We start from the raw sequence: 115343 nt of genomic DNA, 5'->3' as shown, positions 1-115343 counted from the left end.
TATTGATGGCGGCCCGTATCTTGCCCGCTTTTTTACATCCGGTGTTTTGGGCTGTATCCATGACAGCCGCGTCTAAACAGGCAGGGCCAAAGGATGCGCCTAAAGCTATAGCCATTGTAATGGCCGGCCTAAGTGTAGCCACCGTAATAGGGGTGCCGCTTACTACTTATATTGCCAACTTATTTAGTTGGCAGGCATCATTTGTGCTGTCGGCTTTTATTAACCTGATAGCGTTTGGTGCGCTGGCTATTTATTCGCCGTCGATGCCGGTTGACGAGCAGGCTGCAAACCCTAAAAATCAGTTGAAAATATTAAGCAGCACCCAACTGTGGGTGAAATTTTTAATATGCGTTGTAATACTTGCGGGTATGTTTGCTACCTATGGGTACCTGGCCGAATATCTAGCTAAAGTTTCGCATATGAGCGGCACACAGATCAGCATTATGCTGCTGGTATTTGGTGGCGCAGGCATACTGGGTAACTGGCTTACAGGTGTTTTGCTGAGCAAAAATATTCAATTAACCAGCCGTGTGTTTTTATTATTACTGGTGGTAATGCATATCCTGGCTTACCAGTTTGGCGGGGGCTTTATCTCCATGGTATTTATCCTTTCGGTATGGGGACTGATACATACCGGAGGTTTTTTGGTAGCCAACCTTTTGGTTATTAATGGTATCCACGGCCCCTCGCTCGATTTTGTGAATAGCCTGCTGCCATCCTTTTTTAACGCCGGTATTACTTTAGGGACTTTGTTAGGTGGCTTTATTATTATGAGGTTTGGCATTCATGAGGTTATTTGGGTAACGGTGCCGTTGCTTTTATTAGCATTGGGCCTCAGCTTTATAACCGGGACTAAGAAGCAACCAGTAGTTAAGGCGGTAGCTGAACCTGAACTGAAATCTGAAGAGTTGGTTTGCGAATAAAAGGGAAAAGAACGACTTTTTCAACCCTTTTTCGCCATTATTTCGGCCTGTTTAGGGCGCGGAAAGCGGGGAGATATATAATTGAAAATTTAAAGCTTGTCCCGTTTTGTTCCGTATAAAAACAGGTTGGGATAAATCGATACTACACTAATGGTTTTTGACATATCCCATGGTGGCGCTAATTTGTCAGTATCAATATTATTGATAGCTGATTGTCAGTTATTTAACTATGTTCACGGCGTTCACGGTGGTGAACGTGAACACTTAGCCTGTGATCGGTGTCATCCGCACCACTCAACCCCTACCAAAAAAGCCTCCCCAATTGGGAAGGCTTTTTGCAATATTTAAATTCGAAATCGAAAATCCGATATTCGAAATAATTTAAGACACCATTTGCCTGCGGATGATATTCAACGCACCGCCTGCTTTAAACCACTCAATTTGCTGAGCGTTGTATGTATGGTTTACCGGGAATGATTCTGTTGTACCATCGCTGTGGTGTAATACTACAGTTAACTGTTTGCCTGGGGCAAAAGTTGTTAAGCCTGTAATATCAATAGTATCGTCTTCCTGTATTTTCTCGTAATCGTTGGTATCTGCAAAGGTGATACCTAACATACCTTGTTTTTTAAGGTTGGTTTCGTGGATACGGGCAAATGATTTTACCAATATGGCACGTACGCCTAAGTGACGTGGCTCCATAGCTGCGTGCTCACGTGATGAGCCTTCGCCGTAGTTTTCGTCGCCTACTACTATTGATCCAATACCATGTGCTTTATAATCGCGCTGTGTAGCCGGAACCGGACCGTACTCGCCGCTCAGTTCGTTTTTAACGCTATCAGCAGTGTTGTTAAAGTAGTTGATAGCACCTATCAGCATATTGTTTGATATGTTGTCCAGGTGGCCACGGAACTTCAACCATGGGCCTGCCATAGAAATATGGTCGGTAGTACATTTACCGCGGGCTTTAATCAAAAGCTTTAAGCCGGTAATGTCGGTGCCTTCCCACGCAGAGAATGGCTCCAGTAATTGTAAACGTGATGATGTTGGGCTAACCAAAACCTGTACCTGGCTGCCATCTTCGGCAGGGGCCTGGTAACCGGCATCCTCAACAGCATAACCCCTTATCGGCATTTCAATACCTTCAGGCTCATCAAATTTAACCTGCTCGCCGTTTTTGTTGGTCAACGTATCGGTAAGCGGATTGAAAGTTAAATCACCAGCTATAACAAACGCGGTAACAATCTCCGGAGAGGCAACAAACGCGTGTGTGTTAGGGTTACCATCCTGGCGTTTAGCGAAGTTACGGTTAAACGATGTGATGATAGAGTTTTTGCGCGTAGGGTCATCAGTATGACGTGCCCATTGGCCAATACAAGGGCCGCAGGCATTAGCCAATACTACACCGCCCATGCTTTCGAAAGTACCTAAGTAACCATCTCGCTCAACAGTGTAACGTACCAGTTCTGATCCCGGGGTAATAGTGAACTCAGCCTTGGTTTGTAAATTTTTATCAATAGCCTGTTTAGCAATAGATGCCGAACGGGTAATGTCTTCGTATGATGAATTGGTACAAGAACCTATCAAACCAACCTCTAATGTAGTAGGCCAGTTATTTTCACGTACAGCTGTAGCGAATTTAGATATAGGCCATGCTAAATCAGGAGTGAACGGACCGTTAACGTGTGGTTCTAATTCTGATAAGTTGATTTCAATAACCTGGTCAAAATATTGCTCAGGGTTAGCGTAAACCTCGTCGTCACCGGTTAAGTGTGCTGCAACAGCATCAGCCATATCAGCAACTTCGGCACGTTGGGTGCCTCTTAAGTAAGCAGCAATTTTTTCGTCGTAACCAAAGATAGAAGTGGTCGCGCCAATTTCGGCACCCATGTTACAGATAGTACCTTTACCTGTTGCAGAAAGTGAACGTGCACCTTCGCCAAAATATTCAACAATAGCACCAGTACCACCTTTAACAGTAAGGATACCTGCTACTTTTAAGATAACGTCTTTAGCTGATGTCCAGCCGGAAAGTTTACCGGTTAATTTAACACCAATAAGTTTAGGGAATTTTAGCTCCCATGGCAAGCCGGCCATAACATCACAAGCATCAGCACCGCCAACACCAATGGCAACCATACCCAAACCACCTGCATTAGGTGTGTGTGAGTCGGTACCTATCATCATACCACCAGGGAAAGCATAGTTTTCTAATACTACCTGGTGAATGATACCTGCACCGGCTTTCCAGAAACCGATACCATATTTATCAGATACAGATGAAAGGAAATCGTAAACTTCCCTGTTTATATCAATAGCAGTATTTAAATCGGCAACAGCGCCAACTTTAGCCTGTATTAAGTGATCGCAATGTACGGTTGAAGGTACAGCCACCTGCGGACGGCCAGCCTGCATAAACTGCAGCAGTGCCATCTGGGCGGTAGCATCCTGCATAGCCACGCGGTCTGGTGCAAAGTCAACGTAGTCGGTACCACGTTCAAAAGCACGTTTAGCATCGCCTTCGGTAAGGTGAGCGTATAATATTTTTTCGGTTAAAGTAAGATGTTTACCGGTCGCTTTACGGGCAGCATCCACGCGGGTGCTGTAGCGATCATAAACTTTTTTGATCATGTCTAAATCAAAAGCCATGTTGTTTGATTTTTAGTGTAGTAAAAAAGGACTTATGGTTAACCGTTTCCGGTATAGCCGCGAATTTACAAAATATAAACAGCTATTAAAGTCAGAGGTTTGTACAATTGTTATTTGGATATGTTCTAAATAACTTACTGGTCAGTTAGCGGTCTCATTATTGTATTTTCAAACTAATAACTGTTTGGTACAAAATCGCCTACTGCCCTTTACTTACTTCAATTATTTTGTCGTTGCCCCCGTTGCTTGTTATAATATAAACTTTACCATCTGGCGATATGGCAACATCGCGCATACGGCCATAAGTGTTTTTATAAAAAGTATTTACCACTTCCACCTTATCGCCTGCGGTATTTAACTTTATTTGCAATAATTCTGAATCCTTTAATATTGCTAGTAGCAAAGAGTTTTTCCATTGAGGGATGGCATCATTATTATAATAATCAATCCCCGATGGTGCGATGGTTGGCGACCATGCAAAAATGGGTTCAACCACATTATTGGTAGTGCAAAAAGCGCGCTCGTCACCGGTATTGCAAAATCCCTCTACATTTGGCCAGCCAAAATTACGGCCTTTTTGTATGATATTGATCTCGTCGTCAGTACCGCTTCCATGTTCTGAGCTGTAAAGGCGGTTGTTCACAAATACCAGTCCCTGTGGGTTGCGGTGACCAAAACTCCAAAGCGTACTACCCGCTATCGGGTTATCTGCCGGGATGCTGCCATCCAAATTAATGCGTTGAATTTTACCTGCAAAATTTGATTTATCCTGCGCCCTCGATGATACCGAAGCATCGCCACTGGTAATGTAAAGCTTTTTATCAGGTGATATGGCCAGGCGGGTGCCATTATGGATACTGGATGCCGGAATGTTATCCAGCAGAACCTGAGGATTAATAAGTGTTGTGCCGTTATAGGTAAATTTCACTACCTTTTTGGTATATGTTCCGCTCTTAAGATAATTATAGGCTACAAATACTTCAGGAGTAGTGCTAAAATCCGGGTGTAATACCATGCCCAGCAGGCCGCCTTCGCCTTGCGATACAACTTCGCCAATGGTTAACAAAGGCGTAACAGCGCCGGTTGCGGGATCTACACGGCTAATTTTGCCATCGCGTTCGGTTATCCATAGCTTACTGTCTGGTCCCCATAAAATTTCCCAGGGGTAGTTTAAATTGGGGGTAAGTATTTTGTCGGTAAGGGTTACCTCTGTTTGGGTATCATCAGATTTACTTGTGCCTTTCTTGCAGGTAATAAAAACTACCACACTAAAAATAGCGGCGAAAATTATCAATGTTTTCATGTGCTAAATTGTTAAGTAAGTGGGGGATAATTATTTAACAGGAAAGGAGTAGAATTGTTGTAAAAAACCAGTGGATTAAGCTTGTCTATTATCGCATCATCTTAGCCGGCAAAGAGCTTAGTCTGTCTTTAGGGAGTTAGCGCGCTAAAACTATACCCTTCTTTACTCCAATATTCCAAAGCCCTTGGCAAAACATATTCTAACCGGTCAAAAGCTTTCAGGCTATCATGAAACACAACAATAGAACCAGCCCGGGTATGTTTTAGCACATTCTTCAAACAAGCTTCGGGGCTTAGGCTGGTGTCAAAGTCACCGCTGAGCACATCCCACATAATAATTTTAAGACCGGGGCGGGCGCTTTTCAGCAGTTTTATTTGTGCCCTTTTAATACGCCCATATGGGGGACGGAAGAGGGATGTATTCAATAATTTATCAGTCTGCAAAAAATTATCAAGATAAGTATTGTTTTCTGTGATCCAGCCTTTTAAGTGATTGAAAGTGTGGTTGCCAATAGCATGGCCCCCGGCTTTTATCTGTTCAAAAACATCAGTATGTTTGTTTACATTATCGCCAATACAAAAGAAAGTAGCCTTTGCATTATGCTTTTTTAAAATATTTAACACAAATGGTGTAACAATGGGTATAGGGCCGTCGTCAAAAGTCAAATAAATGCAGCGGGTAGCCGGCCTGGCGCTCCATACTAAGTTAGGATACAGCTTTTTAAGCAGCCAGGGCGTTTTTACCAGATACATGCATCTAAGAAGTTAGAATGTTTCATTTATATTTAAAAAAAATAAAGCTTGCAAAGTAATTACCAGTTACTTAGAATTGTATACCAACTTATCATGAAACTAAAATTACCAAAATCAAAAGTAACTATTGCTTGCTTTATATTATTTTCAATATTTAATTTAAATGCCCAGGCACAAGAAGTAATAACCCTGCAAAAAGCTATTGATCTTACGCTTGAGCGCAATTTAACCATTAAGCAGTCGCTATTTACGGAGGCGCTTACTGATCAGGACCTAAAGCAATCAAAGTATAATTTGCTGCCAAATTTAACGGCAGGCCCGCAGGCATCATTCAATTTCGGCCGTAATATTGACCCCTCAACCAACCAGTTCATTAACCAGCGTATCTTCGCGTTAAGTGGTAATGCTTCATCGCAACTAACTATTTTTCAGGGAGGGCAGTTACGTAACCAAATAATTACTAACAGGTTACAACTGGATGCAGACCGTAGCAGCACTGCTAAAGTAAAGAACGATTTAATACTGAATGTAGTTACTACCTATTTAAGTGTACTAACCAATCAGGATTTGGTTGCCGCAGCTTTACAGCAAATTGATATTGCTAAAATAACGTTGGATAGGGCTCAAAAAAGCTACGATGCCGGTAACCAAACACTTGCAGATCTTTCGCAGGCCAAGGCTCAATTATCAACTGCTGACCTTAACTATACTACTGCCGAAAATCAATATGAATTATCTGTATTGACCCTAAAACAATATATGGAGATGCCTCCATCAACAAATATAACTATTGAAAAACCCGACATTAGCAAATTAAGGGACATAAGCACAGTATTTGATCCGGAATCGGTATTAAAAACGGCATTATCTGTTAACCCGGATATTAACCTTGCCGAGGCCCGTCAGAAAGTTGCAGCTCAAAGAATTAGTATTGCAAAAGGTAGTTATTACCCAAGCATAGTGTTATTTGGCCAGGCTGGTTCAAATTATTCTGATGCACGTAAATTATTAGGCGGCGGTAATTATCCGTTCTTTACACAACTGAAAGATAACTTTAACCAAAGCGCTGGTGTTAGCTTGCAAATACCCATATTTGGCCGTTTTACAGCACGTACATCTGTACGTAAAGCAAGAATATCTTTAGAAAATGCTGAAGTAACCGCACAATTAGCCCGCACCAATCTGGGTAAAATAATTTATCAGGCAGTTTGGGATGTAAGGGCAGCTGATAAAAAATACGTATCGACACAGCAAACCTACGAGGCCAATAAAGAAGCCTTTAACGTAATACAGCAAAGGTATAACGTAGGGCTGGTGAACTCGCTTGATTATAACACCTCACTAACAAACCTTAACAAATCGCAGTTTGATCTGATACAGGCTAAGTATGAAGTTGTGTTCAGAAGCAAAATAATTGATTACTATCTGGGAAACCCTATTAAACTTTAAAACATATAATCCTGAAACAATATCATGGGAAAAACTACTAAATATATTTTGATAAGCCTTGGCGCTTTAATTGTAATACTAATTATTGCCAAAGCAACCGGTATAATAGGTAAACCAAAATTAACACAGGTGGCTACTGAAAAAGCTGAAAGCCGTGAGATAAATGAAACGGTATCTGCCAGCGGAAAGATTAAACCACACGTTGAAGTTAAGATAAGCCCTGAAGTATCAGGCGAGGTGGTTGAATTGCCTATTAAAGAAGGTGATGTGGTTAAAAAAGGCCAGCTGCTTTGTAAGATCCGCCCTGATATATTAAAATCAGGCTATGACCGCGCAGTGGCATCATACAACACACAAAGGGCAAGCGTAGGTAACTCATCGCAAATGCTAAAACAATCTGAAGCTACTTTTGCTAACCAGGCATCAATATACAAACGGAGCAAAGAGCTTTTTGATAAAAAAGTATTAACTGTAGCCGAGTTTGAGCAGGCGAAAGCTAACTATGAAGGTGCAAAGGCATCGCTTGAAGCTGCAAAGCAAAACGTGATAGGTTCAAACTACGGTTTAGCCCAATCATCAGCATCGGTTAAGGAAGCACAGGATAACCTTGCCAAAACAACCATTTATTCACCGGTTGACGGCGTGGTATCAAAACTATCAATTGAAAAAGGCGAACGCGTTTTGGGTACACAACAATTTGCCGGTACCGAGATCATGACCATATCTGATCTGACCAAAATGGATGTAAATGTTGATGTGAATGAAAACGATATTAACCGCATTGGTGTAGGTAACAAAGCCAAAATTGAGATTGATGCCTTTTTAGGTAAGAAATTTGAAGGTGAAGTTATTGAAATAGGCAGCTCTGCTAATGTGGTAGGTACTAACGCAGACCAGGTAACCAACTTTACTGTTAAGGTACGCATTACTGCACAGTCATATATTGATCTGTTGAAAAAGAACGCGGAAAACCATTCACCATTCCGCCCGGGATTGACAGCAACTGTTGATATACGAACCAACCATGTAAACGCGTTATCTGTGCCAATACAATCAGTAACCACCCGCGACGAGAAAAAACCTGTTGTGACAGATAATTCAAAAGCGACAGACGATAAAAAGACCACCGCAAGTACACCTCCGGTAAAAGAGTACGTTTTTGTTTATTCTGCAGGGAAGGTTAAACAGGTTGCTGTTACCACCGGTATTCAGGATGATACCTACATACAGGTATTAAGCGGTTTAAAAAGCGGTGAAGAGGTTGTAGCGGCGCCATTTGCAGCTATTTCAAAAACTTTGAAGGATGCTATGGTAGTTGAGAAAGTAGATAAATCAAAATTATTTAGCGGCGAAGCTAAAAAAGACTAATCTTTCTTAAGGCAAGAAAGATTTAAGGACGAAGGACAAAAGATAAGGGAAGTATGGTTTAAGCCTGCTTCCCTTATCTTTTGTCCTTTCTCTTGTTTCAAGCTTGTCTTTTCTGCATAAAATTTCATTAATTTGTTGTGCCGGTAAAACCAATTAACCGGCTGTACACTTTACTTATTAATGTTTAAGCAAATCAAAAAAATTACAGTTGTTGGTGGCGGAAGCTGGGCCACAGCAAATATTAAGATGCTTACCGATAACGTCATTGAAAAAGAGATTTTTTGGTGGATGCGGAGCACAGAAGCAGTTGAACATATAAAAAAATTTGGGCACAACCCTAACTACCTAAGTTCTGTTGAAATAAAAGTTCCCGGGCAAAACATTTCGTCTGATCTTAAAGCACTCATACAGGCATCTGATTGTATATTACTAAATGTACCGGCCGCGTTCTTAAAAGAAGCGCTAAAAGGTATTACGCCGGAAGATCTGGTTGGTAAAAAAATAGTATCTGCCATAAAAGGCATTGTGCCCGATGAAAACCTGATCATAGGCGAATTCCTGCACCAGAAATATAATATTCCGTTTGATCAGTTTTTGGTAATAAGCGGTCCCTGCCATGCCGAAGAGGTTGCGCTTGAGAAATTATCATACCTCACCATAGCATCACAAAATAATGCGTTGGCCACTGAGTTTGCCGGTATGCTGAACACCCGTTACATAAAAACCATTGTATCTGATGATATTTACGGAACCGAGTATGGCGCTGTACTTAAAAACGTATATGCCATTGCCAGCGGCATTTGCCACGGTGTTGGTTATGGCGATAATTTTCAGTCGGTATTAATATCAAATGCCATACGCGAACTGGATAGGTTTGTAGCATCTGTACACCCTATTGACAGGGATATAAAAGAATCGGCCTACCTGGGCGATCTGTTGGTTACTGCTTATTCGCAGTTTAGCCGTAACAGAACTTTTGGTAATATGATAGGGAAAGGCTACACGGTAACATCGGCACAATTAGAAATGAATATGATTGCTGAAGGATATTATGCAGTAAATTGTCTACACCAGGTTAACAGGCAATACAAAGTAGAAATGCCTATTTGTGAGGCTGTTTACGCTATTTTATACAAAAAGAGCTCTCCTGCCATCGAAATGAGTAAACTGGCAGAGAAATTGAGTTAAATTATATAAGTTAACTTAATTAGATACTTCTATGAAACGTATATTCAAAACAGCATTGTTTGCTGTGAGTTTATTTGCAGCATCAGCCAGCTTTGCACAAACTCATAAAGATTCAACCCTGGGTCATAAAATTAGCAAAGGCGCTAAAAAGGGATGGAAGGCAACAGAAAAAACAGCTTCGAAGGTTGGTAACAAAACCGCAGAAATAGCATCCAAAGGTGCATCAGCCGTTGCTGATAAAAAGTTTGAAGGCAAGGTTGCACCAAACGGAGAAACTGTGTACATTGATAAAAACTCTTATTATTATTACGTAAATAGTAAAGGCAGGCATATTTATGTAAAAAAAGCCGACTTGGTTGATAAACCAATAAAATAAATTTAATTAAGGGCACCTGTTTGTTTAACAGGTGCTTTTTTATTTATCACTTATATGAAAACCTATCCGATAATATTTTTATACTTTGCCGGTACACTAATGCTGCTAAATGTTGCATGCAGCAAAAAACAAACAAACCCTAAATTAGAAGGCACCTGGAAATCAAAAGATGGCGAAACCACGCTGAAGATCACCAACAAACAATTTACACTTGATAGTGAATCGCCAGTACCCGAGGATTACTTTTTGAAGGGCGATACAATTTTCACCTCATTTGAAGGAAACCAGCCTTATACCAAGTTTGTGATACAAAAACTAAACGATCATGAGTTAAGCCTGATGTTTCCTGATTCAGTAGCGATAGAATTTAGCCGTTAAAACAAAAACCTCCCGGATGCTTAGGCAAACGAGAGGCTTTGTAAACAAAACTAAACTAAACTTATGCTTCCGTTAACTACTCGGAAGCTCTTATGAAAACTAACTAAATTAGAATCTTCTGCGGCGTTCCGGACGATCTTCGCGGGGTTTACCAGAGAAATCACGGAAACCACCACCGCTGTTACCACCGCTTCTGTTCCTGTCCCTGTTAAAGCCACCTTCGCGTCTTTCACCACCACTATTCCTGTCCCGGTTGAAACCGCCGCCGCCTTCGCGTCTTTGGTAACCACCTTCACGTCTTTCGCCACCGCCACTACGGGTAGTGCTTGTACCTTCGCCAGATATTTCTATCCTAACTTCACGGCCTTTAAATTCAACGCCCTTAAAGTTGTTCATTACCTGGTCAACATCGCCGTTGCTTACTTCAAAGAATGAGTAAACACCTTTAACATCAATTTTACCAACGGTACGGCCGCTTATTTTTGAGTTGTTGCAAATGTAACCCAGCAAATCGCCGCGGTTAAATTCATCAACAGAACCTAAATTGATAAACAAACGTGTAAATTCTGATTTGCCACCTGCATCGCGCATGCCGCGTTCGCCTCTTTCGCCATCTCTGCGGAAATCGTCTGCAGGTGCGTTAAGGTCAGGAGCATTACTGTAATAATCTAAAAAGCGGTTAAACTCTAATGATGCAAAACGTTTAATAACCTCTTCTTTTTCAAGGTCTTTAAACTCATCCATAATACGAGGGATGTATTGCTCAATCTGAGCTTCGTTAACTACTACGTTATGTACTTTATGTACAAGGGCAAATAATTGTTTTTCGCAAACATCAAAGCCTGTAGGTATTTCGCCTTTTACAAATTTCTTACCAATGGTACGTTCAATCTGGCGAATTTTACCAAGTTCTTTGCTGTTAATAATAGCTATAGATACACCTGTTTTACCTGCACGTGCTGTACGGCCGCTACGGTGTGTATAATTTTCTATCTCATCAGGTAAAGAGTAGTTAATAACGTGTGTAACATCATTAACATCAATACCGCGTGCAGCAACATCAGTAGCAATTAATAATTGCAGGCTGCGTTCGCGGTAACGTTTCATTACCTTATCGCGTTGTTGCTGTGAAAGGTCACCGTGTAAAGAATCGGCATTGTAGCCATCTTTTATCAGTGCTTCAGCAATTTCCTGAGTTTCAATTTTAGTACGGCAAAATACGATACCAAAAATTTCAGGGTTGTTATCAACAATGCGTTTAAATGCGGCATACTTATCACGGGCACGAACAACATAGTATTCGTGATCAATGTTAACATTACCTGTGTTTTTTTCGCCCATGGTTAGTTCGAAAGGATCGGTCATGTATTTTTTCGCGATCCTTCTTACTTCAGAAGGCATGGTGGCTGAGAACAGCCATGTTTTTTTCTCGTCCGGAGTGGTGGATAAGATACTGTCAATGTCTTCCTGGAAGCCCATGTTGAGCATCTCATCAGCCTCGTCCAATACTACAAACTTAACCTGCGAAAAGTCAATCGCTTTACGGTTAATAATGTCCAGCATACGGCCCGGTGTAGCAACAACAATTTGCACACCACGCTTTATCTGGCGTAATTGGTCTTGAATACTTGCACCACCATAAACGGCAACAACGTTAACGTTGTTCATTTTTTTGGCGTAGTTCTTAATGTCGTTCGTGATCTGTAAACAAAGTTCACGTGTTGGGCATAAAACAAGCGCCTGCGGATGATTTTCTTCGAAATCAAGCAGTTCTAATAACGGCAGTCCAAAAGCAGCTGTTTTACCGGTCCCTGTTTGGGCTAATCCGACAAAATCGTTGCTGCCTGTTAACAATACCGGAATTGACTGTTCCTGGATTGGTGTTGGATTTTCAAATCCTAACTCAGAGATGGCATTAACAATATCATGACGGATTCCCAGATTAATAAATGGGTTCATGAATTAAAATAACGTATTTGGCTACATCGCCAAATCGGCTGCAAAGGTAAGATTAAAATCCACAATATCAAATGCCATTTTTGTAATTTATAATAATGGTAAATTTATGGCGATAAAACGCTGTAACTGGCTTAAAATCAATACATTTTTTGAAAGATTGTTTTATGCCATTTACAGCCTTGCAATTTGTTAACTTTAAAATACACAATATGTTAACGTTAACTATAAATGTTTGTCCATAAAAATTTATATATAAAAAGGAATAATCTATATCTTTAATCACTCACAAACCTTATATGAAATACCTTAAAAACAGCATCAGCATTTTACTTCTTTTATTAACAGCAACATTTAGCCGGGCACAGGACTTTGAAAAAGACATGGATACTACCATGTACGGCCGCAACAAAGCAGTAGGTAAATACGCCGAACTTCGTGGAATAAAAATGTATTATGAAGTTTATGGCAAAGGCGAGCCGTTGTTAATTATTCATGGTAACACAGGTTCAATCAAAAACTTTGTTTACCAGATCCCTTTTTTTGCTAAAAATTACCAGGTGATAATTGCCGACAGTCGCGCGCAGGGTAAAACCATAGACCATGCCGACTCACTGAGTTATGAAATGATCAGCGACGACCTAAACGCATTGCTTGATCACCTGAAGTTAAAAAATGTAAATGTAATAGGCTGGAGCGACGGCGGGATAGAAGGCTTGCTGCTGGCCATGAACCACCCCGATAAAGTAAAAAAGCTTGCTGTTACCGGCGCCAACCTTTGGCCGGACAGTACCGCTGTTGATCCGTTTGTTTATAAAATGATTATGGATGTTAATATTAAAGGGGCTGATTCTTTAAAGCGGATGAAAAACCCCACGCCTGAAATGAAAAATCAACTTAAGTTGATGCACCTGCTATCATACGAACCGCATATTAAATTGGAAGCATTAAAAAAGATAACCTGCCCAACGTTAGTTATTGGTGGCGACCATGATGTGATAGTAACAAAACATACGCTTGCCATAGCAGAAGCGATAACAAAATCATACTTATGGATATTGCCAAACTCTGGCCATGGTACACCAATAGTTTACAAGGATATGTTTAACCAGGTAGTTGGTGACTTTTTTGCGAAGCCATTCAGGAAGATAGATAAATATGACAGGTTTCGGTAACCTACCTCAGCCTGTCGGCAGATTTTACCAGCTTCTCATCTCTTTGAATTGATTTAACGGCAAAAATAATGAGTATAATACTCAACGAAGTAAGGAACAAACCAATGCCCATGTTTTTATATTCAAGGGTGATATCGCCAACTACTTTTTTTACAGTTTGAGCCATCCAAAAACTATAGCCAATTAATACCAGTATAGCGCTGTAGCACAAGGCAATTTGCTGCTTGCGGTTTTTATAAAGGAATATTACAATAAGCGGTATTAATGCCGCAATAACAGTAATTATAGTTAGGGCGGTAAATACCTGGATGTGGCTATCCTGTCCGTTAACGGTTTCATAAACGCCGGTAACCGTTACGTTAACCAGTTTACCGTTCACGTAAATGTTATGTGCAAGTGGGAAAAGGAAAAGGGCAAACAGTACCAAAGAGGCAAACAGCAGGTATATAGATTGTATTCTTTGTAGCATTTTGTTTAAGTTGTAAATGTTGTGATAGTTTAAACTGTTGCAAATGTAAGATGTAAGCACGAAATCTTTACAAACTTTAACGTTTACGGCCAGTTTAACCTTCACAAAGATAATCTAAAATCGTAAATGATGTTAACTTTGCGCCGTGGCAAATAACCAACGGTATTTTATTGAATTGGCTTATGATGGTACCAACTATCATGGCTGGCAGATACAGCAAAATGCCGTAAGCGTGCAGGAATTGCTTAATAAAGCATTATCAACCCTGCTTCGCCATCCTATAGAAACAATTGGCTGCGGAAGGACAGATACAGGCGTACATGCAAAAGAATATTTCGCGCACTTCGATGGTCCCAAATCCGAGATCGAAAATTCGAAGTTTGAAATCGGCATAAACGCTTTGCTGCCTCATGATATAGCCGTAAAACGTATTATACCGGTAAACGCTGATGCGCACGCACGTTTTGATGCCACATTACGCTCGTATGAATACCATATTCATTTTGAAAAGAACCCTTTTTTAAATGGGTACTCATGGTTATTGCGTGACAAGCCTGACATGGAATTGATGAACCAGGCGGCAGCTATAATTATGGAGTATATTGATTTTAGCTGTTTTAGTAAATCAAATACGCAGGTTAAAACCAATAATTGTAAAATTGCAAAAGCAATTTGGGAACAAACCGACAATGGTATTATATTTAAAATATCTGCCGACAGGTTTCTGCGTAATATGGTTCGCGCTATAGTAGGTACCTTATTAATGGTTGGCAAGGGCGAAATGTTGCCCGAAGAGATAAGGACTATTATAGAAAGTAAGAACAGAAGCAAAGCGGGTATGAGTGTACCGGCCTGCGGGTTATATTTAACAGAGATAAAGTATCCGTACCCCCCAACCCCCTGAAGGGGGAGCTGAAATTGATCAGATAATGGCAAAAGATAAAAAAGAAAGTACTTCAAAAGTTCCCCCTTCAGGGGGCGGAGGGGGTGTCGTAACAGGTAAGGCGGTCGACTGGAAATTACTGCGAAGAGTAATGCACTATGTGAAGCCATATAATGGCATTTTCATTATAGCGACATTGCTGACGATTTTTTTAGCGGCCATTGCTTTGGCGCAACCTATTCTGATACAACTTACTTTAGATAAATACATCCTGGCAAATGACTACCACGGATTGGTATTTATGATAGAGCTGATGATAGGGCAGCTGGTTATTCAAACCATTGCACAGTATTATCAAACGTATTTAACCAATTCGTTAGGGCAGTCGGTAATTCGGGACTTGCGGATAGATATTTTCAATCACATCACCAGTCTGCGATTAAAATACTTTGACCGTACGCCAATTGGTATGCTTATCACCCGTACCGTATCTGATCTGGAAACCATCGCCGATATCTTTTCTGAAGGATTGATCTCTATCATGGGCGATTTACTGTTGGTAATAGCGGTTATTGGCTATATGCTTTTCCAGGATTGGAAGCTGGCACTCATTACACTCATACCAATGCCCTTGCTTTTTGCGTCAACATATGTGTTTAAAGAAGCCATAAAATCTTCTTTCCAGGAAGTGCGTACTCAAGTGGCGCATTTAAATACTTTTTTGGCCGAGCATATCAGCGGTATCAGTATTATTCAATATTTCTCTCGCGAGGAACAGGAAATGCGGAAATTTCGCTCGGTAAATGAAAAATATAGGGATGCCAACATTCGCTCTAACTGGTATTATTCTATCTTTTTCCCGGTGGTAGAAATTTTGTTCGCTATTTGTATAGCCCTGCTGGTTTGGTATGGCTGTAAACGGATACTCAGTGATCAGCAATTGCATAGTATTTCGGCATCACCGGGCGGGGTTACACCGGGTGTTATTACCGGGTTTATTGTGTTGTTAAACATGCTTTTTCGCCCCATACGCCAGCTGGCCGATAAGTTTAATACCCTGCAAATGGGTATGGTAGGTGCAGATAGGATCTTTAAAGTATTAGACACCGATGAAGTTGCTATTGATAAAGGCAAATTAACCCCACCGGCTTTACAAGGTGAGATAGAATTTAACAATGTTTGGTTTGCTTATAATGACGAAAACTGGGTGTTAAAGAATATCAACTTTCACATAAAACCCGGTGAAACACTGGCATTGGTTGGCGCAACCGGCGCAGGCAAATCATCAACCATAAACATCCTGAACCGCTTTTATGATATTGGCAAGGGAGAGGTGAAGGTAGATGGGATAGACATTCGAGAATACAAAGTGGATTATCTGCGGTCAAAAATAGCGACTGTGATACAGGATGTTTTTTTGTTTACCGATACCATTGGCAACAACATCAGCTTGAATAACCCGGACATTACCCGAGAAGAGATCATCAAAGCCGCCAAAGATGTAGGCGCACATGATTTTATTGAACGCTTACCCGGCGGATACGATTATAATGTAATGGAACGTGGTGCAACGCTTTCAGCAGGGCAGGCGCAGCTGATTTCCTTTATACGCGCGTTGGTTTATAACCCCACTATTTTGGTATTGGACGAAGCAACCTCATCGGTAGATACAGAGACAGAATTGCTGATACAAAATGCCATTAACAAATTAATGCAGGGCCGTACAGCCATTGTGATAGCGCACCGTTTATCTACTATACAAAATGCAGATAAAATTATAGTGCTTGACCATGGCGAGATTAAGGAAACAGGCACCCATCAGGAATTGTTACGTATCGAGAACGGTTATTACCGTAAACTGTACGATCTGCAATTTAACTCGGCAGGTATAGCTAAACCTATAGAGTAATTATTTTGATTCCAATCTGCGGGCGCCATCATCAGATACGTCCGGCTGATCTTTTTTTGGTGGATGTTTTACAGGGTTAACTGGCTGTTCCCTGTTCTCATATTCTTTTGCAACATTTTCCTGCTCAGGTTCATCAGCATAATATTGCTTGTCTGTTTTTTTAACTACACTTTTGTGGCCGTTATCTGCCGGCCTGTTGGTAGGGGTATCAGATGGTGAAGGTTTGTCGTGATCGTTTGCGGGCTTTGTCATGATATTATAACAGGTGGTAAAGCTATTTGTTTACACATCAACCGCGCGTCATTGCTTCGTTCCTCGCAATGACGCGTTTATCCAACTCGTTAATTATTGTTAATTATACGCCATAAACTTTTACCTTTAGAGCGGGTTTGTTAATTTCGCAAACAATTAGGGTAAGGTATAAGGATCCCAGGTCTCATATCTCAAATCTCATAACTAAGGTAAATGGAAGAATTTGAAGCAAGCGAATCATCAAAAAAGGTAAAAACGATATATATATCAACCGTTTTTGGTATAGCCATGGTTTTATTAATGATAGGGCTTTTAGGCTTAATATTGGTACATGCCAATAACTTGTCGCGCTATGTAAAAGAAAACATTGTGCTTAATCTTTTCATGGATGATTCGGCTCATGAAACCGACGTACTGCAATTGCAAAAACAGTTGGATACCAATCCAATGGTTAAACAAACCCAGTACGTAAGTAAAGAACTTGCCGCCCGTAACCTGCAAAAAGATCTGGGCGAAGATTTTGTAAAATTCTTGGGCTATAACCCGTTATCGCAATCGCTTGATGTTTATCTGAAAGCAGATTATGCCAATAACGCTGGTATTGAAAAATTCAAAGCTGCTTTGCTTAAAAATCCATTGGTTAAAGAAGTTAAATACCAGCAATCACTGGTAGATCAGATGAACTCTAATCTTACTTCTATCAGCTTAATTATACTGGCCTTTGCGGGTATATTTATTATACTATCAGTAGCGCTCATCAATAATACTATCAGGCTGGCTATTTATTCGCAGCGTTTTTTAATAAAATCTATGCAGTTGGTAGGTGCTACAAAAGGATTTATCCGCAAGCCATTCTTGCTTTATGGTATCTGGCATGGTCTGCTGGGCGGTTTAATATCTGTAGTGATATTGATTGGTACATTGTACCTGGCTAACAAACAGATCCCTGACCTGGTAATTTTGCAAAACTATACCGAGTTTGGCATTGTTTTTTTAGGTGTAATAGGCCTGGGCATATTTATATCGGCTTTTAGCACCTTTCTGGCAGTTAATAAGTTTTTACGTTTAAAAATATACGATCTATATAGATAGTGTTATCTGGGGTATCCCAATCACTAAATCACTAATTCAATAAATCACTAATTAAAAATATGGCATTGCAACAATCAAAAGCGGCTGCTACTAAAACAACAACTGCAGCCAGGCCCCAGCCAACAACAGCACCGGTACAATTCATATTCGGAAGGGAAAACTACCTGATATTAATTATCAGCATTGCTGTAGTGGCATTTGGTTTTGTGCTAATGAGCGGTACAACAGATATTTACAGTACTACTAAAATTGTTATTGCACCTATAGTAGTGCTTGCCGGTTTTGGTTTAGGCTTTTATGCTATCTTAAAAAAGCCATCAGCTAAGGCATGAATATATATATACAAGTAATTATTCTTGCAATAATAGAGGGCGTCACGGAGTTTTTGCCTATATCATCAACCGGGCACATGATCATTGCTTCATCCATAATGGGTAACGCGGATGATTCATTTATAAAGCTTTTTACTATAGCTGTTCAGTTAGGTGCAATATTATCGGTAGTGGTATTATACTTCAAACGGTTCTTCCAAACGCTTGATTTTTACATTAAACTATTGGTGGCTTTTATACCGGCTGCTATTTTTGGCTTACTGTTTAGCAAAAAGATTGATAATTTATTGGAGAGCGCCTTAACAGTAGGTATTACCATGTTTGTTGGCGGTATCATTTTATTGTTTGTTGATAAATGGTTTAACCGGGCCGAAGTTAAGGAAGAAAAAGAGATAAGCTATTTAACGGCTTTAAAGATAGGTTTCTTTCAGTGCCTGTCCATGATTCCCGGAACCTCACGTTCTGCTGCCAGCATTGTTGGCGGTATGTCGCAAAAGCTGAGCCGTAAGGCAGCGGCCGAGTTTTCTTTCTTTTTAGCAGTGCCCACCATGTTTGCCGCGACTGCCAAAAAACTATATGATTTTTACAAAGAAGGCCATGTAGTTACCGGCGAAGAAATTAAGCTTTTAGCTATTGGTAACGTTATCGCCTTTATAGTAGCCTTGTTGGCCATTAAAACATTCATCACCTTTTTAGAGCGCCGCGGTTTTCAGTTATTTGGCTGGTACCGTATTTTGATAGGAGGAATAATCATTATTCTCATCGTATCAGGCCATGATTTAAAGGTAATATAAACCAGGATTAAAAGGATTCTACGGATTACCGGATTTGATTGTAAAACGGATAAAATTAGTTTCTGAAATTTTAATTAAAAATCCTTTAATCAGACAAATCCCCTAAATCAAGGTTCATGTTCAAATCTATTCAAGACTTTGCCGATGGCCAGTTACTGCTGGTTAACAAACCCTACGAGTGGACCAGCTTTGATGTGGTAGGCAAAATTCGCAATTCATTTAAGCCGTTAAAGCTTAAAGTGGGCCACGCAGGCACGCTTGATCCGCTGGCTACCGGGTTGCTTATTATCTGCACAGGTAAAATGACCAAGCAGATTGATACCTTCCAGGCCGAAGAGAAAGAATACACAGGTACTATGATACTGGGTGCCACCACCCCCACATATGACCTGGAGAGTGAACCTGAAGTAAAATTCGACATTAGTCACCTAACTGATGAACAAATAAAAGCTAACTGTGCGCAGTTTACCGGCGACATCCAGCAGTATCCGCCCGCGCATTCGGCTATTAAAATTGATGGCGAACGTTTATACGAAAAGGCCCGCCGTGGTGAGGATGTGGAGCTGCGCCTGCGTAATGTAACTATATCTGAATTTGAAATAACCCGCATTGAACTACCCGAAGTTGATTTCAGAGTGGTGTGCAGTAAAGGAACGTACATCCGCTCATTGGTGAATGATTTTGGTGCTGCTTTAAATAATGGCGCTTATCTTTCCAAATTAAGGCGTACCCGAAGCGGGAATTACCGCATTGAAGATGCCTACGAGGTTTTAGAGCTGGTTAGTGCTATTCGGGAGCTCAAAGCAGGGCAGGCTGATCCTTCTGATTTGTAATTTTTACATTTCAATTAATAAAACCGTTCTCCTTTGTCCTTTCTCCTTTTACCTTTGTGCTGAACAGAATGAAGATCTATCACCATATTGACGAATTTACGCCGGTTAAAAATGCAGTGGTTACCATTGGCACTTTTGATGGGGTACACATTGGCCACCGTAAAATAATATCGCGCATAAAAGAGCTGGCAGATGCCTCGGGAGGTGAAACCGTTATACTTACTTTTTTTCCGCATCCGCGGATGATATTGCATCCCGAGGATGAAAGTATTAAGCTTATTACCACCATTACAGAAAAAGCCGGACTGTTGGAGCAATTAGGTGTAGATCACCTCATTATTACCCCTTTTTCAAGAGATTTCTCTAATCAATCGCCAGAAGGATATATCCGCGATGTGTTGGTTAATCAAATCGGCACTAAAAAAATTGTTATAGGTTATGACCACCGTTTTGGCAAGGACAGGCAGGGCGGCTTGCATGATCTGCTTGCTTTGGCGCCGGTTTACGGTTTCGAGGTAATAGAAATACCCGAGCAGGATATTAACGATGTAGCCATCAGTTCTACGCGTATCAGGGTAGCATTGCTTGATGGTGATATCAACATAGCCAATGAATGTTTGGGTTATCCTTTCTTCATCACCGGTAAAGTTATCCGTGGCGATCAGTTGGGCCGTACTTTGGGCTACCCAACTGCAAACCTAATGATAGAAGAAAGGTACAAGCTCATCCCATCTGATGGGATCTATGCCGTAAAAGTTAAGGTAGAAGGCAGGGAATATAAAGGTATGGCTTACATTGGTCATCGCCCCACTGTTAACGGCATGACCCGCAACATTGAAGTAAATATTTTTGATTTTAGCGCCGAGATCTATAATAAAGAACTCCGCATGGAATTTCTGCACTTTGTACGTGAAGATATTAAATTCGCCTCGCTTGAAGAATTGGTAGTACAATTAGGCAAAGACAAAGAAGATGTACTGGCCCTGCTGATAATGAATAGTCCGCAGTTTAATACATAGCCATTCATTACATAAATCAACAAAAACTCCACTCTCAATTTCCTAATTTCATATAATTCAATAGATTTGAGTTAAGAAATAGCTACCAAATTATTAAATGGCCAAATTAAATCTCGACAGGCAGGAAAGTGAATTTTTAAACGAGACCATTTCCCATTGGGAAAAGAACCATCTTGTTGATGCCGAACAAGCCGATAAGCTGCGTGACTCTTACGAGGTAAAGGGCTTTGATTGGATGCGCCTGGCTAAGTATTCTTTTTGGGTGGCTCTTATATGCGGCGTTGTGGCAGTAGGTTCGTTTATTGTAGATGATGCCGTTATTAATTGGATAAAGAAGCTGTACGAAACACCGGACATTGTTATTAGTATATTATCAGGTGCTTTGGCTGCCGGCTTGTTTTACCTGGGCCATAGGAGTAAGAAGCACAATCCAGAAAAAGTTTTTAGTAATGAAGCTGTAATATTTACCGGTGTATTGTTCACCGCCTGCTGTATTGCATATCTGGGTAAAACATTCGATAATGGCTCGGGTCATTATTCGCTGTTGTTTTTGGCATCGGTATTTGTATATGGTTTTTTGGCCTGGCGTATGGGTTCAAGAATGATATGGCTTTTTGCGTTGGTATCACTGGGTAGCTGGTTTGGTACCGAAACAGGCTATCAAACAAAATGGGCGCTGTATTTTCTGGGGATGAATTACCCTTTACGGTTTGTGGTTTTTGGGCTGCTGTTAGTAGCTGCCTGCCATGTGTTAAAAAACCAAAAATGGTTTGCCTTTTTCTGGGAGATCACCTATGTGGTAGGCATGTTGTACCTGTTCATGTCGCTTTGGTTGTTTAGCATATTTGGGAATTATGGCAGCATTGATACCTGGTGGCGAATCAAACAGATCAGCCTGTTTTACTGGGGAATTATCTCGGCTGTGGTAGCAGGCGCCTTCCTGCTGTATGGCTTAAAAAGCAAAGATGTTATAGCCCGCGAATTTGGCATTACCTTTCTTATTATTTTCCTTTACACCAAATACTTTGAATATTTTTGGGATCACACCAATAAAACCTTGTTCTTTTCTATACTGGCTATGTCATTCTGGGTTATTGGCCGTAAGGCAGAAAAAATATGGAATATCAATACCAAAGTACCTGAAACATCTGAGGGAGAAGTATAATATTCATTACAATCATGATATTTACCATGGGTGATATTCTGTCTTTATTCCCGTCTCTTACTTCCTGATTCTATATTACCGGTGCTTAAAAAACACCAGATAGATCTGCTTAAAAATATGGTATGCCGCAAAGGCAAAGAAAAGTATCGAAATCCCTGTATCAATAAAACGGGTGGTGAGGGCAAATTTCTTTTGCAGGTAGCGCGCAAAATGGGCGTATAAAAACAATGCTATAAATGCTCCCGCTGCCGAACCTATGCTAAAGATCACTAAAGCTATACGGCCGTCTTCTATCCATTCATGAGTGATCAGATAAGTGCCGGTCACCATCCAGAAAGGTATCTGCATGGGGTTTAAAAAACCTAATAGTATGCCATATTTAATGCTGGCATGATTAGAGTAAGTTGTTTTTGGTGGTTTATTGCGGTTTAGCCATGTAATTGTGCCTAAAGTGCCAAACAAAACAACCATTACCCAGTCAATAATAGTATCTAACCTAACCTCTTCAGACAAACATTTGGCGCCTTGCATAACAATGTATGTAAAGAAGAATTCAACGCATGAAAAAGCAATAATAAACTGTAGCGCCTGTTTTATCCCCCGGTTAATAGTGATTTGTACAAGCGTCAAATTAATGTTGCCCGGTGGTACGTAGCCTATAAAATTAGCTATGATGCCGATGAAAAAGGTTAGGAGTATCATTTGCGCAAAGATATATTTTAATAGCCAAATAATGTCCGCAGTAAAATGACTATACGATAAGAAATTTAGATATACTGCAAGCCCTTAAATTTGCATATTTGCACCTTATAACATCTGCATAAACATGCCCGCTGATAAAATCATATCCTTATTACCCTCCGCTACCGAAATAGTTTGCGCCCTTGGCCTGCAAAATAATTTAGTTGGCCGCTCACATGAATGTGATTATCCGGAAGGGGTGCAAAACCTGCCGGTATGTTCCGAGGCAAATTTTCCGGATGGTTTAAGCAGTGTTGAGATAGATGTAAAAGTTAAAGAGATCCTTGCAGATGCTTTATCCGTTTACACCGTTAAACGCGAGGTAATAAAAGAACTGGCGCCGGATGTGGTAATAACCCAGGCACAGTGCGAAGTTTGTGCCGTATCATTACCTCAGGTAGAGCAGGCGCTGGAAAATTATTTAGATAAGCATGCAGAGATCATATCACTGCAGCCAAATAGCCTGGATGATATATTTACTGATATAGCCCATGTTGCCACTGCACTGAATGTACCTGAAGCCGGTGGGCGCTTATTGGAAGAGCTAAACGAGCGGGTAGATATTGTTAGGCATAAATTAAAGTTTGTAGAGAGCAAGCCAACGGTTGCCTGTATTGAGTGGCTCGATCCTATGATGATATCAGGTAACTGGGTGCCGGAACTGGTTACCATAGCAGGCGGTGTGCCTATCTTGGCCCAAGCCGGCAAACACTCACCTTATGTTGACTGGGCGGATATTCATGACCAAAACCCTGATGTGATTTTATTGATGCCCTGCGGGTTTCCTATTGAACGCACTATGCGCGAGATAAATATATTATTGCAGCAACCAGGCTTCAGTGAGTTAAAAGCGGTAACAAATAATCGCATTTACATTGCAGACGGTAACCAGTATTTTAACCGCCCCGGCCCACGGATAGTGGATTCTATTGAAATACTGGCAGAGATCATCCACCCCAAACAATTCATATTCGGTTACGAAGGAAAAGGCTGGGTAAAATTCTCACTTTAAAAAATACTTTAAAAAGTAGCGCAACATTTTAAAATAAATATTTACTTATATTTACGTCTCACAACCTAAATATTAGCAAATGCGTAGCTTATTGACCCTGGCACTGGTTCTGTTTACCACCATCAAATCGTTTGCCTTAGTGGCAGATGAACCCCGGTTTAATGCAAATAAACTAAGTATTAGTTGGGAAGTGGTAGATAATAACTACCAGAACAAGCAAATGGCGCTTACTGCCATTACCATTACTAATACAGATAAAGAAGCATTCCCGGCTACAGGCTGGAAGATCTATTTTAACTCGTCACGTAATTTTTTAGTAAATGCCACAAGCGGGAATGCTAAAATTGAGCAGGTAAACGGCGACCTGTATAGCTTTACACCTGTTGATAAATTCGCGGCGATAAAACCCGGTGAAAGTGCCCGGATAGAGTATGTGTGCGAATCGCCGGTGGTGAATTTTACGGATGCAATTGAAGGCCCATACCTGGTTTGGGATACCGAGCCTAACAAAGGTTATTCCCCGTTAGATTTTATTGTAAAATCATATAAGCCCACTTACCAGGGGTTAATAACACCAGAAATTATCTACAATCAAAATAAGATCATACAGGATATACCTGCAAAGCAACTTCAAAAAATAATTCCTACGCCACTCAACTATCAGGAGAACAGTGGCAATTTTGTGATCACCAATTCGGTAAATATTGTGAGCGATCCGTTTTTCGAGAAAGAGAAAGCCTATTTTATAAACGGATTGGAGAAATTATTGGGCAGCAAGATCAAAAGCACTGCATCAGGCAAAAAAATCATTTTTAAAAGGCTGGGCAGCTTAGGTGCCGAAGCCTACAGGCTATTTATCACACCCGAGGCAATGACCATTAGCGCGTCAACCACTGCCGGTTTGTTTTATGGGATCCAATCTTTTAAAACCGCGGTATCCGGCGAGTATTGGGCAAATCCACAGGCTAATATTTCTGTTCCTTGTTTAGATGTTACCGATGAGCCGCGGTTTCCTTATCGCGCAGTAATGCTTGATGTAGCACGTAATTTTCAAAGCAAGCAGCAAGTATTAAAACTCATCAATTTAATGGCGGTATACAAGCTGAATACGCTTCACATGCACTTAACTGATGATGAAGGCTGGCGTTTGGAAATCCCATCGTTACCTGAACTTACAGCCGTTGGTTCAAAACGCGGGCATACTTTAAATAGCAAAGGTTTTTTACCAGCATCCCATGGCTCTGGTCCTGATTTTGGTAACACAGCCGGTACCGGATTTTATACCAAAGCCGATTATATTGAGATATTAAAGTACGCTACCGAGCGCCATGTAACCGTTATGCCCGAAATTGAAACACCCGGCCATGCACGTGCCTCTATCAAAGCAATGGATGCCCGATATGATCGTTTAATGGCCGCGGGCGATAAAGCAGGTGCAAGCCGCTATTTACTGCGCGATTTAAACGACAAGTCTGAATATCGCTCAGTGCAGTACTGGAACGATAACGTAATTGATGTTTCGCTGCCATCAACCTATACTTATGTTGAGGCGGTAGTTAATGATTTGGTTACGATGTACAAAGAAGCCGGCGCGCCTTTGCCTGCTATTCATTTTGGCGGCGATGAAGTGCCGGCCCATGTTTGGGAAAAATCACCTGCTTATTTAACCTTAAAAGCTACGAATCCCGAAATAAAAAGCACAAACGACCTGTGGTATTATTTTTACGGCAGGGTTAACGATATCCTGAAAAAGCGCAATATCAAACTCTCCGGCTGGGAAGAGATGGCACTGCGCAAAACTACACTTGATGGGCAATCTGCCTATGTGGTTAACCCGCAGTTTTTAAATGAGAACATGCAGGTTGATGTTTGGAACAACGTACTGGGCGATGGGCAGGAGGATTTGGCTTACAAACTGGCTAACGGCGGTTACAAGGTAGTGCTTACCTGTGTTACCAACCTGTATTTTGACATGGCCAATTACAAATCATTTGATGAACCGGGCTATTACTGGGGCGCATATTTGGGCATAGATAAGTTCTTTTCTTTTATCCCGTATGATTACTTCAAAAATGCTGATGTAGACAAGAACGGGCGTCCTATAAACCGCAATTTATTTATTGGCAAGCAACGCTTAACCGATTATGGTAAAGGCAATATTATTGGCTTACAAGGTGCCCTATGGGGCGAGACAGTTAAAAGCGCCGAACGTATGGATTACATGGTGTTCCCTAAATTGATAGGTTTGGCAGAACGTGCATGGGCCAAAGACCCGTCATGGACAACTGAACGGGATACTGCCAAAGCGCGCGAACTATACAACCAGGATTGGAGTAAATTCCTGAATATTTTAGGTAAAAGGGAGTTGCCGCGTTTAGCTTATTACAATAGCGGTTACAGCTTTAGGATCCCAAAACCGGGAGTTGTGTTACAGGATGGAAAATACGCAAGTAATATTCAATTTCCCGGCATGGTAATCCGCTATACTACAGATGGTACGGAACCTACTGCCAGCAGCAAGATTTACGAAGGGCCGGTTAATGCAACAGGTGTAGTAAAATTCCGTGCTTTTGATATTAAAGGCCGCGGAGGTAATGTAGCCGAAGGAGAAAGCAACGACAAGCCGGTGATATAATTTTAATGGCCGTGGGTGAATAGTGCTTTAACAGTTCCCGATTATTTTGTTAGTAGAAGGTTATCTAATTTACCAGGCGTTCCAAGGAACGCTTCATGATTATTACGTTTTTCTACCAACCAGAAGTCCCTACAGGACTAAGAAGGTAATTTGTTATAATGTGCCATAGGCACATTTCGTTGGTAGAATATTAAAAAAATGCGCAGGCGTTCCTTAGGAACGCTTCGTGATTAATACATTTTTCTACCGAAAGTCTTTACAAACTACAACCCTACATTCATCCCAAAAAAATAATTACGCAGTGGCGATGGGTTATAATACCGGTTACCAACAGCGTTTAGATCATTACCCAGGCTGTATTTTTGGTTAAGCAGGTTGTCTGCCCCGGCGTATAATTCCAGTCGTGCTTTGCGGCTTAGTTTGTGCTGCCATGACGCTTTAGCTTGTAGCAAATGGTATTTGCCGGCATAAACCGTATTGCCATCATTCAGCGGTATTGACGAGGTATAGTTGTGCTGGACAAACAGCGATAAGTATTTTGGAAAATTAACCAGTATAGATGATACCAAAACCTCTTTAGGTACACCCGTAAGCATGTTGTTCGAGTAATTTGCCCCCGCCACTTCATAATCTCTGAACTTGAACCTGCTTAAAGTAAATGAGGTATTAAACTGCAATCCCCTTATAAAGTTATTGGGATTTTGGCGAATAAGCCAATCTGTAAAGGCAACTTCAAACCCAGGCTGGTTGGTACCGCCCGCATTAATGTAATATTCCGTTTCATCGGGGTTTAACTGACGGACGATAGCCTTATCTAACCGGTAATAAAATACCGATGCATCTAAAAACATGCTTTCATCTTTGTTCCGCAGGCGGAAACCGGTCTCATAATTCCAGCCGTATTGTGCCTGCAGATTGGTGTTCACAATATTATCTGTTGGCCTAACCTCGGCAATGGTTGGGGTTGAGTAACCGCGACTAACAGATGCCCGCCAGGCAAAATCGTTAGTGATTTGATAGGATAGGGCCAGCCTTGGCATTAATTGCGGCGTATAATCCCTGTCTGTAAACCCACCTTCATTCAGCGGGGAAATGTTTTTAAATTTATACTGATAGTAGTTTAAACTTACAGCAGCTTCGGCGTGCAGGCGTTTATAGATATCTGCTGCATAGCGCGCAAATATAAAATGCTGGTTGGTGTTGATCTTGTCTATCTTCTGGACATCTCCTTTTACCCCGGCATTATTGTCATAATTGCTAATAAGCGCGTTTGTTTGCTGCCACTCCATGCCTAAGTTCAGTTTCCAGTCTAAGTTTTCTTTTGCTTTGGCGGCCAGTTCAAAATAGGTACGCGCCCCAAATGTGTTTTCGCTTCGTTGCTCATAATTGGTGATGAAAGGATTGGCAAAATCAACATGGTTACCAAATACGGTTAATACGTTACGGATCCGGTCTGTTAAATGGGCCTCATTGATCAATCCTCCTAAAATGATCTTGGTATTGATGCCGATCTTTTGATCTATAGCTCCCGGCAAAGTAGCGGTTGGCAGCCTTGCAGCTCTCGGGTTAGCCTGCATTTGAGCAAGGTTTAATCCACCGGGTGTTTGGTAATTTAAATCAGAATATAAAACTACAGCCCTTAACTCATTATTATTGCCATATTGCCAGCCATTGGTCGCCTGCAAATAATTGCGGTGCATTCGGCTATTTTGGCGGTAACCATCATAGTTTTGATAGGACTGATTGAAGTTAAACCTGTAATTTTTACCGCTTTGCTGTAATGATGCTTTTTCATGGAACAAACCATACGAGCCGCCATTTATTCCGGCTGATAAGTAATTGCTATCTGCACGGCCGCTTACTGGGTTCAGCAAAACTACACCTCCCGAATTGGCGCCAAACAAACTGCCATCAGGGCCTTTTAAAATTTCGATATGTTGTATGTTGCCAATGTCGATAGCGTTTAAATAGGTGTTGCCGCCTGCATCGGTAAGCGGGATCTCATCAAAATAAACCTTAACATCCCTTATGCCGAATGGCGAACGTAACAAACTCCCTCTTATGGATAAACGATAGCTGCCCGGCGAACGCTCTTCCGCCCTTACACCCGGAACTGTATTTAACGCCGTAACAAATGAATTATCGGGCTGTACTTTTAACCTTGCCGGGCCCAGCACACTTACAGATGCAGGAATATTAAGCACAGGCTGTTTAGATAAATATGCCTTAACCGTAACCGTATTTAGCTGGCGTGCAGTATCGGGTTTAGTTTTTGCGGGCTTGTTTTGGGCAAACGTTTGGCTGCCAACTAAAGCAGAAAATAACAGGCAAAGGAAATGTTTTGTCATAAGTGTGGTGAAGCTAACAAAAATAGCTCTTTACAACATATCGGCAATCCTAATTAAAGGTTACATCGCAATTATTTTACACTTACCCCCTACATTTTGTTGTTGACTATCCGGGTGATAATTAACGCATATTATACGCCCAAAAAGTATATTTTTGATTTAACTGTGTCTACAGCAGTTACCACATGCAACCTTCAAAACAAAAAGCGGTTTTAATAGCAATACTTTGTATAATTGGCCTGCAGGCTTTTGCCCAGTTACCCGGCGGCAGTTTAGGCGATCCTGTTATTAACGAAACGTTTGGCGCCGGTACTACTTATGGTACCGGCCCTGCTTTACCGGCTACCGTTACCAATTTTAAATATACAAACGAAACATGCCCCGCCGATGGTTTTTATACCATTGCCAGTAGTTTAGGCAATTGCTTTGGTGGTACCTGGCAGGTTGTGCCCCATGATCATACCGGCGATCAAAATGGCTACATGATGATCATTAATTCCTCCTATGACCCGGGTATATTTTATGTGCAGAAGGCAAGCGGGAATTTGTTGTGCCCAAACACCACATACGAGTTTTCGGCCTGGATCATGAATGTGGTAAGGGACATGGGCAGTACAGCCAACCATATACGGCCAAATATTACCTTCTCAATAGAGACAGCTGATGGGACAGTGCTTAAAACATACAACACAGGTGATATCCCGCAGGGAGACTTTACTGATTTTGTTCAATACGGTACATCATTTACAACCCCATCTAACGGGGCGGATATCGTTGTTAAAATGCGGAATAACGCGCCCGGGGGGAATGGTAATGACCTGATATTGGATGACATTACATTCAGGCCTTATGGGCCAACAATATTGGCAGGTTTTGGAGATGTTACATCAACTGCCGACCGCGACCTGTGCGAAGGAGAAAGTGGTACCTATATTTTAAAAGCGTCACAAGCCGGTTACGCCGACCCTTACTACCAGTGGCAGGTTAACCAAAACGACGGCAAAGGCTGGTTGGATATAGCCGGCGAAACAACCACAACACTTAATGTTTCCTTTATAAGCGCTGTGGCAAATAAAAACCAGTACCGGATAGGAGTTTTAAATGGTGCGGCTTTGGCAATAGAATGCCGCATTTATTCGCCGCCACTAACCGTAAATGTGAACCCCCTGCCGGTTATTACAATTGCAGCCCAAACAATTGTATGTGAAACCCAGGAACTGCGGCTAACCGCAACAGGCGGAACAGATTATAAATGGACGGGTCCAAATGGTTTCACCTCAAATGAGCAATCGCCGGTGGTAAGTTATACGGCCGATAATTCTAAGGATGGGGTTTACACCGTTACGGTTACTACCAAAGGCTGTATTTCTACGGCATCAACAACGGTGAAGGTTTTGCCAAAGGTAAACCCAACAATAAGTAACGATGTTACCATTTGCGAAGGCAGTACAACGCAGTTGGTTGCGGGTGGCGGCATACATTACAAATGGACACCATCTACCGGGCTTGATCATGATGATATTGCCAACCCGGTAGCCAGCCCGCTTGTAACCACCACTTATCATGTAAGGGTAGATAATGGTGGCTGCTTTGATGAAAGTAAATTAGTTACCGTAAGCGTACTTAAAACGCCTGCGGCTAATGCCGGTGCAGATATAACCATGCAGGAAGGTGAAACAGTAAAGCTTAACGGTACAATGGCGGGTGACAATGTAACCTATTACTGGACGCCATCAGACCATATGGATAACCCGCTATCCTTAACGCCAAATGTTAGCCCAACAGATGACATCACCTATACGCTGCATGTAGAATCGCAAAACAACTGTGGCATTGCAACTGACGCGGTTTTTGTGAGGGTTTATAAGAAAATAACCATCCCCAATACATTTTCGCCCAATAACGATGGAGTGAATGACCTTTGGAATATTGATCAGCTAATAACCTATCCAAAATGCGTACTTACCGTTTTTACCCGCGCGGGGCAGCAAGTATATCACAGCTTAGGTTACGCAAAGGCATGGAATGGTAACTACCAGGGACAGACCCTGCCCGCCGGGGTTTATTATTACACTATCGATTTAAAAAACAATACCGCTGTAAGATCTGGCTGGGTAATGATGGTACGGTAGTGGATTAAAACTTAATAAACTTATCCATCTGCTCGTCAGTAAAGCGGAGGGTATCTTCAGGTATCAGGTCGCCTTTTTCATCAAACTCCTTGTTAATATTGGAAATATGAATTTTCAACGGCATTACGTTTAAATGAACATAGTGGCATACACCAGTAAAATGGTCAATGCCACGAATATTGCCATACTTGCCCGATGACAGGCCAACCAGCGCTACTTTCTTTTCATAAAAACTTTGGGGAAAGCTGCAGGCATCTATAAAAACCTTTAACACACCCGGGAAACTGCCATTATACTCGGGTATCACAAATAAAAACTTTTCGGTAGCGGTTATTTGTTGCTGTATTTTTTCAAATTCGGCACTTCGTTTGCCGTACAGGTCGGTTTTAATAAGATTATCGGGCAGTTCGGTAAGGGATAGTAAGTTAGCCTCCAGTCCCTTTTGCGCCAACCTTTTTTGATAGTATTTGGCCAGTTTTAAGGTTGAACTGCCGGGCCTGTTGGTAGATGCTATAATGGTGACCATTTGTTGATTTAGTGATTTATTGAATTAGTGATTTGCTTAATTAAAAGTTTGATGAGTGCTTGAAATCACTAATTCAGTCATTCACTAATTCAAAAATATTTCCTCCACAATGTTTGTAAGTTGGCTTAACCTGTGGATTTCTGATTATTTAAATCCGTATCTTTAGCGGCGGATAAAAAACATTACAAACATAGAAATTTCTGTTTTTGTTTTTCGTTGTTATAATTTTGCAATTATAAATTTTTTTGAAGATATAGAATGAATAAAATTATTGCTTTAGCTAATCAAAAAGGTGGCGTCGGAAAAACTACATCATCAATAAACCTTGCTGCAAGTTTAGCCGTGCTTGAATATAAAACTTTATTGGTAGATGCTGATCCACAGGCTAACTCAACCTCTGGGATAGGATTTGATCCGCGCAATATCAAAAACAGTATATATGAATGCATCATCAATGATATTGATCCGCATGATGCTATCCAAAAAACTGATACCCCTAATCTGGATCTGTTACCGGCACATATAGACCTGGTTGGTGCCGAGATAGAAATGATAAATTTAACCAACCGCGAGTTTAAAATGAAAGCGGTGTTGGAAAGCATCAGGCATGAGTATGATTTTATTATTATTGATTGTTCACCATCATTAGGTTTAATAACCATTAATGCCCTTACCGCGGCAGATTCAGTTATCATCCCGGTACAATGTGAATATTTTGCGTTAGAGGGTTTGGGCAAACTGTTAAATACAATTAAGATAGTACAATCAAGGTTAAATACACAGTTAGAAATTGAAGGTATATTATTGACCATGTATGATGTGCGTTTACGCCTGTCAAACCAGGTGGTTGATGAAGTTAAAACACATTTTGAAGATATGGTTTTTGATACCATTATACAGCGTAATACGCGTTTGAGCGAGGCGCCGAGTTTTGGTTTATCAGTTATTATGCACGACGCAAACTGTAAAGGTGCCGTTAATTATTTGAACCTCGCCCGTGAGATCCTTCGCAAGAATGGTTTGGTTAAGGACGAAGAACTGGCAACTACAGTAACAGCTTAACAAATTATGAGTACAGAAAAGAGAAACGCACTCGGAAAAGGGTTAAGTGCCCTGTTAAATGATTCTGAAAGCGTACTTCCTAATAAAAACAATTACAGTAATAATGCTAACCGCAACGTATCTGAGGTAAATAGCTTAGGCTCTGTAAACGAGATCAGGATAAGTGAGATTGAGGTTAACCCATTTCAGCCACGTACCGAGTTTGATGAACAGGCCCTGGCAGATCTTACCGCATCTATTAAACTACAGGGATTAATACAGCCTATAACGGTTAGGCGTGTTAATGCGCACAAGTACCAGTTAATATCAGGTGAGCGGAGGCTGCGTGCGTCAAAATTGGCAGGCTTTACACAAATTCCGGCTTATGTACGCAGTGCTAACGACCAGCAAATGCTGGAGATGGCGCTTATTGAGAACATTCAGCGCGAAAACCTGAATGCTATTGAGGTTGCCCTAAGTTTTCAGCGGATGATAGACGAGTGTAACTTAAAGCAGGAAGAATTAGGTGACCGCGTTAGCAAGAACAGATCAACCGTTACCAATTACTTAAGGCTGCTAAAATTACCGCCAACCATACAGGCATCACTGCGTGATAATCAAATAAGCATGGGCCATGCAAAAGCGCTCTTAGCTGTGGAAGATCCTGCAATACAACTCTATATTCATCAGCAGGTTATCAAAAATGGCCTGTCGGTACGTAAGGTAGAAGAGATGGTGAGGGATATACAGCAGGCCCCTGTTAAAAAAGAAGGAAAACAGCCTGAAGCACTTGCTTTTCAGATGCAAAAGATACAGGACGACCTTGCCTCAAAATTCAGCACTCGTGTTAAGCTTAAAGTTAACAGCCAGGGCAATGGATCAATAGAAATACCGTTTCTATCAGAAGATGATCTGGGCCGTATACTTGAAATGCTGGATTGGTAGCTATGTTTAAATACTTTTTGGGTGCCGTATTTTTTATGCTGACAGGTTTTTGTGCAATAACGCAAGCGCAGGATACGGTTGTACGGAAAAAGGCAGATACTACCGTTGTTGCCCCTCCTAAAAAAGTTGATGATGCCGGCCAGCGCTTTGTACCTAAGCTAAAAAAAGAAAAAGTTTACCATCCGGATAGTACCCATATACCCAGTTTAGCCGTAAAGCGGTCGCTCATTATCCCCGGTTGGGGCCAATGGTATAATCGTAGAGGGGCCTGGTGGAAAATACCCGCTATATATGCAGGTTTAGGTGCATTAGGTTACTCTATAGTGGAAAGCCAAAAAAACTATAAAATGTTTTTGGCGCTTTATAGGATAAGGAATACGGGAGTTGTACCCACCCTGCCAGGGCAGCCTTATTATGCAGAGTATAAAAAATATGAAGCAGAGTACAACTTGTACAGCCGCTCGCCTATATCATCTTTGCAAGAGGCTGCAAGCAACTACCAGCGTAATTTTCAAATAAGTATTCTTAGTGTTGTTGCGGTTTGGGGGGTACAGGCAGTTGAAGCCTACATTGAAGCAAAATTCATCAATTCCTTTACGGTTGATAACGATCTTTCTATGAAAGTTACCCCAGGCTTTATCAATCAATCAACATATGCAATGGCAAATGTTAGCAATGCTTATATTCCGGGTATAAAAATTACCTTTACGCTTAAATAGTAGTTAGCATTGCTTTTAACCAATCCATATTAAACAATGAAGATCGCATTATTAGGTTACGGTAAAATGGGGAAGATCATCGAGAAGATAGCCCATGACCGTAAACATGAAATTGTATTAAAAATAGATAATAACAACCTGCATGACCTTACTTCAGAGAACTTACAGCAGGCCGATGTTGCAATTGAATTCAGCACACCATCAACCGTATTAGGTAATATCGAAGCCTGTTTTAAAGCGGGTGTACCGGTTGTGGTGGGTACTACAGGCTGGCACCACGAAATGGCCCAGATAAAAGAGCAATGCGAGTATGGTAAAAACTCCCTGATATACGCCACCAACTTTAGCGTTGGTGTAAACATCTTTTTCCACGTAAATAAAATTTTAGCAAAGCTGATGAACAGCTACCCATACTATGATGTACAGGTAGAAGAAATTCATCATACTCAAAAGCTTGATTCGCCAAGCGGTACCGCTATTACCATTGCCGAGGGTATAATTGATAACCTGGAAAGCAAAGCAGGCTGGGTAAATATTTTAACCGGCGATGATACCGCTGATGATGCTAATGTAACTAATGATCAGTTGCTGATAGAATCGCACAGGATTGACAGCGTGCCGGGCACCCACACCGTTATATATGATTCTGAAGTAGATACCATAGAGTTTAAACACACCGCGCATAACCGTAATGGGTTTGCATTAGGTGCAGTACTTGCCGCAGAATGGGTAGAGGATAAAAAAGGTTTTTTCTCGGTAGAAGATATGTTTGATTTTAACAAATAGTAATTAATTTACTACCCATCAATAATTAAAAAATGAACTGGAAATTCTGGAATAAAAGTAAAGACGATACAAAAAAGAAGAAAAAAAGTGCAACCCGTGAATGGGCCGATGCTATCATCTTCGCGGTAATTGCTGCTACACTGATCCGTACTTTGTTTATTGAAGCTTACACCATCCCTACACCATCAATGGAGAGATCATTACTGGTAGGCGATTTTTTATTTGTAAGTAAAGTTAATTATGGTGCCCGCACACCAATGACGCCTATTGCGTTTCCGTTTGCGCATCACACCATGCCACTATTGGGTACAAAAGCTTATTGGGATGGCATAAAATTGCCATACTATCGTTTACCTGGTTTAAGCGATGTTAAAAAAGGCGACGTGGTAGTATTTAACTACCCAATGGAAGCCGATTCGCCGTATTATCGCCCTGTTGATAAACGCGAGAATTATATCAAACGCTGCCAGGGCGCCCCCGGCGATACGGTAAGCCTTATTGATGCACAGGTTTATGTGAACGGTAAAGCCGCTCCAAACCCTCCGGGAGAACAAACAGATTATACTATTACCACCAATGGTATGGAAATGAACCCGCAGATATTAGAGGATTTGAATGTATCTAATTATGAAAACATTCCCTTCCCAACTATGACTAAAGATGCGGCTGCCAAACTGAAAAGTTACTCAAATGTTAAGTCCGTTACTCAAAATATTAAGCAAAGGGGTTTAGCTGATCCGTTTAACGCTGTTTTCCCGGCTGCTTACCCTAAGTATGCTTTAAGCCCGCAGAATGGCGCTTTTAACTGGAACGTGGATAACTACGGCCCTATTATTGTCCCTAAAAAAGGATGGACAATAAAGCTGGACAGCTTAACTATGCCATTATATGGCCGTGCTATTGAAATTTATGAGAACAATAAAGTACAGATAGTTGGGAAAGAGGTAATGATAAATGGCAAAAAAGCCGATAGCTACACTTTTAAAATGAATTACTACTGGATGATGGGTGATAACCGTCATGATTCTGCCGATTCAAGATACTGGGGCTTTGTACCCGAAGACCACATTGTGGGTAAAGCCCTTTTCATTTGGATGAGCTGGGATGATAACGCCCCATTCTTCAGCAAAATTCGTTGGAGCAGATTATTTAGAGGGATAAATTAATAGACATTAGCATAAATACAAAAGCCCTGTTCATTTGAGCAGGGCTTTTGTATTTATGATATTTAAACCGTGTCTTTGCGATGAGCAGCCCGGGATAGTGAAATGAGGCGACGTGGCAATCTCGTAGCCAATGCATAACCGCCTAACGCCCTACGAGATTGCCACGCTACGCTCGCAATGACATATAATACATGTTAATAGCACAACTACTCCCCAATAAACTTCAAACCCACCTGCCTACGCGCTTCGTCTATCATGGCTATCATTTGTCTTGACATTTCATGGGGAATGATTGGACTTTCAGTTGCACCGGCCCGGATCTGGTCGCAAAAGTGAGCTGTCTCGTAATTAAGGCCGCCCGCGGTAAAGGGCTCATTCAGTTCAACGCTTCTGCCATCAAGATAATCAATAGTAGCCTTTGCCGGGTTCCACCAGTTTTTGTGGATGGTAATATGGCCCAACGTACCAGCAATTAGCGCATCGCCTTTGCCATGCAGATCAAAACCGGTATATACCTGCGAATAACCACCGGTATGCCGGGTTTGGAATATCGCGAACATATCTATCCCGGTTTCGCCAAAATGACCCATGGCTTGTAAGTTCAATAGGGCGCCCAGCCAGTCAATAGCTAAAAAAGCTTCGTAAATGCCAATCCCCATGAGGCTGCCACCTGCAAGTTCATAGCTAAAGTTAGGATGGTCCTTACTAATATCAGCCACTGATGAACCCGCCCGTACGTAGCCAACCTGCCCGATAGGATCCTGCAGTAAATGCTCTTTTAACCTGGTGTAAAGCGGGTAAAAGGGTGGTTTCATCCCCTCCATAAATAAAAGTCCGGTTGATTTTACCACTTCTAAAACTTCATCTAACTGGCTCAAATTAATTGTAGCCGGTTTTTCACATAATACGTGCTTGCCTGCTTTTAACGCTTGTATAGCATATTGCGCATGGCTGTCAGGCAGGGTAGCAATGTAAACAGCATCAATATCGCTTGCCAGTAGCTCTTCAATCGTAGTGTATGCTTTGCCGCCATATTGCTTAACAAAGGCATCCACGGTTTCCGCCCTGCGCGACCATGACGCTGCCAGTTCTGCGCCCGGTACCTCTGGTAATCCCTGCATGAAGCGGTGTGCAATGCGTCCACACCCAATAATTCCCCAGCGTATCATTCAATCAAAATTTAAAAGTTAAAATTAAAAAAGCCTTAAGCTGAAACAGCTTAAGGCTAATATTTGCTACCAATTTAATTATTGGTACTGGATGTAAATAGGGTATGGTTTGTACCTTGATAGCACCTCCTCAGGCGTAAGCATGTGGTGAGGCGCTTTTTTAATATCGTTTTTGTAGAACAGTTTAAACCCTGTAAACTGAACCGGTTCCTGGTTAATGAAGTAACGGTAAGTACCAGTCTTCAGGTCGGGTTCGCCCCATCCATCCATATCCATTACCACCTGCACTTCAGGGCGTAGTTTAATGTTTTTATAATTGGTTACCATTTTACGGGTAAAGCGGTGAATAACCAAAATTTTTGGAGGAAGGCCATGTTTTTTAACAATGCCGGCTAAGTAACCCGATACAAAATTAATATCGCTTGCATCATAAGTGCCAATTTTTTTGCCCGGCTTGCTGCCATCTTTCATAGAGAACTCAGGGTCCATACCAAAATGAACTTGGGGCATAGACAGGTATTTTTCAAACAGTGGTAGCTCTGTTTGTATATTACTTAATGCAACCTGTACATCTAAAAACACAATTGCATGCGCTTTTTTGGCAAGTACCAGTACGCTGTCAATTTGTTTAAAAGGCATACGGTAACGGAACTTTCCATCTTTACCGCCATCGCCCTGCGCCACTACTGCAATGTAATGCAAAGCAGGCTGAACAGGTGTTTTTGGATCGGCTTTATTCCATGCTTTTACTTCACCTTTTAATTTAGCCAGCATTTCGTTAGTCGGAAGTTCACCTAAAATGCCCATTTTTTTTGAATACAGGTTGCCATAAAAAGCAACCACACGCTTATAAGGTAAAATAGCGCCGCCCAATGGATAAGGCGTGTTTTTAACCGGCCATCTGCCGGAAGTATCGCCATGGGCATTGAATTTTATCAGGGAATCATATTGCGCTTTATCAATAGGCGGATAGCTTGATTTAGCCACACTTAAGGTATCGGGTTCGTCTTCAGAATTTTTGGCTGTAGCATCCGATTTTTTATCTGGTGCCTTTTTGCCGTCGCTTTGATTGCAGTTTGAGAAAAACACTACCGTGCAAAGTACAAACAGGGCAGAAAAAATTACGCTTTTGAATTTCATAAATGTGCTAGTATATTGATTGCTGTGCAGATGTGCTATTATCTGCTAATTTAATATTTAGATAAATATAGTGCTTGTAAAGATAGCAGTTGATAAAAGTTATCAAGACTTATTTTTATAAAACTTGCCAAACACACCCAACGGTAATTTAGGCCCTGCGGTTGCCTGCAGGTAAAGTTCGCCTATCTCCAGGTTTTGCACTTTAGGATATGCCTGCTTAATTAAATTCTCAATAATTACAGACGAAAAACCAAGTGAATAAGTATTCAATATCAGAAAATGTTCTTCGGGATCAAGCAGTTGCATAACATCGTTCATCATCTCGTTAATGTTATCTTCCAGTTTCCACTTTTCGCCATTGGGGCCATTGCCATACGCGGGCGGATCAAGGATAATACCGTTGTAGGTTTTACCGCGCTTTACCTCGCGCTTAACAAACTTCAAAGCATCTTCTACCATCCAGCGGATATCTTTTAAACCGGATAGTTCCTGGTTCTCATTAGCCCAGGTAACCACTTGTTTTATAGAGTCTACATGAGTAGTATCTGCACCGGCTGCACGCGCAATTAGTGATGCCCCACCAGTGTAAGCAAACAGGTTAAGAACTTTTGGAGCAGGCGTTTTAAATTTTTTGATATTATCTGATATATAATCCCAGTTAACAGCCTGCTCGGGGAAGATACCCAGGTGTTTAAAAGAAGTTAAACCCAAACGGAACTTTATAGCAACATCGTCATTCTTGTACTCAACATGCCAGCGATCGGGCGTTTTCGGGTCTTTTTTCACCCAGTCACCTGCGGTTGCGCTGCGCCCTTTGAATTTAATATGATGCAGTTTTTGCCATTCGGCTTCGGTTAAAGCCTTGCTCCATACGGCCTGTGGCTCGGGGCGGATAAGTATAATATTGCCAAACCGTTCCAGTTTTTCAAAGTTGCCGCAATCAATCAGCTCGTAATCTTTCCAGTGGGTTGGGGTAAGAAGTTGGATCATTTGTATCAGTTTGCAGTTTTAAGTTTGCAGTTCGTAGTAAACGTTTGCAAATATAGATAAAGCGATGCTAACTGCTAACTGTCAACTGCAAACTACAATTTAACCTTTGCTGCCTGCATAAATTTGCTGGCAAATACAAAATCGTTTAGTTCTTTGTTATCAGTATGGGCAATTTCTTTGTTTGATCCTTCCCACCATTTTTGGCCCTGGTGTAAAAATATGATGTTATCGCCAATACCCATTACCGAGTTCATATCATGGGTAACTACTACAGTTGTCATATCATACTCTGTAGTAAGCTCGTTAATCAATTCATCTATAAGGATGGATGTTTTTGGATCAAGGCCCGAGTTTGGTTCATCCACAAATAAGTATTTGGGTTGCATGGATATGGCGCGGGCAATGCCTACACGTTTTTTCATCCCGCCTGATAGCTCTGCCGGGTAAAGTTTATTCTTACCTTTTAGATTAACCCTTTCAAGACAAAAATTAGCACGTTCCAGTTTTTCGTCTTTTGATTGCCTGGTGAACAGATTAAGCGGGAACATGATATTCTCCTCAACCGTCATGGAATCAAACAGCGCGGAGTTTTGGAACAGCATCCCTATTTGTGTACGGATAGGTACACGTTCGGTAAAATCCATTTCACTAAAATTCTGGTCTTCAAAAAACACCTGGCCTTTGGTTGGTTCATGCAAACCTACAATGCATTTAAGCAAAGTAGTTTTACCGGAGCCGGAACCACCGATGATCAAATTATTTTTGCCGGTTTGGAATTTAGCGCTGATGCCTTTAAGCACTTCATTATCTCCAAAGGTTTTATAAATATCTTTAACTTCGATCATAGCATTAAACTTGTGATCATAAGGTCAGCAAATAAGATCCATACACAGCTATAAACCACACCCGCTGTTGCCGATTGGCCAACTTCAAGTGCGCCACCTGATGTATAAAAACCCTGATAAGAACATACGGAAGCAATAATAAAACCAAAAACAAAGGCTTTAACCAGCGCTACCCGAACGGTGAGGCCATCAAAACCATCATTTACACCCATAATATAATCTGCGGGAGTAATATCGCCGGTTACTACACATGCAATGTAACCACCTGTAATACCAAGCATTATTGATATAATAACCAGCATGGGCACCATTGTAATACTTGCAATTATTTTAGGAGATATTAAATATCCCGGCGCGTTTACCCCCATAATTTCAAGGGCATCAATTTGCTCGGTAACCCGCATAGTGCCTATTTGTGATGCAAAGCTGGAACCTATACGGCCTGCAAGTACCAGTGATGAAATGGTAGGGCTAAACTCCAGAATGTTTGAGTCGCGTGATATACTGCCGGCAATACTACGTGGCACCAGCGGACTGGATAACTGAAATGCAACCTGAATAGTAGTTGCCGCGCCAATAAATACTGATATAATACTGATGATGCCCAATGAGCCTATACCTACCGATACCATCTCAAGCATCACCTCTTTCCAGTAAACACTGAACTTCTCGGGCCTTTTAAAACTTAAACGCAGTAAGAGTATATATTTTCCTAAGCTTTGAAACATTGTGACAATAAAAATCGGTTAAAAATACATTTTTTAATTTTAAGCTATGCCGGTTAACATAATTGAGTTAATTAAATGAGATATTTATAAAATGAATTATTCATGGCTATCTATATAAAAACAGGTATTCTTGTTTATTTCATTATAAAACAATAATCAAAATGAAAAACGCTTTAATTACCGGAGCTACTAAAGGTATTGGCCGTGCCGTTGCCATTGCTTTCGCTAAACAAGGAATAAATGTGGCAATTTGTTCTCGTAACGAAAAAGAATTATTAAATTTTAAAGCCGAATTGGAAGAAATTAACCCACAGATTACTATTGCGGCCATAGTTGCCGACGCCAGCAAGCGTGATGAACTGATAAATTTTGCTTCATTCACCGAGAAAAAGCTGGGTTTCGTCGGCATTATTGTAAATAATGTGGGTATGTACAAGTACTCAACTATACTTAATGACAGCGACGATTCCTTCCAAAAACAGATAGATACCAACCTTATGCCAACCTATGAACTATACCGTTTCTTCGGTAAAAGTATGGTTTCTGTCGGTGAAGGGCATATATTCAATATATGCTCGGTTGCGGCTATAAACCCTATAGCCGAGGCAGGGGTGTACAGTGTAACAAAGTATGCCCTGTTAGGTCTTAATAAGGTAATGCGGCTCGAAATGCAGGAACATGGTGTTAAAGTAACAGCAATAATTCCGGGGTCAACATTAACAGATTCATGGCGGGATCAGGAGGTTGATAAAACCAAGATGGTAATGCCTGAAGATATAGCATCGGCAATCATAAATATATACAATATGAGTACCGGCGCCAATGTTGATGAAATGATCATAAAACCTGCAGGAGGCCAGATATAATAACCAAACACTAAAAACTAAATAAAATGGAAAAGAAACTTTATCGAGACGAACACCGCAAGATGATAGGTGGTGTTTGCGCAGGCCTGGCAGATTATTTTGGCATTGATGTATCAATAATACGTGCTATATTTTTATTAAGCCTTGTATTAAAAGGTGTAGGCTTTTTACCCTATGTAATTTTATGGATTGTATTGCCAAGAAGGAACTACGATTTTTATAACCCTAATGCCAATGTTAATCCGGGTGTTGATTATACCAACTTTAACCAGGGATATAACAGCCCTAAAGTTGATTACTCTGTACCGCCGCCAACAGCCAGCCAGCCATTTATGCCGGCTCCGGCAAAAAAATCAAACGCCGGTTTAATTTTTGGTGTGGTGCTTATTGTTTTAGGTGGTGTGTTTTTACTTGATGAATTTGACATATTCCCTGATTTTGATTTTGAGAGAACCTGGCCGGTAATATTAGTAGCTATAGGTGCAATGCTGATATTTACAGGGCAAAAAAAAGAAGCGTGGGAAAAGCACGAATGGCAGACCCCATCTGCTACAACCGATAGTAAAGTAGATACTGATGCCACAAGTGAAAGTACCGAAAATGATAAAAAGGACGACCAAACTAATTCATCAACCATATAGCAATGAAACTATCATGCGCTTTATTGCATGATCAATCATTACAATTAAAAACATAAGAAAATGAAAAGCGAAAAAATAATGCCGGGCATTATCCTGGTTGCAATAGGCGCCATATTCCTGTTAAACAATTACAACGTAATTGATTTTCATTGGGGCAACCTGATCCGTTTATGGCCTATATTTTTAATTATGGGGGGTGTTAACCTGGTTTTAGCCAACAACAAATCGGCATGGGCCACCATGCTTAAAATAGCAGTTGTAATAGGTGGGTTTGCTTTGCTGATTTTTGCCCATGTTGAAAATAATTACTTTTTCCCCCGTTACGGCTGGCATTATAATGACAGGGACCGTTATGATAATTATGACAAGAACAACGATAACGACGACGATGATGATAATAAGGACTCAAGGGATATTGTACGCGTTGAAGGAAGCAGTACTTACAGTGAGCCTTATAATGCAGCAGCTACATCGGCAATACTTAATATTAGCGGAGGGGGTACTGTTTATACATTAAAAGACTCTACCAGCCAGTTGTTTAATGCGGTTACTAAAGAGTTTTATAACAAGTTTGAGTTTAGCCACAGCATGGCAGGAAACGTACCTGTACTTGGCCTGCACATGAAAAAGAAGAATGGCAACCATTTTGATTGGGACAGCGAAAAATCAAGCTCTGCCGATATTAAATTAAATGTTAACCCTGAGTGGGAAGTAAATGTTGAAGCAGGAGCTACCAAACTGGATTTCGACCTGAGTAAATTTAAGGTGAAAAAGCTTAAACTAAGCGGAGGTGCCGCATCATTTAACATCAAATTAGGCCAGCCGTTGGCAACTACAAATGTTGATGTTTCAACAGGTGTGTCTGAAGTGGATATTAAAGTACCTCAAAACGCAGCTTGCCGTATTGAATCCAGCTCCGGCTTGTCATCAACAGATTTTGATGGCTTCATTAACAATGGTGATAATACTTATCAAACAGCAGGCTTTGATGCTGCTAAAAATAAAATGTACATCCACATGAAAGGTGGCGTGTCTGACTTTAAAGTTACCCGCTACTAATAGCTTTTAAAAAGCCGGAGGTTTATATGCATTAATCTTTTAAATTTGATGACCATGCAATCCTCCGGCTTTAGTATTCCTCCATCTTTAAGTAACACTAAATACATTTTAGTGGTTAACGGTAAACCAACCGGGCCATTTAGTATTGAAGAGCTAAGATCACGCAAAATAAAACCCGGCGACTTTGTAAAAACCGAAGCAATGGACGACTATAAAGAAGCCCATGAAATTGCTGAGCTAAGGCAGCTTTTCGGATTCATCAAACAACCATTACCACTACAATATTTCGGGAGTTTTGATCAGCGGGCAATTGCTTCGGTAGTTGATTGGCTCATTGTATCATTTGGATTTGTTTTTGTGGCAATAGGGGCCGTAATAGTGGTAACGGATAAAATGCTGCAGATGATTATATCTGTAAGTATGGTGTCACTCATCCCCATTGCAAAAATGGTTTACCATGTTGTAATGGAAAGTTCAGATAAACAGGCCACCTATGGTAAACAACTCTTAAGCATCAGGGTAACCGATTTAGAAGGTGCCCGCATAAATACTTCGAAAGCCATTACCAGGAACCTTGGTAAAATTTTATCAACCGCTACTTTATGTGCTGGTTACCTTATGTGTTTTTTTAACAAAAAACAACAATGCCTGCATGATATGATAGCCGATACACTGGTCATAAAGGATAGGTTGTAAACACAAAAATCACCAACTTAATTTATTGACTTTTTTAAGCGTTTAATAACAGGGATTTCAACCCAGTTAGTATAAACAATGCTGATAATTATAAAAATGATTATCAGTAACACTGTAAAAAAGCAAGTGTTAGCGAAGAAATAGTTTCCAAATCTTTCGATAAGAATTACTCCAACATTCTGATGTATGAGGTATAAAAAATAGGAAGACACTCCAATTTTATTGAACAACCTATTATCAATCATTTTTAATGACGCAGGAAAATATACAAAGCAAACAAACAGTATTATCATGCACACATTAGTGATTCTGGCATTAATGTATATTGAAAAGTAAATTTGAATTAAAACAAAAATTAAGATTGACAGAATTAAAAAAAGAGGTGCTTTTAAACCTTTATTTTTAAGCTTAAAAAGCTCATAAAATATTGCTCCAATAGTAAAATATTGAATAAAATTAAGAAGGTTGAAAATACCTATAAAGGAGTTTAAATTAGAAAATAGAAAGTTATTGGGGTTTAATTTAAAAAAATTGGCTCCGTTAATATTACTGTTTAACCAAAATAAGCCAACAGCAAATAATGACAACAAAATAAAATTTCTAATAAAATTTGCGCGACTAAAAAAGAACAGAGCGCCCGCTATAATATAAAATTGAATCTCTGGCCAAATGGACCAGAGCGCACCATCTATGTAATTGAATATTTTTTCGTCCGGGCTAAAAAAGAAGTTTAACAAATTGGGGCCAATAAGGCTGAGGCTTGTTAAATACTGTATTAAAGTATCAACAGGCTTTGCATTAGTTAAAATTAATAATGTTACTAAAGTTAAGGTTGATGCTATAATAGCCGATGGATATAATCTGATCAGCCTTTTTTTATAAAAACCTAATAATGACGATGTATTCTCCAGCGTATAAAATATTACGAAACCGCTTATTATAAAAAAAAACTGAACGCCAAATTTACCCTGTGAAAAATAGTCGAATTTATTTTGGTATGGATATGGAAAATCGTCTCTTGAAAAAAAGTGGAATAATAATACACCTGTAATTGCAATAGCCCTAAATCCATCAAGTATACCTATTCTTGTTTTATGCATTATTAACGTAAAGCTAAAAAGTGCAATATAGATAATAATGAGGCTGCTAAATGGCGATTTTTTAAAGAAACTGTTGTAATTGATTTTGTAACGACTTTGTTAAAAAGTGTTAAATTCTACGAAACTGTCGTAGGTAAACTAATCTGTTAGTTATATTTGTGATGCAATTAAACACATAGCCCTAATTTTAAAGAATATCACAATAATGAAAAAACTATTTACCCTCACCTTTTACTTGTGTGTTACAGCATTGGCAGCCAAAGCACAAAAGCCCGAAATGGCAAAAGCCATTGTACATTACAAGTTTTCGCACATACGCGATACCACCGCTAAAGACAAACCTTATACAGAAAACATGGTGTTGTTTCTTGGCGAAACATCAAGTGCTTATAAAAGCTACGACAAAAAACTGCAAGAGGCTATGATGAAAAAGCAGCTGGAGCAGCAAATGGCAGAGCAAAAAGGTAATGGCGGCCCTATGAAATTTAATGTTACCGGTGGTAAGCCTACTACAAGAGCAGAATATTATCAGTTCCCGGTACAAAATAAATTAATGCGTAAAGAAACCCTGATAACGCCTTACCTTATTGAAGAGCCTATGCCGGCAATAAGTTGGAAAATAAGTGCGGATACCGCCAGTTTCGGTACTTTGCATTGTCAAAAGGCTACAGGCCATTTTAAGGGCCGCGATTACACTGCGTGGTTTTGCCCTGATCTGCCATTTCATGCGGGCCCCTGGAAATTGGGCGGTTTACCCGGACTTATTGTTGAGGCTTATGATACTAATAAAGAAGTAGAATTTAAATTTGATGGTATGGAGCAAGTGGTTCCATCAGATAAACCGGCAACAGTAGCGGCAGCACCACCATCACCAGGCACAACTGTTGTTAGATTTGGCGGCATGGAAGATAGTAATGAAGATCCTAATTTAATATCTATACCAACCAATGCTGTAAAAACCACCGATAAAGAATTTACAAAGCTACAGGCTGCTATGAGAAAAGACCCCCAGGCATTTATGGCAGCAATGGGTGGCGGTGGCAACGTCATGAGGGCGCCGGCAATGGGCGGCTCGGGTCGTGATCAGCAACGTACTGTTATAAATGTAAATGGTGGTCCTGCTATTGTTATCAACAATCCTTTAGAGCTGCCTGAGAAAAAATGATGAGGCTACATAAACTTGGTGTAGTATTCATTTTATGTATGCTATGCTCTGCTGCGGGCTTTGCCCAAAGCATAAAAGGTACTGTTACCGATAGTTTGGGCAAGGCAATATCCTACGCCGGTGTAAACCTTAAGGGTGGCGGGAACACCATTATATCGTACACAACAACAAACGATAAAGGCGCCTATACATTAGCTATCCCTGCCGATGCTGATAAAGCAAATTTGCAGGTTGAGGTAAGCTGTGTAGGTTTCAAAAAAACAATAAAACCGGTTAGCAGTTTAACCGCACCCTATAACTTTAAACTATCTGCAGCTATTAACCAGTTGCAAACAGTTACCATAAAGGATAACAAACCTAAGCTGCGCTCACATGGCGATACCCTTGATTATAAGGTGTCAGATTTCAGCAGCCCGCAGGATAGGGTGATTGGTGATGTGATCAAAAAATTACCGGGCATAACGGTAGAGAAAGATGGCAAGATCAGTTATAACGGTAAGGCCATATCTAATCTGTATATAGGCGGCGATAACCTGCTTGATGATAAATATAATATCGCTACCAGCTCAATCCCCAATGGTGTGGTTGATAAGGTACAAGTAATGGAAAACCATCAGCCCATAAAAATGCTGAAAGATAAAGTAGTGAGTGAGGACGTAGCCCTTAACCTGAGCATGAAAAAAGATGCTAAGATGCAGCTGGTAGGCCAGGAAACTTTAGGTGCAGGCTTGCCCGATAAGTATTATGCTGATATAAACGCCATGATGTTTAAAGATAAATACAAGGCTATTAACTACATCAAGGTAAATAATACGAACTATGATGTAGCAGGCGACCTGGTATCACATAATTACTCGGGCTACCTGTCACGGTTGGATAATGACAAGCCAGGTACCGTACTGTCTTTAGGTACAGCCGGCGACCCTGACCTGCCGCGTAACCGCTATCTGTTTAACCAGGCGGGTATTATCAACTTAAATAATTTGGTTAATTTAAAAAAGGATGTGCAGCTGCGTGCAAACGTATCTTACCTGCATGATACTCAAAAACAAAAATATACCAAGCTAAGCGAGTTTTATTTACCTAATGATACCATCCGTTATGCCGAAGTGCAAAACAACAGGCGCCGGCCCGATTATATGCACAGCCAGCTGGCGCTTAACATCAACAAAGACAAATACTACCTTACCAATAATTTTATTGCCGATTACAGCAAAAATACCGGCTACTCTGCATTGGTAACCAATGGTACGCCCGTGAACCAGGCTTTTAAAGATAACCTTATGGATCTCTCTAACGAGTTCAACTACATGAAAACCTTTAAAACCAATAAAATTATTGAGTTATATAGTTATCTGAACCGGTCAACCGAGCCGGAGAACCTGGTGATAGATCCGGGATTAAACCCTGATATTTTTAATAACGGCGTTGCCTACAAACAGCTTACCCAAAATGTTGATGTACCAACCTGGTTCACCAATAATTACCTTTCTTACAGAATACCGGGTAATAATATCACTCAAAGCTACAAGGCTGGTTTTAGCCTGCAATCGCAAACGCTTAAGTCAGATTTGAATTTAACGCAGCTGAATAACTCAACCAATTTGGTATCAGATAGCGCGGTTAACAATTTGGATTGGACGCGCAGAAAAATATATGCCGAGGCAGGTTATGATATTCCCGGTAACATCTTTAAAGCAACTATAAACCTGCCTGTTAATTATCTTAATATTAGTTATAATGATAGGTATTATGGCCTCAACAAAAGCCTTGATCGCCTATATTTTAACCCAAGGGTAAGTGTAAAATACCAGAGTGGTATTGAAAATTACTTTTCGTTGGGATACAATTTCAGAAATGATATTGGCAATATACAGGATGTATATAATGGTTATACCCTTAAAAATTACCGCAGTTTATACGCTAATAACGCCGATTTAACCGAACGCAAAACGCAAACGGCCAACCTCGGGTTTTATTACCGTAAGGCAATTACGCTGTTCTTTTTTAGCGTGAACGCCGCTTACACGCATCAGGATGCAAACAATATAGCATCAAGTATTTTAACCAATAACATACAGCAGCGTATTGTATTGCCGTATAATAATAATATTGATTCATGGAGTGCTAATGGTATCATCAGCAAGTATTCGTTCCCTTTGCGCACAACATTTAGCGGTGGTATAGCTATACAAACTACAAAGCTGAATCAAATACTCAATAATGTAATTTTACCATACAACACCATTTCAAAAACCCTGAATTTTGGTGCCGAAACCAAGGTAAGCAGCCAGGTAAACTTTAGCTACAAGGCCAGTTATGATCAAACAACAAGCAAGTCGTCTGTAGTGGCTTCAAAAAGTAAATTTGAACGGTTAATGCAGCAGGGATCTGTAAATTATAACCCGTTAGTTAACCTGTATTTCAGCATGTCTGCAGATCATTACTACACGCACCAGGAGCAATCAAACGATTTGAAATATATTTTCGCTGATGCCAGCATCCGGTATAAGTTCACTAAAATTAAAGCCGATGTTGAGATAAGCGCCCAAAATTTATTTAATACCAAAACGTACAGCGCATTGTATCTGTCGGCTAATACATTTACATCAAGCTCTTATACTATCCCCGGTCGTTTTATGCTGGCCAAATTAACATTTACGCTGTAATAGTTATACAGAATTTATAGGCATACTTATCTAACAACCTTATCACAAACAAAAAGCCCTCCGCGATAATCGGGAGGGCTTTTGTATAATAGGAAGCGTACCTATGGCACGCAAATCTTCCTTATTATTTATTTCTACAAAGCGATTGCTCCTAACGGAGCATTTTAAAAAAACGCTGTTAAAATCTCTGCGTTCTTAGTGCTTTTCTCTTTGTGATCTCTGTGGTTAATTCCACTGCTTAACTAAACCGCGTCAGATAACGAAGTGAACGTAAACTCCTTTATCCGCATTGGCGGTATTAGGGCGCTTTGGCCGCTTTCACCACTAACAGTACGCTCGGCTTTACCCAAAGCATCTAAATTATTCAGCATAATTACCGGGCTTTCGTTAAAGCGCAGGTTTTTTATCGGGAACTTAATTTGTCCGTTCTCAATATAAAAAGTACCATCACGGGTTAAACCGGTAAACAGCAAAGTTTGCGGGTCAACCGGGCGAATGTACCATAGGCGGGTAACCAGTATGCCCTTTTGGGTTCCTTTTATCAGCTCCTCCAATGTTTGGGTACCACCCTCCATAATTATATTACCAGGATTAGGAATAGGTTTAACACCTTTCTTTTGTGCCCAGTAACGGGAGTAGGTAAAGTTCTTTATTACGCCCTTTTCTATCCATGTTCTTTTTACCTGCGGCTGGCCATCACCGCTCCAGCTGCTGGCAGGCAGGTCAGGGTGTGATGGATCTGTGTAGATGTTTATACGTTCATCAACCAGCTTTTCGCCCAGTTTGCTTTTGCCGCCCGGTTTGCTCAAAAAGCTACGGCCCTCATCGGCGCTGCGGGCATCAAGGCCGCCATATAATTGTTCAAGCAATACTATACCTGCAGCAGGCTCCAGTATCACCGTGTACTTACCAGGTTCAATAGCTCTTGCACTTAATGATCCGCTTGCTTTTTGCGCAGCAATTTTAGTTGATGCAAGTGTATCCAGCTTGTTTACATCATTATAATCTTTAGTAGCATAGCCAGATCCCTGGCTATCTGCTGTACGCAGTGTTATTGAAAAATTAATATCTGTTGAAGTATTGTAAGCAAACAACCCATGCGAATTCATCATGGCAGAAAAGTTTGCGCTGTTCTGCAAAAATCCTGCTGCAGTTAGCTTGCTTTCTTTAGCTACGTTTAAACTTTGTTCAACCATAGTTGTGCGCTGTGCGGGTGTTATGGCAGCGGTTGCGGGTACAAAGGTTTTTGGCGCAGGCACGTAAGTTTGCGGCCCTAAAAACGGCATGTATTCCGGGTTTTCGGGGGCCAGTTTGGCTAAGTCCTCTGAGCGTTTTACAGCACTTGCTATGGCTTCGTCAGTATATTCATTTAGTGTAACTATGCCCAATTTTTTGCCAAAGGCCGATGATATGGCCATGGTGGTTGAGCTTAAAGAGCCGCTGGTTGATACCGAATTACGGGCGTATCTTATATTTGCCGAGTCGCCGCCATTGATATTTATTTCGCACTCATCGGCTTTGGAATAACTTAGCGCTTTTTTTAATATCGCTTTGCATTCATCTTCAGTTAAAATAGCCATATGGTTAAATTTTTCTTGCTGTGTTAATTACGTTAACCCCTTTAAACAGGGATGTTGATGAGCCATGAGATACGGCGCTTGCCTGCATTGGCTGCCCTTTGCCATCAAAGAACGAGCCGCCTAAACGGTAATCGTTTTTATCGCAAACTGCTGCGCATGAGTTCCAGAATTCCTGGGTGTTGGCCTGGTAAGCAACATCATTTAGCATGCCTACTATTTTGCCGTTCTTTATTTCATAATAAAGCTGCCCGCTAAATTGGAAGTTATAGCGCTGCTGATCTATAGAGAAAGAACTATCACCAATAATGTAAATGCCTTTTTCTACCTTGCTTATCATCTGCTCCACATTTAAAGGCGTTTTGCCCGGTTGCAATGATATGTTTGGCATGCGCTGGAACTGTACATCCTGCCAGCTCTGCGAGTAACAGCAGCCCTGTGATTCTTTAAGGCCTATGATATGCGCCTGGTCGCGAATGGTTTGATAGTTTACCAGTATACCATCCTTAATAATATCCCATTGTTTGGTGCCTACGCCTTCATCATCGTATCCAACAGCACCTAATGAGCCGGGTTGCAGTTTATCGGCCACTATGTTTACTTTATCACTGCCGAATTTAAAGTTGCCCGATTTCCACTTGTCTAAAGTAAGGAAGCTGGTACCGGCAAAGTTGGCTTCGTATCCTAAAACACGATCAAGCTCTGACGGGTGGCCAACCGACTCATGAATGGTTAACCAAAGGTGACTTGGATCAAGCACCAGGTCATATTTACCCGGTTCAACGGTTTTAGCTTTCAGCTTTTGAGCTGCCTGCAAAGCCGCCGCACCTGCATCTTCATGCATATCATACCTGTCGCGATATAGCGTGGTTTGGCTTTTTATTTTATCACTTTCGCGGGGGATCAGGTATTCATAACCCATTCCGCGCGGTGCACTTAATGAACTGCGGGTTTCGAACTTGCTGGTTTTTTCATCAACCTTAGTAACACCAAACAACGGCCATATGCGGTGGATGTCCTGATCTATATAAGAGCCATCGGTTGAAGCGAAATATTTTTGTTCGTTTACAAAAAACAGTATCGAGTTAACATAATTGGCGCCGTTCTTAAAAGCGGCATCATTAACTGATAATAAAAGGTCTGTCTTTTCCTTCATCGGTACCTCAAAAGCATTCCGCTCTATGGGTGTTTTCCAGGTAACCTCGCCATAACCTTTTTGCGGGGCCAGTTGTACCGGTTCGCTTTGTATGCGCGCGTTCTCTTTCGCTATGGCTACAGCAGTTTCGGCCGCGCGGGCTATACTGTCATTATCCAATTTATCGGTTGCGGCAAAGCCCCAGCAGCCATTGGCAATAACACGGATACCCATACCGTATGATTCGGTATCAACAATGTTTTCAATGTTTCTATCGCGGGTTACCACAAACTGGTTAAGGTACCTGCCAAGGCGGGCATCGGTATAGGTTGCGCCTTTTGAGCGTGCAGCGTTCAGGGCAATATCGGCCATGCGCTTTTTAATGGCCACATCAACATCCCGCATGCGGGTGCCGGGCATCACAGGGCTGCCCATAGCGGTCATTTTGCTCAGCATGGCCGCACTTACGCCCATGCCGGTAAGGTAAAGGAAATCTTTTCTTTTCAAGGTGGGTATTATTATTTGCTAAATATAACAATATGCCATAATAAATAATAATGGTGCAGGGCAAAGTATTTAAAAGTACATCACTTAATGGACATAAGATTTGTGCTTGCCGCGGGGTGAGTAAGCGGCGAGGAGGCGATTTGACTCACCCCGACATCGCTGCGCTTGTCACCCCTCTCTGCTTCGCAAAGAGGGGATAGGAAATAAGCACAGTTCTTATCCTCTTTCCGCCGAAGGCGAAGAGAGGGTCGCGCACGTAGTGCCGCGGGGTGAGTTGACGGTAAGGAGGCGATTTGACTCACCCCGACATCATTGCGCTTGTCACCCCTCTTTGCGAAGCAGAGAGGGGGTATGAGATAACAGCTTAAGCTTCCTGCCTTATCACATAGGTACGGGCAATTTGGTCATGCCAGCCCTGCCTGTGCTCATCCCATAAAATATTTAAATAGCCTATGCAAAGCGCAGCGCCGGAGATAAACTTAGACAGGTTGCGTATAAATGCTTTACCTAAGCTCAGGCCTTTACCGTCGGCGTCAACAACGGATAGTTTGCAGAGCTTTTTACCAATACTGCCACGCATGGGTGTAGCTTCAAATGCGGTATTGTATAATAAAGATACCGTAAAACCTATCAGGTTTAGCTTCAATTGGTTCATTGGTAGTTTGGTATCAAAGTTTTCCAAATAAGTTTTAATCTGCTCGGCAGGGAAAAACATAACAAGGAATACCATTACTAAGCTCAGGATAATGTACAAAGCCACCATATCTAACAGGTATGCCACCAGCCGCCACCAAAAAGTGGCCAGGTTATCTTCGGTAGGAAAGTAATGTCCTTTAGCTTCAAAATAATCGTAAAATTCGGGCAGGTCTGAAGCGTTTTGCCAGCTGCTGCCGGTATCTGATGCAATGCGGGTATTAATATCCAGTCCTTTATTTACCAATTCGTTGTAAGTGAACGGACCTGTTTTTTCCCCGTCTTGCAGGATGTAGTAATTATCTGTCATTAAAAATATATAGTAATTGCAAAGATAACCCTAATAAAGCTTAAGAGTTCATTGCATATACAATTATGTTTACACCAAATTTGGTATTGTCCTCAGCCAGGAAGCGTTTGTTGCGAAAATCGTAGTCCCATTCGCAGCCATAATCCTTACTGCTGTATAAAACCGCGATGCGGCCGTTTACTTCAATGGCCTTTAAATAGTCATGCACCAGGTCATCGCCCCAGCCATTTAATTCAAAGGATGTAGTAGGAGGGCCTTTCTCAAATTTAAAAAAGGAATTATAGATCTTATGGTTATTGGGGATCTTCTTTAAGGCTGTTGGCCCAAACAAGGCCGCCATTTGCGCCTCGAATGATTTGGCGAAGAGCCCGTCAATATCGTGGTTGCAGTCGTCAACAAAAACAAAGCCGCCATTTTGTACGTACTTTTTAAAGTTTGCTTTCTCCTTAGTATCAAATTGTACCAGCTTGTGGCCGCTTAAGTAAAGGAAAGGCGCGGTAAAAATATCATCGCTGCTTAGCGGGATCACCTTTTCATGCGGGTCAATTGGGATGGTGGTGTACTCCACCAAAGAGTTGAGCAGGTTTGATGGCATGCGCTGATCTGTGTCCCAATCGCCGCTGTGGTAACTTAATCTGGTAAAAGTGAATTTTGAGCCGTATGCCATTTGAATTATAAACTCTAAAATTAAGACAAATATTTTTCCCGCATTATTATAAAACTGCGCAAATTGTAAAGTTTTGGATACTTTATTAAATTTTTGATAAAAAAGTACAGGAATTAGTCAAAAGGATAATATCTTGTGATGGATTGTTCATAAAAGATTTATTCGCTGTTCATCAGCATTAAAAACATACACCGCATTGGAACTTACCGAAAACAACATTAAGGAACTGCTTGCTAAACTACCACAGTTAAAAACCGAGATACAAAAGGTAATTGTTGGTCAGGATCATATCTTAGATGAACTGCTGGTTGCATTTTTAGCAGGCGGGCACTGCCTGCTGGAGGGTGTACCCGGGTTGGCAAAAACGCTCATCGTAAAAACCATGTCGCAGGCACTGCACCTGACTTTCAGGCGCATTCAGTTTACGCCCGATCTGATGCCGACGGACATTGTTGGTACCGAGATACTGGAAGAAGACCATGCCACAGGTAAGCGTTTCTTTAAATTTAACAAAGGCCCGTTGTTCGCTAATATTATTTTGGCCGATGAAATTAACCGCACACCGCCCAAAACACAGGCCGCCCTTTTAGAGGCAATGCAGGAATTTGAAGTAACCTATGGCGGGCAAACCTATCCGTTGGATAAGCCGTTTTTTATATTGGCTACCCAAAACCCTATTGAACAAGCCGGTACCTATCCTTTACCTGAAGCCCAGTTAGACAGGTTTTTACTGCTGATAAAAATTGGCTACCCAACCGAGCAGGAAGAGTTTGCAATATTAAACCGTACCACAGGCTCAAAAAAGGCCGATGTTAAAGCCGTTATCACCGCCGAAGAAATTACCCAGGCGCAGGAACTGGTAAGGCAGGTAACCATAAATGAAGATTTAACCCGCTACGTAAGCAGCATAATACGCGCCACCCGCCCCGATACTACTACCGTTGCCTATATTAAAGAATGGGTACGCTGGGGAGCAGGCCCGCGCGCAGGCCAGGCATTAATACTAACCGCTAAAGCCCGCGCGTTGCTAAAAGGCCGGTACTCCGTTTTAATGGAAGATATCCAGGCTATGGCACCTGCGGTTTTAAGGCACCGCATATTAATGAACTTTAAAGCTGAAGCAGAGGGCATCAACTCTGACAGGGTAACCGAAGAGCTGTTAAAAGTTATAGAGCGTAAAGGAGCGCTATAGAGCCTCACCCTGCCCTCTCCAAAGGAGAGGGTTCAATGAATTTATATTACAAACTATTTAAATTAAAGTCTCCTCCTTTGGAGGAGATTTAGAGGAGGCTAAATGCTTGATCCTAAAGTATTAATGACCATTAAGGATTTGCCATTACTGGCGAAAACGGTTATTGATGGCTTTATGAACGGGTTTAATAAAAGCACCGTTAAAGGCCCGGGATTGGAATTTAGCCAGTACCGCAGCTACCAGCCGGGCGATGACCTGCGCTGGCTCGACTGGCGGATGTTTGCCCGGTCAGACAGGTATTATATCAGGGAATCGGAGGTTGAAACCAGTATCTCCGTAAGGTTTTTAGTAGATGCAAGCGCATCTATGAACCATGATGACAACGGCGTTAAAAAAATTGATTACGCCCGCTTCCTGACCGCATCACTGGCTTATCTGGCCAATTTGCAGGGAGATTCGGTAGCGTTAAATGTATTTAAAGAGGGCGACCTGTTTTCCCTGCCATCTAAACCCGACCCACAGCACTTGCAGCGTTTGTACTACCATTTACAGCAGGTACATCCGGCAGGCACGTTTACCAAGCCTGCACATTATAAAGAATTGTTTGCAGGAACGGGGCGCAAGGAACTGTTAGTTTTTGTAACCGATATGTACCAGGCAAGTGGGGAGATCAATAATTTGTTAACCACATTAGCGGCTTTAAAGCATGAGATAGTGGTTTTTCATTTAATGGGACAGAACGAGCTGGATTTTGATTTTAAAGGTTTTTCTACTTTGGAAGATCTGGAAACCGGCCAAACCATACAAGTGAATGCACAACGTGCCAAAGCCACTTATCAGGAAAAATTACAGCAGCATTTAGCAACCATAAAAAGCGATCTATTAGGCAAGCGGATAGCCTATAAAATGATTAGTACCGCCCGGCCGCTGGATGAAGCCTTAAGAGAATTCCTGATGCAGCGTAAAAAAGGATTTATTTAACATGAATAATAATATACATCATCAAATATTTTTAAAGTCCTCTCTTTTGGAGAGGATTTAGGTGAGGCTTATGCAGTTTTTATCTCCCATATGGTTTTTTGCACTGGCCGCGTTAAGCATCCCCATTGTAATACACCTGTGGAATATAAAGCCGGGCAAAACTTTAAAGGTAGGCAGCATATCGCTCATCAGCGAAGCTTCAAAAACCAACCGCCGCAGTTTTAAACTGGTAGATATATTGTTGTTTATCCTTCGGTGTTTATTGCTGGGCCTGCTCGCATTTTTCCTGGCTGCGCCTGTTTGGCAGCATTTGAGATCGACAGAGAAAGTAAAAGGCTGGGTGTTGCTACCGAAAGAAAATTTAAAAGAAAGCTATCAAAAATTTAAACCTGCAATTGACTCGCTTACCCGCGCAGGTTATGAATTCCATTATTTTGAAAGTGGTTTTGCCAAGGGCGATCTCACTAAAATATTAGCCGATACTAACCATAGAGACACGGCACCTGCCAATAATTATTGGGGGTTGGTAAAGCAATTGAATAACAAGGTTTCATCGGCATTACCGGTATATGTATTTACACCGAACGGCAGCAACCACTTTAATGGAGCAAAGCCAGCAACCGGATTAAACCTGCACTGGCAAACTTATACCACGGCAGATTCGGTTAGTAAATGGATAGCTACCGCATCATTTACTGCTAACAATACTATAAAAGTAACACAGGGTAATGGCAACCCAGCTGGTACATATTATACTGAGCAATTTATTAAGGACGACGGTAACCAGGATATAGATGTAAAAGTCCAAAACGGGCTGCCCGTTGTAAGTTTTAAAAATTCAGAACATGCAGCGGTACAGGTAGATACCTCAACTTTACGGATTGCTATTTATACAGATAAATATGCATTGGATGCCGGTTATTTAAAAGCGGCCTTATCAGCGGTTGTGAATTTTACGGGGCGTAAAGCCAGTATCAGGCAATATAATAATCCGGCGCAAATACCGGGCGGACAGGAATGGTTGTTCTGGTTATCTGATGAGCCGGTGAGCAGCGACTTGTTAAACAGCAGCAAGAATATTTTCAAATATGAAAACGGAAAAGTAGCATCAACAGCCTCATGGATTGATGCAGGCGATGCCTTATTTAATGCCAATAAAAAGATTGCGCTGAACAAATTGATCGCATCAGTGGATAAAAATGAACCTGTTTGGAATGACGGTTTTGGGACACCGGTTTTAGACAAAAAAACCCAGAAAAAAACAAATATCTACCGCTTTTACACACGGTTTAACCCTAATTGGAACGACCTGGTTTGGAGCGATGATTTCCCCAAAATGATTTTGAAACTGATCAATTATAATAGTTATCAGCAGCCCGAAAAATTTGATAAGCGGATATTGACAAACCAACAGATCCAACCCATACAAATAAAACAAACAACCGGAGTGGCATCAACTAACCCGGCTGAGCAGGTTGATCTATCGAAATATTTTTGGCTGCTGGTAGTAGCATTGTTTATTGCCGAGCGCATTTTATCTCACAAAACTAAAACCATACCAACCAATGGCTAAGCAGGGGATAAATAAAATAAACAGCCTGCGCCAACGGTGGCTAGTATACCAATTACTGGCCGATGTGGTAGCTTCCGTTGCTTTAACTATTTTTTCCATCACGGTATTGTATCATTTTTTTACCGTTCCGGTGGTAGTGATGGGGGTAATATTTGTTGTAGTGTTAGCTTTACTCATCAGCCGGAGCCGCCCATGGAGATTAACTAACGAAGCAATAGCCGGGTTCCTCAATAAAGAATACCCAGAGCTGCAGGAAAGCGCCGGCCTGGTATTGCAACCCGCAGAACAACTAAATATCCTCCAGTTATTGAGCCTTTCAAATACTGAAACTGTTTTAGATAGTTTAAAGGTAAGTCATAAGCCATTTGCAAAACGGCTTAAATATTCCCTGAAAGGTTTATTAATAGCTATTATTTTTATGTGGTCTTTTAATAATCTAATGCAAAACAGGCATTTGGGTTATTTATCAGGTAGTAATAAAAAATCCACTGCCCAATCTGCACCGTCTGAGAAAGTTTTACCGCAGATAGAGGGATTGGAATTGACTATTTCCCCACCTGCTTATACCGGCAAAGCTAAACGCTCGCAAGATAAGTTTAACCTGACCGCCGAAGAAGACGCCGTGATAAACTGGGAAATTAAAACCAACGTAGCCATTAAAAGCGCTTATTTAATCTTTAATGATAAGGAACGCATCGCTTTGAAAAACACAGGCGAGTATACGCGATGGTCCGCGCAAAGGGGAGTGAATAAACCCGGCTTTTACCAGGTGAGTATTGATGGCAAACTATCTGATCTGTATCAAATACAGGTAATAAAAGATGGCCCGCCGGTGCTGCATGTAAAAACGCCAAAACAATATACCTATATAGATGCGGGCGAAGCGCAAAAAGTAAACATTAATGCCTCACTGAATGACGACTATGGCATTGCTAATGCGTTGATAGTGGCAACCGTTGCCAAAGGCAGGGGCGAGGGCGTTAAGTTTAAAGAATACAAGTTGAACTTTAACGCAACGTTTGGCGATCATAACCCTCAATACGATGTACAGAAGCTGATTGACTTACCCGCCCTAAATATGGAGCCGGGTGATGAACTGTATTTTTATGTACAGGCACAGGATACCCACAAACAGCAAAGCCGCACCGATGTATTTACGGTTGCTATACAGGATACCGCGGAGTTGCTCAGCATGGATGGCGTGCTATCCGGCTCAAGTTTGAAACCTGAATTTTTCAGGAGTGAGCGGCAAATTATTATTGATGCCGAGAAACTCATCAAGGATAAGGATACCATCAGTATAGAAAAATTTAATGCACGCAGCAATGATTTGGGTATTGATCAAAAGCTGCTGCGCCTGCGCTACGGCAAGTTTTTAGGCGAAGAAGATGAAACGGTTGAAGGCCCTAAAGGTAGTGATGAGCTATCTAACCCCGCCGATTTTAGCAATGGTGCCAAGATCCTGAAGGAATATACCGACGACCATGACAAGGCCGAAGATGCGCAGTTTTTAGAACCCGCGATAAAAGCACAGCTTAAAGCTACTCTCACTGAAATGTGGAAAGCCGAACTACAGCTGCGCCTTTACAAGCCACAGGCCGCCCTGCCTTTTGCTTATAAAGCCTTGCGCTTGTTAAAAGATCTGCAACAGAAATCGCGTTCATTTGTGGCCAAAACATCATATAACCCGCCGCCGCTAAAGCCTGAAAAGCGATTAAGCGGTGAGTTGGATAAGATCATTGAGCCGGTGACTAAGCAGGATATAAAAGCACCTGCCGATAACCAGGCGGTGCTGAAGAATGCGGTAGGTGTTTTGGAAAACTTAAAACTAAAACCAGTATTAACCTCCGCAGATAACCGTACACTGCAACTGGCTAATCAACGCTTAAGCGAAATTGCGTCTGCACAACCGGGTACTTACTTGCCTGCGCTAAGCGCCATGCGCAGGATAATATCGGCACAAAAAATAAATGTGTCTGATATAAATATGGTGGAGCGGGCTATCCAAAAAACTTTGGTATCAATAAAAAATATGCCAAGATCAGACGAGGCTACCGCCGATATGGGCTTATCTGGCCGCTATTTTAAAAACCTTAAACAAGCTAATAATTAATGCAGGCCAACTGGACATATATCGTCATCATTATCTGCATATTACTGGCAACCGGGTTGGTATGGCAGGAATTTAAACGCGCCAATAAACACTGGTTGCTTTGGCGTATTGCCGCCATAGTTATTGCATGCGCTGCATTAGCGTGTATTGCTTTGCCTCTAACCTATCAAAGCGAGGTAGATAGATCTGACGAACATAAAACCATTTTGCTAACAGCCGGGTTTAATGCCGATAGCCTGACTGATAAAAATGCAAAGACATTCACTTTTGATGAGATGGTGAAAAAAGTCCATCCTCATGCGCAACTCATCACCCCAAATGAATTAAATAAAACCGAACAATTGCATGTTTATGGGTTCGGCTTAAATGAATACGAGCTGCAGCAATTGGGCAACAGGCCGCTTGTTTTTCATCCTGCTAAGTTATCTGCAGGGGTAACCAACATTAGTTATAACAGCAAACTAAAAACAGGTGAGGCATTGCATATTCAAGGCAGCTATAATAATCAATCGACTCAAAAAATAAAACTGGTGCTAAAGGGGTTAAATACGGGGGTAGATTCGGTCACTATTCAGCCAAATGTACAAGCAACATTTGCGTTAACTACCGTTCCTAAAACAAGCGGCAGGGTAGTTTATACTTTACTTGCCGATAATAATATACAAGGCAGTTTGCCTGTACAGATAGATGCCGTTAAGCCACTAAGGGTTTTAATGCTTTCCGCTTCGCCGGATTTTGAAAATAGGTTTTTAAAGAACTGGCTGAGCGAAAATGGCTATTCGGTTGCCGCCCGATCGGCTATCAGCAAGGATAAATTTAATACAGAGTTCATTAATATAGCCCAGTTTCCGTTGGATAGATTGTCTGCACCAACCCTTAATAAATTTGACGTGCTAATAGGCGACCTTTCTGTATTAAATGCTTTAAGCGGCGCCGAAAGCGCGGCCTTAAAACAGGAAGTAGCAGACAATGGCCTGGGCGTAATTGTAAAAGCTGATAGTACTGGTAAGTCGTCATGGTTGCAAAGAGGTTTCCCTGTCGACAGGCCATCGGGGAAAGAGCCTGTGCCATCGGCGCTCATTATTAACGGTACAAAAAGTTCAGCTAAGCTAAGCAGTGGTTCAGCTTTTATCAATTACCAAAATGGTACCCAGCCACTGGTAATTAACGCGCAAAACCACATTTTGGCTAACAGTACCATTTCAGGTTCGGGCAAAATAGTTTTTACTACGCTGGGCAATACTTTTAGCTGGATGCTTGCCGGTGATAAAGCAGACTACTCGTCGTTATGGTCGGTACTGATCAGTAAAGTGGCCCGTAAAAGTAACGATGTGGTTAATGAAGTTTCGATAGCAGCAATCCCATTTGTGAACGAGCCGGTTTTGTTACAAGTAGGCAACAACAAGCAATTCCCGGTTAATATAAATGGTGAAAATATAGCATCGATACAAAACCCGGATGTACCTTTTGAATTTAGCGCGTTGTACTGGCCATCAGCAGAAGGCTGGCAATCTGTAAGCCAAAATAATGCCGTTAGCTGGTGGTACACCTATCCTAAAACAGGGTGGACGATGATACAAGCCTCGGCTAAAATCGCTGTAACGAAAAAATACGAAAATGCGTATACTAAACCCGGCATTGTAACAAAACAAATACATGAATCAGTGCGGATTGATACCCCAAAAATATATTTTTATATTTTGCTACTTGCAGCATGTACGTTCTTGTGGATTGAAACTAAGTTTTCATAATAACATCTGTTTAAGTTGATTTATTTAGAGTAGAGACACAATATTTTGTGGCTCCCGTATAATAATAACTGCTGTAATAATTCATCGCAGTTTGAGACACAAAATATTGTGTCTCTACATTGAACAGAATAATAGATTTTTTCTTTTGGGCTGTTGCTCATAATGGTTCATAATACATATACCGCTTTCCCTGCCGGGGTGGCTAAAAACAAATTGGAGGAAAAACTTTGAGAAGAAGAGACTTTATTTATTTAACGGGTATGGGCGCGGGAGCTATGATGCTGCCCGGTATGCCTGGTTTTGGTAAAACAATTGATCCACAGGAGGCGCTTAATGCCGTTGATGTGCGGATTAAAAAAGAACTTGCAGATGCAGGGCTTACCGCCGCGAAAGCGGCCGGTGCAAGCTACGCCGATGTACGCATTGGCCGTTATCTTAACCAATTTGTAATAACCCGCGAAAACCGCGTGTTAAACGTAGCCAATACCGAATCATATGGTATAGGTGTGCGTGTAATTGCCAACGGATGCTGGGGCTTTGCCGCCACCAACGAGGTAACTAAAGAAGGTATAGCCAAAGCCGCCAAACGCGCTGTAGCTGTTGCCAAGGCAAACGCCAAAATTGGTAGTCCGCCGGTGCAGCTGGCACCACAAAAAGGTTATGGCGAAGTAAGCTGGAAAACCCCGATGGAAAAAAATGCTTTCGAGGTGCCAATTAAAGACAAGGTTGATCTGTTGTTAACCGCTAACGCGGCGGCAATATCAGGCGGCGCTAACTTTGTAAACTCCTTATTATTCGCTGTTAACGAGCAAAAATATTTTGCATCAACAGATGGTTCATACATTGATCAGGATGTTCACCGCCTTTATCCAAACTTCACGGTTACCAAAATTGATCCTTCAAAAGGTTCTTTTGAAACCCGTAACTCGTTAAGTTCGCCGGTTGGGATGGGTTATGAGTATTTGATCCCGTCGCCATCAGAAACTGTTCAGGGAGTTACCCCGCGCTACAAAAAGCGTTACGATATTATAGAGGATATGAAGTTTGCCACTAAACAGGCAGGCGAAAAATTAACCGCGAAGACGGTTGAGCCGGGCAAGTACGACCTGGTGCTTGATCCAAGTCACCTTTGGTTAACTATCCATGAGTCTGTTGGCCACCCAACTGAATTAGACCGTGTGCTGGGTTACGAGGCCAACTTTGCCGGTACCAGTTTCCTTACACTTGATAAATGGAAATCGGGCAACTTTAAATTCGGCAGTGATAAAGTAAACGTAGTGGGCGATAAAACCCAGGTTGGTTCATTGGGCGCTGTTGGTTATGATGATGAAGGTGTAGGTACCAAAAAATGGGATATCATTAAAAATGGTACACTGGTAAATTACCAGGCTATCCGTGATCAGGCGCATATTATCGGCTTAAAAGAATCGCAGGGATGCTGCTATGCACAAAGCTGGCAGGATGTACAGTTCCAGCGGATGCCAAACGTATCATTACTGCCGGGCAAAACACCGTTAAGCGTTGATGATATGATCAAGAATGTTGAGAAAGGCATTTACATTATTGGGAACGGATCGTTCTCGATAGATCAGCAGCGTTACAACTTCCAGTTTGGCGGCCAGTTATTTTACGAGATAAAAGAAGGCAAAATTGCAGGTATGCTAAATGATGTTGCTTACCAGGCCAACACCCAGGAGTTTTGGAACTCATGTGCGCAGGTTTGCGATGAGCGTGACTATCGCTTAGGTGGGTCATTCAATGATGGTAAAGGCCAGCCGAGCCAGTCAAGCGCGGTATCGCACGGGTCATCAACAACAAGATTTAACGGGGTTAATGTAATCAACACAAAAAGAAAGATCGGATAACAATATGCCTATATATACTAAAGAAGAAGCACAGGCTTTATTAAAGAAAGTGCTTAGCTATTCAAAAGCCGAAGAATGTGAAGTGAGCCTTGGCGGCAATGAGGGAGGTAACGTACGCTATGCTTTAAACGCGGTTTCTACAGCGGGCGATATCAGTACGGTAAGTTTGGCTGTAACATCTGTTTACGGCAAAAAAGCAGGTACTGCTACTATAAATGAATTTGATGATGCCGCTTTAGAGCGCGTTGTCCGCCGTTCAGAAGAGCTGGCACAACTGGCGCCAACCAACCCGGAATATATGCCGATGCTGGGGCCAAGTGAGTTTAAAGAATCGCCAACCTATAATGCAAATACAGCAGGCATGACGCCGGAGAGCCGTGCGGAAATGGTGGGTAAAAGTATTGCTATTACCAAAGATGCCAAGTTGAATGCAGCGGGCTTTTTAGAAAACTCAAGCGGTTTTAACGCGATAATGAACTCTAAAGGTTTGTTTGCTTACAATAAAAGCAGTGATGTAACTTTCACTATCACCACCCGTAATGAGGCCGGTACAGCGTCGGGTTACGCGGCACGTGGTTTTACTGATGTATCAAAACTGGATACTGCATCTGCCACAAGGGTTGCTACCATGAAGGCCAACAGCTCGTTAGGTGCAAGGGCCATTGAGCCGGGAAAATATACCGTTATTCTGGAGCCTGTTGCGGCTACCTATATGCTGGAGAGCATGTTCCGTTTTGATGCACGCAGCGCGGAAGAAGGCCGGAGTTTTTTAAGTAAAAAAGGCGGTGGTACCCGTTTAGGTGAGCAACTGGTTGATCCTAAAGTTACCATCTACTCAGATCCGTTTAATGCTGACCTGCCCGGCTCAACCTGGGGCGGCGACGGCCTGCCACGCGAGAAAACGATGTGGATAGATAAGGGTGTAGTGAAGAATTTAGCATACTCACGCTTCTGGGCACAGAAAAAAGGCGTGGCGCCGGTTCCAAATGGCAGCAATATGATTATGGAAGGTGGTACCCAAACTTTAGAGGAACTAATAAAAGGCACCGAGCGCGGTATTTTAGTTTCGAGGTTATGGTATATCCGTATGGTTGATCCGCAATCGCTGCTCTTAACCGGACTTACCCGCGACGGTACGTATTATATTGAGAACGGAAAGATTAAGTTCCCTATCAAAAACTTTAGGTTTAACGAGAGCCCGGTAATTATGCTGAACAACCTGGAAGCCCTGGGCAAACAGGAACGCAGCATCAGTATTGAAAGCTACCGCAGCTACCTGATACCGCCAATGAAAATTCGCGACTTTACATTCAGCTCGTTATCTGACGCGGTTTAGGAAGTTTTAATTAAATCATAAATCAAAGTTGCGGTATCAAATGGTACTGCAACTTTTTTTATTTAAACAGAGGTGACAGAAAGTAAATTGTAAAATGATTAAATTTGAATATGGAAACACTTATTGTACATCCCGACAATAAAGAGCAGTTGGATGCTTTGAAGGCTTTTATGAAAGCGTTTAAAATCTCCTTTGAGGAAAATAAATCTGTTTATGACCCCGAGTTTGTGGCCAAAATACAAAAGAGCAGAGTGCAGGTAAAAAATGGTGAAACAAGAACAGTTAACATATCTGATTTGTGATTGTAAGCTTCACCAAGCAGGCTGACGAGGACTTTAACTTTTTTAAAAAGAGTGGGAATCAGCAAGTAGTTAAAAAAATAAAGGACTTACTTGAATCAATTATTAACAACCCTTACGAAGGTATTGGACAGCCCGAACCGTTGAAATATAATCTATCTGGCGCCTGGTCAAGGTGAATTAATAAAGAGCATAGGTTAGTATATGAGGTAGAAGATGAAGTTGTATATATTCTTTCTTTAAAAGGTCATTATTAAAACGTTATAGTCAAACTAATAATTAAACGTCATTGTTATTAAACCATGGCGTTTTTTATTGAGGCATCTTAAATAAACATTCTACATGAATACAATAAAAATTGGTTGGATAGGCCTTGGTACAATGGGCATCCCCATGTCACAGCAACTGGTAAAAGCAGGTTACCCGGTAACCGTTTACAATAGGAGTAAAGAGAAGGAAGCATCATTAAAAGAACAGGGCGCTGATACCTCGCCAACCCCCGGTACATTGTTACAGCAAACAGATGTGGTAATTATAATGGTAACCGATGATAAAGCCATCCGTGAAATTTTTACCGGGGAAGACGGATTGCTTAAAGCCAATTTAACGGGCAAGGTCATCATTAATATGAGCACCGTATCGCCTGCGATAAGTAAGGAAATGGCCGCTTTATGTACCCAGCAAGGTAATCATTACCTGGATGCGCCGGTATCAGGCAGTGTTAAGCAGGCGGAGACCGCCCAATTAGTGATAATGGCCGGCGGCGATGAAAATGTGTTTGAACAGGTAAAACCGGTGTTAGAAAAAATGGGTAAAATGGCAGTGCACATTGGCGAAACCGGCGCGGGCAATGCGGCTAAACTGGCCATCAATACCTTGCTGAGCATTCATACACAAGGTTTGGCAGAGGCTGTTGTTTTGGCTAAACAAAACGGCATTGAAGCCGAAACACTTTTAAATTTGCTTAATAATAGCGCCTTAGCCAATCCATTTATGAAAATAAAAGGCGATGCCATCATTAATAATAATTACAGCCCGGCATTTTCTTTAAAGAATATTACAAAAGATTTGCGCCTGGCAAAGGATATTGGCCTGTCGTCTCCTTTGGGTGAGGCAGCTTTACAAACTTTTGCTGATGCAGAAGCTGGGTTTGGTAATGAGGACCTGGTAGCCGTTATCAAGCATTTAGATAAGTGAAAGTAAATTTTCTGATATAATTTAATTTAATGCCATTGCGTAATAGCAATGGCGTTTTTGTTTATTTGCAGTGCCCATCCTAATACTTATCACCATGCAAAAATTTCCGGTTATTAGTTCTACGCTTTCTGCAAAACACGTTGGTTATTTTGTGCAAAATCTTTATGCTTTAAGTACTGGCACGACCTGTAAGCTATTAAAAACAGGCATCAATCACAGCTATTTAATTACTGATGGCAGTGCTAAATTTGTGTTCCGGGTATACAGCTTAAACTGGCGGACTAAAACCGAAATTTTAGAAGAGATCAAACTGCTTAACTTACTTCGCCAGAATAATATCCCTGTATCCTATGCAATCGCAGATAGTAACAACAACTACATTCAGGAACTAAACGCGCCAGAGGGCAATAGGTTAGGTGTACTGTTCTCTTTTGCAGAAGGGGGTAAACAGCTCAATCTTTCTGCCGGATTGCATTATAAGGTTGGTGAAACAATGGCCCGCATCCATCAGTCTACACTGAATTTGGAGTTGCAAAGGGTGATTTATACCCCGAAGGTGCTGCTTGTAGATCCGTTTGAGCACATCAATAAATTCCTGCCTGCTGATTCTGATGAAATGGCGTGGATGTTATCGGCACAAAAATATTTATTGAACGCGCTTGATAATGTGAACCGGAACGAGATAAGGCAAGGTGCCGTGCACATGGATATCTGGTTTGATAATATGAATATTACTGAAGATGGCAATATCACCATATTTGATTTTGACTTTTGCGGTAACGGCTGGCTTTGTAACGATATTGCCTATTACATTTTGCAGTTGCACAGTACAGAAAAAGATGAGGCCGAGCGGGAACTGAAAAAGGAAAGTTTTTTTGCCGGTTATGAATCGATCACTCAAATAAGTAACGAAGAGAAAAGGGTTGTACCAATGCTGGGCGTTGCTTTATATTTCTTTTATTTGGGGATACAGAGCCAGCGATTTGATAACTGGTCTAACGTGTTTTTAAACGAGGTGTATCTGAAAAGGTTTATCAATTTATTGGTCAAAAAGTATTTTGAAGATAACGTAACCGCTGATCTACCTGCCGGGCTTCCTCAGTAATTGATATTTAAGCTTGCCTTTTACTAACAAGGTCGAATCGGCATTTGCTTTTACTTCGTACAGGGTTAGGGAGTTGTTTTCTATTTTAAAAGTGTAGGTTTTTTCATCACTGCTGAAAATGTTAAAAGTAAGCTGATCCAGGTTATTCATTTTTTTAGATTCAAAGCTGTTCTCCACAAAGTACCTTTTAAAGTTTGGCAGGCCCGACACGGTGCCATCATCTCTAAATGTAATTTCTTTAAGTTTACCCGTGCTATCTTTTAATGTGTAATTCCCGGCAATTAACCCTTTATTGATAAGGTAATTAATGCCTTCCTGCAAATCGTTACCGGTTGATTGCTTTAAAGCTTTAACATAAGGGGTTAATACCCATTGCTTGTTATAATATTGGTATAAAACTAAAGTTGTATCGTTGTTTTGGGTTGAATATCCCAACTCATCTTCGCCAAAAAGGAATGCAGATCTGTTTTTTCCGGGCCGGAATTTAAGGATCACATCACCCGGTTGGTAGTTATCGTAACCAACACGTACAAGTAAACTGTCGCCATCAATTTGGGCCGAATTAATATGCATAGTGGTAATGCCAATTACTTTATCGGTTGCCTGTATAGGCGATCTTGTTTGGATGATCTTCTCAATATAATCTTGTTTTACCCACACGCCCTGAATGATAGGTTTTAGATTTTGTATAAGTGATTGAGTTGGATCAGGCTTTGTAGCAGTAGAAACTTGTGCCGGTTGTTTAGTGCTGCTTTTGCATGAAACCATGAAAAAAATGCAGCTAATTGCATAAATGAGATTCTTCAGCATGAATACTAATATATAAGTTTTTTAGTAACACTTAAGTTTACTGCAAGCTAACATAAACAAATTCCAACCTTCAAACATCTTTTGTATTTTTGTAACTTATTAATTTGTACACTGCATGAATGCTGATGCTGTTAAGTTGCTGCAAGGCCGTTACTGTAATTCATTAACCGAATATTCGCGTTTTGTTACCCGCGAGGTGAATATTGGCGATGTGCCTATGGGCGGCAATAATCCTATCCGCATACAAAGCATGACCACTACCGACACCATGGATACCATTGGTACGGTTGAACAGTCTATCCGCATGGTTGATGCCGGCTGCGAATATGTGCGTATTACAGCGCCCAGCATTAAAGAGGCTAATAACCTTGCCGAAATAAAGAAACAACTTCGCCAGCGTGGCTACAATGTGCCGCTGGTTGCCGATATCCATTTTACCCCCAACGCTGCCGAAGTGGCCGCCCGTATTGTTGAAAAAGTACGTGTTAACCCCGGTAACTATGCCGACAAAAAGAAATTCGACCAGTTAGATTATACCGACCTGGAGTACCGCGGCGAATTGGAACGTATTTTTCAAAAATTTACCCCGCTGGTAAAAATTTGTAAGGAGTATGGTACCGCTATGCGTATTGGAACTAACCACGGATCGCTAAGCGACCGGATCATGAGCCGATATGGCGATACCCCGCAGGGCATGGTAGAATCGGCAATGGAGTTTATCCGCATGTGCGAAACACTGGGCTATTACAGCCTGGTGGTATCAATGAAAAGCAGTAACCCGCAGGTAATGGTACAAGCATACCGTTTGCTGGTACAAACCATGGTTGCCGAAGGCATGAACTACCCGCTGCACCTTGGCGTTACCGAAGCAGGCGACGGTGAGGACGGGCGTATAAAATCTGCCGTGGGCATAGGTACCCTATTAGAGGATGGCCTTGGCGATACCGTCCGCGTTTCCCTTACCGAAGAACCCGAAGCCGAAGCACCGGTAGCCATTGCGCTGGTGAAAAGATATACTTTAAGGAGCCAAGAATCAAGAGACAAGAATCAAGACGAAATAACTCCCTCTCCTTTGGAGAGGGCTGGGGTGAGGCAACATAACCCCTACGAATACAAAAAACGCGATACCTATGAGGCCAATGCTTTTATAGGCGGGCACATGGTGCCAAGGGTGGTGGTCGATCTGTCGCGGGCCAATTTGAAAGACCCTGCGGTGATGAATGATGCCGGTTACCTGTATTCGCCCGCATTGGATAAATATAATATGGCCGAGCAATCGGTTGATTTTGTTTATCTGGGTGATAGCCTGCCATCGTTTAGTTTACCGGGCAACTTAAAACAATTATACAATTACCCAACCTGGCAAAAACTGGTTAACAAAACCCTTTGCCACCCTGTATTTACCTTGCAGGAATACATTAATGCTACAGACCGCACATCAACCTTAAATCTGGTCCGGATTAAAAACGCCGACCTGGAAACAGAAGCATTTGGACTGATCCCATTAGATAACACACTTGTTTTTGTGCTGGAAACTGATGAGATCCATGGTATGGCAGACCAGCGCGCATTTTTTCTGAAACTACAGGAAATGGAACTGAACGTGCCGGTGATAATGAAGAGGAACTACAGCTTTGAGTCGGAAAGTCCGGAAGATAATTCCAATCTCACATCTCATATCTCATATCTCACATCTCAACTTCAGCTGCAGGCTGCTACAGATCTGGGTGCATTATTGGTTGATGGTTTTGGCGATGGTATTTGGATTGATGCCCCGCAGATAGCAACCGATATTATTACTTCAACCGCTTTTGGGATATTGCAGGCCACAAGGTCGCGCATCTCAAAAACAGAATATATTTCCTGCCCAAGCTGTGGCCGTACCTTGTTTGATCTGATGGTTACCACGCAAATGATCCGCAGCAGAACAAGTCACCTTAAAGGCTTAAAAATTGGCATTATGGGCTGTATAGTAAATGGCCCCGGCGAAATGGCCGATGCTGATTATGGCTATGTAGGTTCAGGTACTGATAAAGTAACGCTTTACAGGGGTAAAGAAGCTGTGAAAAAGAACATCAATTCTGCCAATGCATTAGATGAGCTTATAGGCATTATTAAGGGCGATGGTAACTGGATAGAACCGGCATAAGAACAGGACCGGCCTCGCGCCGGCCCTTGAACTTTCGGTTAAATAAAACAATCTTAATGCTTTAGGTTAAAAGCCACCGCTATCAGCTTATTACCTTCTATAATTTCTTTTTGCTCATGCAGCTTGTTACAGATCTGGTTTAAAAGCTGCTGATTTTTCTTGCGCTTAATATTCAGCCGCGTATTAATTACTTCTTCGTATAGCAATTTCGAACTGTCATTATAAAACCTTACTATTTGTGTTTTGGGCGCATGCACATTGCTTTCAATTACCCAAAAGCCCTGGTTGGCTGTTTTAGTATTTTGTGCCTTGCTGTAAAAAGCGGTTGCTAATACTATAATTGCTGCTATGATATATTTTTTCATGACCGTGTTTATTTAATTATGCAGCTAAAGTATTTTGTGCCGATATCATTAAAGACACATGGTGTTATATAGCAACTAATTGCATACAAACGGTAACTAATTGGTAATATGTGCGTCTTGTCATATATAAGGCGGCGCTTTTGTCTGTTTTGATGCAGTTTGTCGCCAAAGGGATGCCGTCTGTCGAATTTTGTTAAAGCGCTTGTTCTCTTTTACTTACAATAGGTTATTTTAGTAGTATGAATGCGATAAATTTTCATGCAAAAGATGTTCATATGCCCCGGGTGGCCCAGCATGTGCTATTTTGGGTAATAGTATCGCTTCTTATTACCAGCATATATTCGGTACAGGTCGATTTTTTGACATCATTACGGAACAACGCTTTTTACATGCCCATACAAATTGCATACTACTATGCACTTGCTTATTGGCTGGTGCCGGCATACCTGTTCAAGGGTAAATATTTTCAGTTTCTTTTGTTATTTATATTGCTGGCAACCGTTTCTGTTTTAGTTAGCCGGTCCATTGGCTTAATATTCATTATCCCGTATCTGATAACAAAGTTTAACATTACAGATGTTGATTATCTTGCATCTAACCGGGGGCCTTTTCTTGAATGCCTGTTTAATAAGGTTTCACTGGTAAACGCTTTAAAAGGTACTAACCTTACCATTGGTTTTGTGATGGCTATTAAGCTTTTTAAGATGTGGTATGAACGTAAACAGGCCGCGTTAGAAGCTGAATTGAATGCCTTGAAAGCACAGGTACACCCTCACTTTTTGTTTAATACTTTAAATAATTTATATGCTTTAAGCCTTAACCAGTCGCCAAAATCACCGCAGATCATCTTAGGCCTGTCGGGCCTTTTACGCTATATGCTTTATGAGTGTAATACAGATAAGGTGTTATTGGAGCGGGAAGTATTTATGATGCAGCAATATATAAAGCTTGAGAAATTGCGTTACGAAGACCGTATTGACATCAGCTTTAACATAAACGGAAATCTAAAGGATAAATTAATAGCCCCTTTACTCATCCTGCCATTTATTGAAAACGCCTTTAAACATGGTACAAGCGAAAAAACCGGACAGGTATGGATAAATATAGATATTACTGTTAAGGGAGAAAGCTTTAAACTGAAGGTAGCAAATAGCAAGCCCGAAAAGAAGATAACTGCAGGGGAGAATAATGAAGGGCATATTGGTTTAAAAAATGCGGTCAAAAGGTTAGATCTGCTTTACCCCGGCATATCTAACTTAAAAATAATGGATGAGGAAGATACTTTTCTGATAGTGCTTAACCTCGACCTGAAATTAGTTTCGCAGCGGGCAAAACAAGGTCGATCATTAAAACAATTGGCAACGGTATGAAAATTCGGGTATTAATTGTTGATGATGAGCCGCATGCTATTGAGGTGATAGAAAATTACCTGGCCAACTTTAGCCAAATGGAAATTGCAGGTAAATGCAGTGATGCTATACAGGCTTTTCAGTTACTGCAGCAAAAAACGATAGACCTGATGTTTTTGGATATTAAAATGCCTGGAATTAACGGCACTGATATGTTAAGGAACTTAAAAAATCCGCCCAAGGTGATCTTTACAACTGCTTATAGTGAATATGCCCTGGAAGGATATGAACTGAACGCTGTAGACTATCTGTTAAAGCCTATTCCGTTTGACCGTTTCCTGCGGGCTGTAGATAAAGTATACCAGTTACCCAATAACAGCAGGGCGTTAATAACACATGAGGTGCCTGTGAGCGACCACGAATCATTTATTTATTTAAAGGTTGACCGGAAAACTGTTAAAGTGAATATCAACAACATTTTATGGATCGAGAGCCTGCGCGACTATGTAAAAGTGGTAGTAAAGGAGCAGGTATATATTACAAAGCAAAAGATAAGCCTGCTGGAAGAAATGCTGCCCGAGAACAGGTTTCTGCGCATCCACAGGTCCTTTATTGTGGCACTAACTAAAATAGATTCATTTTACACCCATAGCATAAATATTAGCAGCCATGAGTTACCCATCGGCAGAAATTATAAGCAGGAAGTGCAAAAGAAACTAAAGGCAGAACGGATGCTTTTAAACTAACAAAGCCTGCCGGTTGAGCAGGCTTTGTTGTTATAGGTATTTATTTATACAGTTTAAATAGTAGGTTAGCCTCTTTTTTGCCTGTTTCTATAAAACCCGCCTTAACCAGTATCCTTTGCGATGGATAATTATCGGCGGCGGTATCAGCCCAAATAGTTTTAACATCAGGGTGCTCAAAGCCCCACTGGCAAATACGTTTTAACGCTTCGGTACCATATCCTTTGTTTTGATGGTTTTTGTCTAACGAATAGCCGGTTATTGCTTCGCCATTGGCGTCGGGGTAGCCTATGCCTATTCCTCCAATACTGGTATTAGTGCTTTTGAGCACAACTTCCCAATTGGTGTGCCATTTAAAATCATCGGGATAAAGGAGTGTTTTGGGGATAAACCAATTTACGAGTGCATCGGCTATCTCTGCCTCCCAAATAGGGTCTATGATCATATGAGATGGGTTTAACCCCATTGACAGTTCAAGCTTTTCGCGGCTTTCTTTCCATAACAAAAGCTGGGCATGTGTTAACGGTATTAGTTTTAACCGTTCAGATTCAATAAAAAACATGGTGTTGGTTTTTAAATTATATAACAATAAAGTTTCTGGTCACTTGCTTAAGTGAGTGAGATCACAGCCGGGGTAAAGGCTGTTTGTTATACAATTCCAGGCAATGTAGTGTGCCTGTTTAAGGTGTTGGGTTGCAGCGGCGTTTTATTTATTGATGTAAAGATATGTTTTTAAAAGCGATTTTATAATTGTAGTTTTATTACAATGACACCACAGCTTCTGTTAAATAATATTACTTGTGTGAGCTTTTTTTTGCTGGCGCTCATCTCATTTTTCAATCCGGCCAAACTAAATGTAGTCGCTAATAAATGGTTTGGCTTGTTTTTGTTTTCTACCGGATGTATGATGCTTAACAGCATAATCTACCAGGTTGGTGCAGAGGCTGGCTACACACGGCTGATAGCGTTTAACGAACTATCCAGGTTTATTATAGCACCGGCGCTTTACTTAAGCGTGCTGCATTTCACATCGCCGGATAAAAGATTGAAGGCTAAAGAGTACCTGCATTTTATACCGTTCCTGCTGTTTTTTATTTACATGGTTCCGGTTGTTTTTGTAAAGGGGTACCATGTATCCGGTAGTTTTATTCATTCTTCTTTATTACCGGGGTTAATGTTGCTGTTTGCGAAAATGCAGCCCCTTGTTTATTGGGGATTGGCCTGGTATAAACTTAATCAGCATCAAAAGAACATCAGATTAATAAATTCGGCAACCGGCGAAGTAAACCTTAATTGGTTAAGATACCTGCTCCTGGGCATAGCGTTTATGCTTGTCATATGGGTTGTTGGGTCTGCACTAAAAGCTCCGTGGATGCCATTATACAGTTCTGCGGCATACCTTGCAGGCGTATTGGTTATAGGCTATTTTATGCTGGCCCAAAAAGAAGTGTATCCCTTTGAGCAAACCGAACTGGAAGAAATTGTACAGGTAATTCGGCAGGAAAATACAAAGCCTGTTAAGCAACGGTTTTCTGAAGAACAAACAGTCCGGTTAAAAAACCATTTAACGCAATTAATGACCGCCGAAAAGGTTTACCTGAATAACGAACTGAGCCTGCCCGAACTGGCAAAAGAGATGGCTATTTCCACTCATGACCTTTCTTATCTGCTAAACGAATGCTTCGGGGCAAGTTTCTTTCAATTTGTAAATGCTTACCGGGTTGAAGAAGCCAAACAACTCATGCTGTCTGACAAGTACAAACATCTTAATATTTTAGGCATTGCCTACAACGCGGGTTTCAATTCAAAAACCACATTCAATACTACCTTTAAAAAGCAGACGGGCTTATCGCCAAGCCAGTTTGTGCAAAGTACAAAGGCCCAACCTGCACAAACTATCCCCGCAAGTAATTAAGCTAATGCGTTCGGGTGGATAATACCGAACGACAGGCTACGTACATCTGCTTAAAATTGTGTCAAATCAATTATTTATGACACAAATATCTTACTCTAAAAACGCACTGGCCTGTTTTATGGCAAGTGTAATTGGCCTTATTGTTAGCTTACGAATAGGCAAAAGGTTTATCCCGCAGATACCTTATTTGGTACTGATCGGCCTGGTTATCCTGGCCCTTTTAGTAACCATAGTTTTAATAACAATCCGTAAAAGAAAGGGCAGCTTGTCGCCCGCAACTACCTTTGCCTTTTGGAATGCCATGCTTCGCTATTTCATAGCAATGGATATGGTTATGTTTGGCTTGCAAAAGATATTTCATTTGCAGTTTGCTATCCCTTTAGGAGTGCTGGATAACCCCTTCAGTAGTTTGGATGGCGAGCAATTAGTATGGGCCTTTTTTGGCAAGTATTATGCATTTACTGTAATTATAGCAAGCGTGCAAATAATTAGCGCGGTTATGCTTTTGTTTAAGCGGACAAGTTTACTGGCCGTTATAGTACTGCTGCCTATTCTTTTTAATATCCTGCTGCTTGATTGGTTTTATAATTTGGGCCTGGTAGTGAATATCTATATTACCCTGCTCACCATAGCAGCGGTATATTTGTTGCTGTTAGATTATGGCAGGCTAAAGGAGTTCTTTTTAACAACGGGCAGCTTACCCGCAAATTTGGAGAATGGCCTTAAGAAAAATGCATTGCGGTTATCTGCCGTGTTTATTCCCGTTATATTGATGGCTGCATATAAATTTCCTGCAACCCACCCCGAGATATATGGCAAGTACGAAGTGAAAAGTAACCCATTGCAAAAGCAGGGTGCCTATGGCGATAGCGTATTAACAAAAGTGTTTATTGATAATGCCGACTTTGTGATGGAGTACGGGAATTATCAAAAACGATGGATAGGCAGCTATGAATATAATAACCTATCAAAACAATTTAAAGTGACATGGCGATACCCGGCAAACCTGCATGATACGCTTTACGCTACCATACAGCGCGGAGCAGGCCCCGGCTTTAAAATAGTAAGCGGGCGTATGGCAAATAAGGATATCCGGATTGATATCCGGAAAGAAAATTAGGCAATATTTATCATCCGGATTTACCTAAAAATTCTGCCAACCTGTCACCACAATGTAACCTGTTCTGACTGATTGTTACCATACTGCCATCTCCAAACTATTTTTTCTGCCAAATGCATATTGGCACAACCATTGATAAATAACGGAGGTAAGCAATCATAAATAATAAAATAATCAATCATAATATGTCTAAAATAATTGGAATTGACTTAGGAACAACAAACTCCTGTGTAGCTGTAATGGAAGGCAATGAGCCTGTAGTTATTGCTAACAGCGAGGGAAAACGTACTACGCCATCTGTTGTAGCTTTTGTTAACGATGGTGAACGTAAAGTAGGTGATCCTGCAAAGCGCCAGTCTATCACTAACCCTACTAAAACTATTTATTCAATTAAACGCTTCATGGGTAACCAGTTTAACGAGGTTACTAAAGAGGCTGAGCGTGTGCCTTACAGTGTTATTAAAGGTGACAACAATACCCCCCGCGTTGAAATTGGCGACCGTAAATATACTCCGCAAGAGATCTCGGCTATGATACTTCAAAAAATGAAGAAAACTGCCGAAGATTTTTTAGGACATGAAGTTACCGAAGCGGTTATTACCGTGCCGGCTTATTTTAACGATGCACAACGCCAGGCTACTAAAGAAGCCGGTGAAATTGCAGGTTTAAAAGTTCGTCGTATAATTAACGAGCCTACTGCTGCTGCCCTTGCCTATGGTTTGGATAAAGCGCACAAGGATATGAAAATTGCTGTGTTTGACTGCGGTGGTGGTACACATGACGTATCAATACTTGAGTTAGGCGATGGCGTTTTTGAAGTAAAATCAACCGATGGTGATACTCACTTAGGTGGTGACGATTTTGACCAGGTAATTATTGACTGGATGGCTGATGAATTTAAAAGCGACGAAGGTATTGATCTGCGTAAAGATCCAATGGCTTTGCAACGTTTAAAAGAATCTGCAGAGAAAGCTAAAATTGAATTATCAAGCTCAACTCAAACAGAAATTAACCTGCCATACGTAACCGCTGTTGACGGTATGCCTAAGCACCTTGTTAAAACTTTAACCCGTGCTAAATTTGAGCAACTGGCTGATAGTTTAATAAAACGTACAATTGAGCCTTGTAAAACAGCTTTGAAAAACGCTGGTTACAGCACTTCAGATATTGACGAGGTTATTTTGGTAGGTGGTTCAACACGTATCCCTGCTATACAGGATGCCGTACAGAAATTCTTTGGCAAAGCACCATCAAAAGGTGTTAACCCGGATGAAGTTGTAGCTATTGGTGCTGCAATACAAGGTGGTGTATTAACCGGCGAGGTTAAAGATGTGTTGTTGTTAGATGTTACCCCATTATCATTAGGTATCGAAACTATGGGCGGTGTAATGACCAAGCTTATAGAATCAAACACAACTATCCCTACTAAAAAATCAGAAACATTCTCAACCGCGTCTGATAGCCAGCCATCTGTTGAGATCCATATATTACAGGGCGAGCGCCCAATGGCATCTGCCAACCGTACTATTGGCCGTTTCCACTTAGATGGTATACCACCAGCACCTCGTGGCGTTCCACAGGTTGAGGTAACTTTTGATATTGATGCCAACGGTATCCTGCATGTATCTGCAAAAGATAAAGCTACAGGTAAAGAGCAAAAGATCCGTATTGAAGCATCATCAGGTTTAACTGATGCCGAGATCAAAAGGATGAAGGACGAAGCTGAAGCTAATGCTGATGCTGATAAAAAAGCTAAAGAAGAAGTTGAAAAACTGAACTCGGCTGATGCCCTTATCTTCTCAACTGAAAAACAGCTGAAAGAGTATGGCGATAAGATCCCTGCTGACAAAAAAGGTGCTATCGAGTCAGGTTTAGAGAAACTGAAAGCTGCTTATGCATCTAAAGATCTTCCTGCTATTGATACAGCACAGGAGGAATTGAATACCGCATGGACAGCCGCATCTGAAGATATGTATAAAGCATCTGCAGAAGCAGGCCAACAACCGGGAGCTGACGCAGGTCAGTCTGCTGGTGGCAGCCCTGAAGGCAGTGCAGATAACGTAACTGATGTTGACTTCGAAGAAGTAAAATAATCTGTTAGAAGATTACTATAATAGAAAAGCCGGTGCATTTAAAATGTACCGGCTTTTTATTTAATATTTGCTAAATGCAATAATAATATTTGCAATAAGGGCTAGTTGTTTATAAGGTTGTTTACCTTTTCAACTAATTCTGTTAAATCAAACGGTTTGTTAATAATGGCATCGCAGCCATAGGCCAACAGGTCGGCCTCGTGATTAATGTAGGCCGAGAATATAATAACCGGGACATTGCAATATTGAGGGTGCAACTTTATTTTCCTGCATAGTTCACCGCCGTTAGTGCCTGCTACACGGTAATCTAAAATAACAAGATCGGGGTTAAATTCCTCAATCAAAGGCATAACTTCCGCGCTTTCACCGGTGCTTTTTACCTCAAAATTTTCATAGGTCAGGGTTTCATGCACAATTGCCAAAATGTCCTGATTATCGTCCAATACTAAAATACGCTTTACCATAAAAGATATTAAATAAACTCAAACAAGTAGAAAAAGGTATTAAAGTATGTAAATAAATTTACGCTGCACTCAAAAACGTTGGCTAAGGGACTCTTCTTTCTGCTAGGGCTATTGCAATATATCAAAAATAACAGAAATATTTATATTATAAATTAATTTTCGGGCGTTGTATTTAAATAATAAGACCCATAGGGGCTTGGAGAGGTTGAGGGGCCAACATTAAGCCATAAACATAAAAAGCCGCGGTTAGTTAACCGCGGCTTTTTTTATAGCATTTTTTGTTTAGTAAGGATATTTTTTACCCGGATGTGCTCTTTTCCAGTTTGCACGGCGCTGCAGGTATGCCGCACGTTTCTTCTTTTCTTCGCGCCTGCGGGCTTCGTTACCAATTATATAACCACCACCGGCACCTATAGCGCCGCCAATTACAGCACCGCCAACGCTTTTGCCAATTAAGCCACCGGCAACAGCACCACCGGCACCGCCAATAATTGCACCTTTACCCTGTTTACTTATACCTGTTTTCTCTTGTGCCTGAACATTAAAATTAACAGTAGTTGTTAATGTCATTATAAGGCCGCTAAATATGATTAACTTTTTCATAGAATTGTATCTTGTTATAACACAAACCCCTATGCAAATAATAAGCCGTAAATAATATCGCTGTTTATAGCGCTGAAAATCATTGCTTTATAATAAGTCCTATTTTAAAAATGCAGTTACTGTATCTGAAAATTGTATACTATTGCCTGCACTATTATGATCACCGGATACAGTTTTCATTATAGAACCGGGTATCATTTTTTGCAATATAGATACGTCGCCATTCGTAGTATCCTCGGTGCCATCAATTAGCAGTACGGGTATTTTAACCTTCGCCAGTTCCTTTTTACTGGTAGATGGCTGGTGCTTTTGCTGATAAGCCAATGCCAGGTTATCAAAATTGCTTTTGCGGATATATACCATCATATCATCAACATCATGTTGGGTGGTATCGCCCATTAAAGCTTTGTAGGCATGGATCCTCCTTGGCCATTCGGGGTTGGTATAATCGGCGCCCATGCCACCCATTACCGCTTTCTTAACACGTTTATCTGATACCATTAGCCTTGAAGTAATGATAGATCCGCGCGAATATCCAACAGCATAATATGCTTTAATCCCCAGGCTGCTTACTAAACCCATAATGTCCTTAGCTTCGGCATCGTTGGCATAGCCCGCATCGGTATGCGGCTTGTCCGATTGGCCATTGCCCCGCTGGTCCAGTATGATCACCTTATAACCTTGAGTGAGCAGATCGCCATACAGCTTTCCTCTTTTCCAACCCTGGCTGGTACCTGTAAAGCCATGCACCATCACAACCGGGTAGCCATCGCCTTTTACTTCATAGTAGATCTTTGTGCCATCAAACGAGGTAAAGTAGGAACCCTCTGCTGCTACCTGTGCAAACAATCTTTCCCCGCAGATCATCGCGGAGCAAAAAGCTAAAAAGAAGATGAACTTTTTCATTGGCTTAAATTTTAAACAAACAGGTTAAGTATTAATACACCGGCCAGCCCAACAAATGCTACAATTGTTTCCATTAACGACCACGATAAAATGGTGTCTTTTATAGTAAGGTTAAAATATTCTTTATAGAGCCAAAACCCCGAGTCGTTCACATGCGAAAATGCCAGGCTGCCTGCTCCAATAGATAGTACCATAAGGTTTGGGTTGATGCTCGGGTCTTTTATCAGCATAGAAGATACTATACCCGCAGCAGTTAGTCCCGCTACCGTTGCCGAACCCAGGCTTATCCTGATAATTGCCGCTATAAGCCAGCCTAAAAATAAAGGCTGCAGGTTAAATGATTGCAGGCCGGCAGCTATCTGGTTACTGATGCCGCTATCCGTAAGTACTTGTTTGAATGCGCCTGAGCCGCCTATGATCAATAATATTAATGAGATATCTTTTATCGCATCGGCATAAATAGTGCCTATTTCGCCCATGGTTTTGCCCTGTTTTATGCCAAGGGTGTAAGTACCCACAACAAGTGCCAGCAACATCACTATGGATGGGTCGCCTATAAAAGCAACTACTTTCTGTACGTTTTGGTTAGTTACACCCATGTATGGGAAAGCAGCGGTGATCATTAATAAAAGAACCGGGAGCAGGGCGGTAAAGAAGCTATTAGCCGCGCCGGGTAACTTCTCATCAGGCAAATCTTCGGCGCGGAAGGTGGCCAGGGGTTCTGATGGGATCTTTTTTAAGAATTGTGCAAAAACAGGTCCGGCCAGTATTACAGCGGGTATGGCTATCATTAACCCGTATAATAGGGTAAGCCCCATATTAGCATGAAAAAGCACCACCAATGCAGATGGGGCCGGGTGCGGCGGTAAAAAACCATGTGTAACAGACAGTGCCGAAAGCATGGGCAACCCAATATATACCGCGGGCAGTTTATATTTGTAAACAACAGAAAATATCAGTGGCACCATTAGCACAAAGCCAATGCCGTAAAACAGGGGTATCCCAACAATAAAAGCGGCGGCAACCAATGCCAGTTGAATGTACTTTATACCGAAAGCATTTACCAGCACCCCGGCTATTTTTTGTGCCGCGCCACTTGTAGCCACCAGCTTACCCAGCATGGCGCCCAAACAAATTATTACAGCTAATGATCCTAAGGTATCGCCCAGGCCTTTTTGTACAGATGCCGTGATTTTATCTAATGGAATGCCTAAACATAAACCCGCGGCAATTGAAACTATCAGGAACGCTAAAAAAGGATTTATTTTGGCCCAGCTTACCAAAAGTATGAGCAGTACTATACAAAAAAGTATAACTAACATTGTTTTTACAGTAAGGAGTTTATAATTATATTGTTACCGCAAGCCGGCGCAACTAAAGTAATAACATTTATGTAAATGCTATTGATAATATTGGAGTGTCTTGGTTTGAAAGAGCATTTTTATTTATGGAATGCACTCTTTGCAAAGCTTATAAAACAATTGGTAACCAAATACTTGATGGGGCAAGCATAAAATTAATTGTCGGGTTTTTTTGCTGCACCAATCAGGTTAACATCAATAAGTTCTAAAGATTTAACCATGTGCTCAACCGTTTCCTTGTACTTCTTAAAATGAGGTGTTACTATATGTGCTTTGTATGCCGCTGTATCAGCATATATTTCAAGGATTGTGATGTGCGAAGGATCTTTTTTGTCGGCAACAGCATAATAAGTTAATACGCCGGGCTCGACACGAACAGCAGTGGCCATTTGCTCTTTTAACGCAGCGTTATACTTTGCCAATTGTGATGGGTCGACTTGAATTTTTGCCAATCTAAACATTTGATTTTTCTGCTGTGCCCTGGCTTTTGTACTAAAGGAAAGCGATATGCATGTGGTAGCAATCAAGATCAGCCAGATACTGCGGCTTAATTGTATTTTAATAATTGTTTTTAATGTTTTCATATTAGTTAGATGCTTAAGTAAATATAATCATAAGAGCCCAAACGGAAAGCTATCTCAACATTTTACATTCGGCTTTCATTTAAGAGAAATTAAACAACGTTCTTTGCGGAAATTTATGACAAAGCAGCGCTATTTTTTCCTGATACTTATACTTGGGTCGCTTACTGCACTGGCGCCTTTTTCTATTGATATGTACCTGCCCGGTTTCCCGGCAATCGCAAAATCGCTGCATACCACTACAGAGAAAGTTGCCCTGTCACTATCTACCTTTTTTATAGGCATATCTGCAGGGCAGTTATTATACGGCCCGCTGCTGGATAAGTACGGGCGTAAAAAACCTTTGTATTTTGGTTTAGGCCTGTACATAATAGCGTCTATAGGTTGTTATTTTTCTGTTACCATTGAGCAATTGATAGCATTACGTTTTATACAGGCTATAGGCAGTTGCGCGGCGGGTGTAGCATCAATGACCATGGTTAGGGATATTTTCCCGCTGAAGGATAATGCTAAAGTATTTGCCCTGTTAATATTGGTGCTTGGCGCATCGCCTATGATAGCACCTACTGCCGGCGGGTATGTAACAGCTGCATTTGGCTGGCACGCCATATTCATAATACTGGCTGTAATGGCAGTATTAATAATGCTTGCCGTTGTATTTGGCCTGCGTGATAATTACAAACCCGATTCATCCATCTCATTAAAGCCAAAGCCAATCATCAACAGCTTTATTGCCGTAATTAAAAACCCGCAGTTTTATACTTATGCTATTTGCGGCGGCATTGGCTTTTCGTGCTTGTTTGCTTATGTATCGGCATCGCCGCTGGTATTTATGGATGTGTTTAAGGTAAGCAGCAAAACCTACGGGTGGATATTTGCCGGCCTCTCGGTTGGGTTTATCGGCGCCAGTCAGGTAAATAGCGGGCTGGTTAAGAAGTTTAAAAGTGAACAGATCGTTATTGTATCTATATCTGCCATGGTGATCATTTCTATTTTATTCCTGGTTGGTGCATGGCAAAACCTGTTGGGCTTAGGCGGATCGTTAGTGATGATATTTGGGGTGTTGTGCTGTGTAGGCATATCCAGCCCCAATACATCCGCCCTGGCGTTGGCGCCATTCGAGAAAAATGCAGGCACAGCGTCGGCACTATTGGGCGCGTTTCAAATGTGCATTGGTTCGGCGGTATCGGTAGGGGTAAGTTTGTTTCCCGGTAAATCTGCAGCACCAATGGCGGGTATAATGGTAGTATCATCATCCCTTGCATTAATTGTATTACTCACAGGCAGGCGCAACATCAAAGAAAAAGTTGTGGCGAAAGCAGGGCAGGCAGTAGCACATTAATAAATTTTTATTATTACTTCTTGCAGATACAAATAAAACTACTAAGTTTATAACTGTAATTTTAACAATTATTATTGCAGTATGAAAAAATGTATATGCCTGTTTTTAACTTGTTGGCAATTAAGCGCTTTTGCGCAGCACGATGCAAGTATTACCATAAGTACCGGCTCAAATAAAATTATAAGCAAACACATATACGGCCAGTTTGCCGAACATTTAGGGCGTGGTGTATATGATGGTTTCTGGGTTGATAAGAACCTGCCGGTAAAAAAACAAGACCGCATCAGGCTGGATGTGGTTGCTGCATTAAAAAAAATAAAGATCCCCAATTTGCGTTGGCCCGGGGGCTGTTTTGCCGATGAGTATCACTGGCGCGATGGTATTGGCCCGAGCGCACAAAGGCCGCGTATGGTTAATACCAACTGGGGCGGCGTTACCGAAGATAACAGCTTTGGCACACATGAATTTTTAGCACTTTGTAAATTACTTGATTGTGAGCCTTATGTAGCCGGTAATGTAGGCAGCGGTACGGTAGAAGAAATGTCTAAATGGATAGAGTACTTAAACTCTAACAGTACAAGCACAGTTGTGCAAATGCGCAAAAAAAACGGTCACCCCAACCCATATAAAGTGACTTTTTGGGGTGTAGGAAATGAAAGCTGGGGCTGCGGAGGCGAAATGACGCCCGAATACTATGCAAACGAGTTTAAACGCTATGCTACATATGCAAGAAATTACCCCGGCGCGCCGCTTAAAAAAATTGCAAGTGGCGCAAATTCTGAGGATTACAACTGGACGGAAGTATGTATGAAAAACATACCCAACCACATGATGTGGGGCCTATCCATGCACTATTATACCGTCCCTACAGGTAATTGGGGCAAAAAAGGATCGGCAACTGCTTTTACAGAACAGGAGTATTTTAATACCATGGTGAACTGTTTAAAAATGGAAGAGCTGGTTACCAAACACTCGGCTATTATGGATAAGTACGATCCACAAAAGAAAGTAGCACTGGCAGTTGATGAATGGGGCATATGGACAGACCCTGAGCCGGGCAGTAAACCAGGGTTTTTATATCAGCAAAACAGTTTACGCGATGCCTTAATAGCTGCAAGCACATTAAATATATTCAATAATCATTGCGATCGTGTTAAGATGGCTGAGCTTGCGCAAACCGTTAATGTATTACAGGCATTAATACTTACCGAGAAAGAAAAGATGCTATTAACGCCTACTTATTATGTATTTGATATGTATAAGGTTCATCAGGATGCAAAATATCTTGACATCGCGTTAAAATCGCCTGATTATGAAGTTGGTGGGAAAAGTATACCTGCATTAAATGTATCTGCCTCACAGGATGCCGCGGGCAAGGTGCATATATCAATAGTGAATTTGGATATGAACAAAGCTGTAGCGATAAACAGTACATTGAAAGATGTAAAATGGAGCAGCGTTACCGGGACGGTTTTAACATCAGCTAACATTACGGATATTAATACTTTTCAAAATCCCAACAAGTTACAGCTGCATAATTTTACAGGCGCTAAAAAAGATGGCGATAAATTAGTAGTAAATATTCCTGCAAAATCAGTTATAACGCTTGAGCTTAAATAATACTTTATTTAGATGATCTTTTTGCGGCCTTAGCGGTTCTTTCTTCGGCTTTTTTTACCTCGTCTTTTTCACTTAAAGGCATGTCGGTATTTAAGTCCTTGTTAGGGCCGGTATATGATCTTGAACCAGGTGTATTTTTATCTGTTGGTTTTTTTGATGGGGCTGCCATGATGTTGTCTCCTTTAAATATAACTTTTGGTTACATAAAAGGTTTCAAATTTTAATGCAGGCGTAGTGTAAAGCGGAAGGGTTTTACTTTTTTATTTGTCTGAGCTCGGTTTTTAGCTCCTTAAGCTGCTGTTTGGCTTGCTTGTTTTCGAGGTAAAAATAAATAGCAAAACCTAAAAATATTTTGCCTAATAAAAATATCGCTGCTAAAATCCATCTCCAAATCTTATGAACCCTTATATGGTTTGATTCGGCTTCAACTACTATATATTGACTGCCTTTATTAAAGTTGCTAAAGTCTCTGTCTGCCCTGTCGGTTTGGTTTTTTTTGAGATCATTTACCGGGCGAACCATCAGTTCATCAATGGTGTCAGATATTTTGTCCCAGGTACATACAGGAGGTGTAACAGCCATATGCCGGGCAATGTGTTCCATATCAATCTCCAGTTGTTGTAATGCAAAGCATACCTCGGGGTAAGTGGCTTTCATATACATTAATTCCTTTACCTCTTCATCAGAGGCGGAACCCATTACATAGGTTTCTAAAATGCCGCTATCTATATATTGCTGTTGTACCATTACCTGTTGCTCCTTATTAAAATGAAAGCTTCTCTAAGCAGCTCCCTGATAGCAGCTTCTGTTTTATTTAGCTCGGCTGCAAGGTTAGTCACAGTTTTGCCATGGTAATAGATCTCACAAAAAACTTGCTGTTGATCGGGGTTCATCAGATCGACAAACTTATTACCCTTAATTATAAAGGTTTTTGGTTTGCCGGTATTTGCGTACCCATCAATTGATGATGTGAAAACAGCCAGTTTTTTGCGGACTATAGCCTGTAAGTAAACAAATGTATTTATGCCCGGCTTTGTGATGTCTTGTATATCAGAAAATTGCAACTGGTTAAAAACGTCAACCAGGTATTGTTCTGCTACCTGGTTATTTTTAACAACTTCTGATATATAACCAAGCAGCATGCCGCCAAACCTGTTAAAAAGATCTTGTTTGGTTTGTGTGCGTGTTTGTAATGAAGCTTCAGCACTTGTTAACTGTTGTTTCAATTGGAGAGGTTATTAAATTAGCAGATCAAAAATACTTAATTTATACGAAACTGTTGTTTAAACATCATTCCATTAATTAATTTAATTTTTTACCTGCCCGTTTAAAACATAGTGTTATCAATGTGCCCTGGTGCAAGTGTTAATTTTAGTTAAATAAAGATCTGCTTTGGTATAAAAAGACATGATTTTCATAGCTTTAAGCATGTTTAAATGGGTACTTCTTTTTTCGCTTTTCTTTGTGGCAGGTACCGCGTTTGGCCAAAAGTTAAAAGGCCGTGTGTTTGAGAGCCAAACCCGTATAGTACTTGCAGATATACTGGTAGAGAATTTAACCAATAAACAAAGTTTACTAACAGATGCCAAAGGGAGGTTTAGTATTACCGCTAAAGTTGGTGATATGATCAGGTTTAAGAGCTTTGCCTACGAGGCAGATACATTGGTAATAATAAACATGCGCGAGAAGGAAGTTTTTATGGAGCCAAAGAAGAACCAACTAAGTCAGGTAAATATTAAAACTACCGAAACATCTAATTTTAATACTTATTATGATCCGCTGTATCATGGGCAAACTGCCGTGTACCATAGAGACAAAAGAGGTTATTATGATGGTGGTATAATCCTCCGGTTTTGGTACTGGAAAAAGGATGAGCACAAAAAGGCAAAGTTGAACCAGAAGTTGAAAGATTTTGATACTATGGATAAGATCGCGCTTATCTTCACACCTAAAAACCTAAGCAAATATATACCCTTAACCGGTGCTGATATGGATAACTTTATAGGGCTTTATACGCCCGGTGTAAAGGAGTATACCCGCAATAATTTTGAGCTTGCTGCTTACCTTAACGACTGCTATAAAAAGTACCAGGCACTGCCCTTAGATAAGCGCAAGCCCGACTCCCTGGAAATTAATTAACGCTAAGCCTTAATAATGGAGATACCCGTGCCTAAAGCCACGGCATCTTCAATTACACCGGTTATTGGTTCTTTTAAAAAAGACTGCTTATCGGCATATTTACGCAGGTAATAGCTGGCAAAAGTAACCGCCAGCGCTGATGCGCCGCCTAATAACATCCCATCAATAACGCTTTGCCTGTTGGCTTTAAATATGGTTGCACCTACAAACGCGCCCGATGCTACACGTGCCAGTAGCTGCGGAAAAGCAATACGATCAGGCCCGTTGGGGATCTTATCGCCGGTAATTTCAGCAACCGAGAGTAGTTTGGTAATTATAGCGGTAACAGGCAGCTGTATAAAACGAAAGGATGAGTGTGACAATGCCGGGTTAGGGTGGTTGCTTAAATAATGACTGGCAACTGCAGGAGCCATTGTAGCCCTCATACCCGCTACAGCGCCCAGGCCCAATGTTTGTAATATAATGTTCCGTTGTTTCATGGTAGTATCTGTATTGATGTTATCATAGCAACAGGCGTAACGGGGGATGGTTTTGTTTAATTGGGGAGGAGCGAAAATTTGCTTGTCATTGCAATGACAAATTTGAGGGTTTGGGTCATGCCGAGCTTGTCTTGTCATGGTGAGCCTGTCGAACCACATTGCGGGGTGGCCCTTTGCGCGCGTCCTTCGACAAGCTCAGGGTGACCCCAGGATATGCTATTAACAAAAAAAGCGATGAGCCTTAACTCATCGCTTTAAAAAATCTTCAAGCAAATGTGCTTACATCTTTCCTTTTAAACTATCCTGTTTGGCTTTTTCTTTTTTCTTGAAAAAACCTTTCAGCAAAAAGTTATGTTGCAGGGCTTCCAGGTCATCATTAAGCTTAACGGAGCTTTGCTGCAGGTAATTAAGTGTGCTTTGTACTTTTTCCGCGCCTTTAGGGTCGTTCAGTAAAACACCCATTATATTATCAGTGCTGTTAAGCTTATTGCTGGCTTTGTTAAGGTTATCGGTAAGGATGGTAGCGTTGTTGGCCGCCTCTTTTAGTTTGGTAACCGATTCCTGTATGCGGTTAAAAGCAACGGTATCAGTAAGCAATTTATCAGCAAGGCCGCCTTTGGTATTCATTTTATTGCTGAAATGATTAAGCTGTACTGCCATAAGCGATGCGCTTTGAGTAGCCGTTTGCAAATTGCGCATAGCCGCACGTAACTGTAGCGCCATGGTGCTGTCTGCCAGTAATGCGCCAACGGTTCCTTTACCGGCCAGTATCTGGTGGCCAAGGGTTTTAAAGTCTGTAGTAATAGCAAGCAGGTTTTGGTTGTTCTGCTGCAGGGTTTTCATAATATCATCTGTAGAAAGTAACTTCTCTGATTGTAGTACATCGCCATCCTGCACAATAGGTGCCTGCGGGCTGCCGCCATCTATCACAACTATCTTGTTACCTATTAAACCATCGCTGCTAATACGTACGCCCGCATTACGGTGTATATAGGGCTGCGAACTGGCCTCAATGCTCATATCAACATCAACCTGCGAGTTGCCGGTAAAGCGGATGCTTTTAATAACACCAACCTTTACACCAGAGAACCATACATTGTTGCCTTTTTTTAATCCGGAAACATCGCTGAATACGGAACTGATGTGTATGCTTTTAACGAAGCTTTTATTTTGCCCGCCCAAAGTAAGTACGCCAACTACGAACACTACTACCCCAAGCAGCACAAATATGCCTACTGTTATTGATCTTCTATTTTCTGATGCATCCATTATATATGGTACTAATATTATTCTGTAAAATTATAATCATAAAAAGGTTTAACCCGGCTGTCGTCGGTATTAAAAACTTCCTCAAATGTCCCCATCCGCTGAAACCGGCCGTCAAGCAGCATGGCAATACGGTCGCCGGTTTGTTTGGCACACGTAAGATCATGCGTTATGATGATAGATGAGGTTTTGTAATTAGCCTGAACCTCGTTTATCAGGGAGTTTATTTCTATGCAGGTTATAGGGTCAAGTCCCGCGGTAGGCTCATCATAAAGCATAATTTCAGGGTTCAATATCAACGTACGGGCAATGCCAATACGCTTACGCTGCCCGCCTGAAAGCTCTGATGGCATTTGGTTAATAGTATGTGAAAGCCCAACAGCATCCAGTACACTTTCTACATTCTTATTTATTTCGGCACGGGTAATTCCCTTGCGGTTACGCACCAGCGGAAACTCCAGGTTTTTACGAACCGTCATGCTATCATAAAGCGCGCTGTTCTGGAAAGAGAAGCCTATTCTTATACGCAGTTCCTGCAGTTCGCGCTCACTAATGGCGGTTACATCATTGCCTAAAACCTCAATGCTGCCTGTATCAGTTGATAATAAACCCGATATTAATTTTATTAGTACTGATTTGCCCGTACCCGAGCGGCCCAGCACAACAAGGTTCTCGCCCTGGTAAAGGTCAAGATCAATGCCACGCAATACTTCATAATCACCAAAAGATTTTTCAACCCCCCGTATTTTGATGACCGTGTTGTCTTTATCGATATGTGCCTTTTGTTTTTCCATATATTATTATCGGAACCAGCCGGCTATTTGTACAATTAAAACTTCTTCAATAAACACCAGGAACATAGCAGTTACCACGGCTCCGTTAGCGGCTTTACCCACACCTTCGGTACCTTTGGTAGAGTTATAGCCCTGGTAGCAGCCCACAATGCCTATAGTAAAACCAAATACAATGGCTTTACTTAATGATGCCCAAAAATCAACAAAGGTTAGCGGTTCAAAGGCCTGCTCCATAAAGGTGCTGTAACTGGTGCCTTCGTTCTGACTAACGTTCAGGTAGCCGCCCAATAGCGCTATAAACGCTGTGTAGGTAGCCAGCAAAGGTATGGTAATAGTGGTAGCGATAACACGCGTGCAAACTAAAAATTTAAAAGGTTTTGTGCCCGATACCTCCATGGCGTCAATTTGTTCGGTAACCCGCATTGAGCCTAATTCGGCACCTATGCTTGAGCCTACTTTACCTGCAGCTATAAGCGCGGTAACCAGCGGCGCCAGGGCTTTCATAACAGCAATGGATACCAGCGATGGCAGCCATGATGTTGCACCAAAATCTGTTAACGACGGGCGGCTTTGCTTGGTGAAAATGACCCCTACAATAAAACCGGTTAATGATATAAGCGTAAATGAACGTACACCTACCTCATAGCATTGCCTTACAACCTCCTTAAGTTCATAAGGAGGCAGAAATACTTCTTTAAAAAAACGCAGTATAAAGCAGTAAACCCTATACAGCATTATAAAGAAAGCCGCTACTTTATCCTTTAACCTTGTAAAGCGGGAAGGGGCGAATTTGGTGATGCTTTTTGTGGTGGCCATTAATGGGGCAAAGGTATAACTTATGTAGATATAGATTTAAGTATCAGTGCAAATTGTGATGAAACTTGTTTGTAATTACACAATTATTACATAATACAGACGATTTGACCGCCATGGATATATGGTCAAATTTACTGCCGTGCAAAAATGATATAAAACAATGGATTACACAATATGAATTTTATAACGATATGATACCTTAAATATTGGCATTACAGAAACACTAAAACTTAATTATGCCCCACCTGTTCATAGTCGTATATAAATCAAATACATATGAACGCATATCAACAAAAATGGGTAAATGTATTAAGGGCAGCCAATGTTAAAGATTGGAAGATTGAAGCCCGCGATAATGATATAACCATAGAAATGCCCAACATAACCGATCTTAAATTAATAAGGGATAACCTGCCCCAAACCTTAGCCGCTATTTCTTTAGATATTAATTTGCCGCATGAAAGGCTGAAATTTATCTTTCATAACGGACATGAAAATTTTGAGTATGTATTGAACCCTAATGAGGCAGATTTAAACGAAGGATAAGCAAATCAGATTCTGGCTTTTGTAGAAAATACAGTAACGCAGATGCCCATTACAGCTATCAGCGTAAACGATGCCCTTAATGAAGCCAGCCCGGCTATAAAACCAATAACGGGCGGGCCAATCAAAAAGCCCATAAAGCCAATGGTTGAAACCGCAGCCAGCGCCACTCCCGGCGACATGGTTTTTGAACGCCCCGCCGCACTGTAAACCAATGGAACCACTGATGATACACCAAAGCCTACCAATAAAAAGCCGGCTAATGCCGTAAATAAATATGGGAAAACAACTGCTACAAGTAACCCGGTAGCGGTAAGCATCCCGCTGATCTGTAAGGTGCGTTTTAAGCCGAAACGATGTGCAAACCAATCGGCAATGAAGCGGCCGGTAGCCATGGTAAGCATAAAAGCAGTATAACCTGCACCTATCCAGGCACCATGTGCAAGCACTACTTTTTTAAAGTAGATAACGCTCCAGTCAAACATGGCCCCTTCGCAAATAAGGGAACAAAACGCGATAATACCCAGTTTAATAAGGGAATTATCAGGCATAACAAAAACCGGCCCGCTGCTGGCTACTTTGTCATTTTTTAAATAACCCGAAACCAGTGCTATAGTGATGATGATGATAATAAAAACAAGACCGAAGTGGTAAAAAGGGATAATGCTCTTACCTATCATGAAAGTGCCGATTCCTGCCCCGGTAAAACCGGCCAGACTCCAAATACCATGGAAGGATGCTAAAATGGGTTTCTGGTAAAGTTCTTCGGCAGCTACGGCTTGCGTATTAACAGATATGTTTACCGCGTTGCTTGCAAAGCCAAAGAGCGTTAGGCAAATTATAAGCTGAATGGTGTTTTGGGCCAGCCCCAGGGTAACCAGGCAGCAGCTATAAACAATTAGCGCCCCAATTAATAATTTGCGACTCCCTATTTTGGTGATCACCCATCCGGAAAAAGGCAGCGAGCACATTAAGCCTACAGGCATGGCAAACAATACGCCACCCAGGGCGGCATCGCTCAAATTAAGGTTTTGCTGTATGGTAGCAATGCGTGATGCCCAGCTGGCAAAGCATAAGCCTGTCATAAAAAACATGGCGCCTACTGCAATGCGCAACGTTTTTCTTGAAAAATGGTATGTAGGTAATAGTGCTTCCAATACGTTATAAAGGCGCTTAGTGTATATTATACACCATTAATGTGTATATGCAAATATAGCTTAATAATTACTTATTAAATACTATCATTATTATACATTATCAGCAATCGCCATCGGGGCCGCAAACGGGGCCATCAATCACCTCAAGGGCCGGCCTGAATTCGCTATAGGCCTTTTCCAGTGTTTCTGTAAATACGGGTACCGCCTGCGCACCTGATACCGCATATTTGCCATTCATTACAAAGAAAGGTACGCCTCTGATCCCTAAATATGATGCTTCGGCAATGTCGTGTTTTACAGCATCGGCGTAAGTATTGGCGGTAAGGGTTTGTTTTATTTCTTCGGCATCAAGTCCTATTTCTGCACCCAATTCGGCAAGGGTATCTGCATCATCCATGTTTTTGCCATCGGTGAAGTAGGCTTTAAATAACTGCTCTTCGGCGGCAGCGCCTAAACCATGCTTTTTGGCAAGATGAGTGAACTGGTGCGCATTAAAGCTATTGGCCACAACGGCATTATCCATGTTGTATGTTAAACCAACTTCGGCAGCCATTTCTGTTACATGGGCGTTCATTTGCTGTGCATACTCCAGTGTCCAGCCTTTTGCATCAGCCAGGTACTGGTTTATATTAACCGATGGATCGGTCTTCAGATCCGGGTTAAGCTGAAAGCTCTTCCATTCAATTTCAACTTCATCTTTATGTGCAAACTGCTGTAATGCATCTTCAAACCTGCGCTTACCTATATAGCAAAACGGGCACATCACATCAGACCATATCTCAACTTTCATACGCTTAAATATTTTGCATAAAACTACGGCAAATACTCATTATCAGCGTAAGCTTAAAGTCAAAATAGCGTACTTGGACGTCTTTGCGAGCAATAGCGAAGACAACCGACCGCAGGGAGCTCATTAATGCCATCAAGAAAAATCAAACTCATTAATAATCCCCGACATGCTTGTCACCTACTTTTCTATCGGGAGATTGCTTCGTGCCTCGCAATGACGCGCGGGGAAAGGGGGTATCCTCAGCTTGTTGAAGGACGCGCACAAAGGCCCTGCCCAGCAATGTGGTTCGACAAGCTCACCATGACAGCTACCTCCTTACTTCCCTGTTGTATCCCGTTCTGCCAGGTCCATGCCACATTTTGAGCATGTGCCGGGCTTCTCACTGGTAACTTCGGGATGCATGGTGCAATAGTATTTGCCTTTGGGCTTGGCGGTTTCTTGGGCGTTTTTGTTTGTGGTGTTATTGCAGGCGCCTACTCCTATGGTAAGTGCTGCAAATGCTAATATAATGATGGTTCTTTTCATGGTTATTTGTTTTTTATAAATGAGGCAAAGCCGAATAAAGATACTACCAATACACCCAGCGCTGCAAGCATGCTTACCACATCACGGATGTTTTTGCCAGCCCAGCTCATGCCAAAATACTTGTGCAAAAATATAAAGGAAAATCCTTCTGTGCGGTCAATGCTGGCAACTTTTGTGGCCAGCTTTGATGAAGTGGTTTCAATATACCAGTTCTCGCCCCCGGGATACTCCACTTTCTCAACCGGCAGGCGTTTATTAATAAAGCCGTATTCGTTATCAAACTGGCGGATCTGGGTAATAGTTGGCTTACCTTTCACCTGTTTTAATCCTATAGCTTGCAGCCTGAAATAATTACCTAAATAAGCTGCGTACTGTTTATCGCCATCGGCTAACTGCTTGCCATCAGCTGCGCTAAAGTAAAGCACTTCTTTTTTATTGGTGCTTACCTGGTAATAGGGTTTGTTAAAATAATTAATGAGCGATACCTTTTTTATGGTGCTATCAGCAATAGGCAATTGCAAATTAGATACAAGCAGGTCTTTCCGGTTAATGAGTTGTTCATAAGTCTTCTTCTCCGGATCAATGTTATGCAGCTTAACCAGCAGATGGAATGCGCCACTGGTAATAAAGGTGAACATCACAAAAGAGACGATTAAACCGATCTGCCTGTGAAAGCGGTGCACAAAGCGGTTATCTTCCTTTCCCGTTGCTTTGCGGTTTTGCTGCGCCGCTTTAAATTTCTTCCAAAAGAAACCATAAACAGTTAAGCCGCTTAACAGCGATAAAAACATGATGCTCACAATAACCAATAGCACCACAATGCGGAACTGCTCGCCGCCAATGGCTGCCAAAAACGCCCAGGTATGGAATTGCTCAAAAAACCACAGCATGGTTTTACGGGTGTTATTATTGAACGTTCCCATGCGGCTATGGCTGGTTTCAATGTAAACGTCCATACCATCGGGCCGGTTGAATGAAATTTTCCAAACAGGTAGTAAGCGATTAATAGGCTGATACTGCGCATCAAATGTTTTTTGCAGGCTGCTATTCTTTACTGCCGATGTAGAATCCTGCGTAAAATATCTCGCCAGGAAAGTGGCATATAGTTGGTCGCCATTTTTGAGGGGAGCGCCATCATCCGCAGAAAAATAATTGTAAACGCTGTCCTTACCCAATACCTGGTAATACGTTTGCTTATTAAAGTTCACCATGTTAAAATTCCTGAACACGGTAATGCTGTTTTTATCCAGCACCTGCTGAATGGACAAGACCGGTTTCATCTCGCTTTGCGATATGGGCTTAAACACCTCCAGTGCAATAACGGGCCTGAACCAGTTAGACATAAACGGATGCGACAAACCGCTCAGTGTCCAGAAGATGACGGGGATAAGGGCCGTTAAGCCCAATATCCTATGCCATTTATAAAAGTTTTGTTTTGCTGTTGCCATCTTAATTTTTTGAGAAGGAATAACTAACCCCCAATGTGTAAATGCGTGGCGGTGCCGCGTTATAGGTATCGCCGTATTGGTTGCTGGTAACCGTTGTGGCGTAAAGCTTGTTGGTTAAATTGAGCACATTACACCAAATCCCCATGCCTTTTAACACGCTGCTTTTTACATCGTACCCCAAACGCAGGTTATATATATTATAACCCGAATAGGTTTTTGTATTAGCCGGATTAGTAAAGTAGGAGTTAATATGCTGCCACTCCGTAGCTATTCTAAACCCATTGATGCAGGCCGGTTTGTAGGTAATCTCTGAGTTGGCTATCCAGGCGGGGGCGTTGTTCATGCGGTTGCCGTTGTAAACCGTAACCGTGCTTGTGCCTGTACCAAAGTTAGTAGCCACTTCGCTGTAATCAACATAGGTATGTTTGGCATTGGTGCCGCTGAACCTAAAACTCAGCTCGCTAACAGGCGCGTAAGCTACAGAGTACTCAATCCCACGGTGACGGGTAGCCCCCGCGTTTTGGTTTTGGGTAGTATTGTCTGGTAGTAACTGGTTAATAATTTCGTTACGGCCTTCCAGGTCATACAGGGTTACTTCTACATACATTTTTTTGTTGAGCGCCGTGAACCAGCCGCCTGCCTCGTAGTTATTAAACGTGGCCTGTTTTAGCGGGGTAAGCTGCCTTGCACTGTACAGGTCGCCGGTCTCCGGTGGTTGGAAACCCACACTGTAGTTGGCATATAAACCTTTGTTGTTCCCAAAATTGTAGGTAAGGCCCAGCTTTGGTGCTACAATATTAAAGTCGTTTGTTTCCTGTTGTTTGTACTTGGTGCTGCCAGCCGGGATGCCATTTGTAAAGTTATAATGGATCCTGTCGTATCGTAAACCCATTACAATTCTTAGTGGTTCGGCGGGTTTTATTTCATACTGGGCGTAAGCTGCCGTGTTGAACAGTTTAATACGGTAATCATCAATAAAACGGCCGGTATTGGTATAGCCGGTGTAATAATTGTTCTGCACATCTTTTTGTATGTCGAGATATTTGGCATAATACGAACTCGGACTATTATCAGCATAAACACCCACAATTAACCGGGAATGCAAAAAATCCAGATCCTGCCTGTGTTGTGCCAGCAGGCCCAGGCTATGAAAGCTTTGGTCGTTCTCCTGCCCGTTAGAGCTAACGTAATTACCCGCATTGTCCCTCACATCAGATATATAGTAACTGGGCAATTGCGCGGTTGAGTTATCGCGGTAAAACAGTGTCAGGAAAGTATTGCTCCTGTCGCTCCAGGAATGCTCTAATTTAGCATTCGCCCTAAAAGCATTAACCTTGCGGTAAGTGAAACGCTGGTTAGCGCCATAGCTGCGACTGTAAAAATGCGCGCTATCCAAGCTGCCCGGGGTTTGGGTGTTAAGGTAGTTGTAAGCTACAGATGCAGTGAGCCGGGTTGCGTTATCAAAATCATAAGTGGTTTTGAAATTTCCTGATCGTTTATCAAAATCAGAATAATCCTGCCAGCTATCTTTTTGATGAGCAATGTATCCACCCACGTACAAACCAAACTTGCCGGTGCTGAAACCGCCATCGGCATCAACCCTGCGGTAGTGGTAGTTATCGCCCTGTACAGATACGTTGCCGGCATAGCCCGCAGGTGGCCCCTGGGTAATAAAATTGATGGCCCCGCCAATAGCATTGCTGCCATAAAGTGATGATGCCGGGCCTTTTATCACCTCAATATCGCGCACACCGCTCATGTTGATCTCGTAAAGCGAGTTATGGTTAAAAATTCCGGTAGGGCGAATAGGCAAACCATCTTCCATATATAAATAAAGCGCGTTATAAGTAATAGGCTGGCGGATGGCCATTGTATGCTGCTCGTTCCCAAGATTGACCATGTAAACACCGGTCACTTTATTTAAGAGCTGATAAAGCGCGGTAGCTTTGGTATCATGAATTTGGGTAGCGTTGATCTTACTGATAGCGATAGGGGCATCCTGCCTTGCCTGGCGTTCCCTGCTGGCAGATATGACCACCTGCTGCAGGTTAACGGTTGATGGTTCCAGCATAACGTTTACAGGATTGTTGCCTGCAAGCGTGTAAAGTTTATCGGCATAACCTATTATAGTAAAGCGTAAAGTTGTAACGCTTTCGGCTTTTATAGTGAATTTGCCTTTGGCATTTGTGGTTGCAAGGCATTTGCCGGTTGTGGCATTGCCCACCATAACACCGGGAATGGCTTCATTAGTGTGGGCATCGGTAACGGTCCCGCTTAAGTTTTCCTGGCCGTAGGCTATCGCCGAAATAAACGACAATAGCAGGTATAGTAGAATAGATAGTTTCATAGAATGGTATAAGATTGCCCGCGGCGGTAAGGCCGCGACAATAAATAAGCTACAGCCATGTGCGCAAATGGCACGGCAGATAAAGGGCGTTAAGCCATCATCTTAAACTGTAATAAATATTAAATGAAGAAAAGTGCGGTCTATGAAACCTGTGGAGGCTGAAACACAGAGCGTGGCTGCTCAGGGAGTTTAATACGGTAATTAGGTACTGCTATTACCGACAGTAAAACGGAATGGAACTTAATTACAACCGGCCGGCTGTAAAATGCTTCCTGAAAAAGGTTTTTCTGCGCCTGCCTGTTTTCGCTGTTTTGTTTGTCTTCGGCTTGCTTTATCTTTTTCATGAAATAGCACTTGCCGTTACAATGCATCCAGGGTTTAGCGCGGTTTTCGCAAAGCTTGGCGGCAATATAATTTTTATTCAATTCAAAACCTGCGTAAACAAATAAGCGCGTAAAGTTTGCCGAAACCAGCGAAACAATTAATAAATATGCGATTATACGTTGCATGCGGCGCAAAGGTAAGCTATGTAGTTTTAGATAGCAACATTTCATTCCTTGTTTGCCGGTACATAGCAACAAAAAACCCCGCCCGGTTAGGCAGGGTCCGTATTCTTTTATACAAAGAAATTATTGTGCTTTTCTTACTAATTTGCTGTGCAGGTGGTCGTCGCCTACCTGTATGTTCATTGCAATTGAATCCGGATAGCATTTGCCGGTATGCGGAATTTCCATGCCCTGTACATTTACAGTAAAGGTAATTGCATCGCCGGCAATTTTACCATTTTCAATAGCTACCTCGCCTTGTGGTGAATTCGCAGTTCCGGTAAGTTTTTCGCCATCAGCCTTAAAAGTGTAGCTCAACGGGATAGTGTTGCCGTCGGTCATCTTAAGGTCGCCGGTCCATGTTCCTGCAATGTCAGCAAATGTGGCTGCCAAACATATCATAAAGCAGCAAGATAATAAGGCTGTAGTAAAGATTTTTCTTTTCATATGAGTTTATTTAATATCGACTTAAATGTATGCTTTTTATTAAAATAAATTATGAACAATATATTAATTTTAATAGCAATAGCTTCATCCGGGCAAGCACATGCATTGTCAACAAAAGCCTCATATAAGTAAGCAGTAACGGCTTATATTTATTCAAATTTATCTGCCACTAACCAAATCTTTTTATCTGTCATTTCTTCGGCTTCAAACGTTAGGGTAACTTTCCCGTCCTTGCCTTCTATTGTTACAGTAATATGCTTTTCATCGCCTCCATCACCTGAAACGGTGCTTTTAACCACCAATTTACCTTCTTTGTAAGGAATTTTCCAGTCGCAGATTTTTGACGTTATTGCCCCGGTCATTTTATGTTCTTCATCGCCGGGCACAATGGTTATATCCGTTTTAGTGATAGTAATTATAGCTTTTTCTGCCTTGGATTTTATCACCTTACCATCGTTATCAATGTAAGAGGTTGTTGATGAAGTTAAGGTTGCGGTTTTGTCGCATTGCGCGTAGGTTACTGTACTTGCTGCCACCATTAAAAGCAGGGCAAGTATCAATTTCTGTAAGTTGTTTTTGGTTTTCATTTTATGATGGGTTTAAATTATTCAAACTTATTAGCTACTACCTGTATCTTTTTGCCCTGCAATTTATCAGCCTCAAATGTCACTGTAACCTTGCCGTCCGTTCCTTCAATAGTAATAGTGGCATTTATATCTTCCCCTCCATCTGTGAGGACGGCTGTAATAACAGTTTTGCCAACTTTAAAAGGGGTTGTCCAGTTGCAAGTGTATGATTTTACAGGTCCGCTGGTAACATGATCCTCTCCGCCCGGTGCAATGGTAATGTTGGTTTTATTAAAAGTGATAACGGTTTCTTCGTCCTTAGTTCGTTCAACTACACCCTTATCGTCAAGGTGATAGGTTGTTGATGACGTTATGGTATCGGTTTTGTCGCATTGCGCATAGCTTATCGTACTTGCTGCTACCATTAAAAGCAGGGCGAGTATCAGTTTCTTTAGGTTGCTTTTTGCTTTCATTTTGTGATTTGTTTTAATATTATCAAAGATATATGTTTTATATAGTATTATGCAATACAAAGTACTATATAAATAAATTGTGCTGTTTATATATTTGATTATCAGTAATATAATTTATTGTGTCGATTAGACGAAGGCTTTTTACCTTAGGTTACAGTCTTGAAACGGCTTTTGTGAATAAAAATTTATTAGATGTTTCAGCTGCTTACATCTTCCCATAAATCCCTATATTTTTTTAGCTTTACCCTTAAGTAAAATACTATTCCATGAAAAAGCTTTTCTTTTTGCTTTTTACCTGCAGCAGTTTATCTGCTTTAGCGCAAAAGCAAGACTATCCTATACAGCCAGTTGCTTTTACCAATGTAAAGCTGACCGATCATTTTTGGACATCGCGTATAGAAACCAACCGTACTGTTACTATCCCTGCTTCGTTTGACCGTTGCAAAACCACCGGCAGGGTAAAGAACTTTCAAATGGCTGCCGAGGGGAAAGGCAAGTTTTGCACAACCTATCCGTTTGATGATACCGATATTTATAAAACCATTGAAGGCGCTTCCTATTCGCTTGCCCAGCACCCGGATAAAAAACTGGACGCCTACCTGGATTCTTTAATTGTTATTATAGGTAAAGCACAGGAGCCCGACGGTTACCTGTACACCGCCCGCACTATAGACCCGCTGCACCCCCAGGCATGGGCCGGGGCCGAGCGTTGGATAAATGAACAAAACAATAGTCACGAATTGTATAACAGCGGCCATATGTTTGAAGGAGCCGCCGCACACTACATGGCTACGGGCAAACGCAATTTTCTGAATATCGCTTTAAAAAATGCCGATCTGCTGGTGGCAACTTTTGGCCCCAATAAAAAGCATGTAGCGCCTGGCCACCAGGTGGTTGAGATGGGTTTGGTAAAACTTTACCGCATTACCGGTAAAAAGGAATACCTGGACCTGGCTAAGTTTTTTATTGACGAGCGCGGTAAAAAACAATACAATAAAAAAAGCAAGAACGTTTGGGAAAACGGTACCTATTTCCAGGACGATAAACCGGTAATAGAGCAGGACGAAGCCGAAGGGCATGCTGTGCGCGCCATGTACCTGTACTCGGGTATGGCAGATGTTGCAGCACTTACCGGCGATAAACAATACCTGGCCGCCATTGACAAGATCTGGGATAATATGGTGGGCAAAAAAATGTATGTGCAAGGCAGTATAGGTGCCGTTGGCGATGGGGAGCGCTTTGGCGCTAATTATGAATTGCCTAATGCAACTGCTTATAACGAAACCTGCGCCGCTATTGGTAATGTTTTTTGGAACCAGCGAATGTTTTTATTGCACGGCGATGCCAAATATATTGATGTGCTGGAAAAGACCCTGTACAATGGTTTAATATCAGGCGTGGGGTTAGATGGCAAATCTTTCTTTTACACCAATGCCATGCAAATACAGGATAATTTTAACCACCCGGATATTGAGCGGGAACGTGCCGGATGGTTCACCTGTTCATGCTGCCCTACAAACGTGGTAAGGCTGATGCCTTCAATACCCGGCTATATATACGCCCAAAATGGTAAGGATGTATTTGTGAATTTATTTATAAGTGGCACCGGCAATTTAAAGGTGAACAACAAAGCAATAGCAATAACGCAACAAAATAATTACCCCTGGGATGGTGGGCTGGCCTTTACTATAAACCCGGCAGCGAGTATGGATCTGAACCTGAAGATCCGTATACCGGGCTGGGCGCAAAACCAGGCTATCCCATCAAATTTGTATAGCTACCAACAGGCATCTACCCAAAAGGTAACCATAAAATTAAACGGCAAACCGGTTAGTTATCAAATGGAGCATGGCTACGCGGTGATCAGCAAAAAATGGAAGAAGGGAGATAAGGTAGAAGTAAACCTGCCGATGGCTGTACAGCGTGTTATTGCCAACACTAACCTGCCCGAAGATAGCGGAAAGATTGCCCTGCAGCGCGGCCCGCTCATGTATTGCGCCGAGTGGAAGGATAATGACGGCAAAGCATCAAACATTATTATTCCGCAAAACACTGCTTTTACTACGCAGTACCAGCCGGCATTGCTTAACGGGGTTACCGTTTTAACAGCGGATGTTAAAGGTGTAAATATTGCAGGCGACGGGCAGAACATATCTACCCAAAACCAAACCTTTACGGCTATACCTTACTATGCCTGGGCCAACCGGGGCAAAGGCGAAATGACGGTATGGTTTCCGCAACAGGTAAAGTATGTTGATCTGCTGACGCATTAAGGTATCACAATAATTACCCCCCGCCTAACAACGGGGTAGGTTGTCTATCACAGCCCAAGCTCCCCATTTTGGTGTCCTCACCGGAACCTTCAGACCTGTTCGCTGAATGCAACTGTTTGTGAGGACACAAACAGCGGGGTAGGTTGTCTATCACAGCCCAAGCTCCCCATTTTGGTGTCCTCACCGAAATCTTCAGGCAAGCTCACCGAATGCACCTTTTAGCAGGGGATTTATCTGTCACAGCCCAACTCCCCATTTCGGTGTCCTCACCGAAATCTTTAGGCAGGTTCGCTGAATAGAACTGTTTGCGCAGACAAAAACAACCGGCAGGGGATAACTATGTTATGCTGTAACTGTTAAAACGCTACCTTCAACAGTTACAGCATATTTTTTGAGAGATAATGCCGCGGGACCCATTATTACCGCACCCGTTGTACTAAACTGGCTGCCATGAAGCGGGCAAATAAACTTACCCTGGCCGGTATTGTAATTAATGCTTGTGCCTTCATGCGTACAAGCTACCTGTACTGCTGTAAACGAACTGGCCACGTTAGCAGCCGCTAAACGCACCAATATTACACCATCTGTAACTTTAGAGCTGCCTACGGTTTGCAACTCTGTAGCTAAATCAACATTGAAAAGGTTTCCGGTACCTGACGCGGGCGGGTTATTTTCGCCGGTGCCCGGCCTTGGGTCGTTGTTTTTTGAACCGCAACCCACCAGGCTGCACCCGGTGCAAATAGCTGCCATACTAATACCTAATTTTGCTAAAAATTCGTGCCTCTCCATAGATAAATGTTTTTGTGTTTGGTGTTGTTGTTAATTATAAATGTGCCTTATTTATATACAACACGGTTTTTATTGCACAAAGGTTGCCCCGGTAACATTATTAAATGGGAAAATGCAGATGGGGCTAAGTGGTAACCGCTGCAATGGCTATACGGCAAGTAATATGCAGCAAACTTTTATTAGGATGGGTTATTGATTGAGCAACAGGAAGAACGAGGAATTGATCAGATGAACTGATCAGTGGCCCGGCGTTTCGTAGAAATAAATAGGTGAGTACACCCCTTCGCTGGTGGTGTAGTACCCTTTACCATCGGGGGTAAAACCTATTGCTTCGCCTTGCTTTTCTTGTTTGTAGGATGGTTCAATGGGTGGCCTTTGCATGGTTTGCCAAATGTGTTCGCCGGGTTTGCGTTCCCAGTAGTATACTTTTTCGTAACTCTTTAGCAAGATCTGTTCGCCATTTTTTGAAATATCCCCGGCGGTTATCCACTTAAAAGGTTTTATCCCATTAAAAAACAACCTGCACCTGTAGGTTAAAGTAGCGGTATCCTTTGCCTTAAAATTGAGTGGGGTGGTATATACTTCAACAGAATCAAAGCGCTTGGTAACAATATATAAGAGCTTCTCAACCGGGTCTATCATCATGGCTTCGGCATCCCGGGCGCCATGCGGATAGCTCACATATAAGGGCGCTTGTACCGCGTGCGCTATACTGTCTTTATCCCATGTTTTGCGTTCCTCTATACGGTTAATGGTTATATATTTCCTGTTTGCGGCATTATCGCCTATATCGCCCAAGTAAACGTAGCTTCTGCCTTTAACCGGGCCGGGGCCAACAGCAATATCTTCACAATCATACACCCCGTTTGTAGAGCCATTTGCTTTATAATAAATAGTAGTGCGCAGTTTGCCATCGGCAGTAATGGCGAAAAAACGGCTGGTATCACCGCTATCATTATGTACATAGTAAATACCAGGATCTATGCCCGATGCCGCTATGCCTGATATTTCATTCATCGCTTTGTTTAACAGCCTGCCCTGCGGCAGCTCCTTATTATCTATTAGCCTGTGCTTGGCAAAGGCACCAATAAATATCAGTACAACAAAGGGTATGAAAATATTTAATTTTTTACGGTTGCTCATGTATCTATAAGCAAGTAATAACATACAAATGGTTCATATATTATGAAGTTTGTAGTAATAATTGCTATTTTATTACAAAAGTAATATTAAAATACTGGTTTAAGCATTGCTGTTAAATTGCAACAGCCCCAAAGCTTATACGGTAAACTTTAGGGCTGTTGCAATTTATAATAGCTGAAGCTATGCCTCGGCCGGTACTTTTGTTTGCGGGGCAATGTTCATTTCCGCATCCGGTTTTGATACATCGGTAATAGCAACTTTGCCTCGGTCCCTGCGCAGTATCCTGTTAAATAATGATATCTCCCGATCAAACAAAAACTGGAAGAATAATTTGGTCCACGAGGTATGGTAATACAATGTTTCGTAATATTCCGGAGCTGTTTTCTTTATCTCAGGTAACTTATTCCACGGGATAGAAGGAAAATCATGGTGCTCATTGTGGAAGCCCACATTAAAGGCCACCTTGTTAAGGCCACCATAGTAGCTATATGTTTCCTGTTCAACGCTATGTGTTAAGTAATGTTCCTGGATCCAGCGGGCACCCAGCGGATGCAGGCCAACAGAGAACGAAAAGCTCAGTAACAAAAAGGCGATAGCGCCCCAGCCCATAAAATACCATATCGCGGTAGTAAACACTACCTGTATAAGTAAGTTGGTTAAGATCCAGCCATCAAAGGGGTGTATCTCTCTTAAGCGTGATAAACGGAACAATTGAAAAACCGGGAAGAATAACAACCACAGTGCTTTTCCAACAAATGAATTACTGATCAGTTTTGCTTCCCAACGGTTAGGAAGATCGGCATCCAACTCATGTATCCCCTGAAAAGAGTGGTGCTTAATGTGATATTTCTCAAATGAGATAGCACTTGGCAATATCTGCGGTAAGTTGGCAAACATTGATGCAAAGCGGTTTGCATTGCGATTTTTAAATAACAGCTGATGCGTACATTCATGTATCATTACAAATAACGCATGATCTGCAAACGCGCCTAATAAATAAGCGGCGCCAACAATTATCCACCATGACTGATCTCTCACCAACCAGGCCATGCCCACTTGAAAAACTACCAGCCCAATAATTGCAAAAATGGTATTAGGGTTCTTGCCAATCAGTTTACGTAGCTGCGGGAACTGTTTTAATATCTTCTTGGTACGGATACGGTGTGGCTCTGACTCCGAAGAGTACACAAAATCAGTTTTCTTAATCATATAAGCTTAAACGGTCATTAAAGGATTAAGGTCTAAGATAAAGATTTTTGTTAGATATTTTATGGAAATTTATAAAATCAGTAATTTTTATTTCTTTTTGGTTAATTTTTATACTGTGGATTAATTGGAAAATAGTCTGAATAACTGGTTAAATAATTACATACATTTAATATAAAAATATATTATGTGGTGGATCTACGCTTTGCTATCGGCAGTATTTGCTGCACTTACCGCAATTTTTGCCAAAATAGGCATTAAAGGAGTTGATACGGACCTGGCAACGGGGATCCGTACGGTTGTAATATTGTTACTGGCCTGGGCAATTGTTATGTACAGAGGAAGCAATCACTATATAGGCAGCCTAACTAAATTAAACTGGACTTTTCTTGTCTTATCAGGCTGTGCAACGGGCTTATCATGGATATTTTATTTTAAAGCGCTGCAACTGGGCAAGGTTTCGCAAGTGGCCCCGGTTGATAAGTTAAGTGTTGCTATCGCTATCATTTTGTCGGTTGTTTTTTTGGGAGAACCGCTTACATTCAAATCCGCATCAGGTGCTGTATTGATCATTGCGGGCACGCTTGTACTGATATTTTAACAAACAGGCATACCTGTTAAAATTGTAACAATTCCGTGTTGTAACCGAAAAATCAGTTTTAATCCAAAGTTTCTTAGGATTTTTGCAGTTCGGATTAAATTGTAATTAGAGTATGCGATCGGTTTTTACCTTCTTTTTTTTTCTTTTTATATCAGCTTTCATCAATGTTAATGCCCAAACCGGTAACGGAAAAGGCAAAATAAATGGAAAGGTAACCGATGCTGCGACCAAATTACCGGTTGATTATGCTACCGTATCTTTATTTAAACAAGGGAGCGCGAGCCCTTTCAATGGTATTAGTACCGATGCGAAGGGCAATTTTAATATTGAGAATGTGCCTGCCGGCGATTATAAGCTAACCGTTGATTTTTTAGGCTACACAAGAAGTACGATAGAGCATGTAATTGTTAACGCGGGCGGCAGCGCTGCATTAGGTAATATCCTGCTAAAGCCTGTTCAAAACCAGCTAAGCACAGTTAATGTTACTGCCAAAGCCCCCATTATTGAAAACAGGATTGATAAAATGGTTTACAATGCTGCCAATGACCTTACGGCACAGGGTGGTGTAGCTATTGATGTATTAAAGAAGGTGCCACAGGTTACGGTTGATATTGATGGCAATGTGGAGCTACAGGGTAATTCAAACATCCGCTTTTTGATAAATGGTAAGCCATCAAGCATATTTGGGGCAAGCCTTGCCGACGCGCTGCAATCTATCCCGGCCAGCCAGATAAAAAGTATTGAAGTGGTAACCAGTCCCGGTGCCAAATATGATGCGGCCGGTACAGGTGGTATCATCAACATTATATTAAAAGACAGTAAAGTATCGGGCGTAAACGGCAGTATAAATGCCGCGGCAGGTACCCGTTTAGAGAATGGCTCACTTAACCTTAACGCCCGAAAAGGAAATTTTGGCGTGAACGCCTATTTTAGTGGCAACGCACAGCTAAAAACAACCGGTAAAAGTGCTAACGACCGGTCATCATACAATACCACCGGCGATACAACCCGCCTGTTGCAAAATGGCAGCAACACCTCACAGCGCAGCAGTTACCAAACCGGCATAAGCTTTAACTGGGCCATTACACCTAAAGATGATTTGACCGCTTCACTTGGTTTTAATCATTTTGGCAACCATAACTATGGGTTAACCAATCAGCAGGAAACACAGACGGCAGCCGATGGTAGCTTAATTTCGCAGCTGTTGAGCCTGCGTAATTCAGACAGCCGCTTTAGTGCAAACTCCACCGATTACAGCGTTAACTATAAAAAAACCTTTCAGAAAGAAGGCCAGGAACTGGAGGTGCTTTATAGCTCCAGCTATAGCAAAAACACGGTAAACTATTTTCAGGAACAAGATTACTTAAGCGGCGGCTACCAGGCAACAGGCTCAAGGGGCAATAACCCCGGTAACGATAGGGAAACTAATATCTCTGTTGATTACACCCAGCCGGTTACCAAGAATTTTACCCTTGAGGGCGGTGCGAAAGCCGTTATAGAAAACTTAAAGAACACAGTTAATACAGATACCTTACTGGCCGATAGAACTTACGCCAACAATGCCGACCAAACCTACGGCTTTAACTATAAGCGTAATATTTATGCTGTTTACTTATCAACCTCTGCATCATTGTTTCATAACTGGTTAGATGTAAAGGCGGGCCTTAGAAATGAGTACACCAAAACCACAGCAGATTTTCCGGGGGTTAATATACCGGGATATAACACCCTGGCGCCATCAGCTACGCTATCACACAAGCTTACGCAAACACAAAGTATTAAGCTAAGCTATAACTACCGCATTGAGCGGCCGGATTATGGTGAGATAAATCCATTTTATAACATCAGCGACCCGCATAACATCAGCACAGGTAACCCTAATTTAAAACCCGAGGTGAGCCATGGGATAGAGCTGGGTTACAACAAATCATTTGAAGGTGGGGCCAATGTTTATATAGGTACATTTTATCGCCATAATATTGATGATATACAACCCTATACCGTCCCCTATGATCTGTTGACCATCAATGGCCGCGATTACCCCAATGTACTGCTTACCCAGCGCAGTAACATAGGTACACAAACATCAATAGGTGGTAACATTTTTGCATCGGTACCGGTAGGCAGCAAGTTAAATTTACGCACCAATGCTTTTTTGGTTAGCCGTACAAATGATAACCCGGGCGTTAACAGGGTTACCGGCTTTGGTTACCGCGTAAACTTAAATGCTACCTACCAGTTTGGGCATGACCTTACTGCCGAGGCATTTGGTAATTATAACTCATCGCAAAAAAACCTGCAGGGTACACGCCCGTATTTCCTGTTCTATAACTTCGCAATACGCAAACAGTTCTTAAACAAAAAAGCAAGTTTGGGCCTTTTAGCATCCAACCCTTTCAACAAGTATGTTAACATGCGCTCAAACACCTTTGGGCCAACCTTTAACCAAATAAACCTGCGCCAGGCGCCGGTACAAAGCTTTGGTATAACCCTAAGCTATAAATTTGGTAAACTGGAATTTGCTAAGGAGAAAGAAAAAGGCGATAAGGAAGATAATGATACCCCTGCACCGCCAGAAGGTAACCGGTAACATGTTTTAAAGCATTGCTAAAACAAATGGCAGCCGTTTATTATTGTATGGATATAAAGGATTATTGCTACTACCATGAGTGCTGCTGATAAACATTATAAATTCATAAACAGTAGAACTGGCTATGTAATTTTCTATCATTCGTTAAACGCGTGCTTAAGTGCCGACGAGGTTAAAGCCGAGCTCGAGAAAATTAAGGCGCAGGTTGCCATACAAAACCGAATTTACCAGGAAACCATTTATTGGGAAGAAATTAAGGACGACGAAACCCCGTCTTCATTAGGTAGCTTGTAAAATTATTGCTTGTATAGTGTACTGTATATCAGTATATTTATAAACCAATTATAACGGGTTTAATCAGCCTGTATTTACATTACTTAATTCTAACCATTATGAAAAGGCCCTTTTTGATAGTGTTTGTAACCGCCTGCATGCAATTTCAGCTGTATGCGCAGGTTAACAGCAATACACAGCTTACTCCCCCAAATAATCGCGGTATAAAAGATGTGGTGGAAAGGCTGCAAACTTTATCATCAAACAGGGTTATTGAGAAAGCTTATCTTCATTTTGACAGATCATATTATGACCCCGGCGATACCATTTACTTTAAAGCTTACATAACAGCGGGCGAACGGCACGAGCTTACAAAAATAAGCGGCGTGCTGCATGTAGACCTGATCAGCAAAAGCGATTCGGTAGTAATGCAATCGCTTATATTACAAATTACCAACGGGCAGGCATGGGGCGATTTTGCTTTGCCGGCATACATACCTAAAGGGAATTACCGTGTAAGGGCATATACACAATGGATGCAAAATGCAGGCAACAAATACTTCTTTGATAAAAACATCCCGGTAACGGGGAGGAGTATTTCAAAGGTAACTGACGCTGCGAAAACTGCCAATAAGAAAGTTGATGTGCAGTTTTTTCCGGAAGGAGGCAGCTTTATTAACGCTGTGCCTTGCAGAATAGCCTTTAAAGCTGTAGGCAGCGATGGCCTGGGGGTAAATATAAAAGGGGTTATAGTTGATAACTTAAATAAAGAGGTTACCAAATTCACATCAGCACATTTGGGCATGGGCCAGTTTTTTGTTACCGCGGAGGAGGGCAAATCTTACAAAGCAAAGATCACCTATCCTGATGGGAGCGTAAATACTGTTGACCTGCCTGCAGCCGATGCAAAAGGGATGGCCCTGGCTGTTAATAATGAAAAGCCCGGCAAACTATCAATAGATATAAATGCTAATAAGCCCTATTATCTTGAAAACAAGAACAAAGAAATAAACATAGTAATATACGCCAGTGGTACGGTTAAAACGGTTAAAACTGTATTGGATAACCAGGTGATAGGTCTTGATTTGCCTGTAAATGATTTTAAAACCGGGATAGTACAGGTTACGGTATTTTCGCAGGCGGGCATACCATTAAATGAGCGGCTTGCATTTGTGCAAAATACCGATGTTTTAAATTTGGCATTAAACGCCAAGCCCACCTATGCGCCTAATGAAAAGGCTGGTATTACGCTTAATGTAAAAGGTGGCGATGATAAACCGTTAACCGGGTATTTTTCTGTAGCGGTTACCGATGACAGCCGGGTGCCGGCAGATGATAATACCGAACGCTCTATCCTGTCTGATCTGTTACTATCAACAGAAGTTAAGGGATACATTGAGCAGCCAAACTATTATTTTTCTGCAGCTAACGCAGATGCTAAGGCAAGCCTTGATATATTAATGCTAACCCAGGGGTACCGCCGTTTTGTGTGGAACGAACTGCTGAATGAACCCGCCCCGGCAATTACCTACAACCCCGAGAATGGTTTGCAGGTAAGCGGTGTAATGACAACTAAAGATGGCAAGCCGGTAGCTAATGAAAAGGTTAGCTTACTATTGGCAACAAGCGGGCAATCATTAACCGCGACAACCAACGCGGATGGGAAATTTGTTTTCAGGGACCTGGGCTTTACTGATAAAACAAAGTTCCTCTTAAAAACAGAGAACCCTGCGATTAAAAATAAAACCAAAATAACACTTGATAAAACTTATAATGGTTTACCGCTTACTGCAAACACGCAGCCGGTAAGTAAGCTTGTTGATAATTTGCCGGCAAACACCAAGCCGCCGGAAACAACAATTGTTAATAAAGTACGCCAACCGCAACCGGGTAATGTTAAAGCTAAAGATGCTTACAGAACAGTGAGCTATGCGGGTGCCGGCAATGCCGATCAGGTAATTAACCATAAGGATTTTAAGAATGCAACTAAACTTTCTGATGTTTTATCAGGGCTTGTTCGTGGGGTGCATTTCGAAAAAGGAGTGCCTTATTTAAATAATAGCCTGGTAGTTGGCTCAGGTGGATCAGCGTTGTTGCCGATGTTGATTGTTGTAGACGGGGCAATTGGTATCGGCAATGTTGACAATTATATCCCCAATGATATTGAAAGAGTAGAGATATTGAAAGGCTCCAACGCATCTATATACGGCTTAGGGGCCGGCGGTGGGGTTATGCTACTTACATCAAGAATGGGTGGTGATGATCTGGAAGCAAACACATCTGTTGAAATGTCGCCGGGCCTGTTATCAATAGCGCCGCAAGGTTTTTATAAAACCCGCAATTTTTATACGCCGCGCTATGCTGTTGCAGCAACTGCAAACGACTATACCGGCACAGTTTTATGGAACCCCAACCTTAATACTGATAAAGATGGCAATGCCACATTTAATATAGTGAACGCCAATAAACCCGGCAACTACCGTATGGTTATTGAAGGTATGGATAGTAACGGCAACATTGGCAGAAGCGTTTATAAGTATAAAGTACAATAATGAGGCCGTGCGCCGAATGCAACTTTTTGTGAGGACACAAACAGCGGGGTAGGTTATACATCACAGCCAAACTCCCATTTCGGTGTCCTCACCGAAATCTTTAGGCAGGTTCGCCAAACGCAAAGTTTGTGAAGACACAACCAGCAGGGTAGGTTATATATCACAGCCAACTTCCCATTTCGGTGTCCCCACCAAAATCTTTAGGCAGGGTTCGCCAAATGCAAAGTTTTTGTGAGGACACAACCAGCGGGGTAGGTTATATATCACAGCCAAACTCCCATTTCGGTGTCCCCACCGAAATCTTTAGGCAGGTTCGCCAAATGCAACTTTTTGTGAGGACACAACCATCGGGGTAGGTTATATATCACAGCCAAACTCCCATTTCGGTGTCCTCACCGAAATCTTTAGGCAGGTTCGCCAAATGCAAAGTTTTAGTGCCTTTGTTTTTTACCACAAAGCACAGACAGGTTTATTTCGTTATCAGGTAAACCCGGTCAAGCACTTTGTACCGGGTTTCTTTATTGATAAAGGCCGGTAAAATATTTTCCTGCGGATAGTTTGTGAATGTTTTGATCACCTTAAAATCAACGTGGTTTTTAATCAAATAATCTATAGATGGCTGACTGAAATAGAAGATGGACTTTTGGCCTGATGGGAAGTTTTTAAACTCATCAATAGCTACAAAATCAACAGGGCGTTTGCAATAAAACTGGAAAATGTTGTTTGACGCATTAACCGAGTAAATATGCTGACCGTTATTTTGAGGTTGATTAACATAACTGGCCGCTGTTATTTGCCCGCAGTAGCTTGCAAGAATTTTAAAGAAGGTGGTGTTCATGTAAAAGTTAGCAAACAATACCGCGCAGCAGTTTAGTAAAAATGCCTTTTGCCTTAACGGCGAAACTTTTATGATGATGAAAAAGCTTATCGCCCCAAATAATAAACAATCGGCAATGAACCAGGCATTGCCGGCAGGTTTCAAATAAATGTGGATGGCTATTGTAATAAGCGGCAGTAAAACCACCCCTATCCATTGTATTATTTTCCAGTAGGCATCACCCAAACGCGATAGCTGCCTGTAAAAATAAGGAGCGGTTATAATGGCAAACAGCGGGAAAATAGGATTAGTATAAAATGGCAGCTGGAAACGCGATAGAGAGAACAACAGCAGCAAAAACAGTCCCCCGCTTAAAGTATAATATTCGGCAAGTTTTACTTTTTGCCAAATGCTTTTTAATGTTTTAAACAGGGCATAATAAAAGAACAGGCACCAGGGGGCAAAAGCCCACAGTAATGTGTGTATGAAGAAAAATACATCGCCAGATTTTTGCTGTACAATTGGGCCGCTGTTCACAAAGCGCCCAAATTGGCTATCCCACAAAAACCAGCGTATGCCCGATACATTATGCCTGCCAAAAACAATCTTTTCCGGGTGCATATCAAACTGAACGTATAGTGAATAAAGCTCTGGCAGGGTAAAAATAAAAGTGGCCAAAAATAGCAGCCACCATTTTGCTTTGAAAAGATCTGTGAACTTTTTTTGAAATATCAGCTGGCCAAGCAGGGCGCCATATATGGCTACAATAACAAAGATCCCCTTGGTCATGATAGCGCAGGCGGTAAGCAGGGTGGCCAACAAAAGATCAGCTAAAGTATAGCGTTCATATAACCGGGCTATATGATAAATGCTGCCAATTATCAATCCCATTAAATAAGGTTCGGCCCTAACATCAACGTTTGAGAGCAGTACATGCTGTGCCGTCATCACTATTAAAACCGCCGTTACAGCTATTTCTTTGGTGTAAAACCTGCGGGCAAAAAGGTAGGTATACAGCAAGCTTAACAAAAAGAAAAGCAGCGCAGGCAGCCGGTATGCCCAAACACTTACGCCAAACAATTTAAAGCTTACAAATATGGCCCAAAACGGAAAATGAGGCTTATCAAGCCAGTTTGCATTGTAACTGAATAACTGCAGCAGATCTTGTTTATAAATAAGCGCCCTTGAAATGGACGCGTAAAGACCAGGATCATCAGAGAAAAAATCGATGCCAATGCCAATAAAGTTAACCACCAATGCCAAAACAAAAAGTATCAGGTAAAATGGCTTGTTGTTATTGTTCATTTATAGAGGTTGATGCAGCAAATATAAAGTTAATGGCATCAAAATTAAGGCATAAAAAAACCCCCGCCCATGGGCAGGGGCAAAAACTCACAACAATTGTTTAACCTTTCGGTCAATTCCTAACTGCAATGTGAATTCATATTATATAACATATTGATGGAGTGAAGGTTTTATTTGTATGGGCATTTTTTTTAAAGCCAATTTACTCCACATAAAATCGGGCATGAAAGTTATTTGTGTCATATCAAAATTTCGATATATCTTTATATCTGTAAACTTCAACCAATAACATTATGAAAAAGACATTCCAATTTAAAACAGCGGCATTACTTGTTTTTGCTTTAGTTTTTTCGACAACTTTATTTGCACAGCAAAAACCGGCAGCAAGCCCGCGCGATAGTGTGAGTGCTGCTGTAGCCGGCTCACAAATTACTATCAACTATGGCAGCCCGTCAGTAAAGGGCCGTAAAGTATTTGGCGGATTAGAAGCATATGGTAAAGTATGGCGTGCAGGCGCAAACGAAGCTACTGTTTTTACAACCAGTAAAGATATTAAGGTAGAAGGTAAAGCCTTACCTGCAGGTAGCTACGGTTTATTTGCCATCCCTACTGAAGCCAGCTGGACAATCATTTTTAACAAAGTGCCTAAACAATGGGGCGCGTTTAAGTATGACGAAAGCAAAGATGCATTACGTGTAACTGTAAAACCGGCTAAATCAGCAATGAATGAGCGTTTGGTTTATAAAATAAACGGTAAAGGTTTCTCATTAAACTGGGATAAAGTATCAGTACCGGTTTCAATAACTAAATAGTTATTAACTAAACACATGAATTAAACCCCGGTAATGCCGGGGTTTTTTATTTATTTTTTTTAACGGAAGTTAATATTCCCTTGAGTATAATAAGCGTTATATTTACAGTGGCCCATGCATTATCGTTTTAGCAAAAAGCCCCTTATTAACAGGGGGATCATAGTACTTCTATTATGTTTTGTAATATACCTGTTAATGGTATTTGCAAATCATCCGCACGCTATTGAGCGCTATTATTCAAACGGACTTTATCCTGTTATTTGTTATTTGCTGCACCCGGTTTTAAACCTGTTCCCCTTTAGTGTTGGCGATATAGTTTACACGGCTGTTATAATTTATTTGCTGTATGCCATTGTCCGGCTCATTAAACTTGCGTTTAAGAAGCGGTTTGCACAGGCAGGCATGTTCTTTTTAGGTTTGGTAATAGGCGTACAGGTTAGCATCCTGATATTTTATATTTTTTGGGGGATGAATTATTTCCGGCCATCTGTAGCCGAGCGGCTCAACCTAAAGGATAGTACCTTTACAATTGTCGAACTGCAAACCGTAACCGGCATACTGATAGACAGTGCTAACAGTTGCCGCTCCCGCATAACCCCGGCCGATCTCAGACAGAACAATGATACCATTTACCATAGGGCATTAAAAGCAGTAACTGCCCTGTCAAACAGCTCGCCCAACTTTAAAACCTACAGCCCGGGAATAAAGCCGTCATTATTAACACCGCTGATGAATTACATTGGCACATCCGGCTACTACAACCCGTTTACTACCGAAGCACAGGTGAATTACGAGATGCCTGTTTTTAACCGGCCGTTTGTGGCCTGCCATGAAATGTCGCATCAGATGGGTTACGGCGCCGAAGACGAGGCTAACTTTGCGGGCTATATGGCGGCAACATCATCAAAAGACAGATTGTTGCGCTACTCTGGCTATTATCTGGCGGTAGAGGAGTTTATGCACACCATGCGCCTTACCGATACGGTTATTCACAAACAATTAAAACTGCGCATTTCGCCGGAAGTTAAAAGAGATTTTAAAGCCGAACGTTTGTACTGGTTATCTTATCAAAATAAAATAAATATCATAACCAGTGTATTTTACGATAATTTCCTGAAAGCCAATAACCAACCCGAGGGACTTAATACCTACAACAGAATGGTATCATTAGTTATGGCGATGTATAAGAGGAAAAGTTGAAAGTGAAAAGTTGTTATGTTAAGTAGGAATCCGCTAAATCAAAAAAATCTGTTTAATCCCGGTTGAGGGGCTTTAAAAATTCACTAATTCGCTAACTCAATAATTAACTACCTGTTAGTCAAATCTGCTCAATCAAAAAAATCTGTTTAATCCCGGTTGAAAGGCTTTAAAAATCACTAATTCATTAAATCACTAAATCAATAATTAAAAAAGACGTTCCGTATCTCACCCCGGAACGCCCGACAACATCATCTCTCAAATAATGTTGATCAACTAAACCTCAGATAACATGTTTGTTTACCCAAGTTCTTATAGTAAAAACCTTTCGGCTACCTATATTT

General features: G+C 41.5%; 102 protein-coding genes and 2 pseudogenes (1 of these 104 running past the window's edge). 57 read left to right on the top strand and 47 right to left on the bottom strand.

The window, feature by feature from the left end; translation table 11 throughout:
* Positions 1-923: the 3' portion of an MFS transporter gene (locus tag WC743_RS13765; RefSeq protein WP_373012608.1), read on the top strand. 277 nt of this gene lie to the left of the window's left edge; the window shows 923 of its 1200 coding nt (coding positions 278-1200); its start codon lies beyond the left edge, outside the window; it ends in the stop codon at positions 921-923.
* A gap of 381 nt (positions 924-1304) precedes the next feature.
* On the opposite strand, the gene WC743_RS13760 is transcribed toward WC743_RS13765, so the two are convergent.
* The 3 genes from WC743_RS13760 to WC743_RS13750 all read right to left on the bottom strand — a co-directional run bounded on the left by WC743_RS13760 (position 1305) and on the right by WC743_RS13750 (position 5627).
* Complete coding sequence (locus tag WC743_RS13760) at positions 1305-3572, bottom strand: aconitate hydratase (protein ID WP_373012606.1); 2268 nt, start codon at positions 3570-3572, stop codon at positions 1305-1307.
* Positions 3573-3771: 199 nt separating this feature from the next.
* On the bottom strand, positions 3772-4875 hold the full coding sequence (locus tag WC743_RS13755) for a sorbosone dehydrogenase family protein (RefSeq protein ID WP_373012604.1): 1104 nt from the start codon (positions 4873-4875) through the stop codon (positions 3772-3774).
* A 128-nt stretch (positions 4876-5003) separates the two neighbouring features.
* On the bottom strand, positions 5004-5627 hold the full coding sequence (locus WC743_RS13750) for a polysaccharide deacetylase family protein (RefSeq protein WP_373012602.1): 624 nt from the start codon (positions 5625-5627) through the stop codon (positions 5004-5006).
* Between the two features lie 93 nt (positions 5628-5720).
* Here WC743_RS13750 and WC743_RS13745 point away from each other — a divergent pair, with 93 nt between their 5' ends.
* From WC743_RS13745 to WC743_RS13725, 5 genes are all read left to right on the top strand, one after another.
* Complete coding sequence (locus WC743_RS13745; RefSeq protein WP_373012600.1) at positions 5721-7076, top strand: TolC family protein; 1356 nt, start codon at positions 5721-5723, stop codon at positions 7074-7076.
* Between the two features lie 24 nt (positions 7077-7100).
* Positions 7101-8444, top strand: a complete 1344-nt coding sequence (locus WC743_RS13740) for an efflux RND transporter periplasmic adaptor subunit (RefSeq protein WP_373012598.1) — start codon at positions 7101-7103, stop codon at positions 8442-8444.
* Between the two features lie 180 nt (positions 8445-8624).
* A complete protein-coding gene (locus WC743_RS13735; protein WP_373012596.1) occupies positions 8625-9632 on the top strand; it encodes an NAD(P)H-dependent glycerol-3-phosphate dehydrogenase in 1008 nt (335 codons plus the stop codon).
* A 31-nt stretch (positions 9633-9663) separates the two neighbouring features.
* The gene (locus WC743_RS13730) at positions 9664-10008 is read left to right on the top strand and encodes a hypothetical protein (protein WP_373012594.1); all 345 of its coding nucleotides are present in this window, start codon (positions 9664-9666) and stop codon (positions 10006-10008) included.
* Positions 10009-10062: 54 nt separating this feature from the next.
* Positions 10063-10386 carry a hypothetical protein gene (locus WC743_RS13725; RefSeq protein WP_373012592.1) on the top strand — a complete coding sequence of 108 codons (324 nt, stop codon included), beginning with the start codon at positions 10063-10065 and terminating at the stop codon, positions 10384-10386.
* 108 nt (positions 10387-10494) lie between these two features.
* Here the strand turns inward: WC743_RS13725 and WC743_RS13720 are convergent, their stop codons facing one another.
* Positions 10495-12345 carry a DEAD/DEAH box helicase gene (locus tag WC743_RS13720; protein ID WP_373012590.1) on the bottom strand — a complete coding sequence of 617 codons (1851 nt, stop codon included), beginning with the start codon at positions 12343-12345 and terminating at the stop codon, positions 10495-10497.
* A 296-nt stretch (positions 12346-12641) separates the two neighbouring features.
* Here WC743_RS13720 and WC743_RS13715 point away from each other — a divergent pair, with 296 nt between their 5' ends.
* Complete coding sequence (locus WC743_RS13715; protein WP_373012588.1) at positions 12642-13517, top strand: alpha/beta fold hydrolase; 876 nt, start codon at positions 12642-12644, stop codon at positions 13515-13517.
* Position 13518: 1 nt separating this feature from the next.
* Here WC743_RS13715 and WC743_RS13710 read toward each other — a convergent pair whose 3' ends face one another.
* Positions 13519-13986, bottom strand: a complete 468-nt coding sequence (locus WC743_RS13710) for a DUF4293 domain-containing protein (RefSeq protein ID WP_373012586.1) — start codon at positions 13984-13986, stop codon at positions 13519-13521.
* A 145-nt stretch (positions 13987-14131) separates the two neighbouring features.
* On the opposite strand from WC743_RS13710, the gene truA reads away from it, so the two are divergent.
* Together truA and WC743_RS13700 are read left to right on the top strand one after the other, a co-directional pair.
* Positions 14132-14890 carry a tRNA pseudouridine(38-40) synthase TruA gene (gene truA / locus WC743_RS13705; protein WP_373012584.1) on the top strand — a complete coding sequence of 253 codons (759 nt, stop codon included), beginning with the start codon at positions 14132-14134 and terminating at the stop codon, positions 14888-14890.
* A 130-nt stretch (positions 14891-15020) separates the two neighbouring features.
* The gene (locus WC743_RS13700; RefSeq protein ID WP_373012731.1) at positions 15021-16778 is read left to right on the top strand and encodes an ABC transporter ATP-binding protein; all 1758 of its coding nucleotides are present in this window, start codon (positions 15021-15023) and stop codon (positions 16776-16778) included.
* Here the strand turns inward: WC743_RS13700 and WC743_RS13695 are convergent, their stop codons facing one another.
* Positions 16779-17030, bottom strand: coding sequence for a hypothetical protein (locus WC743_RS13695; protein WP_373012582.1), 252 nt, complete (start codon positions 17028-17030; stop codon positions 16779-16781).
* A 213-nt stretch (positions 17031-17243) separates the two neighbouring features.
* Here WC743_RS13695 and WC743_RS13690 point away from each other — a divergent pair, with 213 nt between their 5' ends.
* The 6 genes from WC743_RS13690 (at position 17244) to WC743_RS13665 (ending at position 22265) form a co-directional block, all read left to right on the top strand.
* On the top strand, positions 17244-18122 hold the full coding sequence (locus tag WC743_RS13690; RefSeq protein ID WP_373012580.1) for a cell division protein FtsX: 879 nt from the start codon (positions 17244-17246) through the stop codon (positions 18120-18122).
* Between the two features lie 59 nt (positions 18123-18181).
* Positions 18182-18454, top strand: coding sequence for a DUF3098 domain-containing protein (locus tag WC743_RS13685; protein WP_373012578.1), 273 nt, complete (start codon positions 18182-18184; stop codon positions 18452-18454).
* Positions 18451-19248 carry an undecaprenyl-diphosphate phosphatase gene (locus WC743_RS13680; protein ID WP_373012576.1) on the top strand — a complete coding sequence of 266 codons (798 nt, stop codon included), beginning with the start codon at positions 18451-18453 and terminating at the stop codon, positions 19246-19248. The genes WC743_RS13685 and WC743_RS13680 overlap by 4 nt, the downstream gene beginning before the upstream one ends.
* 116 nt (positions 19249-19364) lie before the next feature.
* Positions 19365-20081, top strand: coding sequence for a tRNA pseudouridine(55) synthase TruB (gene truB / locus WC743_RS13675; RefSeq protein ID WP_373012574.1), 717 nt, complete (start codon positions 19365-19367; stop codon positions 20079-20081).
* Positions 20082-20149: 68 nt separating this feature from the next.
* A complete protein-coding gene (locus WC743_RS13670) occupies positions 20150-21100 on the top strand; it encodes a bifunctional riboflavin kinase/FAD synthetase (RefSeq protein WP_373012572.1) in 951 nt (316 codons plus the stop codon).
* A gap of 97 nt (positions 21101-21197) precedes the next feature.
* Positions 21198-22265, top strand: coding sequence for a DUF2157 domain-containing protein (locus WC743_RS13665; RefSeq protein ID WP_373012571.1), 1068 nt, complete (start codon positions 21198-21200; stop codon positions 22263-22265).
* 75 nt (positions 22266-22340) lie between these two features.
* On the opposite strand, the gene WC743_RS13660 is transcribed toward WC743_RS13665, so the two are convergent.
* Positions 22341-22967: a LysE family transporter gene (locus WC743_RS13660; protein ID WP_373012569.1), complete on the bottom strand. Its 627-nt coding sequence runs from the start codon at positions 22965-22967 to the stop codon at positions 22341-22343.
* A gap of 124 nt (positions 22968-23091) precedes the next feature.
* On the opposite strand from WC743_RS13660, the gene WC743_RS13655 reads away from it, so the two are divergent.
* Positions 23092-24018, top strand: coding sequence for a cobalamin-binding protein (locus WC743_RS13655; RefSeq protein ID WP_373012568.1), 927 nt, complete (start codon positions 23092-23094; stop codon positions 24016-24018).
* Positions 24019-24097: 79 nt separating this feature from the next.
* Positions 24098-26653 (top strand): family 20 glycosylhydrolase, encoded by a 2556-nt coding sequence (locus WC743_RS13650; protein WP_373012567.1) that lies wholly within the window; start codon positions 24098-24100, stop codon positions 26651-26653.
* Positions 26654-26916: 263 nt separating this feature from the next.
* On the opposite strand, the gene WC743_RS13645 is transcribed toward WC743_RS13650, so the two are convergent.
* A complete protein-coding gene (locus tag WC743_RS13645) occupies positions 26917-29001 on the bottom strand; it encodes a TonB-dependent receptor (protein WP_373012566.1) in 2085 nt (694 codons plus the stop codon).
* Between the two features lie 185 nt (positions 29002-29186).
* On the opposite strand from WC743_RS13645, the gene WC743_RS13640 reads away from it, so the two are divergent.
* A complete protein-coding gene (locus WC743_RS13640) occupies positions 29187-31133 on the top strand; it encodes a gliding motility-associated C-terminal domain-containing protein (RefSeq protein WP_373012565.1) in 1947 nt (648 codons plus the stop codon).
* Between the two features lie 4 nt (positions 31134-31137).
* On the opposite strand, the gene WC743_RS13635 is transcribed toward WC743_RS13640, so the two are convergent.
* Complete coding sequence (locus WC743_RS13635; protein WP_373012564.1) at positions 31138-31659, bottom strand: NADPH-dependent FMN reductase; 522 nt, start codon at positions 31657-31659, stop codon at positions 31138-31140.
* Between the two features lie 258 nt (positions 31660-31917).
* Here WC743_RS13635 and WC743_RS13630 point away from each other — a divergent pair, with 258 nt between their 5' ends.
* The 5 genes from WC743_RS13630 to lepB are packed head-to-tail and all read left to right on the top strand — an operon-like array spanning position 31918 to position 36316.
* Positions 31918-32721, top strand: coding sequence for a ParA family protein (locus WC743_RS13630; protein WP_373012563.1), 804 nt, complete (start codon positions 31918-31920; stop codon positions 32719-32721).
* Positions 32722-32727: 6 nt separating this feature from the next.
* A complete protein-coding gene (locus WC743_RS13625) occupies positions 32728-33645 on the top strand; it encodes a ParB/RepB/Spo0J family partition protein (RefSeq protein WP_373012562.1) in 918 nt (305 codons plus the stop codon).
* A gap of 2 nt (positions 33646-33647) precedes the next feature.
* Positions 33648-34364, top strand: coding sequence for a DUF5683 domain-containing protein (locus WC743_RS13620; protein ID WP_373012561.1), 717 nt, complete (start codon positions 33648-33650; stop codon positions 34362-34364).
* Between the two features lie 36 nt (positions 34365-34400).
* Positions 34401-35150 carry a 4-hydroxy-tetrahydrodipicolinate reductase gene (gene dapB, locus WC743_RS13615; protein WP_373012560.1) on the top strand — a complete coding sequence of 250 codons (750 nt, stop codon included), beginning with the start codon at positions 34401-34403 and terminating at the stop codon, positions 35148-35150.
* Between the two features lie 32 nt (positions 35151-35182).
* Complete coding sequence (gene lepB / locus WC743_RS13610) at positions 35183-36316, top strand: signal peptidase I (RefSeq protein WP_373012559.1); 1134 nt, start codon at positions 35183-35185, stop codon at positions 36314-36316.
* Positions 36317-36522: 206 nt separating this feature from the next.
* Here the strand turns inward: lepB and WC743_RS13605 are convergent, their stop codons facing one another.
* The 5 genes from WC743_RS13605 to WC743_RS13585 form a co-directional block, all read right to left on the bottom strand.
* On the bottom strand, positions 36523-37485 hold the full coding sequence (locus WC743_RS13605) for a Gfo/Idh/MocA family protein (protein ID WP_373012558.1): 963 nt from the start codon (positions 37483-37485) through the stop codon (positions 36523-36525).
* Between the two features lie 78 nt (positions 37486-37563).
* Positions 37564-38625 (bottom strand): hypothetical protein, encoded by a 1062-nt coding sequence (locus WC743_RS13600; RefSeq protein WP_373012557.1) that lies wholly within the window; start codon positions 38623-38625, stop codon positions 37564-37566.
* A gap of 102 nt (positions 38626-38727) precedes the next feature.
* A complete protein-coding gene (locus WC743_RS13595) occupies positions 38728-39615 on the bottom strand; it encodes a class I SAM-dependent methyltransferase (RefSeq protein ID WP_373012556.1) in 888 nt (295 codons plus the stop codon).
* Between the two features lie 92 nt (positions 39616-39707).
* The gene (locus tag WC743_RS13590) at positions 39708-40460 is read right to left on the bottom strand and encodes an ABC transporter ATP-binding protein (protein ID WP_373012555.1); all 753 of its coding nucleotides are present in this window, start codon (positions 40458-40460) and stop codon (positions 39708-39710) included.
* Positions 40457-41188: an MlaE family ABC transporter permease gene (locus tag WC743_RS13585; RefSeq protein WP_373012554.1), complete on the bottom strand. Its 732-nt coding sequence runs from the start codon at positions 41186-41188 to the stop codon at positions 40457-40459. The genes WC743_RS13590 and WC743_RS13585 overlap by 4 nt, the downstream gene beginning before the upstream one ends.
* A gap of 161 nt (positions 41189-41349) precedes the next feature.
* Between WC743_RS13585 and WC743_RS13580 the strand changes: the two genes are divergently transcribed.
* From WC743_RS13580 to WC743_RS13565, 4 genes are read left to right on the top strand one after another with little or no spacing between them, the layout of a single operon-like run.
* Positions 41350-42054, top strand: coding sequence for an SDR family oxidoreductase (locus WC743_RS13580; RefSeq protein ID WP_373012553.1), 705 nt, complete (start codon positions 41350-41352; stop codon positions 42052-42054).
* A gap of 26 nt (positions 42055-42080) precedes the next feature.
* Positions 42081-42695 carry a PspC domain-containing protein gene (locus tag WC743_RS13575; protein ID WP_373012552.1) on the top strand — a complete coding sequence of 205 codons (615 nt, stop codon included), beginning with the start codon at positions 42081-42083 and terminating at the stop codon, positions 42693-42695.
* A 60-nt stretch (positions 42696-42755) separates the two neighbouring features.
* Complete coding sequence (locus WC743_RS13570) at positions 42756-43754, top strand: LiaI-LiaF-like domain-containing protein (RefSeq protein WP_373012551.1); 999 nt, start codon at positions 42756-42758, stop codon at positions 43752-43754.
* A gap of 48 nt (positions 43755-43802) precedes the next feature.
* Positions 43803-44450, top strand: coding sequence for an RDD family protein (locus tag WC743_RS13565; RefSeq protein ID WP_373012550.1), 648 nt, complete (start codon positions 43803-43805; stop codon positions 44448-44450).
* A 17-nt stretch (positions 44451-44467) separates the two neighbouring features.
* Here WC743_RS13565 and WC743_RS13560 read toward each other — a convergent pair whose 3' ends face one another.
* The gene (locus WC743_RS13560; RefSeq protein ID WP_373012549.1) at positions 44468-45550 is read right to left on the bottom strand and encodes an acyltransferase family protein; all 1083 of its coding nucleotides are present in this window, start codon (positions 45548-45550) and stop codon (positions 44468-44470) included.
* A gap of 205 nt (positions 45551-45755) precedes the next feature.
* Between WC743_RS13560 and WC743_RS13555 the strand changes: the two genes are divergently transcribed.
* Positions 45756-46715, top strand: a complete 960-nt coding sequence (locus tag WC743_RS13555) for a GLPGLI family protein (protein WP_373012548.1) — start codon at positions 45756-45758, stop codon at positions 46713-46715.
* The gene (locus WC743_RS13550) at positions 46712-49384 is read left to right on the top strand and encodes a TonB-dependent receptor (RefSeq protein ID WP_373012547.1); all 2673 of its coding nucleotides are present in this window, start codon (positions 46712-46714) and stop codon (positions 49382-49384) included. Before WC743_RS13555 ends, WC743_RS13550 begins: the two co-directional genes overlap by 4 nt.
* 242 nt (positions 49385-49626) lie before the next feature.
* Here WC743_RS13550 and WC743_RS13545 read toward each other — a convergent pair whose 3' ends face one another.
* The 4 genes from WC743_RS13545 to WC743_RS13530 all read right to left on the bottom strand — a co-directional run bounded on the left by WC743_RS13545 (position 49627) and on the right by WC743_RS13530 (position 54273).
* Entirely contained in the window at positions 49627-50964 is a 1338-nt protein-coding gene (locus tag WC743_RS13545) for a TldD/PmbA family protein (RefSeq protein ID WP_373012546.1), read from the bottom strand.
* Positions 50965-50968: 4 nt separating this feature from the next.
* Complete coding sequence (locus WC743_RS13540; RefSeq protein WP_373012545.1) at positions 50969-52603, bottom strand: TldD/PmbA family protein; 1635 nt, start codon at positions 52601-52603, stop codon at positions 50969-50971.
* A 364-nt stretch (positions 52604-52967) separates the two neighbouring features.
* Positions 52968-53606, bottom strand: a complete 639-nt coding sequence (locus WC743_RS13535; protein ID WP_373012544.1) for an RDD family protein — start codon at positions 53604-53606, stop codon at positions 52968-52970.
* A gap of 40 nt (positions 53607-53646) precedes the next feature.
* Positions 53647-54273: a DUF4159 domain-containing protein gene (locus tag WC743_RS13530; protein ID WP_373012543.1), complete on the bottom strand. Its 627-nt coding sequence runs from the start codon at positions 54271-54273 to the stop codon at positions 53647-53649.
* Between the two features lie 196 nt (positions 54274-54469).
* On the opposite strand from WC743_RS13530, the gene WC743_RS13525 reads away from it, so the two are divergent.
* The 11 genes and pseudogenes from WC743_RS13525 (at position 54470) to WC743_RS13475 (ending at position 67685) form a co-directional block, all read left to right on the top strand.
* Entirely contained in the window at positions 54470-55465 is a 996-nt protein-coding gene (locus WC743_RS13525) for an AAA family ATPase (protein WP_373012542.1), read from the top strand.
* A 102-nt stretch (positions 55466-55567) separates the two neighbouring features.
* Positions 55568-56446: a DUF58 domain-containing protein gene (locus tag WC743_RS13520; RefSeq protein WP_373012541.1), complete on the top strand. Its 879-nt coding sequence runs from the start codon at positions 55568-55570 to the stop codon at positions 56444-56446.
* A gap of 70 nt (positions 56447-56516) precedes the next feature.
* Complete coding sequence (locus WC743_RS13515) at positions 56517-58019, top strand: BatA domain-containing protein (RefSeq protein WP_373012540.1); 1503 nt, start codon at positions 56517-56519, stop codon at positions 58017-58019.
* Positions 58012-60132: a hypothetical protein gene (locus WC743_RS13510; RefSeq protein WP_373012539.1), complete on the top strand. Its 2121-nt coding sequence runs from the start codon at positions 58012-58014 to the stop codon at positions 60130-60132. Before WC743_RS13515 ends, WC743_RS13510 begins: the two co-directional genes overlap by 8 nt.
* The gene (locus tag WC743_RS13505; protein WP_373012538.1) at positions 60132-61883 is read left to right on the top strand and encodes a hypothetical protein; all 1752 of its coding nucleotides are present in this window, start codon (positions 60132-60134) and stop codon (positions 61881-61883) included. Before WC743_RS13510 ends, WC743_RS13505 begins: the two co-directional genes overlap by 1 nt.
* Before the next feature lie 227 nt (positions 61884-62110).
* Entirely contained in the window at positions 62111-63748 is a 1638-nt protein-coding gene (locus WC743_RS13500; RefSeq protein WP_373012537.1) for a TldD/PmbA family protein, read from the top strand.
* A 4-nt stretch (positions 63749-63752) separates the two neighbouring features.
* Positions 63753-65084, top strand: a complete 1332-nt coding sequence (locus WC743_RS13495) for a TldD/PmbA family protein (protein WP_373012536.1) — start codon at positions 63753-63755, stop codon at positions 65082-65084.
* 110 nt (positions 65085-65194) lie between these two features.
* Positions 65195-65386 (top strand): DUF2683 family protein, encoded by a 192-nt coding sequence (locus WC743_RS13490; protein WP_373012535.1) that lies wholly within the window; start codon positions 65195-65197, stop codon positions 65384-65386.
* Positions 65383-65640, top strand: a pseudogene (locus WC743_RS13485) (Txe/YoeB family addiction module toxin). The gene WC743_RS13490 and the pseudogene WC743_RS13485 overlap by 4 nt, the downstream one beginning before the upstream one ends.
* A gap of 85 nt (positions 65641-65725) precedes the next feature.
* The gene (locus tag WC743_RS13480; protein WP_373012534.1) at positions 65726-66580 is read left to right on the top strand and encodes an NAD(P)-dependent oxidoreductase; all 855 of its coding nucleotides are present in this window, start codon (positions 65726-65728) and stop codon (positions 66578-66580) included.
* 94 nt (positions 66581-66674) lie between these two features.
* The gene (locus WC743_RS13475) at positions 66675-67685 is read left to right on the top strand and encodes a phosphotransferase (RefSeq protein WP_373012533.1); all 1011 of its coding nucleotides are present in this window, start codon (positions 66675-66677) and stop codon (positions 67683-67685) included.
* On the opposite strand, the gene WC743_RS13470 is transcribed toward WC743_RS13475, so the two are convergent.
* Positions 67662-68495, bottom strand: coding sequence for a hypothetical protein (locus WC743_RS13470; RefSeq protein WP_373012532.1), 834 nt, complete (start codon positions 68493-68495; stop codon positions 67662-67664). The genes WC743_RS13475 and WC743_RS13470 overlap by 24 nt on opposite strands.
* A 115-nt stretch (positions 68496-68610) precedes the next feature.
* Here WC743_RS13470 and ispG point away from each other — a divergent pair, with 115 nt between their 5' ends.
* Positions 68611-70644, top strand: a complete 2034-nt coding sequence (gene ispG, locus WC743_RS13465; protein WP_373012531.1) for a (E)-4-hydroxy-3-methylbut-2-enyl-diphosphate synthase — start codon at positions 68611-68613, stop codon at positions 70642-70644.
* 53 nt (positions 70645-70697) lie between these two features.
* Here the strand turns inward: ispG and WC743_RS13460 are convergent, their stop codons facing one another.
* On the bottom strand, positions 70698-71009 hold the full coding sequence (locus WC743_RS13460) for a hypothetical protein (protein WP_373012530.1): 312 nt from the start codon (positions 71007-71009) through the stop codon (positions 70698-70700).
* 239 nt (positions 71010-71248) lie between these two features.
* Between WC743_RS13460 and WC743_RS13455 the strand changes: the two genes are divergently transcribed.
* A complete protein-coding gene (locus tag WC743_RS13455) occupies positions 71249-72379 on the top strand; it encodes a sensor histidine kinase (RefSeq protein WP_373012529.1) in 1131 nt (376 codons plus the stop codon).
* Complete coding sequence (locus WC743_RS13450; protein WP_373012528.1) at positions 72376-73104, top strand: LytR/AlgR family response regulator transcription factor; 729 nt, start codon at positions 72376-72378, stop codon at positions 73102-73104. Before WC743_RS13455 ends, WC743_RS13450 begins: the two co-directional genes overlap by 4 nt.
* Before the next feature lie 40 nt (positions 73105-73144).
* Here WC743_RS13450 and WC743_RS13445 read toward each other — a convergent pair whose 3' ends face one another.
* Positions 73145-73663: a GNAT family N-acetyltransferase gene (locus WC743_RS13445; RefSeq protein WP_373012527.1), complete on the bottom strand. Its 519-nt coding sequence runs from the start codon at positions 73661-73663 to the stop codon at positions 73145-73147.
* 204 nt (positions 73664-73867) lie between these two features.
* Here WC743_RS13445 and WC743_RS13440 point away from each other — a divergent pair, with 204 nt between their 5' ends.
* From WC743_RS13440 to dnaK, 3 genes are all read left to right on the top strand, one after another.
* The gene (locus tag WC743_RS13440; protein WP_373012526.1) at positions 73868-75016 is read left to right on the top strand and encodes a helix-turn-helix domain-containing protein; all 1149 of its coding nucleotides are present in this window, start codon (positions 73868-73870) and stop codon (positions 75014-75016) included.
* Between the two features lie 76 nt (positions 75017-75092).
* On the top strand, positions 75093-76136 hold the full coding sequence (locus tag WC743_RS13435) for a hypothetical protein (protein ID WP_373012525.1): 1044 nt from the start codon (positions 75093-75095) through the stop codon (positions 76134-76136).
* 185 nt (positions 76137-76321) lie between these two features.
* A complete protein-coding gene (gene dnaK / locus WC743_RS13430) occupies positions 76322-78229 on the top strand; it encodes a molecular chaperone DnaK (protein ID WP_373012524.1) in 1908 nt (635 codons plus the stop codon).
* 101 nt (positions 78230-78330) lie between these two features.
* Here dnaK and WC743_RS13425 read toward each other — a convergent pair whose 3' ends face one another.
* From WC743_RS13425 to WC743_RS13405, 5 genes are all read right to left on the bottom strand, one after another.
* Positions 78331-78693, bottom strand: a complete 363-nt coding sequence (locus tag WC743_RS13425) for a PleD family two-component system response regulator (RefSeq protein WP_373012523.1) — start codon at positions 78691-78693, stop codon at positions 78331-78333.
* Positions 78694-78975: 282 nt separating this feature from the next.
* On the bottom strand, positions 78976-79296 hold the full coding sequence (locus WC743_RS13420) for a hypothetical protein (RefSeq protein ID WP_373012522.1): 321 nt from the start codon (positions 79294-79296) through the stop codon (positions 78976-78978).
* Between the two features lie 99 nt (positions 79297-79395).
* On the bottom strand, positions 79396-80202 hold the full coding sequence (locus WC743_RS13415; RefSeq protein ID WP_373012521.1) for an alpha/beta fold hydrolase: 807 nt from the start codon (positions 80200-80202) through the stop codon (positions 79396-79398).
* An 11-nt stretch (positions 80203-80213) separates the two neighbouring features.
* On the bottom strand, positions 80214-81524 hold the full coding sequence (locus WC743_RS13410; protein WP_373012520.1) for a gluconate:H+ symporter: 1311 nt from the start codon (positions 81522-81524) through the stop codon (positions 80214-80216).
* A 194-nt stretch (positions 81525-81718) separates the two neighbouring features.
* Positions 81719-82147 carry a putative quinol monooxygenase gene (locus WC743_RS13405; RefSeq protein ID WP_373012519.1) on the bottom strand — a complete coding sequence of 143 codons (429 nt, stop codon included), beginning with the start codon at positions 82145-82147 and terminating at the stop codon, positions 81719-81721.
* Positions 82148-82262: 115 nt separating this feature from the next.
* On the opposite strand from WC743_RS13405, the gene WC743_RS13400 reads away from it, so the two are divergent.
* Together WC743_RS13400 and WC743_RS13395 are read left to right on the top strand one after the other, a co-directional pair.
* Positions 82263-83486, top strand: a complete 1224-nt coding sequence (locus WC743_RS13400; protein WP_373012518.1) for a multidrug effflux MFS transporter — start codon at positions 82263-82265, stop codon at positions 83484-83486.
* Between the two features lie 81 nt (positions 83487-83567).
* On the top strand, positions 83568-85106 hold the full coding sequence (locus WC743_RS13395; protein ID WP_373012517.1) for an alpha-N-arabinofuranosidase: 1539 nt from the start codon (positions 83568-83570) through the stop codon (positions 85104-85106).
* A 4-nt stretch (positions 85107-85110) separates the two neighbouring features.
* On the opposite strand, the gene WC743_RS13390 is transcribed toward WC743_RS13395, so the two are convergent.
* The 3 genes from WC743_RS13390 to WC743_RS13380 all read right to left on the bottom strand — a co-directional run bounded on the left by WC743_RS13390 (position 85111) and on the right by WC743_RS13380 (position 86332).
* Positions 85111-85275, bottom strand: coding sequence for a hypothetical protein (locus WC743_RS13390; RefSeq protein ID WP_373012516.1), 165 nt, complete (start codon positions 85273-85275; stop codon positions 85111-85113).
* Positions 85276-85358: 83 nt separating this feature from the next.
* Positions 85359-85853, bottom strand: a complete 495-nt coding sequence (locus tag WC743_RS13385) for a hypothetical protein (protein ID WP_373012515.1) — start codon at positions 85851-85853, stop codon at positions 85359-85361.
* Positions 85853-86332, bottom strand: coding sequence for a sigma factor-like helix-turn-helix DNA-binding protein (locus WC743_RS13380; RefSeq protein WP_373012514.1), 480 nt, complete (start codon positions 86330-86332; stop codon positions 85853-85855). Before WC743_RS13380 ends, WC743_RS13385 begins: the two co-directional genes overlap by 1 nt.
* A 181-nt stretch (positions 86333-86513) precedes the next feature.
* Between WC743_RS13380 and WC743_RS13375 the strand changes: the two genes are divergently transcribed.
* Positions 86514-87245 (top strand): hypothetical protein, encoded by a 732-nt coding sequence (locus tag WC743_RS13375; protein WP_373012513.1) that lies wholly within the window; start codon positions 86514-86516, stop codon positions 87243-87245.
* Positions 87246-87247: 2 nt separating this feature from the next.
* On the opposite strand, the gene WC743_RS13370 is transcribed toward WC743_RS13375, so the two are convergent.
* The 4 genes and pseudogenes from WC743_RS13370 to WC743_RS13355 form a co-directional block, all read right to left on the bottom strand.
* Positions 87248-87724: a DUF4126 family protein gene (locus WC743_RS13370; RefSeq protein ID WP_373012512.1), complete on the bottom strand. Its 477-nt coding sequence runs from the start codon at positions 87722-87724 to the stop codon at positions 87248-87250.
* 279 nt (positions 87725-88003) lie between these two features.
* The gene (locus WC743_RS13365; protein ID WP_373012511.1) at positions 88004-88993 is read right to left on the bottom strand and encodes an MlaD family protein; all 990 of its coding nucleotides are present in this window, start codon (positions 88991-88993) and stop codon (positions 88004-88006) included.
* 311 nt (positions 88994-89304) lie between these two features.
* A pseudogene (locus WC743_RS13360) lies at positions 89305-89784 on the bottom strand (ABC transporter ATP-binding protein); the annotation flags it as partial.
* Between the two features lie 6 nt (positions 89785-89790).
* Entirely contained in the window at positions 89791-90519 is a 729-nt protein-coding gene (locus WC743_RS13355) for an MlaE family ABC transporter permease (protein ID WP_373012729.1), read from the bottom strand.
* Positions 90520-90876: 357 nt separating this feature from the next.
* Here WC743_RS13355 and WC743_RS13350 point away from each other — a divergent pair, with 357 nt between their 5' ends.
* Entirely contained in the window at positions 90877-91146 is a 270-nt protein-coding gene (locus tag WC743_RS13350) for a hypothetical protein (RefSeq protein WP_373012510.1), read from the top strand.
* Between the two features lie 5 nt (positions 91147-91151).
* Here WC743_RS13350 and WC743_RS13345 read toward each other — a convergent pair whose 3' ends face one another.
* The 9 genes from WC743_RS13345 to WC743_RS13305 form a co-directional block, all read right to left on the bottom strand.
* Positions 91152-92300: an MFS transporter gene (locus WC743_RS13345; RefSeq protein ID WP_373012509.1), complete on the bottom strand. Its 1149-nt coding sequence runs from the start codon at positions 92298-92300 to the stop codon at positions 91152-91154.
* A 100-nt stretch (positions 92301-92400) separates the two neighbouring features.
* Positions 92401-93090 (bottom strand): DsbA family protein, encoded by a 690-nt coding sequence (locus tag WC743_RS13340; protein ID WP_373012508.1) that lies wholly within the window; start codon positions 93088-93090, stop codon positions 92401-92403.
* A gap of 315 nt (positions 93091-93405) precedes the next feature.
* Positions 93406-93615 carry a heavy metal-binding domain-containing protein gene (locus WC743_RS13335; protein WP_373012507.1) on the bottom strand — a complete coding sequence of 70 codons (210 nt, stop codon included), beginning with the start codon at positions 93613-93615 and terminating at the stop codon, positions 93406-93408.
* A 2-nt stretch (positions 93616-93617) separates the two neighbouring features.
* Entirely contained in the window at positions 93618-95063 is a 1446-nt protein-coding gene (locus WC743_RS13330; RefSeq protein WP_373012506.1) for a PepSY domain-containing protein, read from the bottom strand.
* Between the two features lies 1 nt (position 95064).
* Positions 95065-97410 carry a TonB-dependent receptor gene (locus WC743_RS13325; protein ID WP_373012505.1) on the bottom strand — a complete coding sequence of 782 codons (2346 nt, stop codon included), beginning with the start codon at positions 97408-97410 and terminating at the stop codon, positions 95065-95067.
* A gap of 140 nt (positions 97411-97550) precedes the next feature.
* Entirely contained in the window at positions 97551-97919 is a 369-nt protein-coding gene (locus tag WC743_RS13320) for a hypothetical protein (protein ID WP_373012504.1), read from the bottom strand.
* 120 nt (positions 97920-98039) lie between these two features.
* Positions 98040-98402 (bottom strand): hypothetical protein, encoded by a 363-nt coding sequence (locus WC743_RS13315; protein WP_373012503.1) that lies wholly within the window; start codon positions 98400-98402, stop codon positions 98040-98042.
* Positions 98403-98551: 149 nt separating this feature from the next.
* Entirely contained in the window at positions 98552-98989 is a 438-nt protein-coding gene (locus WC743_RS13310) for a hypothetical protein (protein WP_373012502.1), read from the bottom strand.
* Positions 98990-99006: 17 nt separating this feature from the next.
* Positions 99007-99441, bottom strand: coding sequence for a hypothetical protein (locus WC743_RS13305; protein WP_373012501.1), 435 nt, complete (start codon positions 99439-99441; stop codon positions 99007-99009).
* A gap of 266 nt (positions 99442-99707) precedes the next feature.
* On the opposite strand from WC743_RS13305, the gene WC743_RS13300 reads away from it, so the two are divergent.
* Positions 99708-101714, top strand: coding sequence for a glycoside hydrolase family 127 protein (locus WC743_RS13300; RefSeq protein WP_373012500.1), 2007 nt, complete (start codon positions 99708-99710; stop codon positions 101712-101714).
* Between the two features lie 342 nt (positions 101715-102056).
* Here WC743_RS13300 and WC743_RS13295 read toward each other — a convergent pair whose 3' ends face one another.
* The 3 genes from WC743_RS13295 to WC743_RS13285 all read right to left on the bottom strand — a co-directional run bounded on the left by WC743_RS13295 (position 102057) and on the right by WC743_RS13285 (position 104855).
* On the bottom strand, positions 102057-102503 hold the full coding sequence (locus tag WC743_RS13295) for a ubiquinol-cytochrome c reductase iron-sulfur subunit (protein WP_373012499.1): 447 nt from the start codon (positions 102501-102503) through the stop codon (positions 102057-102059).
* A gap of 237 nt (positions 102504-102740) precedes the next feature.
* Positions 102741-103646 carry a hypothetical protein gene (locus WC743_RS13290; RefSeq protein WP_373012498.1) on the bottom strand — a complete coding sequence of 302 codons (906 nt, stop codon included), beginning with the start codon at positions 103644-103646 and terminating at the stop codon, positions 102741-102743.
* Between the two features lie 180 nt (positions 103647-103826).
* Positions 103827-104855 carry a fatty acid desaturase gene (locus WC743_RS13285; protein WP_373012497.1) on the bottom strand — a complete coding sequence of 343 codons (1029 nt, stop codon included), beginning with the start codon at positions 104853-104855 and terminating at the stop codon, positions 103827-103829.
* Between the two features lie 184 nt (positions 104856-105039).
* Here WC743_RS13285 and WC743_RS13280 point away from each other — a divergent pair, with 184 nt between their 5' ends.
* The 4 genes from WC743_RS13280 (at position 105040) to WC743_RS13265 (ending at position 110868) form a co-directional block, all read left to right on the top strand.
* The gene (locus WC743_RS13280; RefSeq protein ID WP_373012496.1) at positions 105040-105453 is read left to right on the top strand and encodes an EamA family transporter; all 414 of its coding nucleotides are present in this window, start codon (positions 105040-105042) and stop codon (positions 105451-105453) included.
* A gap of 112 nt (positions 105454-105565) precedes the next feature.
* Positions 105566-108043, top strand: a complete 2478-nt coding sequence (locus tag WC743_RS13275) for a TonB-dependent receptor domain-containing protein (protein WP_373012495.1) — start codon at positions 105566-105568, stop codon at positions 108041-108043.
* A gap of 75 nt (positions 108044-108118) precedes the next feature.
* Positions 108119-108337, top strand: a complete 219-nt coding sequence (locus WC743_RS13270) for a hypothetical protein (protein WP_373012494.1) — start codon at positions 108119-108121, stop codon at positions 108335-108337.
* 98 nt (positions 108338-108435) lie between these two features.
* Entirely contained in the window at positions 108436-110868 is a 2433-nt protein-coding gene (locus WC743_RS13265; RefSeq protein ID WP_373012493.1) for an MG2 domain-containing protein, read from the top strand.
* A gap of 469 nt (positions 110869-111337) precedes the next feature.
* On the opposite strand, the gene WC743_RS13260 is transcribed toward WC743_RS13265, so the two are convergent.
* The gene (locus tag WC743_RS13260; RefSeq protein WP_373012492.1) at positions 111338-112990 is read right to left on the bottom strand and encodes an ArnT family glycosyltransferase; all 1653 of its coding nucleotides are present in this window, start codon (positions 112988-112990) and stop codon (positions 111338-111340) included.
* Positions 112991-113283: 293 nt separating this feature from the next.
* Between WC743_RS13260 and WC743_RS13255 the strand changes: the two genes are divergently transcribed.
* Together WC743_RS13255 and WC743_RS13250 are read left to right on the top strand one after the other, a co-directional pair.
* Positions 113284-113802, top strand: a complete 519-nt coding sequence (locus WC743_RS13255; RefSeq protein WP_373012491.1) for a DUF2911 domain-containing protein — start codon at positions 113284-113286, stop codon at positions 113800-113802.
* Positions 113803-113997: 195 nt separating this feature from the next.
* A complete protein-coding gene (locus WC743_RS13250; protein WP_373012490.1) occupies positions 113998-115002 on the top strand; it encodes a DUF3810 domain-containing protein in 1005 nt (334 codons plus the stop codon).
* Positions 115003-115343: the final 341 nt, after the last annotated feature.

The organism is Mucilaginibacter sp., assembly GCF_041660805.1.
GTDB lineage: Bacteria > Bacteroidota > Bacteroidia > Sphingobacteriales > Sphingobacteriaceae > Mucilaginibacter.
Note: the sequence above shows the minus strand (reverse complement) of the source record. Positions and strands in the feature narration are given on the sequence as shown.

Coding starts and splice junctions, on each gene's coding strand:
- WC743_RS13655 (WP_373012568.1), top strand. CDS start 23,092: ATGCCCGCTGATAAAATCATATCCTTATTACCCTCCGCTACCGAAATA.
- WC743_RS13575 (WP_373012552.1), top strand. CDS start 42,081: ATGGAAAAGAAACTTTATCGAGACGAACACCGCAAGATGATAGGTGGT.
- WC743_RS13640 (WP_373012565.1), top strand. CDS start 29,187: ATGCAACCTTCAAAACAAAAAGCGGTTTTAATAGCAATACTTTGTATA.
- WC743_RS13710 (WP_373012586.1), bottom strand. CDS start 13,986: ATGCTACAAAGAATACAATCTATATACCTGCTGTTTGCCTCTTTGGTA.
- WC743_RS13515 (WP_373012540.1), top strand. CDS start 56,517: ATGCAGTTTTTATCTCCCATATGGTTTTTTGCACTGGCCGCGTTAAGC.
- WC743_RS13315 (WP_373012503.1), bottom strand. CDS start 98,402: ATGAAAAGAAAAATCTTTACTACAGCCTTATTATCTTGCTGCTTTATG.
- WC743_RS13570 (WP_373012551.1), top strand. CDS start 42,756: ATGAAAAGCGAAAAAATAATGCCGGGCATTATCCTGGTTGCAATAGGC.
- WC743_RS13335 (WP_373012507.1), bottom strand. CDS start 93,615: ATGAAAAGAACCATCATTATATTAGCATTTGCAGCACTTACCATAGGA.
- WC743_RS13620 (WP_373012561.1), top strand. CDS start 33,648: ATGTTTAAATACTTTTTGGGTGCCGTATTTTTTATGCTGACAGGTTTT.
- WC743_RS13390 (WP_373012516.1), bottom strand. CDS start 85,275: ATGGCAGCCCCATCAAAAAAACCAACAGATAAAAATACACCTGGTTCA.
- dnaK (WP_373012524.1), top strand. CDS start 76,322: ATGTCTAAAATAATTGGAATTGACTTAGGAACAACAAACTCCTGTGTA.
- WC743_RS13455 (WP_373012529.1), top strand. CDS start 71,249: ATGAATGCGATAAATTTTCATGCAAAAGATGTTCATATGCCCCGGGTG.
- truB (WP_373012574.1), top strand. CDS start 19,365: ATGTTCAAATCTATTCAAGACTTTGCCGATGGCCAGTTACTGCTGGTT.
- WC743_RS13470 (WP_373012532.1), bottom strand. CDS start 68,495: ATGCTGAAGAATCTCATTTATGCAATTAGCTGCATTTTTTTCATGGTT.
- WC743_RS13440 (WP_373012526.1), top strand. CDS start 73,868: ATGACACCACAGCTTCTGTTAAATAATATTACTTGTGTGAGCTTTTTT.
- dapB (WP_373012560.1), top strand. CDS start 34,401: ATGAAGATCGCATTATTAGGTTACGGTAAAATGGGGAAGATCATCGAG.
- WC743_RS13260 (WP_373012492.1), bottom strand. CDS start 112,990: ATGAACAATAACAACAAGCCATTTTACCTGATACTTTTTGTTTTGGCA.
- WC743_RS13250 (WP_373012490.1), top strand. CDS start 113,998: ATGGTATTTGCAAATCATCCGCACGCTATTGAGCGCTATTATTCAAAC.
- WC743_RS13605 (WP_373012558.1), bottom strand. CDS start 37,485: ATGATACGCTGGGGAATTATTGGGTGTGGACGCATTGCACACCGCTTC.
- WC743_RS13435 (WP_373012525.1), top strand. CDS start 75,093: ATGACACAAATATCTTACTCTAAAAACGCACTGGCCTGTTTTATGGCA.
- WC743_RS13535 (WP_373012544.1), bottom strand. CDS start 53,606: ATGACAGATAATTACTACATCCTGCAAGACGGGGAAAAAACAGGTCCG.
- WC743_RS13300 (WP_373012500.1), top strand. CDS start 99,708: ATGAAAAAGCTTTTCTTTTTGCTTTTTACCTGCAGCAGTTTATCTGCT.
- WC743_RS13550 (WP_373012547.1), top strand. CDS start 46,712: ATGATGAGGCTACATAAACTTGGTGTAGTATTCATTTTATGTATGCTA.
- WC743_RS13285 (WP_373012497.1), bottom strand. CDS start 104,855: ATGATTAAGAAAACTGATTTTGTGTACTCTTCGGAGTCAGAGCCACAC.
- WC743_RS13545 (WP_373012546.1), bottom strand. CDS start 50,964: ATGGCTATTTTAACTGAAGATGAATGCAAAGCGATATTAAAAAAAGCG.
- WC743_RS13760 (WP_373012606.1), bottom strand. CDS start 3,572: ATGGCTTTTGATTTAGACATGATCAAAAAAGTTTATGATCGCTACAGC.
- WC743_RS13305 (WP_373012501.1), bottom strand. CDS start 99,441: ATGAAAGCAAAAAGCAACCTAAAGAAACTGATACTCGCCCTGCTTTTA.
- WC743_RS13450 (WP_373012528.1), top strand. CDS start 72,376: ATGAAAATTCGGGTATTAATTGTTGATGATGAGCCGCATGCTATTGAG.
- WC743_RS13520 (WP_373012541.1), top strand. CDS start 55,568: ATGCTTGATCCTAAAGTATTAATGACCATTAAGGATTTGCCATTACTG.
- WC743_RS13560 (WP_373012549.1), bottom strand. CDS start 45,550: ATGCATAAAACAAGAATAGGTATACTTGATGGATTTAGGGCTATTGCA.
- WC743_RS13270 (WP_373012494.1), top strand. CDS start 108,119: ATGAGTGCTGCTGATAAACATTATAAATTCATAAACAGTAGAACTGGC.
- WC743_RS13445 (WP_373012527.1), bottom strand. CDS start 73,663: ATGTTTTTTATTGAATCTGAACGGTTAAAACTAATACCGTTAACACAT.
- WC743_RS13480 (WP_373012534.1), top strand. CDS start 65,726: ATGAATACAATAAAAATTGGTTGGATAGGCCTTGGTACAATGGGCATC.
- WC743_RS13730 (WP_373012594.1), top strand. CDS start 9,664: ATGAAACGTATATTCAAAACAGCATTGTTTGCTGTGAGTTTATTTGCA.
- WC743_RS13720 (WP_373012590.1), bottom strand. CDS start 12,345: ATGAACCCATTTATTAATCTGGGAATCCGTCATGATATTGTTAATGCC.
- WC743_RS13295 (WP_373012499.1), bottom strand. CDS start 102,503: ATGGAGAGGCACGAATTTTTAGCAAAATTAGGTATTAGTATGGCAGCT.
- WC743_RS13585 (WP_373012554.1), bottom strand. CDS start 41,188: ATGTTTCAAAGCTTAGGAAAATATATACTCTTACTGCGTTTAAGTTTT.
- ispG (WP_373012531.1), top strand. CDS start 68,611: ATGAATGCTGATGCTGTTAAGTTGCTGCAAGGCCGTTACTGTAATTCA.
- WC743_RS13755 (WP_373012604.1), bottom strand. CDS start 4,875: ATGAAAACATTGATAATTTTCGCCGCTATTTTTAGTGTGGTAGTTTTT.
- WC743_RS13255 (WP_373012491.1), top strand. CDS start 113,284: ATGAAAAAGACATTCCAATTTAAAACAGCGGCATTACTTGTTTTTGCT.
- WC743_RS13600 (WP_373012557.1), bottom strand. CDS start 38,625: ATGAAATTCAAAAGCGTAATTTTTTCTGCCCTGTTTGTACTTTGCACG.
- WC743_RS13695 (WP_373012582.1), bottom strand. CDS start 17,030: ATGACAAAGCCCGCAAACGATCACGACAAACCTTCACCATCTGATACC.
- WC743_RS13265 (WP_373012493.1), top strand. CDS start 108,436: ATGAAAAGGCCCTTTTTGATAGTGTTTGTAACCGCCTGCATGCAATTT.
- WC743_RS13370 (WP_373012512.1), bottom strand. CDS start 87,724: ATGAAACAACGGAACATTATATTACAAACATTGGGCCTGGGCGCTGTA.
- WC743_RS13330 (WP_373012506.1), bottom strand. CDS start 95,063: ATGGCAACAGCAAAACAAAACTTTTATAAATGGCATAGGATATTGGGC.
- WC743_RS13350 (WP_373012510.1), top strand. CDS start 90,877: ATGAACGCATATCAACAAAAATGGGTAAATGTATTAAGGGCAGCCAAT.
- WC743_RS13415 (WP_373012521.1), bottom strand. CDS start 80,202: ATGAAAAAGTTCATCTTCTTTTTAGCTTTTTGCTCCGCGATGATCTGC.
- WC743_RS13555 (WP_373012548.1), top strand. CDS start 45,756: ATGAAAAAACTATTTACCCTCACCTTTTACTTGTGTGTTACAGCATTG.
- WC743_RS13685 (WP_373012578.1), top strand. CDS start 18,182: ATGGCATTGCAACAATCAAAAGCGGCTGCTACTAAAACAACAACTGCA.
- WC743_RS13310 (WP_373012502.1), bottom strand. CDS start 98,989: ATGAAAACCAAAAACAACTTACAGAAATTGATACTTGCCCTGCTTTTA.
- WC743_RS13320 (WP_373012504.1), bottom strand. CDS start 97,919: ATGCAACGTATAATCGCATATTTATTAATTGTTTCGCTGGTTTCGGCA.
- WC743_RS13630 (WP_373012563.1), top strand. CDS start 31,918: ATGAATAAAATTATTGCTTTAGCTAATCAAAAAGGTGGCGTCGGAAAA.
- WC743_RS13680 (WP_373012576.1), top strand. CDS start 18,451: ATGAATATATATATACAAGTAATTATTCTTGCAATAATAGAGGGCGTC.
- WC743_RS13405 (WP_373012519.1), bottom strand. CDS start 82,147: ATGAAAACATTAAAAACAATTATTAAAATACAATTAAGCCGCAGTATC.
- WC743_RS13355 (WP_373012729.1), bottom strand. CDS start 90,519: ATGCTGTATAGGGTTTACTGCTTTATACTGCGTTTTTTTAAAGAAGTA.
- WC743_RS13490 (WP_373012535.1), top strand. CDS start 65,195: ATGGAAACACTTATTGTACATCCCGACAATAAAGAGCAGTTGGATGCT.
- WC743_RS13425 (WP_373012523.1), bottom strand. CDS start 78,693: ATGGTAAAGCGTATTTTAGTATTGGACGATAATCAGGACATTTTGGCA.
- WC743_RS13505 (WP_373012538.1), top strand. CDS start 60,132: ATGCAGGCCAACTGGACATATATCGTCATCATTATCTGCATATTACTG.
- lepB (WP_373012559.1), top strand. CDS start 35,183: ATGAACTGGAAATTCTGGAATAAAAGTAAAGACGATACAAAAAAGAAG.
- WC743_RS13365 (WP_373012511.1), bottom strand. CDS start 88,993: ATGGATGCATCAGAAAATAGAAGATCAATAACAGTAGGCATATTTGTG.
- WC743_RS13660 (WP_373012569.1), bottom strand. CDS start 22,967: ATGATACTCCTAACCTTTTTCATCGGCATCATAGCTAATTTTATAGGC.
- WC743_RS13595 (WP_373012556.1), bottom strand. CDS start 39,615: ATGATCCAACTTCTTACCCCAACCCACTGGAAAGATTACGAGCTGATT.
- WC743_RS13475 (WP_373012533.1), top strand. CDS start 66,675: ATGCAAAAATTTCCGGTTATTAGTTCTACGCTTTCTGCAAAACACGTT.
- WC743_RS13750 (WP_373012602.1), bottom strand. CDS start 5,627: ATGTATCTGGTAAAAACGCCCTGGCTGCTTAAAAAGCTGTATCCTAAC.
- WC743_RS13670 (WP_373012572.1), top strand. CDS start 20,150: ATGAAGATCTATCACCATATTGACGAATTTACGCCGGTTAAAAATGCA.
- WC743_RS13395 (WP_373012517.1), top strand. CDS start 83,568: ATGAAAAAATGTATATGCCTGTTTTTAACTTGTTGGCAATTAAGCGCT.
- WC743_RS13325 (WP_373012505.1), bottom strand. CDS start 97,410: ATGAAACTATCTATTCTACTATACCTGCTATTGTCGTTTATTTCGGCG.
- WC743_RS13400 (WP_373012518.1), top strand. CDS start 82,263: ATGACAAAGCAGCGCTATTTTTTCCTGATACTTATACTTGGGTCGCTT.
- WC743_RS13690 (WP_373012580.1), top strand. CDS start 17,244: ATGGAAGAATTTGAAGCAAGCGAATCATCAAAAAAGGTAAAAACGATA.
- WC743_RS13715 (WP_373012588.1), top strand. CDS start 12,642: ATGAAATACCTTAAAAACAGCATCAGCATTTTACTTCTTTTATTAACA.
- WC743_RS13290 (WP_373012498.1), bottom strand. CDS start 103,646: ATGAGCAACCGTAAAAAATTAAATATTTTCATACCCTTTGTTGTACTG.
- WC743_RS13645 (WP_373012566.1), bottom strand. CDS start 29,001: ATGACAAAACATTTCCTTTGCCTGTTATTTTCTGCTTTAGTTGGCAGC.
- WC743_RS13700 (WP_373012731.1), top strand. CDS start 15,021: ATGCACTATGTGAAGCCATATAATGGCATTTTCATTATAGCGACATTG.
- WC743_RS13495 (WP_373012536.1), top strand. CDS start 63,753: ATGCCTATATATACTAAAGAAGAAGCACAGGCTTTATTAAAGAAAGTG.
- WC743_RS13635 (WP_373012564.1), bottom strand. CDS start 31,659: ATGGTCACCATTATAGCATCTACCAACAGGCCCGGCAGTTCAACCTTA.
- WC743_RS13650 (WP_373012567.1), top strand. CDS start 24,098: ATGCGTAGCTTATTGACCCTGGCACTGGTTCTGTTTACCACCATCAAA.
- WC743_RS13565 (WP_373012550.1), top strand. CDS start 43,803: ATGACCATGCAATCCTCCGGCTTTAGTATTCCTCCATCTTTAAGTAAC.
- WC743_RS13460 (WP_373012530.1), bottom strand. CDS start 71,009: ATGAAAAAATATATCATAGCAGCAATTATAGTATTAGCAACCGCTTTT.
- WC743_RS13410 (WP_373012520.1), bottom strand. CDS start 81,524: ATGTTAGTTATACTTTTTTGTATAGTACTGCTCATACTTTTGGTAAGC.
- WC743_RS13625 (WP_373012562.1), top strand. CDS start 32,728: ATGAGTACAGAAAAGAGAAACGCACTCGGAAAAGGGTTAAGTGCCCTG.
- WC743_RS13735 (WP_373012596.1), top strand. CDS start 8,625: ATGTTTAAGCAAATCAAAAAAATTACAGTTGTTGGTGGCGGAAGCTGG.
- WC743_RS13280 (WP_373012496.1), top strand. CDS start 105,040: ATGTGGTGGATCTACGCTTTGCTATCGGCAGTATTTGCTGCACTTACC.
- WC743_RS13510 (WP_373012539.1), top strand. CDS start 58,012: ATGGCTAAGCAGGGGATAAATAAAATAAACAGCCTGCGCCAACGGTGG.
- WC743_RS13725 (WP_373012592.1), top strand. CDS start 10,063: ATGAAAACCTATCCGATAATATTTTTATACTTTGCCGGTACACTAATG.
- WC743_RS13340 (WP_373012508.1), bottom strand. CDS start 93,090: ATGAAAGTTGAGATATGGTCTGATGTGATGTGCCCGTTTTGCTATATA.
- WC743_RS13375 (WP_373012513.1), top strand. CDS start 86,514: ATGATTTTCATAGCTTTAAGCATGTTTAAATGGGTACTTCTTTTTTCG.
- WC743_RS13275 (WP_373012495.1), top strand. CDS start 105,566: ATGCGATCGGTTTTTACCTTCTTTTTTTTTCTTTTTATATCAGCTTTC.
- WC743_RS13745 (WP_373012600.1), top strand. CDS start 5,721: ATGAAACTAAAATTACCAAAATCAAAAGTAACTATTGCTTGCTTTATA.
- WC743_RS13665 (WP_373012571.1), top strand. CDS start 21,198: ATGGCCAAATTAAATCTCGACAGGCAGGAAAGTGAATTTTTAAACGAG.
- WC743_RS13590 (WP_373012555.1), bottom strand. CDS start 40,460: ATGATCGAAGTTAAAGATATTTATAAAACCTTTGGAGATAATGAAGTG.
- WC743_RS13385 (WP_373012515.1), bottom strand. CDS start 85,853: ATGGTACAACAGCAATATATAGATAGCGGCATTTTAGAAACCTATGTA.
- WC743_RS13580 (WP_373012553.1), top strand. CDS start 41,350: ATGAAAAACGCTTTAATTACCGGAGCTACTAAAGGTATTGGCCGTGCC.
- WC743_RS13420 (WP_373012522.1), bottom strand. CDS start 79,296: ATGAAAAAGTTAATCATATTTAGCGGCCTTATAATGACATTAACAACT.
- WC743_RS13740 (WP_373012598.1), top strand. CDS start 7,101: ATGGGAAAAACTACTAAATATATTTTGATAAGCCTTGGCGCTTTAATT.
- WC743_RS13530 (WP_373012543.1), bottom strand. CDS start 54,273: ATGGCATACGGCTCAAAATTCACTTTTACCAGATTAAGTTACCACAGC.